105 protein-coding genes and 2 tRNA genes (2 of these 107 cut by a window edge) are annotated in these 115,343 nt (G+C 40.9%); 48 read left to right on the top strand and 59 right to left on the bottom strand.

Going from position 1 to position 115,343, the window contains the following annotated elements:
- Nucleotides 1–49, bottom strand: partial view of an ABC transporter permease gene (locus ABJD64_RS15870; protein ID WP_348183263.1) — the 5' portion only. The gene continues 2,339 nt to the left of window position 1, outside the view; 49 of the gene's 2,388 nt are visible here — the first part of the coding sequence; its start codon is at nucleotides 47–49; its stop codon lies beyond the left edge, outside the window.
- Between the two features lie 56 nt (nucleotides 50–105).
- On the bottom strand, nucleotides 106–558 hold the full coding sequence (locus ABJD64_RS15875) for a thioredoxin fold domain-containing protein (protein WP_348183265.1): 453 nt from the start codon (nucleotides 556–558) through the stop codon (nucleotides 106–108).
- A gap of 129 nt (nucleotides 559–687) precedes the next feature.
- On the opposite strand from ABJD64_RS15875, the gene ABJD64_RS15880 reads away from it, so the two are divergent.
- From ABJD64_RS15880 to pruA, 4 genes are all read left to right on the top strand, one after another.
- Entirely contained in the window at nucleotides 688–1,614 is a 927-nt protein-coding gene (locus ABJD64_RS15880; RefSeq protein WP_348183267.1) for a transporter, read from the top strand.
- On the top strand, nucleotides 1,611–2,711 hold the full coding sequence (locus tag ABJD64_RS15885) for a DUF3179 domain-containing protein (RefSeq protein ID WP_348195045.1): 1,101 nt from the start codon (nucleotides 1,611–1,613) through the stop codon (nucleotides 2,709–2,711). Before ABJD64_RS15880 ends, ABJD64_RS15885 begins: the two co-directional genes overlap by 4 nt.
- Nucleotides 2,712–2,804: 93 nt before the next feature.
- Entirely contained in the window at nucleotides 2,805–3,566 is a 762-nt protein-coding gene (locus tag ABJD64_RS15890) for an SDR family oxidoreductase (protein WP_348183271.1), read from the top strand.
- Between the two features lie 252 nt (nucleotides 3,567–3,818).
- Nucleotides 3,819–5,450, top strand: a complete 1,632-nt coding sequence (gene pruA / locus ABJD64_RS15895; protein ID WP_348183272.1) for an L-glutamate gamma-semialdehyde dehydrogenase — start codon at nucleotides 3,819–3,821, stop codon at nucleotides 5,448–5,450.
- A 52-nt stretch (nucleotides 5,451–5,502) separates the two neighbouring features.
- Here the strand turns inward: pruA and ABJD64_RS15900 are convergent, their stop codons facing one another.
- The 5 genes from ABJD64_RS15900 to ABJD64_RS15920 all read right to left on the bottom strand — a co-directional run bounded on the left by ABJD64_RS15900 (nucleotide 5,503) and on the right by ABJD64_RS15920 (nucleotide 9,338).
- A complete protein-coding gene (locus ABJD64_RS15900; protein ID WP_348183274.1) occupies nucleotides 5,503–6,078 on the bottom strand; it encodes a non-canonical purine NTP diphosphatase in 576 nt (191 codons plus the stop codon).
- A 6-nt stretch (nucleotides 6,079–6,084) separates the two neighbouring features.
- Complete coding sequence (locus tag ABJD64_RS15905) at nucleotides 6,085–6,834, bottom strand: FKBP-type peptidyl-prolyl cis-trans isomerase (RefSeq protein ID WP_348183276.1); 750 nt, start codon at nucleotides 6,832–6,834, stop codon at nucleotides 6,085–6,087.
- A 2-nt stretch (nucleotides 6,835–6,836) separates the two neighbouring features.
- Nucleotides 6,837–7,298: an FKBP-type peptidyl-prolyl cis-trans isomerase gene (locus ABJD64_RS15910; RefSeq protein WP_348183278.1), complete on the bottom strand. Its 462-nt coding sequence runs from the start codon at nucleotides 7,296–7,298 to the stop codon at nucleotides 6,837–6,839.
- Between the two features lie 119 nt (nucleotides 7,299–7,417).
- Nucleotides 7,418–8,335, bottom strand: coding sequence for an FKBP-type peptidyl-prolyl cis-trans isomerase (locus ABJD64_RS15915; RefSeq protein ID WP_348183280.1), 918 nt, complete (start codon nucleotides 8,333–8,335; stop codon nucleotides 7,418–7,420).
- Nucleotides 8,325–9,338: a bifunctional oligoribonuclease/PAP phosphatase NrnA gene (locus ABJD64_RS15920; RefSeq protein WP_348183282.1), complete on the bottom strand. Its 1,014-nt coding sequence runs from the start codon at nucleotides 9,336–9,338 to the stop codon at nucleotides 8,325–8,327. Before ABJD64_RS15920 ends, ABJD64_RS15915 begins: the two co-directional genes overlap by 11 nt.
- Before the next feature lie 157 nt (nucleotides 9,339–9,495).
- On the opposite strand from ABJD64_RS15920, the gene ABJD64_RS15925 reads away from it, so the two are divergent.
- Entirely contained in the window at nucleotides 9,496–9,915 is a 420-nt protein-coding gene (locus ABJD64_RS15925; RefSeq protein ID WP_348183284.1) for a nucleoside-diphosphate kinase, read from the top strand.
- Nucleotides 9,916–9,963: 48 nt separating this feature from the next.
- Here ABJD64_RS15925 and ABJD64_RS15930 read toward each other — a convergent pair whose 3' ends face one another.
- From ABJD64_RS15930 to rpmH, 7 genes are all read right to left on the bottom strand, one after another.
- Nucleotides 9,964–10,956: a lysylphosphatidylglycerol synthase transmembrane domain-containing protein gene (locus tag ABJD64_RS15930; protein ID WP_348183286.1), complete on the bottom strand. Its 993-nt coding sequence runs from the start codon at nucleotides 10,954–10,956 to the stop codon at nucleotides 9,964–9,966.
- Nucleotides 10,957–11,009: 53 nt separating this feature from the next.
- Nucleotides 11,010–11,759, bottom strand: a complete 750-nt coding sequence (locus ABJD64_RS15935; protein WP_348183288.1) for a segregation/condensation protein A — start codon at nucleotides 11,757–11,759, stop codon at nucleotides 11,010–11,012.
- A 62-nt stretch (nucleotides 11,760–11,821) separates the two neighbouring features.
- Nucleotides 11,822–12,337: a DUF2480 family protein gene (locus ABJD64_RS15940; protein ID WP_348183290.1), complete on the bottom strand. Its 516-nt coding sequence runs from the start codon at nucleotides 12,335–12,337 to the stop codon at nucleotides 11,822–11,824.
- The gene (gene tsaB, locus ABJD64_RS15945) at nucleotides 12,337–13,014 is read right to left on the bottom strand and encodes a tRNA (adenosine(37)-N6)-threonylcarbamoyltransferase complex dimerization subunit type 1 TsaB (protein WP_348183291.1); all 678 of its coding nucleotides are present in this window, start codon (nucleotides 13,012–13,014) and stop codon (nucleotides 12,337–12,339) included. The genes ABJD64_RS15940 and tsaB overlap by 1 nt, the downstream gene beginning before the upstream one ends.
- A gap of 10 nt (nucleotides 13,015–13,024) precedes the next feature.
- Nucleotides 13,025–14,671 carry a S41 family peptidase gene (locus ABJD64_RS15950; protein ID WP_348183293.1) on the bottom strand — a complete coding sequence of 549 codons (1,647 nt, stop codon included), beginning with the start codon at nucleotides 14,669–14,671 and terminating at the stop codon, nucleotides 13,025–13,027.
- Nucleotides 14,672–14,693: 22 nt separating this feature from the next.
- Entirely contained in the window at nucleotides 14,694–15,101 is a 408-nt protein-coding gene (gene rnpA, locus ABJD64_RS15955; protein ID WP_348183295.1) for a ribonuclease P protein component, read from the bottom strand.
- 36 nt (nucleotides 15,102–15,137) lie between these two features.
- Nucleotides 15,138–15,296, bottom strand: a complete 159-nt coding sequence (gene rpmH / locus ABJD64_RS15960; protein WP_318173185.1) for a 50S ribosomal protein L34 — start codon at nucleotides 15,294–15,296, stop codon at nucleotides 15,138–15,140.
- Between the two features lie 301 nt (nucleotides 15,297–15,597).
- Between rpmH and ABJD64_RS15965 the strand changes: the two genes are divergently transcribed.
- The 4 genes from ABJD64_RS15965 (at nucleotide 15,598) to ABJD64_RS15980 (ending at nucleotide 20,593) form a co-directional block, all read left to right on the top strand.
- Entirely contained in the window at nucleotides 15,598–17,292 is a 1,695-nt protein-coding gene (locus ABJD64_RS15965) for a M61 family peptidase (RefSeq protein WP_348183297.1), read from the top strand.
- Nucleotides 17,293–17,415: 123 nt separating this feature from the next.
- Nucleotides 17,416–19,149 carry a chloride channel protein gene (locus ABJD64_RS15970; RefSeq protein ID WP_348208202.1) on the top strand — a complete coding sequence of 578 codons (1,734 nt, stop codon included), beginning with the start codon at nucleotides 17,416–17,418 and terminating at the stop codon, nucleotides 19,147–19,149.
- 297 nt (nucleotides 19,150–19,446) lie between these two features.
- A complete protein-coding gene (locus ABJD64_RS15975) occupies nucleotides 19,447–19,944 on the top strand; it encodes a TlpA disulfide reductase family protein (protein WP_348183301.1) in 498 nt (165 codons plus the stop codon).
- 7 nt (nucleotides 19,945–19,951) lie between these two features.
- Entirely contained in the window at nucleotides 19,952–20,593 is a 642-nt protein-coding gene (locus ABJD64_RS15980; protein WP_348183303.1) for a thioredoxin family protein, read from the top strand.
- Between the two features lie 4 nt (nucleotides 20,594–20,597).
- Here ABJD64_RS15980 and ABJD64_RS15985 read toward each other — a convergent pair whose 3' ends face one another.
- Nucleotides 20,598–21,833 (bottom strand): pitrilysin family protein, encoded by a 1,236-nt coding sequence (locus tag ABJD64_RS15985; RefSeq protein ID WP_348183305.1) that lies wholly within the window; start codon nucleotides 21,831–21,833, stop codon nucleotides 20,598–20,600.
- A gap of 163 nt (nucleotides 21,834–21,996) precedes the next feature.
- On the opposite strand from ABJD64_RS15985, the gene ABJD64_RS15990 reads away from it, so the two are divergent.
- From ABJD64_RS15990 to ABJD64_RS16020, 7 genes are all read left to right on the top strand, one after another.
- Nucleotides 21,997–23,973, top strand: coding sequence for a dehydrogenase E1 component subunit alpha/beta (locus ABJD64_RS15990; protein WP_348183307.1), 1,977 nt, complete (start codon nucleotides 21,997–21,999; stop codon nucleotides 23,971–23,973).
- A gap of 140 nt (nucleotides 23,974–24,113) precedes the next feature.
- Nucleotides 24,114–25,043, top strand: coding sequence for a hypothetical protein (locus ABJD64_RS15995; RefSeq protein WP_348183308.1), 930 nt, complete (start codon nucleotides 24,114–24,116; stop codon nucleotides 25,041–25,043).
- A 2-nt stretch (nucleotides 25,044–25,045) separates the two neighbouring features.
- On the top strand, nucleotides 25,046–25,399 hold the full coding sequence (gene ytxJ / locus ABJD64_RS16000) for a bacillithiol system redox-active protein YtxJ (protein WP_348183310.1): 354 nt from the start codon (nucleotides 25,046–25,048) through the stop codon (nucleotides 25,397–25,399).
- Nucleotides 25,400–25,486: 87 nt separating this feature from the next.
- Nucleotides 25,487–26,050, top strand: coding sequence for a TetR/AcrR family transcriptional regulator (locus tag ABJD64_RS16005; protein WP_348183312.1), 564 nt, complete (start codon nucleotides 25,487–25,489; stop codon nucleotides 26,048–26,050).
- A 172-nt stretch (nucleotides 26,051–26,222) separates the two neighbouring features.
- Entirely contained in the window at nucleotides 26,223–27,179 is a 957-nt protein-coding gene (locus tag ABJD64_RS16010) for an alpha/beta hydrolase (RefSeq protein ID WP_348183314.1), read from the top strand.
- Nucleotides 27,180–27,183: 4 nt separating this feature from the next.
- Entirely contained in the window at nucleotides 27,184–27,603 is a 420-nt protein-coding gene (locus ABJD64_RS16015) for a hypothetical protein (RefSeq protein WP_348183316.1), read from the top strand.
- Between the two features lie 73 nt (nucleotides 27,604–27,676).
- Nucleotides 27,677–28,267 carry a pyridoxamine 5'-phosphate oxidase family protein gene (locus ABJD64_RS16020; RefSeq protein WP_348183318.1) on the top strand — a complete coding sequence of 197 codons (591 nt, stop codon included), beginning with the start codon at nucleotides 27,677–27,679 and terminating at the stop codon, nucleotides 28,265–28,267.
- A gap of 7 nt (nucleotides 28,268–28,274) precedes the next feature.
- On the opposite strand, the gene ABJD64_RS16025 is transcribed toward ABJD64_RS16020, so the two are convergent.
- From ABJD64_RS16025 to ABJD64_RS16035, 3 genes are read right to left on the bottom strand one after another with little or no spacing between them, the layout of a single operon-like run.
- Nucleotides 28,275–28,862, bottom strand: coding sequence for a hypothetical protein (locus tag ABJD64_RS16025; RefSeq protein ID WP_348183320.1), 588 nt, complete (start codon nucleotides 28,860–28,862; stop codon nucleotides 28,275–28,277).
- Entirely contained in the window at nucleotides 28,843–29,328 is a 486-nt protein-coding gene (locus tag ABJD64_RS16030) for an RNA polymerase sigma factor (RefSeq protein ID WP_348183322.1), read from the bottom strand. Before ABJD64_RS16030 ends, ABJD64_RS16025 begins: the two co-directional genes overlap by 20 nt.
- Nucleotides 29,329–29,387: 59 nt before the next feature.
- The gene (locus ABJD64_RS16035) at nucleotides 29,388–30,551 is read right to left on the bottom strand and encodes a hypothetical protein (protein ID WP_348183324.1); all 1,164 of its coding nucleotides are present in this window, start codon (nucleotides 30,549–30,551) and stop codon (nucleotides 29,388–29,390) included.
- Between the two features lie 149 nt (nucleotides 30,552–30,700).
- Here ABJD64_RS16035 and ABJD64_RS16040 point away from each other — a divergent pair.
- Together ABJD64_RS16040 and ABJD64_RS16045 are read left to right on the top strand one after the other, a co-directional pair.
- Nucleotides 30,701–30,772, top strand: a tRNA-Glu gene (locus tag ABJD64_RS16040).
- 45 nt (nucleotides 30,773–30,817) lie between these two features.
- Nucleotides 30,818–30,889 (top strand) — tRNA-Glu (locus ABJD64_RS16045).
- 118 nt (nucleotides 30,890–31,007) lie between these two features.
- On the opposite strand, the gene ABJD64_RS16050 is transcribed toward ABJD64_RS16045, so the two are convergent.
- From ABJD64_RS16050 to ABJD64_RS16070, 5 genes are all read right to left on the bottom strand, one after another.
- Entirely contained in the window at nucleotides 31,008–32,051 is a 1,044-nt protein-coding gene (locus tag ABJD64_RS16050; RefSeq protein WP_348183326.1) for a hypothetical protein, read from the bottom strand.
- Between the two features lie 80 nt (nucleotides 32,052–32,131).
- Nucleotides 32,132–32,713: a hypothetical protein gene (locus tag ABJD64_RS16055; protein ID WP_348183328.1), complete on the bottom strand. Its 582-nt coding sequence runs from the start codon at nucleotides 32,711–32,713 to the stop codon at nucleotides 32,132–32,134.
- Between the two features lie 32 nt (nucleotides 32,714–32,745).
- Nucleotides 32,746–33,666 carry a hypothetical protein gene (locus ABJD64_RS16060; protein WP_348183330.1) on the bottom strand — a complete coding sequence of 307 codons (921 nt, stop codon included), beginning with the start codon at nucleotides 33,664–33,666 and terminating at the stop codon, nucleotides 32,746–32,748.
- A gap of 175 nt (nucleotides 33,667–33,841) precedes the next feature.
- Nucleotides 33,842–36,241, bottom strand: coding sequence for a hypothetical protein (locus ABJD64_RS16065; protein ID WP_348183332.1), 2,400 nt, complete (start codon nucleotides 36,239–36,241; stop codon nucleotides 33,842–33,844).
- A gap of 72 nt (nucleotides 36,242–36,313) precedes the next feature.
- The gene (locus ABJD64_RS16070) at nucleotides 36,314–37,510 is read right to left on the bottom strand and encodes a hypothetical protein (RefSeq protein ID WP_348195048.1); all 1,197 of its coding nucleotides are present in this window, start codon (nucleotides 37,508–37,510) and stop codon (nucleotides 36,314–36,316) included.
- 515 nt (nucleotides 37,511–38,025) lie between these two features.
- Between ABJD64_RS16070 and ABJD64_RS16075 the strand changes: the two genes are divergently transcribed.
- From ABJD64_RS16075 to ABJD64_RS16095, 5 genes are all read left to right on the top strand, one after another.
- The gene (locus tag ABJD64_RS16075) at nucleotides 38,026–38,523 is read left to right on the top strand and encodes a hypothetical protein (protein WP_348183336.1); all 498 of its coding nucleotides are present in this window, start codon (nucleotides 38,026–38,028) and stop codon (nucleotides 38,521–38,523) included.
- A gap of 237 nt (nucleotides 38,524–38,760) precedes the next feature.
- Complete coding sequence (locus ABJD64_RS16080; protein ID WP_348183338.1) at nucleotides 38,761–39,342, top strand: hypothetical protein; 582 nt, start codon at nucleotides 38,761–38,763, stop codon at nucleotides 39,340–39,342.
- A 2-nt stretch (nucleotides 39,343–39,344) separates the two neighbouring features.
- Nucleotides 39,345–41,144 (top strand): tetratricopeptide repeat protein, encoded by a 1,800-nt coding sequence (locus tag ABJD64_RS16085; protein WP_348183340.1) that lies wholly within the window; start codon nucleotides 39,345–39,347, stop codon nucleotides 41,142–41,144.
- A gap of 10 nt (nucleotides 41,145–41,154) precedes the next feature.
- Complete coding sequence (locus tag ABJD64_RS16090) at nucleotides 41,155–41,910, top strand: LytTR family transcriptional regulator DNA-binding domain-containing protein (RefSeq protein ID WP_348183341.1); 756 nt, start codon at nucleotides 41,155–41,157, stop codon at nucleotides 41,908–41,910.
- Between the two features lie 146 nt (nucleotides 41,911–42,056).
- Nucleotides 42,057–42,188 (top strand): hypothetical protein, encoded by a 132-nt coding sequence (locus ABJD64_RS16095; RefSeq protein ID WP_348183343.1) that lies wholly within the window; start codon nucleotides 42,057–42,059, stop codon nucleotides 42,186–42,188.
- Between the two features lie 273 nt (nucleotides 42,189–42,461).
- Here the strand turns inward: ABJD64_RS16095 and ABJD64_RS16100 are convergent, their stop codons facing one another.
- The 4 genes from ABJD64_RS16100 to ABJD64_RS16115 all read right to left on the bottom strand — a co-directional run bounded on the left by ABJD64_RS16100 (nucleotide 42,462) and on the right by ABJD64_RS16115 (nucleotide 46,245).
- Nucleotides 42,462–43,700, bottom strand: a complete 1,239-nt coding sequence (locus ABJD64_RS16100) for an ATP-binding protein (protein ID WP_348183345.1) — start codon at nucleotides 43,698–43,700, stop codon at nucleotides 42,462–42,464.
- 187 nt (nucleotides 43,701–43,887) lie between these two features.
- A complete protein-coding gene (locus tag ABJD64_RS16105; RefSeq protein WP_348183347.1) occupies nucleotides 43,888–44,730 on the bottom strand; it encodes a universal stress protein in 843 nt (280 codons plus the stop codon).
- 204 nt (nucleotides 44,731–44,934) lie between these two features.
- Nucleotides 44,935–45,624, bottom strand: coding sequence for a hypothetical protein (locus ABJD64_RS16110; protein WP_348208203.1), 690 nt, complete (start codon nucleotides 45,622–45,624; stop codon nucleotides 44,935–44,937).
- Nucleotides 45,625–45,735: 111 nt separating this feature from the next.
- Nucleotides 45,736–46,245, bottom strand: a complete 510-nt coding sequence (locus ABJD64_RS16115; protein ID WP_348183351.1) for a hypothetical protein — start codon at nucleotides 46,243–46,245, stop codon at nucleotides 45,736–45,738.
- 482 nt (nucleotides 46,246–46,727) lie between these two features.
- Between ABJD64_RS16115 and ABJD64_RS16120 the strand changes: the two genes are divergently transcribed.
- The 7 genes from ABJD64_RS16120 to ABJD64_RS16150 all read left to right on the top strand — a co-directional run bounded on the left by ABJD64_RS16120 (nucleotide 46,728) and on the right by ABJD64_RS16150 (nucleotide 55,480).
- On the top strand, nucleotides 46,728–48,068 hold the full coding sequence (locus ABJD64_RS16120) for a HAMP domain-containing sensor histidine kinase (protein ID WP_348183353.1): 1,341 nt from the start codon (nucleotides 46,728–46,730) through the stop codon (nucleotides 48,066–48,068).
- Nucleotides 48,069–48,183: 115 nt separating this feature from the next.
- Nucleotides 48,184–50,595, top strand: coding sequence for an FtsX-like permease family protein (locus ABJD64_RS16125; protein WP_348183355.1), 2,412 nt, complete (start codon nucleotides 48,184–48,186; stop codon nucleotides 50,593–50,595).
- 72 nt (nucleotides 50,596–50,667) lie between these two features.
- Nucleotides 50,668–52,236, top strand: a complete 1,569-nt coding sequence (locus ABJD64_RS16130) for an ATP-binding protein (RefSeq protein ID WP_348183357.1) — start codon at nucleotides 50,668–50,670, stop codon at nucleotides 52,234–52,236.
- A gap of 1 nt (nucleotide 52,237) precedes the next feature.
- The gene (locus ABJD64_RS16135; protein WP_348183358.1) at nucleotides 52,238–52,921 is read left to right on the top strand and encodes a response regulator transcription factor; all 684 of its coding nucleotides are present in this window, start codon (nucleotides 52,238–52,240) and stop codon (nucleotides 52,919–52,921) included.
- A 104-nt stretch (nucleotides 52,922–53,025) separates the two neighbouring features.
- Nucleotides 53,026–53,574, top strand: coding sequence for a retropepsin-like aspartic protease (locus tag ABJD64_RS16140; RefSeq protein ID WP_348183360.1), 549 nt, complete (start codon nucleotides 53,026–53,028; stop codon nucleotides 53,572–53,574).
- A gap of 3 nt (nucleotides 53,575–53,577) precedes the next feature.
- A complete protein-coding gene (locus ABJD64_RS16145; protein ID WP_348183362.1) occupies nucleotides 53,578–54,699 on the top strand; it encodes a beta galactosidase jelly roll domain-containing protein in 1,122 nt (373 codons plus the stop codon).
- Nucleotides 54,700–54,889: 190 nt separating this feature from the next.
- Nucleotides 54,890–55,480, top strand: coding sequence for a hypothetical protein (locus ABJD64_RS16150; protein WP_348183364.1), 591 nt, complete (start codon nucleotides 54,890–54,892; stop codon nucleotides 55,478–55,480).
- 171 nt (nucleotides 55,481–55,651) lie between these two features.
- On the opposite strand, the gene ABJD64_RS16155 is transcribed toward ABJD64_RS16150, so the two are convergent.
- From ABJD64_RS16155 to ABJD64_RS16200, 10 genes are all read right to left on the bottom strand, one after another.
- Nucleotides 55,652–56,554: a hypothetical protein gene (locus ABJD64_RS16155; RefSeq protein ID WP_348183366.1), complete on the bottom strand. Its 903-nt coding sequence runs from the start codon at nucleotides 56,552–56,554 to the stop codon at nucleotides 55,652–55,654.
- A gap of 245 nt (nucleotides 56,555–56,799) precedes the next feature.
- Complete coding sequence (locus tag ABJD64_RS16160) at nucleotides 56,800–57,813, bottom strand: DUF1028 domain-containing protein (protein WP_348183368.1); 1,014 nt, start codon at nucleotides 57,811–57,813, stop codon at nucleotides 56,800–56,802.
- Between the two features lie 48 nt (nucleotides 57,814–57,861).
- The gene (locus ABJD64_RS16165) at nucleotides 57,862–58,197 is read right to left on the bottom strand and encodes a hypothetical protein (protein ID WP_348183370.1); all 336 of its coding nucleotides are present in this window, start codon (nucleotides 58,195–58,197) and stop codon (nucleotides 57,862–57,864) included.
- On the bottom strand, nucleotides 58,187–58,870 hold the full coding sequence (locus ABJD64_RS16170) for a Crp/Fnr family transcriptional regulator (RefSeq protein ID WP_348183371.1): 684 nt from the start codon (nucleotides 58,868–58,870) through the stop codon (nucleotides 58,187–58,189). Before ABJD64_RS16170 ends, ABJD64_RS16165 begins: the two co-directional genes overlap by 11 nt.
- A 7-nt stretch (nucleotides 58,871–58,877) precedes the next feature.
- Nucleotides 58,878–59,696: a DUF5996 family protein gene (locus tag ABJD64_RS16175; RefSeq protein ID WP_348183373.1), complete on the bottom strand. Its 819-nt coding sequence runs from the start codon at nucleotides 59,694–59,696 to the stop codon at nucleotides 58,878–58,880.
- Nucleotides 59,697–59,717: 21 nt separating this feature from the next.
- On the bottom strand, nucleotides 59,718–60,248 hold the full coding sequence (locus ABJD64_RS16180) for a hypothetical protein (RefSeq protein ID WP_348183375.1): 531 nt from the start codon (nucleotides 60,246–60,248) through the stop codon (nucleotides 59,718–59,720).
- A complete protein-coding gene (locus ABJD64_RS16185; RefSeq protein ID WP_348183376.1) occupies nucleotides 60,248–62,197 on the bottom strand; it encodes a thiamine pyrophosphate-binding protein in 1,950 nt (649 codons plus the stop codon). Before ABJD64_RS16185 ends, ABJD64_RS16180 begins: the two co-directional genes overlap by 1 nt.
- Entirely contained in the window at nucleotides 62,194–62,562 is a 369-nt protein-coding gene (locus ABJD64_RS16190; RefSeq protein ID WP_348183378.1) for a hypothetical protein, read from the bottom strand. The genes ABJD64_RS16185 and ABJD64_RS16190 overlap by 4 nt, the downstream gene beginning before the upstream one ends.
- 72 nt (nucleotides 62,563–62,634) lie before the next feature.
- The gene (locus tag ABJD64_RS16195) at nucleotides 62,635–63,876 is read right to left on the bottom strand and encodes a sodium:proton antiporter (protein WP_348183380.1); all 1,242 of its coding nucleotides are present in this window, start codon (nucleotides 63,874–63,876) and stop codon (nucleotides 62,635–62,637) included.
- 2 nt (nucleotides 63,877–63,878) lie between these two features.
- Nucleotides 63,879–65,492 carry a glutamate synthase-related protein gene (locus tag ABJD64_RS16200; protein WP_348183382.1) on the bottom strand — a complete coding sequence of 538 codons (1,614 nt, stop codon included), beginning with the start codon at nucleotides 65,490–65,492 and terminating at the stop codon, nucleotides 63,879–63,881.
- 530 nt (nucleotides 65,493–66,022) lie between these two features.
- Between ABJD64_RS16200 and ABJD64_RS16205 the strand changes: the two genes are divergently transcribed.
- Entirely contained in the window at nucleotides 66,023–68,983 is a 2,961-nt protein-coding gene (locus tag ABJD64_RS16205; RefSeq protein ID WP_348183384.1) for a T9SS type A sorting domain-containing protein, read from the top strand.
- 211 nt (nucleotides 68,984–69,194) lie between these two features.
- Here ABJD64_RS16205 and ABJD64_RS16210 read toward each other — a convergent pair whose 3' ends face one another.
- Nucleotides 69,195–69,341 (bottom strand): hypothetical protein, encoded by a 147-nt coding sequence (locus ABJD64_RS16210; protein WP_348183386.1) that lies wholly within the window; start codon nucleotides 69,339–69,341, stop codon nucleotides 69,195–69,197.
- Between the two features lie 626 nt (nucleotides 69,342–69,967).
- Here ABJD64_RS16210 and ABJD64_RS16215 point away from each other — a divergent pair.
- The 5 genes from ABJD64_RS16215 (at nucleotide 69,968) to ABJD64_RS16235 (ending at nucleotide 79,110) form a co-directional block, all read left to right on the top strand.
- Nucleotides 69,968–70,585 carry a sigma-70 family RNA polymerase sigma factor gene (locus ABJD64_RS16215; RefSeq protein ID WP_348183388.1) on the top strand — a complete coding sequence of 206 codons (618 nt, stop codon included), beginning with the start codon at nucleotides 69,968–69,970 and terminating at the stop codon, nucleotides 70,583–70,585.
- A 124-nt stretch (nucleotides 70,586–70,709) separates the two neighbouring features.
- Nucleotides 70,710–71,750 (top strand): FecR domain-containing protein, encoded by a 1,041-nt coding sequence (locus tag ABJD64_RS16220; RefSeq protein WP_348183390.1) that lies wholly within the window; start codon nucleotides 70,710–70,712, stop codon nucleotides 71,748–71,750.
- 147 nt (nucleotides 71,751–71,897) lie between these two features.
- Nucleotides 71,898–75,386: a SusC/RagA family TonB-linked outer membrane protein gene (locus ABJD64_RS16225; protein WP_348183392.1), complete on the top strand. Its 3,489-nt coding sequence runs from the start codon at nucleotides 71,898–71,900 to the stop codon at nucleotides 75,384–75,386.
- A gap of 11 nt (nucleotides 75,387–75,397) precedes the next feature.
- Nucleotides 75,398–76,903 carry a RagB/SusD family nutrient uptake outer membrane protein gene (locus ABJD64_RS16230; protein WP_348183394.1) on the top strand — a complete coding sequence of 502 codons (1,506 nt, stop codon included), beginning with the start codon at nucleotides 75,398–75,400 and terminating at the stop codon, nucleotides 76,901–76,903.
- Nucleotides 76,904–77,082: 179 nt separating this feature from the next.
- The gene (locus ABJD64_RS16235; RefSeq protein ID WP_348183396.1) at nucleotides 77,083–79,110 is read left to right on the top strand and encodes a S9 family peptidase; all 2,028 of its coding nucleotides are present in this window, start codon (nucleotides 77,083–77,085) and stop codon (nucleotides 79,108–79,110) included.
- 122 nt (nucleotides 79,111–79,232) lie between these two features.
- On the opposite strand, the gene ABJD64_RS16240 is transcribed toward ABJD64_RS16235, so the two are convergent.
- Entirely contained in the window at nucleotides 79,233–79,595 is a 363-nt protein-coding gene (locus ABJD64_RS16240) for a response regulator (protein ID WP_348183398.1), read from the bottom strand.
- A 285-nt stretch (nucleotides 79,596–79,880) separates the two neighbouring features.
- Between ABJD64_RS16240 and ABJD64_RS16245 the strand changes: the two genes are divergently transcribed.
- The 3 genes from ABJD64_RS16245 (at nucleotide 79,881) to ABJD64_RS16255 (ending at nucleotide 82,951) form a co-directional block, all read left to right on the top strand.
- Nucleotides 79,881–80,360 (top strand): T9SS type A sorting domain-containing protein, encoded by a 480-nt coding sequence (locus ABJD64_RS16245; protein ID WP_348183400.1) that lies wholly within the window; start codon nucleotides 79,881–79,883, stop codon nucleotides 80,358–80,360.
- A gap of 2 nt (nucleotides 80,361–80,362) precedes the next feature.
- A complete protein-coding gene (locus ABJD64_RS16250) occupies nucleotides 80,363–82,198 on the top strand; it encodes a hypothetical protein (RefSeq protein WP_348183402.1) in 1,836 nt (611 codons plus the stop codon).
- 168 nt (nucleotides 82,199–82,366) lie between these two features.
- Nucleotides 82,367–82,951 (top strand): response regulator transcription factor, encoded by a 585-nt coding sequence (locus ABJD64_RS16255; RefSeq protein ID WP_348183403.1) that lies wholly within the window; start codon nucleotides 82,367–82,369, stop codon nucleotides 82,949–82,951.
- Nucleotides 82,952–82,975: 24 nt separating this feature from the next.
- Here ABJD64_RS16255 and ABJD64_RS16260 read toward each other — a convergent pair whose 3' ends face one another.
- From ABJD64_RS16260 to ABJD64_RS16275, 4 genes are read right to left on the bottom strand one after another with little or no spacing between them, the layout of a single operon-like run.
- Complete coding sequence (locus tag ABJD64_RS16260; protein WP_348183405.1) at nucleotides 82,976–84,376, bottom strand: TolC family protein; 1,401 nt, start codon at nucleotides 84,374–84,376, stop codon at nucleotides 82,976–82,978.
- A gap of 7 nt (nucleotides 84,377–84,383) precedes the next feature.
- The gene (locus ABJD64_RS16265) at nucleotides 84,384–85,730 is read right to left on the bottom strand and encodes an HlyD family efflux transporter periplasmic adaptor subunit (protein ID WP_348183407.1); all 1,347 of its coding nucleotides are present in this window, start codon (nucleotides 85,728–85,730) and stop codon (nucleotides 84,384–84,386) included.
- Nucleotides 85,731–85,732: 2 nt separating this feature from the next.
- Complete coding sequence (locus tag ABJD64_RS16270) at nucleotides 85,733–87,454, bottom strand: ATP-binding cassette domain-containing protein (protein WP_348183409.1); 1,722 nt, start codon at nucleotides 87,452–87,454, stop codon at nucleotides 85,733–85,735.
- Nucleotides 87,455–87,490: 36 nt separating this feature from the next.
- Nucleotides 87,491–88,174 carry a TetR/AcrR family transcriptional regulator gene (locus tag ABJD64_RS16275; protein ID WP_348183410.1) on the bottom strand — a complete coding sequence of 228 codons (684 nt, stop codon included), beginning with the start codon at nucleotides 88,172–88,174 and terminating at the stop codon, nucleotides 87,491–87,493.
- A gap of 250 nt (nucleotides 88,175–88,424) precedes the next feature.
- On the opposite strand from ABJD64_RS16275, the gene ABJD64_RS16280 reads away from it, so the two are divergent.
- The 6 genes from ABJD64_RS16280 (at nucleotide 88,425) to ABJD64_RS16305 (ending at nucleotide 94,337) form a co-directional block, all read left to right on the top strand.
- Nucleotides 88,425–90,692, top strand: a complete 2,268-nt coding sequence (locus ABJD64_RS16280; protein ID WP_348183412.1) for a TonB-dependent receptor — start codon at nucleotides 88,425–88,427, stop codon at nucleotides 90,690–90,692.
- Between the two features lie 7 nt (nucleotides 90,693–90,699).
- Nucleotides 90,700–92,073, top strand: a complete 1,374-nt coding sequence (locus tag ABJD64_RS16285; protein WP_348183414.1) for an HmuY family protein — start codon at nucleotides 90,700–90,702, stop codon at nucleotides 92,071–92,073.
- A gap of 2 nt (nucleotides 92,074–92,075) precedes the next feature.
- On the top strand, nucleotides 92,076–92,498 hold the full coding sequence (locus ABJD64_RS16290) for a DoxX family membrane protein (protein WP_348183416.1): 423 nt from the start codon (nucleotides 92,076–92,078) through the stop codon (nucleotides 92,496–92,498).
- A 101-nt stretch (nucleotides 92,499–92,599) separates the two neighbouring features.
- Nucleotides 92,600–93,538 carry a DUF6607 family protein gene (locus ABJD64_RS16295; protein ID WP_348183418.1) on the top strand — a complete coding sequence of 313 codons (939 nt, stop codon included), beginning with the start codon at nucleotides 92,600–92,602 and terminating at the stop codon, nucleotides 93,536–93,538.
- 35 nt (nucleotides 93,539–93,573) lie between these two features.
- On the top strand, nucleotides 93,574–93,897 hold the full coding sequence (locus tag ABJD64_RS16300) for a DUF6686 family protein (RefSeq protein ID WP_348183420.1): 324 nt from the start codon (nucleotides 93,574–93,576) through the stop codon (nucleotides 93,895–93,897).
- Nucleotides 93,898–94,007: 110 nt separating this feature from the next.
- Nucleotides 94,008–94,337, top strand: a complete 330-nt coding sequence (locus ABJD64_RS16305) for a Yae1 family protein (RefSeq protein WP_348183422.1) — start codon at nucleotides 94,008–94,010, stop codon at nucleotides 94,335–94,337.
- Between the two features lie 3 nt (nucleotides 94,338–94,340).
- On the opposite strand, the gene ABJD64_RS16310 is transcribed toward ABJD64_RS16305, so the two are convergent.
- The 3 genes from ABJD64_RS16310 to nadA are packed head-to-tail and all read right to left on the bottom strand — an operon-like array spanning nucleotide 94,341 to nucleotide 98,467.
- Nucleotides 94,341–95,891, bottom strand: a complete 1,551-nt coding sequence (locus tag ABJD64_RS16310) for a peptidase (RefSeq protein ID WP_348183423.1) — start codon at nucleotides 95,889–95,891, stop codon at nucleotides 94,341–94,343.
- A 59-nt stretch (nucleotides 95,892–95,950) separates the two neighbouring features.
- Nucleotides 95,951–97,504, bottom strand: a complete 1,554-nt coding sequence (gene nadB, locus ABJD64_RS16315; RefSeq protein WP_348183425.1) for an L-aspartate oxidase — start codon at nucleotides 97,502–97,504, stop codon at nucleotides 95,951–95,953.
- A 3-nt stretch (nucleotides 97,505–97,507) separates the two neighbouring features.
- Nucleotides 97,508–98,467 carry a quinolinate synthase NadA gene (gene nadA, locus ABJD64_RS16320; RefSeq protein WP_348183426.1) on the bottom strand — a complete coding sequence of 320 codons (960 nt, stop codon included), beginning with the start codon at nucleotides 98,465–98,467 and terminating at the stop codon, nucleotides 97,508–97,510.
- A 224-nt stretch (nucleotides 98,468–98,691) separates the two neighbouring features.
- On the opposite strand from nadA, the gene ABJD64_RS16325 reads away from it, so the two are divergent.
- From ABJD64_RS16325 to ABJD64_RS16335, 3 genes are all read left to right on the top strand, one after another.
- Nucleotides 98,692–99,795, top strand: coding sequence for an AI-2E family transporter (locus ABJD64_RS16325; RefSeq protein ID WP_348183428.1), 1,104 nt, complete (start codon nucleotides 98,692–98,694; stop codon nucleotides 99,793–99,795).
- A gap of 80 nt (nucleotides 99,796–99,875) precedes the next feature.
- Complete coding sequence (locus ABJD64_RS16330) at nucleotides 99,876–100,853, top strand: hypothetical protein (RefSeq protein WP_348183430.1); 978 nt, start codon at nucleotides 99,876–99,878, stop codon at nucleotides 100,851–100,853.
- A 4-nt stretch (nucleotides 100,854–100,857) separates the two neighbouring features.
- Nucleotides 100,858–103,584 carry a CHAT domain-containing protein gene (locus ABJD64_RS16335; protein WP_348183432.1) on the top strand — a complete coding sequence of 909 codons (2,727 nt, stop codon included), beginning with the start codon at nucleotides 100,858–100,860 and terminating at the stop codon, nucleotides 103,582–103,584.
- On the opposite strand, the gene glpX is transcribed toward ABJD64_RS16335, so the two are convergent.
- The 13 genes from glpX to ABJD64_RS16400 all read right to left on the bottom strand — a co-directional run.
- Complete coding sequence (gene glpX / locus ABJD64_RS16340) at nucleotides 103,570–104,526, bottom strand: class II fructose-bisphosphatase (protein WP_348183434.1); 957 nt, start codon at nucleotides 104,524–104,526, stop codon at nucleotides 103,570–103,572. The genes ABJD64_RS16335 and glpX overlap by 15 nt on opposite strands.
- A 152-nt stretch (nucleotides 104,527–104,678) precedes the next feature.
- A complete protein-coding gene (locus ABJD64_RS16345) occupies nucleotides 104,679–105,179 on the bottom strand; it encodes a hypothetical protein (RefSeq protein WP_348183436.1) in 501 nt (166 codons plus the stop codon).
- Nucleotides 105,180–105,285: 106 nt separating this feature from the next.
- Nucleotides 105,286–105,948, bottom strand: a complete 663-nt coding sequence (locus ABJD64_RS16350; RefSeq protein WP_348183437.1) for a hypothetical protein — start codon at nucleotides 105,946–105,948, stop codon at nucleotides 105,286–105,288.
- Nucleotides 105,941–106,447: a hypothetical protein gene (locus ABJD64_RS16355; RefSeq protein WP_348183439.1), complete on the bottom strand. Its 507-nt coding sequence runs from the start codon at nucleotides 106,445–106,447 to the stop codon at nucleotides 105,941–105,943. Before ABJD64_RS16355 ends, ABJD64_RS16350 begins: the two co-directional genes overlap by 8 nt.
- Nucleotides 106,437–107,591: a hypothetical protein gene (locus ABJD64_RS16360; protein WP_348183441.1), complete on the bottom strand. Its 1,155-nt coding sequence runs from the start codon at nucleotides 107,589–107,591 to the stop codon at nucleotides 106,437–106,439. Before ABJD64_RS16360 ends, ABJD64_RS16355 begins: the two co-directional genes overlap by 11 nt.
- The gene (locus tag ABJD64_RS16365) at nucleotides 107,591–109,525 is read right to left on the bottom strand and encodes a secretin N-terminal domain-containing protein (RefSeq protein ID WP_348183443.1); all 1,935 of its coding nucleotides are present in this window, start codon (nucleotides 109,523–109,525) and stop codon (nucleotides 107,591–107,593) included. Before ABJD64_RS16365 ends, ABJD64_RS16360 begins: the two co-directional genes overlap by 1 nt.
- A 5-nt stretch (nucleotides 109,526–109,530) precedes the next feature.
- Nucleotides 109,531–110,946: a GspE/PulE family protein gene (locus ABJD64_RS16370; protein WP_348183445.1), complete on the bottom strand. Its 1,416-nt coding sequence runs from the start codon at nucleotides 110,944–110,946 to the stop codon at nucleotides 109,531–109,533.
- Between the two features lie 438 nt (nucleotides 110,947–111,384).
- Nucleotides 111,385–111,804: a type IV pilin protein gene (locus ABJD64_RS16375; RefSeq protein WP_348183447.1), complete on the bottom strand. Its 420-nt coding sequence runs from the start codon at nucleotides 111,802–111,804 to the stop codon at nucleotides 111,385–111,387.
- Between the two features lie 181 nt (nucleotides 111,805–111,985).
- The gene (locus ABJD64_RS16380) at nucleotides 111,986–113,125 is read right to left on the bottom strand and encodes a type II secretion system F family protein (protein WP_348183449.1); all 1,140 of its coding nucleotides are present in this window, start codon (nucleotides 113,123–113,125) and stop codon (nucleotides 111,986–111,988) included.
- A 6-nt stretch (nucleotides 113,126–113,131) separates the two neighbouring features.
- Complete coding sequence (locus ABJD64_RS16385) at nucleotides 113,132–113,569, bottom strand: type II secretion system protein (RefSeq protein WP_348183451.1); 438 nt, start codon at nucleotides 113,567–113,569, stop codon at nucleotides 113,132–113,134.
- Entirely contained in the window at nucleotides 113,562–113,909 is a 348-nt protein-coding gene (locus ABJD64_RS16390) for a hypothetical protein (RefSeq protein ID WP_348183453.1), read from the bottom strand. The genes ABJD64_RS16385 and ABJD64_RS16390 overlap by 8 nt, the downstream gene beginning before the upstream one ends.
- On the bottom strand, nucleotides 113,897–115,132 hold the full coding sequence (locus tag ABJD64_RS16395) for a hypothetical protein (RefSeq protein ID WP_348183454.1): 1,236 nt from the start codon (nucleotides 115,130–115,132) through the stop codon (nucleotides 113,897–113,899). Before ABJD64_RS16395 ends, ABJD64_RS16390 begins: the two co-directional genes overlap by 13 nt.
- Nucleotides 115,129–115,343: the 3' portion of a hypothetical protein gene (locus tag ABJD64_RS16400; protein WP_348183456.1), read on the bottom strand. Its footprint extends 358 nt past the window's final position; the window shows 215 of its 573 coding nt (coding positions 359–573); its start codon lies beyond the right edge, outside the window — the gene reads right to left on this strand; it ends in the stop codon at nucleotides 115,129–115,131. The genes ABJD64_RS16395 and ABJD64_RS16400 overlap by 4 nt, the downstream gene beginning before the upstream one ends.

Raw genomic sequence — 115,343 nt, forward strand, 5'->3', positions numbered from 1 at the left:
TATGCTTCCGGATGTTTCGAATCGAAATTTTGAAATAGTTGTAGAACATAATGGTTGTTTTGAGTTGTACCCATTTGACTACATCTAGACATCATTAGTTACATGTCAGGGATCATTCATTCGATTTAATTGCTTGATCAGCTGTTTTGAAGTCTTGTAACCAACAATTTTCTTGCTGCCCTCAAGACTTGAAGGAACATATATCATGGTAGGTAGACCTTCAATACCGAATTTTTTCGCGAGCTCCTTCCCCGTGTACTTAATGCCTTGATAGTCTATGGGTGCCGGACTATCGAAGTCCACCTTCACAGCATAATAGTCCTCGTTCAACATTTTTATTACCCCTGAGTTTGAAAAAGTCGTTTTGTCCATCTTCTTGCACCACCCACACCACTTGGCTGTAAATTCAATAAAAAGTGGCCTTGGAGTTTCCTTTGCTAATTTTTGAGCATACTCCAAATTATTCCAATTCACTTCGAAAGAATCATTATTGGTAAAGCCTGCTATACTAAAGGAGGCTAGATTGATGATGATAAACGTAAATGCTAACTTTTTCATACCTGCGGATTTATAGTCCTATTTAACCACTTGTCGGTATGTTTTGTTCCCAAAATATGTAATTGTCGTCTGGCAGTCCATTGAGATGGAATTTTATTCACTTTTTATTGGTTTAGCTGCTATATGAAAATGTTGTATACAATTCTAATTCTAACTCTAACGGCAGGGTCTGTCCTAGGGCAATCTTGTTGCTCTGGAGGTGCACCACTTAGCGGAAACCTAGGCCTACCGATGGTAGATGGAAGACAAGTACAATTCTCCATCTCCTATGACTTGAATAAACTCAATACGCTGAAGAGCGGTACGGAGACGCTCGATGATAACACACGCACAAGAACTACTCACACGGCGCTGTTTCAAGCTGGTTACAATATAGACAAGCACTGGAGTTTTGAAATTCTCTTGCCTTATGTACAGCAAGAAAGAGAAGTTTCTCCCCTGGGACTTGGCTCAACGGTTGAAATCACGAATGGAATCGGAGATATCGTTTTCCTATCTAAGTATAGATTCCTAAATCACTTTCAAGCGGGCTTAGGCGTGAAATTCCCAACTGGTTCATCCGATGAGACTACATCACGAGGTATTTTGCTCAACGCAGACATGCAACCTGGAAGTGGAGCGTGGGACGGAATCGCCTTTTTTACCAGTGAACATCAGCTAAAAAGCAGGAATTCGCTTTCAGTGTATAGTACCTGGACCTATAGATTCACTGGTAAAAACAATAGCTATTTGATTGATCAAGTTTATGAATTCGGTAATGAGGCCCAGGTCCAAGTTGGAGTAGCAGATCAATTTTTGATTTTTAATCAACTGATAGGCCCTTCCTTAAGTTTTAAATACAGGAATGTATCAGCTGACATTAATGATGGCTTTGATGTACCGAGTACGGGTGGTAGCTGGCTATTCATAAAACCAGGACTATCCTATCTCATTACTCCAACGATCAATTTAGTCACCACGCTAGACCTTCCATTGTATGCCAATCTGGAAGGCACACAGGTCACACCTACTTTTAGATGGAATACTGCTCTCTTATTCAACTTAAAACTACGATGATGAACAATTTCTTAACTTTATTTATTGCAGCATTCGTATTCATTTCATGCGCAAAGGAGAAAGATCCGATTATAGGTAATCCAGGTCTAGCTGCACAGGGAGAATGGTCCATCCCATTGAACAGGATACTTGATGGCGGTCCCGGCAAAGATGGCATTCCTGCATTGGATGAACCAATTTTTGTTTCACCTCAAGAAGCCACTTATTTGGACGATGATGAACTTGTTATTGGTCATTCTAGTGCACAGGAGTCAAAAGCCTATTCTCATTTGGTAATGAACTGGCATGAAATTGCCAATGACTGGTTTGGCCAGGAACCAGTTGCTGTTATCTACTGCCCACTGACTGGTACAGCTACTGGATGGCATAGAAAATTGAACAATCAGGTTACAACTTTCGGCGTTTCCGGACTCTTGTACAACGCCAATGTAATCCCGTACGACAGAAATACTGACAGCAATTGGAGTCAACTAACGCTTGAATGCGTAAACGGCGAGTTGATTGGAACCAGACCAGAAATGGTTAATCTATTAGAAACTTCGTGGTCTACCTGGAAGACTTTTTTCCCAGATACGGAAGTTCTTTCTACTGAAACAGGTTTTGACCGAAGTTATGGCGTGTACCCATATGGGAGCTATAGAACGTCAGAGGGACTAATCTTTCAGGTGAAGGATAGTGATGACAGACTGCATCCAAAAGAGCGTGTTCATAGCATTATCTCAGGTGATTATGTCAAGGCGTATCGATTCAGTAATTTTCCAGAAACTGCCGCTGGAATTATTTTGGATAACGTGGAAGGTCAAAACGTTGTGGTGATTGGTAGTCAAACTCAAAATTTTATAGTTTCATTCTTTGAAAAGCAAATCAATGATGAGGTTTTGACCTTTTCCTTACCTTCCGACGATCTTTACACGAACGGAAATTTTACCTCATCCGTTATCTTGACTGATCAATTTGGTAATAACTGGAATGCGTTCGGATATGCTGTAACTGGGCCCAATGAAGGAGATCAACTCACGCCAACCATGGGCATCATGGGGTACTGGTTTCCATGGACTTCTTTTTATACAACTGTAGATATTTATGGTGAACAATAAAAAAACTGTTAGGTCGAATAGTAATATATTTTCCATCTGAATTTTTATTTAATTCGTTGCGTATTAATTTAACCCTTCGAATTAGAGAAAAAGATGTACATCAACCTATCAGGCTTAAACATTCTAGTAACGGGCGCCAGTAAAGGCATTGGCAAATCCATTGCCTCCAAATTGGCAGAAGCTGGAGCAACCGTAGCAGTTCATTATAACAAAAACATGCGTGAAGCCGAAAATTTGGCCCACGTACTTGGTAATGAATCACGAGCTTTTCAAGCCGACCTCTCAAAAAAAGATGAAGCTGCGAATCTATTTGATCGGGTCATTCTAGAGATGGGAAGTATTGAAATTCTGGTAAATAATGCCGGAGTAGCCAAGGCGGTAGACATTGACGGGAAAGAATCTGATTGGATTAAGGCCTGGAATGAAACCGTTCAGGTGAATCTTACTTCAGCCGGTATTCTTTGTAAGAAAGTGATCGAACATTTCCTAAAAAGAAATAGTGCAGGTCGAATTATCAACATTACTTCCAGAGCGGCTTATAGAGGAGACACCGCTGAATACATGGCTTATGCAGCATCGAAAGCGGGTTTGGTTTCACTAACACAAACTATCGCACGCGCTTATGGAAAAGATGGAATAAAGGCATTCAACATCGCGCCTGGATTTGTTAGAACAGATATGGCTAAGGAAGCCATGGAAAAGTACGGAACAGAGCATGCTACCGCCGATATTTCATTAGAAAGAATGACTGAACCCAAAGACATCGCTCCCATGGTTACTTTCTTGGCAAGTGGTATGGCAGACCACGCCACCGGTAGTACAATTGACATGAATGCGGCTAGTTACATTCATTAATTAGTCAGGACCTATTACGACGAAGAGAAAAAGAAGAAACAAGAGCATAAATACGTAAAAGAGTAAATCTGTTCTGAAATAATTCTTGTACTTCGTATAAAATTCTTTCCATTCTTTCATGCCATATTATTTTAACATCACCTGCCAAATGATGCTATTTTTGGCTAAAATAATATGTATTTATCCAATCCTCATTATAGTTGTCTTTCTTACATTTGCAAAAAATTGATTGACTACTAAAGAATAAACAATATGCCCAAAGGAATATACGCTGTGCCCGTTCCTGAAAACGAACCGGTACTTTCTTACGCTCCCGGCAGTCCTGAAAAAGCTGCACTCAAAGCGGAATTGAAAGCCATGAGAGACAAAGAGATCGATGTACCCATGTACATTGGAAGTGAGCTGGTGACTACAGACAAAAAAGTTAGAATGGCTCCTCCACATGATCACAAACATACATTGGGTTATTACAATTATGGGGATGCTTCACATGTAGAACAAGCCATTAATGCTGCTATGGGAGCCAAGCAAGCCTGGGCTGAGTTATCTTGGGAGCATAGAGCAAGCATCTTTTTGAAGGCTGCCGAATTGGTAGCGGGACCATATAGAGCAAAGATCAACGCCTCAACCATGCTTGCCCAATCTAAAAGCCCATTTCAGGCAGAAATAGATGCAGCTTGTGAATATATTGACTTCTTGAAATTTAATGTTGACTTCATGACGCAGATCTATGCAGAACAACCTGAATCTGCACCTGGCATGTGGAACAGACTTGAGCACAGACCGCTTGAAGGCTTTGTGTTTGCCTTGACCCCCTTCAATTTTACTTCTATTGCAGGGAACCTGCCTGCTGCTCCTGCTTTAATGGGAAACACTGTGGTATGGAAGCCTGCCGAGTCTCAGGTATACTCTGCCCAAATCTTGATGGAAATCTTTAGAGAAGCTGGCGTTCCGGATGGTGTGATCAATATGGTCTATGTCGACGGTCCAACTGCTGGTGAGGTCATCTTCAATCACAGTGACTTCGGCGGATTGCACTTTACTGGTAGCACCGGTGTTTTCCAACTCCTATGGAAGACAATAGGTGAGAATATAAGCAAGTACAAGTCATATCCAAGAATCGTTGGCGAAACAGGTGGTAAAGACTTTATTGTTGCCCATAAGTCTGCAGATGCCAAGGCATTGGCAACAGCTATTATTAGAGGCGCATTTGAATTTCAGGGACAGAAATGTAGTGCTGCTTCCAGAGCCTATATTCCTGACAATATGTGGGAAGAGGTGAAAGGGTACCTGTTAGAAGATCATAAAACCATCAAGATGGGAAGTCCTGAAGATTTCACTAACTTCTTCAATGCGGTGATTGACGAAAAAGCCTTCGATAAAATTTCCAAATATATTGATGCTGCGAAAGAAAGCAATATGGCCGAAATCATAGCTGGAGGAAATTATGATAAGTCTGAAGGGTATTTCATTCAGCCTACTATCATAGTAGCGAAAGATCCAATGTTCACCACTATGTGTGAGGAAATATTCGGCCCGGTTATCACTCTTTATGTATATCAGGCAGAGCGATTCGAAGAAGCCTTGGAACTAGTCGATAGTACCTCGCCTTATGCTTTGACTGGCGCGATCTTTTCTCAAGACAGATATGCGATTGAATTAGCAACTAAAAAGCTCGTGAATGCTGCAGGCAACTTCTACATCAACGATAAGCCTACTGGTGCGGTCGTTGGGCAACAGCCATTTGGAGGATCCAGAGCTTCTGGTACCAACGACAAAGCAGGCTCAATGCTCAACTTATTGAGATGGGTATCCCCAAGAACTATTAAAGAAACATTCAATCCTCCAAAAGATTACAGATACCCTTTTATGGAAGAGAAATAGAAAATTTAAGAATATCTAGAATTCCAAAACCGTACCTCAGTGTACGGTTTTTTTATGCTCTCTTTTCTAAGAAGTCAGTAAGTCTGGCAACTGCTCTTCCTCGGTGAGAAATTGAATTTTTAGTTTGAGCCGGCATCTCAGCAAAGGTGCTTTCATAGCCTTCAGGGATGAAAATGGGATCATAGCCAAAACCATTTGTTCCTCTAGACCCCTCCGTAATTCTTCCAGTCACGATTCCTTCAAATTGGTGAATGCGTTTGTCAATGATTAGCGTAATGACCGTTCTGAATCTTGCTGATTTATTTGTATGCGTCTTTAAGTTCCCTAAAAGCAAATTTATGTTGGCCAAATTGTCTCTTTCTTCTCCTGCATATCGAGCTGAAAATACACCGGGTTCTCCATCTAAAGCTTCGACTTCAAGCCCAGTATCATCGGCAAAGCATGGGATCGAATACTTAGTCGCTACAAATTCAGCTTTGATTTTAGAATTTTCTTCAAGTGTGGCTCCGGTTTCCGGAATCTCATCATGGCAACCGATTTCTGTCAGTCCCACAACATCATAATCAGTGAGAATTTGATTGATCTCTCTGAGTTTGTTCTCGTTATGGGTAGCAAAGCAGATTTTCACCTTGCATCAAGGTCGTATATTTACCAAAGAAAATTCAAATAGCAATGGAGTATTTGGAGGTATAGATTCCGTCCCATCACTATTCACGGTCCCTATTGTGCCATACGCCACAGCGGACGGAATCATAATTAAAGCCGTTGAATTCAGTTCCATTTTTAGCATCACATCTCTCAATCCCGTCTTGAAGCCAGAAATAAATTGAAAATTAATACCGGACCCATCTCTTGTATGATTGAATACCATAGGAATATACGTTCTAGTTAAAGAAAAGACTGGGTCACTAATAGCTCCAGTAGACGCATTGAGTGAATCAAGAAGCTCTTCGTAAGATTTTTCAGAAGCAGCAAGCAAATTATCGAATACAATTCCTTCTGACACATAATTTAAACTATCAGAGTCTTTAGCTCTTGAAGCATTCGTTGTATCAAAAATTTCATTTGATAGAAACTTACCCACATAATGAACCGAAACTATTTCCTTAAAATCAGGAACTCGCGCCGTCGTCGCTGGATTCCATACGATGTAACGAACTCCATTATCGCCAATGACCACCTGGCTTTCATCTATTCCATTAGCCGCATCTGCAATGTAGGCGTCGATCAAGTCGTTGTCAGTATCTGCCTGCACGATCGAATCTAGTCTGGCCTGTTCTATTTCGGCTTCGTTATCAGCAGCATGATCAACGCAACTAATCAGTCCTGAACCAGCTAGCACAACGGCTAGAAAAATACTCCTCACAAAATTCATTCTCATCATTCCTAGTCTATAGCAATCAAGTTAATATCAAATTTTAAATCTTCTTTAGGTCCAATTACCCCTCCCGAACCGGATGTCCCGTATGCCAATTCATGCGGAATATAAAGGGTTCCGGATCCACCTTTGCGGAAAAATCGAAGTCCTTCTTCCCAGCCGTCAATTACTCTACCTTCTCCTAGCAAGACAGGAAAAGCCTCATTCCTATCATAAGATGAATCAAACTTTGTGTCATCCAGATGATAACCAGTATAATGTACCGATACGGTCTGGCCAGTTTTAGGCAGATCACCACTTCCCTCGTTGTCCACTACGTAAATTAAACCTGATGCCGTCTCATTGTAGTCGGTAATATTGTTTCGTTCCAGGTATTCCTCTAGAGTTGGAAAAGAAGGATCAGTGTCTCCATCGCAAGACATTAATCCCAGCGTAAAAAGTGCTAGCAATGCAATTGCCGAAAACTTCATCTGTTTATATTTTTATTTAAGTATTGGATGAAACTTTCCGTTCTTAAATAATTTTATTCCTTGTGTCGGTGAGCCGATTCGGTTTAATAATTATTTAAGAACGGACGTTACATACATTCTTATTGAATATCTACCAATTCTACATCAAACTTAAGGATAGAGTTAGCAGCGATACTGCCAGTCGCTCTTTCTCCATAAGCTAATGAACTTGGGATATAAAGGGTTGCCTTAGCTCCTTTGTTCAACAACGCAATTCCTTCGTCCCATCCCAAAATCACTCTTCCTTGTCCTAAAACAAATCCAAAAGGTGTCCCCCTATCATAAGAAGAATCAAATTTGGTACCATCCATCAAAGTGCCATGATAGTGTACCGATACGTTGTCACCAGCTTTTGCATTATTACCTTCACCTGATTGTGTAATGACGTATCTTAATCCAGACTCAGAAGTCTGTGCTGTTATACCATTGTCCGTGAGATATTGATCTATTACTTCTCCATCTTTCTTGATGGTCTCAGCAGCTTCCTCCAACATTTTAGCTTGGGCAGCAGCTCTCTCTTCACGAGCCTTCTCCTGTGCCTTTTCATACTCTGCCTTTTGATAGGCCTGAAATTCTTCAGTTGTCATCATTGACACTAGCCTGGCATAAAAAGTCACGTTGCTACCAGAGTCTAAACTATCTGGAACGCCCGTCTTAAATGTATTTTCGTACAAATCCTGCGCAGATACCTCGAATGTTGCGCTATCACCTACATTCATGATTTCCAAAGCTTCATACATGGTTCCACCTGATTCCCAAACCGCCTTATTATACTGAATAGCTACGGGACCACCTGCTTTAGCAGAACTCCATTGCTCATTGCCATTGCTATTTTCGTATCTCATATTAAGTTGGATGATGGTACTGTCTTTTAAAGAAGTTCCGTCGCCTTTCTCCACAATTTTTACCTTGATACCTGATTCTGTGGTTCGCTCTTCACTGCATGCAATCGATAGAACGGAAATGGCCAGCACAGCCAATAGAGTGTTATACTTCATAATTTAATTCCTTCGTCTGTTTTAATACTAATTCTCTAAACTTGTTGATGGTTGTTTGTAAGTCATCAGAGGTAGCTCCTCCTGCTGCGTTTTTATGTCCGCCACCATTAAAATACTTTCTTGACAATTCATTCACTGGGATGTCCCCAAAGGACCTAAATGAAATCTTCACTTTGTCCGGATCTTCAATAAATATTGCAGAAACATTTATTCCTTCTATACTAAGACCGTAGTTAACCAGCCCTTCAGTATCCCCGGTTTGATATTTAAATCTCTTTTTGTCTTCCAATGTCAAATAGAAATAAGCCACATTGGTCCCTTCTATTATTTCCAATCTTTCGTTAAGCACAAAGCCTAACAATCTCATCCTGTCCAGTGAATTGTTATCGTATATTTTATGACTGACCTTAGAGATATCAGCTCCCAATTCCATGAGATTTGCCACTATATTGTGAACATGAGGGGTTGTAGATGGATGTCTGAAGTTCCCTGTGTCGGTCATCAAACCAGCATACAAAGCTTCGGCCATGCCTTTTGTTAGCTTTTCGGAATCTCCAAGCATATCAATAAGATCATAGACTAGTTCAGCAGTTGCTGCTGCCTCGGTGCTCCACAATACGTATTTGGCAAATGTTTCAGGATTGAGATGGTGGTCAATCAATACTTTTTCGGCATCTGACTCTGCCACCATTGTTCCCAATTCTCCAATTCTGTTCAAACTTGAAAAATCGAGGCAAAAAATTAAATCCGCATTTTCGACCAGATATTTTGACTTTTCCTCATTACCCTCGAATATCAAGACATCATCATTTCCTTCCATCCATTCCAAAAATTTCGGATAGTCGGTAGGTGTAATGACGCAAACCTGATGTCCCTGCTTCAATAAATATCCTGCAAGTCCCAAGGAAGACCCCAATGCATCTGCATCTGGTTTTATGTGGGTGGTGATTACTATCCGCTTAGGAAGCTCCAGTAATTCTTTAAATGCTGCTAAGTTTTGCATCGATGATGTAAAAAGAAGGTGCAAAAGTGGTGAAATTTATTTGAAATGCAAAAGCAGTGAGGAACTAGAAATTAGGATAAGTAATGAATTCTTTTGATCGTTAAAAATTAACCCTAATTTTGCGGGATTTTTAGAACAAATAAGACTTAATATTTAAATGGCTAATAACAAAACATTCACCATGATCAAGCCGGACGCTTTCAGCGCTGGCCATGCAGGGGCAATCACAAAAATGATAGAAGAAGCAGGCTTTTCGATAAAGGCCATGAAGTTGACGAAACTGACAGCTGAAACTGCCGGTAAGTTCTACGCAGTGCACAGCGAAAGACCATTCTACAATGATCTTTGTTCATATATGTCTTCTGGAGCAATCATTGCTATGATTCTGGAAAAAGACAATGCAGTTGAAGATTTTAGAAAATTGATAGGTGCAACAAACCCAGCTGAAGCAGCCGATGGTACTATCAGAAAAATATTTGCTAAGTCTATCGAGGCAAATGCCGTTCATGGATCTGATTCTGATGAAAATGCTGCTATTGAAGGTTCATTCTTTTTCTCAGAGTTGGAAAAGATCTAAACTGATTTGAGCAATAAAAAATGAATCCCGCCCAAAAGCGGGATTTTTTTATTTCTTAAAAAACTTGCTTCTAATCCAACGTGGTAAAAATATGGCTCCTAATAGCAAGTACGGATAATATGACATTAGGCGCCAAAAGATGCTTGACACAAAAGTGTAGCTGCCTAAATATTCATTAAAGAATTGGTTAAAAAAGAATTCAGCAGTCCCTGAACTTCCAGGTGTAGGAGAAATAAGCATCACGATCCACATGATGATTTGCCTACTAAATATTACCATGTGTTCAGAAACGGTGATTTCGGTATATGCAGAGACTAAACTATTGAGCATCAAATAACGAGCACTCCAAATAAAGATAGTCGCTAGTGAGATTTTCAACCAATAGGACGCCATTTTTCCTTTGATTTCGCTTGAAGCGATCATGATTTCATCTCCGTACTGATTGGCTTTGATACGCCACTTTCTAAAAACCCTAAGGGCAGTGATTTTTAACAAGAACCACTTAAATGCGCGTGGTTTCGCAAACAAACCATATGACATCACCAAGGTATAAATGGCAATCAGAGCATAACTTAGGAAAAAGAAAAACTGCAAACTACTGCCAATCTGAAGATCAAAAGTGGCCACTTTGGGGAATATTACACCATCAGTCAACAACATAACAACTGGTGCAGCAACTACAAAGAACAGGTTATCCAGAATGGCGGTGAGCATCACGTATGCTAGTGATTTACCAAAATTTATACCTTCATATGTAAGGATAAATACGGCAACAGCGGTTCCGCCTACTACGGATGGAGTAACTGCTGATGCAAACTCCCATAGTATGATTACAATAATACTTCTTGTCCAACTTAGTTCTTGATTGGTAAGTGTTCGAATCCGATAGGCATATCCAATATCCCTGGCCAGCAAAACCAAAATGGCAACAAAAACCGATGACCACTTAGCATCAAAGATTAACTTGAGATTATTGGCTGTTATGTTTTCATCGAAATAGAATAATAAAAATACAATACCGAGTCCGACTATGATGGGCACCCATATATTTTTGGGATTAAGAACTTTAAAAGCACTCTTTTTGCTAATCTCCATTAATCGGCTGCGACTGTCTGCGTTTTTTCAATCCAAAAATTATTAAAACCCTCTCCAATGGTAATTTGTACCAATTGCATCTGCAACAATTCTAATATGGCTAGAAAATTGAAAATAACAGCTATTTTTTCCGGTCTTTCAGCCATTACTTCTGTGAAGGCCATTTTTGGAGTCTTGTCTAATGCGTCAAGAATATGCGTTTTCTGACCAGAAATGGTATATGGATATTGAACAACCTTATGTTCAACCTTATTTTGCTCGGCTTCATAACGTTGTAGCACTTTCTTATAGACCTTCAGGATTCTAAACAAGTCCAGATTTTGAAGCTCTGCTTCTACATTGCTCACCTCAGACAAGGCCCGGATTTCTTTTGCCAGATTGCCTCTTTTTTCACGGTCAAGTCGGTTAGACTCAAGTTGAACCAACTCTGCTATAACGGACTTGTATCTTTTGTATTCTAAAAGGTGTCTGACGAGTTCCTCACGAGGGTCGATTTCATTTCCTTCCTCGTCAAGCACAGGCCTTGGCAACAACATCTTAGCTTTAATTCTCATCAAAGTAGACGCGACAAGAATAAACTCACTTGCTACCTCGACATTCATTTTTTCCAAATGTTTGATGTAGTCTAAAAAATCATCAGTAATCTGAGAAATTGGAATGTCGTAAATATCCAGCTCGTCTCTTTGTATGAAAAAGAGGAGAAGATCAAAAGGACCTTCGAATAGCGGTAACTTTACTTCAAATTTCAATCGGTATACTTAGATATCTGTTTCAAAGGTATCACGATTACTTGATTTGAAAAAGCAAGTGCTTATTTTGATTTTGTCTTTTTATAAATGGGCACTGCACTGCATGCCTCGCCATACATAAGACTTGAAACTACTGGATTCAGAAGTCGCGTTATTTCTACATAAGCATATTCAGGTACAGGAAATTTGCCGCATCCTTTTATAATTACTTTCTGATCCTTATAATCGTTCAGATCAATATTAGACAGTGCCTTTTGAAATAAATGATTTTCTAAATGGGACAACTCTCCAAAAACAAAGTTTTTTGCATAGGGTTCCAATGCTGATGCCAGGAGCATGTAGGCCCATGTTGGTACTATTGCGTCCGCACTACAATAAACAGCAACGTTCTTATCCTTGTAGCCTTTCCAATCATGAGTTTTCACGTACAACCTAAAGTCCTTTTCTTTCAGTACAAGTTCGTTGAACAGTTGATCTTTAATATCTACTAAAATTCGTTCTGACTGATCATAGTACTGCTCTAGATCAAAATTGATCAGTGAACTTTGTGCTACTCTATTTATGATCTCTTCTTCCATTATTTAAATGATGATGCTGTTCTGAATTCTTTTAAGTAGAACGGTTCAAAGCTCACAACGTTTTCAAATTTCTGATTCTTGAATTTATCCAATGCCAATAGTGCCACCTCTTCAGCGGAGGGCACAATATTCTTCACAAAATGTGCATTTCGATGCGTGATTATTTGCTCTGATTTATTAGACCCATCTCCAAAGAACAATATTTTATTGTCAGCTAATACATCTTCGAAAGCGTATTCTTCCAAAATAACTGGAGAAGTCGGTCTTACATTTTCAAACCTATCATCAAAGAGGGCGGCATACACCTCCATACGACGTGCATCTAGCATAGGGCAGTAAAATTTAATATCTACAGACCTTCTAAAGAGTTGGTATGCCATTGCCTCCAAGGTGTTAATTGCAATAAGCGGAATATCCAATGCAAAACATAAACCTTTAGCAGCCGAAACCCCAATCCTCAATCCGGTATACGAGCCGGGTCCTTCTGCAACTGCCACTCCTGACAGCTGATCCATCGTGCAACTAGCATTGTCCATCATTTGCCTGATCAAGACATGCAATAGCGAAGAATGAGACTTCTCGATGGAATATAGTTGCGAACCAATAAGTTGGCCTTCTTTCAGCAGCGCTACGGATCCACTGCTGGTAGAAGTATCAATACCGAGTATAAGAGACACTGATTGGAGTTTACTTGTTCAAAATCTTTGCATAAGCCTTAGAATCTGCCAAGATCTTAGCAGCCTCAACTACCGTCTCGTCCTGATCCAATCTGGCTTCCATCATACCAGAATGGAAATAATACCTGCTCACAATTTCTTCTTCAAGCATAAATTTGATATCAGTCTTAAATGCATTGAGGTAGTCCTTTTTCAAAGTGGCAACTTTAGCTTTTAGCTTGTCGATAGTGGCCTCCATCCCATCATAATACTTTTCTTTTTTAGCCATTTCTTCTAATGCTGTAATTGCCTCGTCCATTTGTGAGGATAGATTGAAATCTTTACCCTTCACCCATGCCACAAAATCTGCATATTCCTCATCCGACATTTCATATTGTCTTGGTGAAGCAATTTGCTTATGCTTAAAAGCATATTCGGTAGCGTAATCAAATATTAGATTCTGACTCACCATATTATATAGTAGATTTGAAAATTTCCTCGGCTTGACGCTTATATCGGGCTCAATTCCTCCTCCATCATAGACAATTCTTCCTTTGCTGGTTTTGAAAGAAACTTTCAGTGAATCAGGAATCTTACCTACACTTCCATCCTTATTTCTGTGTGAATAGTCAATAGCTTGAATACACCTGCCACTAGGAATATAGTACTTAGCTGTTGTAATCTTTAACTGTGCATTGTAAGGCAATGGCCTTGTGGCCTGTACCAAGCCTTTTCCAAATGTTCTGGTTCCGACTAAAACACCACGGTCGTAATCTTGAACTACACCAGAAACAATTTCGGCCGCAGATGCTGTAGCCCGACTTGTAAGGACAGCCAAACGGATCTCTTTATCAGCGGTCCCGTATGAGGTTGTGTAAGTTTTATTCCATGAGGCCATTTTGCCTTTGGTACTCACCACCTCTTTACCTTGTTCGATAAATACATTGGCTACTTTCACTGCTTCATCTAATAATCCACCCGGATTATCTCTCAAGTCGAGAATAATTCTTGTAGCACCTAAACTTTTAAGACTGTCCAATGCATTCTTAACTTCACTCCCTGCATCAGTTGTAAAATCACTCAATTTTATAAATCCCGTTGATTCATCATACATGCCATAGTACATCACATTGTTAATGGTGATTTTGGATCGGATCAATTTAACTTCAAAGGGTTTTTCTTTGCCATACCGTTTTACAGTCAATACAATATCTGATCCGGGCTGACCCTTTAGCATCTCACTAATTTCGTTGGAAGATTTGCCTTCCAAATCCTGATAATCGATTTGTATGATTTGATCACCGATCTGTAAGCCGGCCTGATGAGCAGGAAAACCGACGTAGGGCATAATTACTGTATTAACATTATTTCGCTTGCCTACAATCGCTCCAATGCCGCCGTATTCGCCGGTTGTGGCCGTACGGTAGTCTTCTATGTCGTTTTCAGAAATATATGCGGCATATGGATCAAGGGATTTGAGCATCGCGTCAATACCATCTCCAACTAACTTTTGACTGGACAATTCGTCCACATAATGTGTATTCAGTTCACGATAGAGTGTAGTGAAAATGTTAAGATTTCGGGAAATTTCGAAACTATTATCACCTCCCATCCAGGTAAACGAAAATAGTCCTGCCAATAGCATTACTCCAACAACGCCAACTAATATTCTCTTCATATCAATCTATCTACTTTCTTCTTTACGATACTTTTTCAACTTGCTTTTTAAAACGCTTAAAGGAGTCTGCAAGTTTGGATTCAATAAATTCGAACGAGTGAATTTCCTTTCCAGTGTAAATATAAGCAATCATAAAAAATTTATTGGCCGGCAAATTCTCCTCTAATAGATGCTTCTGCAGTCTGTATGATTCACGAAGTAATCGTTTTATACGGTTCCGATCAACTGCTTTCTTAAAATTTCTTTTGGAAACACTCACCATGAACTGGTGGCAGTTTGCTCGCTCGTCAGCGGGAAGAAATCGTATTGAAAAGGGATAAAAATAAAAAGATGCTCCTTTAGTAAAAAGAGCATCAATTAATTTTTTACTACTCAATCTTTCCCTCTTAGGAAAGGAGTATTTTCTATATGTGGGATTATTTCCTTCCATTAAATTAATAAGAAGGAATAAAGCTAAACAAGAATCTTACTTCTTATGCTTTCTTTCGTCAGATACGGTCAGTTTTTTTCTGCCCTTTGCTCTTCTTCTTTTCAAAACAGCTCTTCCTGCTGCATCTTCCATTCTGGCTTTAAACCCGTGCTTATTTCTTCTTTTTCGCTGAGAAGGTTGAAATGTTCTTTTCATCTGTTTATGATTTGTCTTTGTATCTGTCAGACGGAACCGTCATGATTCTAATCAGTCCTTTCGGGTAGATTACTTAACATGTAGGTTACACCTTAAATCGTATTTTTTATCTCTAGATTTCCAAATGTCTCTAACTACTCTCTTGATGCAGCTTGAAAAAATGGAGTGCAAAAATAGAGAGCTTTTTGACAATAACAAAGTCTAAATCAGATAGTTTGGGGTTGAAAGCATAATAATGCTTAGTGTTCTTGATATATCAGATTCAAATCTTCAATATTTGTACAAAGTTAACTCCCAATACATGATTGATTGCAAAATTTCATTTCCGAAACCGCTTACCCATCTATTGCACATTGAGCTTCGCTTTCATATCAATAACCAATCCTCCTTAGACCTGATTTTACCAGCTTGGAGGCCCGGAAGGTATGAATTAGCTCCCTTTGTTGAAAATATTCAAGGGTTCACAGTCTTGGATTCGAAAAGCAACTCATTAAAGTGGAGAAAAATCAAACCAAACATCTGGACAGTGCAAACTGAAAATACGCAAGAATTAGTCGTGCGCTATCAGTATTATGCAAATAGAATGGATGCCGGTAACTCTGTTCTAAATGATCAGATGATTTACATCAATTTTATCAATTGTGTATTTTTTACGAAGAAGCATCAGAATGATTCAATCAATCTAAAAGTAGATATTCCTATAAATTATCGATCATCGTGTAGTCTTACTAAAACCGATTCTGGAGACTACCTCGCCAATAATCATCAGCAGCTAGTTGACTCACCAATACTTGCAAGCCCTGATTTAAAACTATTGAGCTATTCTGTAGATGACTATTATTTCGCAATTGCTCTTCTTGGCAATTGTCCCCTGACGGAAAATGAATTAATCACTGATTTCAAAAAGTTTAGTGAAAGCCAAATTGCCGCAATGGGAGGTTTTCCCACCAATCAATACGATTTCTTAATTCACTCCCTTGATTATCCTCACTACCATGGTGTAGAACATCAAAATTCGACGGTTTTGGTTCTTGGTCCTAATGATAAACCCAATCGCGGGGCATATTATGAAAAACTAATGGGAGTGGCCTCTCATGAACTATTTCATACCTGGAATGTCACTCGTATCAGACCCAAAGAGATGTCTCCTTATCGATTTGAGAAAGAGACCATGACGGCAACTGGATTTGTAACAGAAGGGTTCACAACATACTACGGAGATTTGTTCTTAAAACAGTCCGGTGTTTTCGATCAGCAAGACTATTTCAAGGAGTTAAATACACTTTTTAATAGACACTTTGAAAATTTCGGCCGTCACGAAAGCTCATTGGTTCAATCCAGCGAGAATCTATGGGTTGATGGATACAAAAATCTGTTCCCATCAAAAAAAGTATCCATTTATGTCAAAGGCGCACTATGTGCATTAATACTAGATCTTAAAATCAGAAAAAATACGAGTAACGAATGTGCCCTAATTGATGTGGTGAAAAAATTATATCAAAATCATACTTATGAAAAAGGCGGATACACCAAGAAACAGGTGGAGGAGATCATAATTGAAATTGGTGGTCCTGACATTAGCGCACTTATATCATCTCTTTACAAAACTACAGAAGAACTTGACTCCTATTTGAGTGAGGCATTATCTTATGTTGGATGTGAGTTGAAGCCCAAAACACACCCAGATATCATCAATAGTAAGCTCGGAATAAAATTAAATGGTATTGTGATAGTAGAAATTGCTCCTAAGAGCCATACCGAAGACTATCTCTCGGTAGGAGATGAGATTTTAAAAATTAATAATGAAATATTCTCAGATGCAGAAATTTCATTGGTGGAAAATAACAAGTTCCAGATTAAACGAGGACCACGTACGCTTGACGTAATGGTACCTAGAGGCGATCAAACTTACTACGATTCTTATGAAATTCTATTAATGAAAGAAGCCTCTGACACTCAACGAGAAAATTTGTCGCTTTGGCTAGGAAATAATTGAAAATAAATTTTGGCTGAGGGTCTAAAAACTTACATTTGCCCATGCTTATCCATGTGGTGCAATTAATAGCTCTTCCTTAAAATGAAACCAAACGCGTTGCTGGTCAAATTCCTGGTATGGAGAATGAAACATATCAGCAACAATAACTTCACGCTCATACTTAGCGGAATTGTTGGACTGGTCGCAGGGCTTGCGGCGGTAACGCTTAAAGAATCTGTTCATCTGATTCAAGCCATTCTTAATAATTACATTTATACTTCCGGATTCGATTTCCTCTACCTATTCTATCCATTGGCAGGAATAGTGCTGACCATGATAGTAGCCAAATATATTCTGAAAGAAAAACTGGGTCATGGCATTACCCAGATCTTATTTGTAATTTCCAAGCGATCTAGCATTGTAAAACGAGCCATGATGTACTCAAGGATGATTACAAGTGCAATTACCGTTGGATTTGGTGGTTCGGTAGGACTTGAGGCCCCTATTGTAGTTACAGGGTCTGCTATAGGGTCCAATCTAGGACAGCTTACTCATCTGAATTACAAAAAAAGAACTTTACTAATTGCCTGTGGAGCCTCAGGTGCCATTTCCGCTATATTTAACTCCCCAATCGCTGGCGTAATATTTGCCATCGAAGTTATCCTTACTGATGTAACGATAAACAAATTCATTCCTATCCTACTTTCTTCGGTTACAGGGTCTCTTGTATCTCTTGCATTATTGGGAGATGACTTGTTGTTTTCGTTCAAACTAAAAGACCCATTCCTGGCAGAACATGTGCACTACTTTATATTCCTTGGGATTGCCTGCGGGATTGTTTCCGTGCACTTTACTAGATTAACTTATGTAATCGAAAGACTTATCAAAAAAGTAACCAGTGATTGGAGTAGAGCGCTTGTTGGGGGAATTGGTGTGGCCTTGATCGTACTAACCTTCCCTCCGATCTATGGAGAGGGCTATGATACTATTAAGCAGCTACTGAATGGGAATGACGATATTATTTTTAACAATAGTTTAATCTACGAAGGCACGGACAAAACACTAATCATTATCATTTTGTTGTTTGCTATTTTGGTCGTGAAACCAGTCGCCTCGGCGTTGACTATTGGGTCTGGAGGCAGTGGTGGAATCTTTGCACCATCACTTTTTATGGGAGGCATTGCAGGATACTTATTTGCGAAGACTGTTAACTTCGTTTTACCAGTCACGATAAGCACAAGTAATTTTACTCTCGTGGCGATGTGCGGTGTAATGAGCGGGGTTCTTCATGCTCCTCTTACAGCTATATTTTTAATTGCTGAAATAACAGGGGGATACGAGCTCTTTGTCCCATTAATGTTGGTGAGTGCCATTTCCTTTATCACAATCAACTATTTTGAAAAACATTCACTTTATACCAAAAGTCTTATTGAAAAAGGAGACCTGATTCAACACGACAAAGATCGTCAGGTGCTGAGCTTAATGAAGCTGGACAAAATCATAGAGTCCGACCTGCTTACCATTATGTATGACGCTAAACTAGATGATATGATCCAGCTGATCAAAAAGTCTAAACGAAACATATTTCCTGTATTAAACTATGTTGGCGGGCTGGAAGGAATCATTACACTTGATGACATTCGAGAAAAGATGTTTGATGAAGAGGCTAGAAAAAATATTGTAGTAAAGGAGGTGATGCAGCTACCACCTGCTGAGGTTCATCCAGACGACTCAATGCAAACTGTAATGAATAAATTCGAGGTTACACAAGCCTGGAACCTTCCTGTGATTGACGAAGGGCAGTATATCGGCTTTTTATCCAAATCCAGAATCTTTAACGCCTACAGAAATAAACTAATTAATCAAGATAAAGAATAGAAGATTATTTTTTTATTCATTGCACTATTCACTGATTTCAAGAGCTCAACAAATGCTCCTAATCAGATTTTTCCACAAATGGCCAAATATGTAAATCACATAACCTACTGTAAATCTTTTAGTTATATAGCTTCAATTAAATGTTGTGGATAACTTTCGATTTTGTGGATAAGTATTCTATATTCTTAAAATAGTACTATTATATGAAATTTTCCAAGCCCAACAACAAGAATTGCAACTATCTATTTTAGAGTACGTTAAGCTATCTTTACAATTAATCAAAGTTGAAGCTGATTCATGAAGCAAGCCTTTTTTTACAGTCTGGTAAGTTTGTTTGCCCTGTGTTTATTCGTTAGCACCTCTCGGGCTCAAAGCATTGAAATAATTAAATACAAAGATCTTGCTCAGATAATTTCTTCAGAATCTGATCAAAACAAAGTAATTAACTTCTGGGCCACTTGGTGTCGTCCATGTGTGAAAGAGTTACCTCAATTTCTATCTTTATACGAAAAGTACAATACTGAAAATCTTGAATTGACTTTGGTAAGTTTTGACTTTGCCGAGGACCTTGAAACTAAGCTAAAACCATTTGTAGAAAGAAAAAAAATTGAAGCTAAAGTCTATCTTTTGGATGAGACGGACTATAATTCTTTCATCGACAAAGTGGATCCCTCGTGGAGTGGTGCGATTCCAGCCACTTTGATGATTGCAAAGGGTAACTCCAAACGAAAATTTGTTGAAAAAGAATTTTCTGAAAACGAACTAGAAAAGGTTTATTTGAACTTTATTAAATAACACTAAAATGATGAAAAAGAATTTACTCTTAGCTTTTGGGCTTGTTGCTGTGGCAGCAGTCCTTTTCGCCAGTGGTAACAAAGAGGTGATAGTTAGCTCAACGGATGGGTTTGGTGTCGGAGATAAGGCTTCTGACTTCAATCTAATAAATGTAGATGGGAAAAAGATTTCCATGTCAAACTACGAAAGTGCAAAGGGGTTTATCATAGTATTTACCTGCAATACCTGTCCGTTTTCTAAAATGTACGAAAAAAGAATAGATCAGCTTAATCAAAAGTACGAACCAAAAGGATTTCCAGTTCTGGCTATAAACTCCAACGACAAAAGCAAGCAGCCCGGCGATTCCTATGAAGAAATGATTAAACGGGCAAAAGACAAAAATTATTCATTCCCATACCTTTATGATGAAAGTCAATCCGTGGTCACTGCCTATGGGGCAACTAGAACTCCGCATGTTTACGTGGTTAGCAAGAAATCAGCCGAATTGGTTGTGTCGTACATTGGTGCCATAGATGACAACCACAAGGACGCCAATGCAGTTTCTAAAAAATATGTAGAAGATGCTGTTGACAATTTGCTAGAGGGTAAGCCTGTGAAAACAACGTTTACTAAAGCTATTGGATGCACCATCAAATGGAAAGAAGCGTAAACAATTACTTTTTATGATAATATAATGTTGAGCAATTAGTCTTGTTCAACATTTTTTTTGCCTCGATGATCATCTCCTTTTCGGTCACCGCATTGATTGCCTCCACTTCATGGTTGATCAATGCAGTATTTCCTAATAAGGTAAAATACGCAAGGCTCATCGCTCGATTGAGCAACTCTACTTCCGAAAAAACATGTGAAGATTCTGCTTGCATTTTAACTTTGTCCAATTCGCCTGTTTTCAATCCATTCGTTAACAAAGTTTTGATTTCATGATCTATTTCTTCATCAACCTGGTCGAATGTCACTCCTTCCTTTAGCTTGCCTGAGATTACCAGGAGACCTGCATCCACGGAACCAGTAATGCTTGCACTTACCGAGTGGAGTAATTTTGTTTTCTTTACCAAGGACTGATATAGCCTTGAGGACTTACCTCTTCCTAAAACGTCGCTCAGCAGATCAATTGTAAAATATTTAGGGTCTAATCGATCTGGCATGTGATAGCCCTTATAAAAGGCATCCATTGGCACCTGACTTTCTGTTGTTTTAGATCTGGCTTCCGTCTGAGGTTCTTCCTGAGAGATGTTTCGGTGATAGTCTGATCCTCGCGGAATGCTACCAAACCATTTTTCGGCCAAGACTTTTATATCTTCCAATTTCACATCTCCAGCGACCACGAGAATGGCGTTGTTCGGAATATAAAATTTCTTGAAGAATGCCTTTACATCTTCCATCGTGGCATCTTCAATATGCGAAATTTCTTTGCCGATGGTATTCCACCGGTAAGGATGTGTTTTGTACGCCATAGGCTTCATGTGCAACCATGCATCTCCATAGGGCTGATCCAAATAACGCTGTTTAAATTCTTCGATAACCACCTTTCTCTGAACTTCCAAGGACTGAGTATCAAACGCCAAACTTAGCATCCTATCCGACTCTAACCAGAACGCGGTCTCTAAATTATTGGAGGGAACAGATATATAATAGTTGGTATAGTCAGGCGTGGTGAAAGCGTTGTTTTCGCCACCTACTTTCTGAAGCGGTTCATCATAAGAAGGGATATTAGCAGAGCCGCCGAACATCAGATGCTCAAACAAATGAGCAAACCCTGTTTTGTGCTCATCTTCATCTTTTGAACCCACATTGTACAGTACATTGAGTATAGCCACTTTCGTGGAATGATCTTCATGCACCACTACCTGCAATCCGTTGTCTAAGGTAAATTTATCGTATTGTATCATGATATATTATGACGGTAAAAATAGGGTGCAATACTTTCAATCTATACTATATTGATAGATTAGATAAAATTTCTCTATCATGCATCGTCCAACTGGGGTAAACTGTTAGATTTGTGACCGCACACCCAAAAAAACAATTGTTAAGCAACCCAATTCTTACTCAATGAAATTCGACCGAAAGAAACTAACCAACCAAGAACTTCTTTCCTTTTACAAAAACCTTTTACTTCCAAGACTGATTGAAGAAAAAATGCTCATCCTGCTCCGTCAAGGTAAGATTAGCAAGTGGTTTTCAGGCATGGGCCAAGAGGCAATATCAGTGGGAACTACCCTTGCGATGGAGAGCGATGAATACATCCTTCCTATGCATAGAAACTTAGGCATTTTTACAACTCGTGAGATTCCGTTGCACAGATTATTTGCTCAGTTTCAGGGTAAAGAAAGTGGATTTACCAATGGCCGGGACAGGTCCTTTCACTTTGGATCTAAAGAACACAATCTGGTTGGTATGATTTCCCACCTTGGCCCTCAATTAGGAATAGCCGACGGGATAGCTTTGGCTCACAAGTTACGGAAGAAGAAAAAAACCACTTTGGTGTTTTCCGGAGACGGCGGTGCCAGTGAAGGAGATTTTCATGAAGCACTAAATGTTGCCTCAGTATGGCAACTACCGGTCATCTTTGTGGTAGAAAACAATTGCTGGGGACTGTCCACACCAAGTGCCCAGCAATTCAACTTTGAATCCTTTACACAAAAAGGCCCCGGTTACGGCATAAAAACAAAACAAGTAGATGGAAACAATTTGTTAGAGGTCTATCACGCGATATCAGAAGTATCCAAGGCAATCAAAAAGAACAATGAGCCCTATCTCATAGAATGTATGACATTTAGAATGCGAGGTCATGAGGAAGCCAGTGGAACGAAGTATTATCCGGATGGATTACAAGACACTTGGGCCAAGCAAGATCCTGTTGACAATTTTGAAAAATACCTTGTCAAAGAAAAGATTCTTACCAAATTAATCAAGGAAGATATTCAAACAGCCATAAAATCAGAGATTGAAAACGGTCTAAAGTTGGCCACAGCAGAACAAAGCATTGCAGTGTCTACTGAGAAAGAATTGAGCGATCTTTTTGCACCATTCGATCAAAAATTGACTAACCCAAAAAGAAAAAAAACTGCTGAAAAAAGGTTTATCGATGCTATTTCAGATGGTTTGCGTCAAAGTATGGAAAAATATCCCGAGATGGTTCTTATGGGCCAAGACATAGGGAAATATGGCGGTGTATTCAAAATTACAGAAGGTTTTGTAGATCAATTCGGAGAAGAACGTGTCAGAAATACTCCACTTTGTGAGTCGGCGATTGTTGGTAGCGCACTGGGCCTATCTATACAAGGCATAAAATCTATGGTAGAAATGCAATTCGCAGATTTCGTAACCTGTGGATTTAATCAAATCATAAACAACCTCGCTAAAATCCATTGGAGATGGGGACAGAATGCCGATGTGGTGGTACGAATGCCTACCGGTGCCGGAGTAGCAGCAGGCCCCTTCCATTCTCAATCTAATGAAGCCTGGTTCTTTCATACTCCCGGTTTAAAAATTGTTTACCCATCCAATCCATACGACGCCAAGGGTCTGCTGAATGCAGCCATTGAAGACCCTAATCCTTATTTGTTTTTCGAACATAAAGCACTTTATCGGGCTATTTCACAGGAGATTCCAGATGATTATTACACGATTGAGGTAGGAAAAGCGAAATTAGTCACAGAAGGCAATGATCTATCCATCATTACTTATGGGATGGGTGTTCATTGGGCTGAGAAGATAATAGAGCAGGAAGGTATCCAGGCAGATATTTTGGATTTGCGTACGCTGCTACCATGGGACAAAGAAGCTGTTTCAGCTACGGTGAAGAAAACCAATAAAATCATCATTCTTCATGAAGATTGTCTGACCGGAGGCGTTGGAGCTGAATTGGCCGCCTGGATCAGCGAGCATCATTTCCAGGACCTGGACGCTCCTGTGATGCGAGAGGCTAGCCTGGACACGCCTGTGCCATTTGCGCCTTCATTAGAACAGAACTTTCTTCCAAAAGAGCGATTTAGGGTTAAGCTTAAAAACTTAATGGAATACTAGCCACTATAATTTTTCTAGAAATTTAAAAGTTTGGAAAATATTTGAACGCTTTTTTATTCACAATAACCGTACTTTGTTGCATCTGGTATTGAGTTCAATATATTTGTTAACTTCCCGTTTATATAGCGTAGAGAGGATTTATGTTAAACAAGTGGTTGTTTATTTTTTTGGTGTTTGCAGGTATGATCATGGTCTCCAGCCGAACTTCCTATGCACAACTTCTTGAGGATAGAAACAAGTTAAAAACAGCCAGAAGAGCGACCGGATTTCTTCAATTTAAGAAGAAAGCTAAAATCAAGGGTCCGAGTGGCAAACACAAGACAATTGCTGCTGGCACTCCCAAATATTCGAAACCGCCATCTAGAGAAGGGTCGAGCAGAAATGTGAATCCAAAATTTTCGGTAATCACAGCAGGGCAAGTGAAAGGAAGAAAAATCAATCCCAGATATACGAAACATAATGCTGGCGAAGGTGCTGATCGAAATGTAAATCCACGGTATACAAAAACTAATGCTGGCGAAGTCGGAGGTAGAAATATCAATCCGCGCTACTCACAATGGAAACAGGCAGGAAAGGTAGTAGTTGTGAACCCAAGGTTCTCTACACCGCCCAGCTATAGCAGAACTAAACCGCCAGGCAATCGAAAGAAGGGTTTCCTTCCAACTTTGAATCTTTATAGAAAACCACCTAAATATAAGCCCGGACCTAATTCAGAATATGCGGGCGCAATGAAGCGAAAGGTTCAAAGACCCTTCCATGTGGGAGATCACAATCAAAACATAAAGAGTTATAAAAAATTTACAAGTCGACCTCTTTTCTTTTCTCCAAATGCCAAAATGGCCAACTATGAAATTAAAACTAAAAAAATGAGAAAAGGGCGAGACATGTACCCCAGTGCCAACTATTTGTCTGCCAAATATTACAAGAGTAGGACGATCCGTGATGTAAAAAGGAAGTTTAATGTGGTGTGGGTACGAATGCATGGGAACAAAATTCAACCCAATGCTGTTAAGAAAAAAAGCAAAAAAGCTAAGTTCGACAAGGACGAGATAGAAATTTGGAATAATTAAGCATGAACTGGAATCATTTAACAGCAAAGGATCAAATCGATCAAATCAAAATATCCTCATCCAACAAACCCGTCCTAATCTTCAAACACAGTACTCGTTGTAGCATCAGTGCCATGGCAGAAAATAGATTGGAAAGATCATGGGTTAAGGAAGAAATTCCATCCATGGACTTATTCTATTTGGATTTGATCCAGTTTAGAGAAATTTCAAACTATATAGCTCATGTATTTGAGGTACCACATGAATCTCCTCAGATTCTAATTATTTCTGACGGAAAATGTATCTATGACAACTCTCATATGGGTATTTCCTACCATGAGATCAAAAGAGTATTTGAAAGTCTGACGGCAGTTTAAATCAATGATTTTACGAATAACATTTTTTTATCGTAAAAAATACAACCTTAATACCGACCGAACGTTCTGTATTAAAAAATAAATAGTATGGCAGAAGTAAAAGTTGGTCAAGAAGAATTAATGCTCGGTTTTCTTGAGATCTTCAGAAAGGCTGGATATCAGGGAGCAAGTCTAAATGCACTCGCTAAAGCCTCCGGACTAAAAAAGTCAAGTCTGTATCATCGATTTCCGGAAGGGAAACAACAGATGGCCAAAGAAGTTTTGGCATATATCGGAAACCTTATGCGGACTAACGTCACGCAAGTGCTCTTGAATGGCTCAGATAAAAAACAGAGATTGAAGACTGCCATTAAAAATATTAACGAATTATACGCCAATGGAAAGAATGCCTGCGTACTCAGAACGTTGTCAATGGAGACTGGACTTGGATTGTTCTCTGGACTGATAAGCCAAATATTTGATGATTTTGTGTTAGGCTTTTCAAAGTTGGCCGCAGATTTTGGATTCGCTGAAGCAGAGTGTAAAAAAATCGCTGAAGGTGTTCTAGTCAAAATCCAAGGGAGTCTGATTATATCAAATGCAGTAGAAAACACTTCACTATTTAAAAATACACTGAAAGAGATTGAAAATTCTTTCCTCCACCAAGAGTAAATTTTTTTAACCCATCACCGACCGAACGTTCGGGATTATATCAACGGATAAAATTGCCATCACAACAGGTACTAGAAACTGCCCAGATGGCTATGCAGGTCAAAGGCATAATTGCCAACGAACTGCCCATCAGGGAACATGAAAGGAAAAACAAAAATAAATAGACACAATTATGAAAATCAAAATTCTTAAATCAATAAGCATCAAACTACTTTTTGGTTTGGCACTTATCTTTTCGGCAGACATTGAGCTAAGAGCACAGCGTGTTGCCGTTCAGCACAAGACCATTGAAATCAATGGATTGGAAATATTCTATAGAGAAGCTGGCTCGCCAGATAATCCAACCATACTCCTACTTCATGGCTACCCCACCTCTTCACATATGTTCAGGAATTTGATGACGGATCTGTCAGACAGTTATCACCTTCTCGCACCTGACTATCCTGGGTTTGGTAATAGTGAGCAACCTTCAATGGAAACCTTTGACTACACTTTTGACAATGTGTCGCTCATCGTTGAAGACTTTTTATCAAAGTTGAATGTTAGCAAGTACAGCATTTATCTTATGGACTATGGTGCACCTATCGGATTCAGAATCGCAGCTAAATATCCAGATCGAGTCGAATCACTGATTATTCAAAATGGTAATGCCTATGAGGAAGGGCTTCGTGATTTTTGGATTCCAATAAAAAAATACTGGAATGATTACACCATTGAAAACGGGAAAGCCCTTGAAGGTTTTCACTCACTTGATGGATTGAAATGGCAATACACACACGGGGTTAGAAATGTAGAAAGTATCAGTCCTGACAATTGGAATGTAGACCTTCAACATTTGCAAAGAGATGAAAACAATGAAATTCAGCTGGCTATGTTTTACGACTATAGAACGAATGTACCTCTCTATCCCAGCTGGCAGAACTACTTCAGGACCTATCAGCCACCGACACTTATTGTTTGGGGTCAGAACGACTACATCTTTCCGGCCGAGGGTGCACATCCTTATAAGCAAGATTTGAAAAATCTCGAATTTCACTTACTCAATACAGGACATTTTGCCCTTGAGGAAGACGGAAAACTAATTGCCGACAAAATTCGAAAATTTCTTAACACACAAATAAATCAATAGCATAATGAAAACTATCAATTGGAATAATGCAATCATTGCTGGAGCGATGGGAACATTAATTTTTGATCTGGTGGGTCTTCTCATTACAGGAAACTGGTGGGATATCCCCTCACTACTCGGGGCCAAGACTGGCCTTGGACTGACCTATGGCGTCATTGGCCACTATTCAAATGGCATATTATTGGCTATCCTTTTTGCCGGAATTGCGCCTTCTCTTTGGGGACCCAAATGGTTCAGGCCGCTGCTATTCGTGACCGGCGAAACCATTGCATTGGTATGGCTATTCATGCTTCCTCTTTTGGGTGGAGGAATTGCGGGATTAGATATGTCACCCGCAGTACCCGCAATCACATTGATTCGACATTTGGCCTATGCGTTGCCACTTATCTTGTTTATTCAGTACGATTTTAAAGTACTCAAATAGATCTTGAGCAAAGGGAGAAATAATTCCTTTTGCCCAATTCTTTTTATCCAACGACAATTTTAAACCAAATACCATGAGACAGAATTTCACAAACTATGCATTTACAGAGAGTGTAAAAAAGGCCCAGGAAAAATATGGTTCTCGTGAACTGTATTCAAAAATGGACAATAACGGACCGGATCAATATCAATTGTTTCATCGAGAGACTGCCCATATCGAGCAAATGGATGGCTTCTATCTTTCGACAGTTGGTGAAAATGGATGGCCTTATGTTCAATTCAGAGGAGGACCTAAAGGATTTGTAAAGGTGATCGATGCAGAAACCATAGGGTTCGTAGATTTCAGAGGAAACAGACAGTACATAAGTACGGGAAACATTTCGGCTAACAATAAAACAGCAATGATTTTTTTGGATTATCCTTCGCGCACCCGGTTAAAAGTTTGGGCCGAGTCGGAAATACTTGGTCCGGAAGATCACCCGGACCTTAGAGATCAACTTATGCTTCCCGACTATAAGGCAAATATTGAAAGGCTTATGATTTTTCACGTTAAGGCTTTTGACTGGAATTGTCCCCAACATATAACTCCTAAATTTTCGATTAGCGAGATTCAAACATTGATAAATTCAAATCACGAGTTTCGTCAGCAAATTCTAGGCGAATGACTGACACTCATTCTTCCTCTCTTTCAAGAGATTCAATCATAAGCTTCAGCTTCCTGGCCTTCTTGCCGTACATCAAGTGAATAAGATAAAACGCTATTGGACAGGCAATCAGCATACTTGCCAATAGGCTAATAAACAACGATTTTGTATCCATTACCTCATCATAGAAACCATTTCTATTAAGAAAGTATGCTGCTAACACAGCCATAATCAAGACAACCACAGACGCTGTCTTCAGATGGATAATAAATCTACGAATAATATCCTGTACACGGTAAAGATATGCCAATACATCACTATCAATAGATTCTTGTTTGAGATTGCTTTTTAACCTCTGGTAATAAACGAAAAAAATCAGATTGACGGCAGTGGTAATGGATCCAATAATCCACTCTCTAGCCCAAAAAAATTCTACCACAATTGACGTAAGGATGATTAAATTAATCCATTGCTCCCAAAGCAAAGTACGTATAAAGCGATGTACCAAGCTATGCGACCCCTTGCTGATCATTTTGTCAATTTGTGGTTTGGCATAGGCTTTTGCATCCGCTGCGTCACCATCTCTCCAAATGTCCTTAATGTCCAAATCTTTCATCGATGATTTTTTTTAGCTGTGCCTTTACTCTATTTACTTTGGCTCCGACATTGGTCACTGTGATACCCAATATCTCCGCCATTTCTTTGTAGCTTTTTTCCTCCAGATACAAGAGAATTATCGCTCGATCCGATTCCCTTAACAACTTAATTGCCTTGTACAATTCTTGCACTCGTTCTTCCTGAACCGCACTATCTTCATCCACCACATCGGGAATTTCTCGGTTTTCGGTAGGTACAGTACGCTTCTTACTGCGTAATTGAGATAAACAAACATTCAGGCAAACTCTATAAGTCCAGGTACTTAGCTTCGAAGCACCTCGGAACGAATCAAACGAACGCCAGAGCTGAACGATGCACTCCTGATAGTAATCATTGAAATCATCCGTCGAATCGGTATATATCCGACAGACCTTCGCTATGATACGATGGTTATTATCCAAAAATCCCTGAAAGTCTGACTTCATAAACGGCTGATTTCAAATGGATAGGTTGGCAAACTTCTGTTTTTATTACAATTTCATACTTATTTAATTGGCATTCGCTCAAATGGCTTATTCCGATCGAAAAGGTAACGATACGTATGGTGCGTTTTTCCAACCTCACCGCCAACCTGCTTCACAACAAGGATCATTTTTCTGTTAAAATCGCCAATCCAATTCATCTCCAGTATCGGATATCTCTTATAATCCCGTTGTACCATTTGAGCAGTAGCCATCACAAGCGCACCATCTAAACCTTTGCCCTGGTGAGCAGGTGCCACTCCGAATACCAATCCCAACATTTTCTTATTGGTCTTTCTCCATTTGTGCCACACAAATTTGAGCTTACCGATTAAGTCCAGTTTACCATTTACGTACTTGAATATTTGATTGACCTCAGGCAGGTTCAGGTAGAATGCCACCGGCTCCCCTTTATAATAGGCAAACCAAATTATTTTCTCGTCGATGATCGGTTTCATTTGCTTCATGATGGCCTGAGATTGTTCCTTCGACATCTCAGCCACGCCGTCATGATTGGCCCAGGCTACATTATAAACTTGCCTGAAGTCTTCAGTGTACTTTGCCAGATTTTTAAGTTTCATATGCTCAAAAGAGTAATCTGGGTTCTTATTGAGTACGTCAGATTTTTCCATGATCCGGGGATGGAATGGATCAAAAGTATTTCTAATAAAGGTGAATTGCTTGAAATAGACTTGAAAGCCATAGGCCTCAAAAAGATTCTGGTAGTAGGGAAAATGATAATTGCATTGATAGTTGGGCTCGATCTCAAAACCATCAACGAGGAGCCCCCACCACTTATCTCTGTCTCCAAAGTTGATGGGTCCATCCATGGCTTCCATACCTTCGGCCTTCAACCACTCCTTTGCTGTATCAAAAAGTAGGTTAGCAGCCTGTTGATCATTGATACACTCAAAGAAGCCTGTTCCTCCAGTGGGCTGATCATTATCCTTGTTTTTGGTTTTATCATTGACAAAAGCGGCAATTCTCCCAATGACTTTATTGTCCTTTTTCAGCAACCATCGAGTACATCTTCCAAATTTGAAAGTCTTATTTTTCTCTGTGTCAAATACTGCATAAACGTCCTTGTCCAACGGCCGGATCCAGTTTTTTTCACCGCGATACAAATCCACTGCCATCTCTACAAAGTCTTGCTGCTCTCCTTTGCTCTTTACCTCTATCAGTTCCATGCCCTAAACTTAATCACACCTTTTTCTTTTGGCAATTTTTACTCTTACAAGAAAAAAAGTATTGCTCGATCTGAAAAAAAATACACATTTTAATATGAAGCCTTTGGAAAAGATAAAAAGCAGTTTACTTTTGCAGACCATTACAAAATGGTCCGTTCGTCTAGGGGTTAGGACGCCAGGTTTTCATCCTGGTAACAGGGGTTCGATTCCCCTACGGACTACTAGATCAGGGACGAGTCGTCGTTCCTTTTTTTATGATAAGTAATGGTCCGTTCGTCTAGGGGTTAGGACGCCAGGTTTTCATCCTGGTAACAGGGGTTCGATTCCCCTACGGACTACAAACTTTTGAGTTAGAAAGCCCTTCCTGATATCAGGAAGGGCTTTTTTATTTGTAATACACTGCTCGTATGGTCCTTTTTAAAATCCCCTAAGAAATTCTTAAGGTTTTGTGGAATATTATGTAATGGAATCTGCCACAACAGATTTGGGCGAGTCTTTCTTGGCACCCTTGCTGGATAAGATCGTATTTCCTGAGATGGCATTGGAAAGTACGCTATCCAAATGATCCATCACATCACCTGATAAGTTTTGACCTGCTAACTTTTGTTTAAGTTCAAGCAGATTTTTTGCTGATTCATTTCTAAGGTTATTGGCCTGTTGCTCAGATTTTAATTGAAATTCATAGGCCTTTTGCTTGATGAGCTCTTTCGTATTCAACTTAAAAACTCCTTCCAAGGCATTGACCAACTGATTCAAAATCTGATAAACGAGGTTGGCAGAAAATCCTCCAACCATGGCAAGCACAGGCTTCAGCAAATAGGAAAGTGAAGCAAGTGGATCACCAGTTGATGCACTGCCGTTGCTTGCAGTAGAATCTACGAGATTGACAAAAAACTCTGAAAGCAGCAATCCGGCCACAATACCAAGGCAAAAGCGACTCCAGTAAGTAAAATTGTAAGAGGAATCAAATGTTCCCTTAGTGAGGTAGCCATTCATTTTGAATAAGGTATTGAAACAGGTACCCAAACTTGCAGAGGCCACCAAAAATGTCAACAGGACCAATTGAGTAGTTCCCGAACCTTGTAAAATACTTATCTGTATGGTACGTGCATTGAGCTCAGGCAACAAACTGAGGCCAATCAATAGCAAAATGGATAAAACGGTAACGACCATAAACTGTCGGAAAATAGGAATAGGTCCCAAAAAACTCAAAAAATGATCCTTGCCCGAACTAGACTCCAGCAAAGCAATAGTGCTGGGTTTTGCAGGATTAACCACAGTAATCAGGTAATTGTATAGCGCCACCAATTGATCAGTGTTTTTTTGACCCGACGATACTTCAGTCAAGTCAATAATATGGTCTAAGCTCTGAATATTATTGGTGTTCAGCTGTTTACCTTGTCTAATAGCATATTTCAACATGGCTTGGCATTGACTCAATAGGTCTTCATTGATAGCATCCGCTTTATGCGGTTTTATTTGTGTATTAGATGTTTTCATGATTTTGATATTAAAGGTCGATTCACCAGACCTGTAAATGTCTGGTGAATCAACTTGTTAAAAAATACATAGGCCTGATACTATGAATCAAGTAACCATGACCAGGTCAATTCCACCTCTCCGGTAGTTGTTTTGTTGGAAAAAGTTTGTAAACCTGATTTAGGTGGAGATTTAGTCAAATCCAATCCCATGCTCAGCATCCCCATATTTCTGTCAGGAATGTCATTGATGACACCACCCACAGCATCTAGTGCCTTGCCTGAGACACTCAACCAAGAACTGGTAGCCACCTTCCCGGCAATTCCTGGAAGATTCTTTGGCGTCTGACTTTTCAGGTCTCCTTTGATAGATTCCAGCACGGACATGAACTTCTTGATGCCTTCATGGTTTTTTACATAAACTTGCACGTCCAGTGTGTTGCTCTGAGGCTCATCCATGGATATCATTTCCAATCCATCACCAGTCGAGCCTCCATTCGGTACGAATGAATAGCTGTCATCGGTCTGCTTTTTGAAATTGATAAAGTGCCCGTCCGGAATGATGCGAACCAGTTTTTTGCTGTCGTTTGTCGGATGATTGATTACCATTATCAAGTACAGGTTCCAATGCTTCCTGTTTTTCAAAACCTGTATCTTATCGAGTGATAAAGTGATATTGCTCATTGTTATTCACGTTTATTAGTTGAAAAAAGGGTTTAAGAATTGCCAAACTTCTTTTGGACATATTGTGTCAAACTGTTCCAAAAGCCAACCGCGATAATCGAATCAAGCTTTTTCATGGCCTGGTTGGGTGTAGTCGCCCCCTTTTGAAGTTCGCTGGATAGACCATTGAGCTTGTCTAAGATTGTCACGAGCGGTCCCTGAATTGCTGCCAAATCCTGATTGATAGCAGGAGTTGATATGCCTGACTGGACTAACGTATTCGCGAAGCTGCTTACCTGATTGTTGGTACTCGCGGCCATGCTCTTCCACTGATCTAGCAGGTTCTGACTACCGCATGCCATCGTGCTCATGTACTTTTTGATGTGTGCTTCATCAGCATTCATAGTAGCTTGCAAATTGGCCTTATTGGTATTGATGTGGTTAAAATCATTGATGATCGTAGTATTCCATTGACCAATCGCATTCATAGAAGCCGTGAAGCTGCTCTTGGCACTAGAAACCTCCGAAATGGCTGCTTTCAAATTAGCCTGTATGTTGCCCGACGTTGAATTTTTCAACGTTTCCATTGATTGAGTCACCTGAGGCAAGGTAGACACAAACCACTGTCGCAACGGCGTATAATATTGGTTGAATGCATGGATATCCGATAGTAGCTGAAGGTTGCCCGACTTGAAATTGCCCATGTAGTCGGTATAAGCCGGAAACTTCCAGGTATAGGTATAAGTCTTCGTTTCTACGCACCATATAACATGCTCGACGCAAATGGTACATTGCGTAACTATCTTAAATGGCCCATAATTGAACCCGTCAATCACCTTGGTCAACCCAGGGATCGAATTGGACAAACTTTCTAAAGTTGAAACCGCGCTCTTGGCAGTGTTCAAATCTTGACTCTGTACAGTGCTTGCAGTCATCGAAGCCAGTACAAATAGAATAGATATTATTATTTTCATTTTATTATTTGTTTGTGAAATGCGCTACCTGAATGCATCACATTTCGGTTATTGAATTTATTTGATTAACCTCATGAGGTGCCCGGTACAAAATAGAATCGTCATGTGCTGTCAAACTCAAGCTTGCAGCGTTATGCCGGTTCCTTTTACTGCCCGGTACTCCCCATGAAGTTGGTTAAGAATTATATTTCAGATTGACTTTCATAGCAAGTCCTACCTCTGTGACCTCAGAGAGATCCGCGCCTCCACTTGCCTCTATTGTCCATAGTGTAAATGGCGTCGGCAACATATAATTAGCGGTATCAATGTTAAATGGCACGTTGATATTTCCTGCTTCACCGTTGCCTGATGGCTCATAAGAAAAATGACCCGACAATGAGTTGGACAGGAAATTGACTAAATCGTCAGAATCACCATTGACATAATGGCCCGAAGTAGAAACCTTGAGCGGTACATACCCAGAGTCATTGGCTTTTACACCCTTGAGGTAAAACTCAGCCTCAGTGATCCAAATAGCCACATCATTGGCACCTAGTTGAGACAAAATCGGATTAAGTGCCTTGGGTATATCAAAACTGATTGACTGACCACTCGCATCCAGATAGGCCGTCAATTTGCTTGTACTTGTGGAAGCCGCCTGACCGTTGGGCTGGGCTACAGGTATGGTCAACTTCAAGTTGGCCCCCTTGCTCGGCAATACCGTAGTCCCCGATTTCAGACCAGACACCCAACCACTGATAGTCGTAAAAGCAGCCTGCAAATCAGCAACAGATGTTTCCAATGTAATGGTTTCGACAGGCTCAGTCAGGCTATTGTAATAGTAAGCGTTTCGATACGCAGTCCAAGCTACAAATACCGATCTCATCGTAGAATCGATCCGGTTATTGATCATGCCTTTCAACGAATTGATTTGCTCTTCTTCTGACGCTGCCCTGGCCTTAAGATCCCCCCAAATATTGGCGGTATTTTGTATCGCCGTCAATTTTGCCTTGAGCACCACAGCTTTGCAAAGTACCTTGGAGTATGCGATGACCTTGGTATTGATGGCCTTACCGAAATTGGCTACCTTGTTTAAGCTTTCCAGGTAGGCATTGCTCGATGGTTGTGCACCTTCCAATTTATCATCCTTGAGTTCATCAGAAAGGTTGGACAATACATGTTGCACATTGGCCATATAGTTGTTCCATGACAGATCAGGGTCGATGGTCACTGGCACAGGATTAAACGTCGTACCCTTTGTGTCACTAGTAGGGTTATTTACCTGAAACCAAAGCTGCTGACTATTGAATACGTTGCTCAACAATTGCTTCGTGGTTATAAGTAAGACTTTGGCATTGTTGACCAATGAATCCTGATCATAGCTCTTAGCGATACCCTTGATCGTGTCGTAGCCCTCATCCAATGTACTGACGACATCCTTTGCAGCACCAAGAGCTCCTTCGCCCCCTTTTTCTACGGACTCGGCAATAGACATGGCCGCATCCATCGCATCTATGGCAGTTTCTACACTTTCCTTCAAAAATGTTTTGACCTGCTGGTCAGCGATGGCTGCATACAAGAGCTTGCATTTGGTGTCCGCATCAGTGATCTGTCGATTGAACCTACCCATAAGATCAAGCAGCTCATCAAACAAATTACTAAGCATACTGGTCACCTGATTATACTGTGTAGTTACAGGTGTAGATTCTGTAGCAGAGGTCTTGACAACGGCCGAACTAACTTTTTCAATAAGTTGCTCACTGCTGGCTTTTGACTCCAGCTCATCCAAGTGGTCATTGTATTCGCTAATGGCAGAGATCAATCCATTGATCTGCTCACTATAGTAAGTCGCTGAGAGTGGTCCCACCGCATGATAGTTATCAGGAATATTGATTGATACAAGCAGAGAGGATGCCTGTGCAAGCAATTCTGAATGCGTATCCGGTACGGTACCACATCCCAATATGGCATCGCATATCCAGTGGAGAATATCTCTGGCGTCACTCAAACTGGCCTGATCGCCAACATTGATCAGCGAAGTGGCAGATTCAAAACTGGCATACAATGAATTCAATGCCCATGGTCTGCCAACCAAATCCAAAAAGTCGCTGGCCTTGCCATCTACTCCCTGAGTCGTCCCGTCTGAATGAACCATAAATGTCCCGGGACATAATGAACTACCATTGACTGGCAATTGGTACAAAGGTGCCGGATTTGAACCAGTGGTCTTGCTTGTGATAAAACTAAGCGGTACTGGTTTTCCCTTACTGATCGATCCCATAATCAACCCCTCTACAACAGTAGGTGTGGTACCATCAGGCACACTTACAGGCCAGGACGCTCCATCAAGACTGGATATGTAAATTTGCCTTGCAACAACTACTGTACCCAGGGCGTTGAAATTGGGCACATCTACCGTCAGTTTATCTGCATAGATCGCCAGTGTATTGCCACCGCTTCCGGGAAATTTATTTACCAAATCAGAAAGGGTCACTTCATATCCTGAAAATACGATATCCGTTACCTCGGCCCCAGCTGCATTCCTGGTGACCATGGTCTGATCAAATTTATTTTGCGCTTTTACTAAAGTTTCCATGTTATTAGCGTTTAGGTGGTCCATAGCCAACTCAATGAAAATCAAGATGGACTATGGACTCATTTAAAAAAATTAGTTTTGAGCAGGAATTGGCGCAGGATACTTGATATTGCTCAAGTAGTTGACCAAACTGTTGGTAGTAAACTTGCTTGTGTTTGTGGCAATCACACCCCACGCTTTTTGCGCGTTCAGGATGTCAAGTTTCTGCATGACAGTAGGCAAGTCACCAAGTGTATCGTCATCCAATCCGGCGATGTGCGTCAGCTTTTGGTTTTGATCCAACCATACACCTTCGATTGTTGCCAATGCACTGGCGAAGCTGGTAAGCAACCCAGATACTTTGGCCATAGATAAATTGAAAGAAGTCAAATCAGTTACCAACCTGGTTTTCTTTTGAAGATCTACCTGATCAGAACGAATTTCTCCTGTCAATTTGTTGTAAAGTGCCATTTCATTGGCTGCAGCAGCTCCAAGACCTCCACCAACGCCGGCAGCTACAGGCCAAAGGATACCCATAGAGATCACCGCAATGCCAATGGAAGCGGTTGTAGCCGCGATAGTATATTTTTCCCATTCACTATGCGCTTCAGAGGCCTGACTCTGTAGCGATGAAATGGAGCTGGTGTCTACAGTTACATCCTTTTGAGCATCAGCCAATACCTTCGAATCTTTGTCACAATAGGTCAAAATCACCTTCTCAGCGGTATCAAAATTTGTTTGAAAATCTGCCAGCTTCTTTTGCAATGCTTGCGTGTAGGTAAGCATAGTTTGTGCGCTCGATTGCAAACCACCTTCTCCTGTCAATATCTCCTTAAGTGTACTTGCGTTTTGGCTTGCAGAGCCTGTATACATTTCACTCAAGCTCGACCAGGTCATATTGAAAGTGCTTGCCGTTTCATTCAACTGACCTGCCAGCCAAATGCAATGCGCATAGATCTCGCCAGGTGCGGTTTTTCCCGAAACGTAGTTGGGATCACTGCTGATTTTCTTCTGTAAAGATGATGGATCGCCCATTATGGTACCCAGTGCTTGCACCTGTTTCATCGCGTTTACGCAATTTTCAATCAACGTTTCATCGGAAAATGTGCCATACTTGGTTGTGAAATCACCTTGTGTGATCGGCATTTGCATACACGAGGTGATAAATGACTGAAGTTTTAGCCAGTCGCTGTTGAACAATAAGAAATTGTTGCCATTGGTGTTGGCCAATGAATTACCAGGCGCTGCTGTAGTGCCTGTAGAAGTTTTTGTTTGTGTCACAGTTGACATAGTTATATTGATTTTATTGGTTACCTACTCTGTTTAATCATCGGCTTTTCGGTATCCGCCGGCTCATGACCGATGAAAGGTGGATTTAAGGTTTCAGTCCGTCAATTGCGAAGCGATGATAGAACCGACACAAACCGAATTGAAATTAAATGTGTGAATGAACAGGTATCATGAGTGAATGGTTGGATTCGGTAAGGAAGCAAATGATAGTTTGGGGGAAATGCTATTCACTTGCCTGGTCTTCGACATGCTCAGACTGACAAGAGATTGCATGTCACCCTGAGGTACTCGAAGGGTAGACATGCTTGCTCTTTCAACTTTATAGGTGGTCTCCGAATCATACGAAAAACCCACCTGAAAAGTGTAAATAGATTTTCATTCCGCTGCGCTCTATTCGAAAGGACAGATGGTGTTGATAATATGTTTTTTAGGCCCGCGTTAATTCATTTTGTGCTGCCATATCCATATCGCTGTTTCTTATTATACTTGCGCCACTTATTTAAATACAAAAAATTATGAAACCAACCTTTATTCAATCACCACTTTGGCTTATCGCAATACTTACGCTCTTTACCACATGTGGCCATGATCAGGACGCTGGCGAGACACCCTCACCAGCCGATATCTACATCACCATAGACAGTGAGGGCGTACTCGCCTATGCCCAACCCGGTGATGAGGTTCCCGATTTTATAAGCATGTACAATGGCGAAGCCGATTATCAGGCACGTACCCATGGCGCAGCCAATCTGGTCACCGAGCTTGTCCCCGGCCAGCAGGTCAATTGGATCCTGGAACAACATGAAGGGCTGAAGATCGTAGGGTTTGACTTTCAAGTGCTGGAAGGGGATGATTTCTTTTCTGCTCCCGTAGTGCAGCCGGACGGCTCATGGACCACAGACGTAGCACCAGATGCTGCCATTGGCTCAGTAATCAAATATTCCGTGCTTTTCGAAATCAATGGACAACAATATTGGTGGGATCCTTTGGCGAAAATAAGTACCAGCACATAATGATGTAAGATTTATTATAAGAAACGCTTAAAACTTACAGGGCCTTAGACAGGCTCAGACTGACAAGGGGTTGCGCAGATAGGGTCATTCAAAAGCATAACAAGTGTATGACTTGTACTATCGCGGGAATGAAATTGACTTTTCCACTAATTGTAAGCGTTCGATATACCAATAGTCATCAAATTAACCTCGCGTTGATTAGTTTTACCACCTATAACTATTTAGTGAAAAATTATCATGCAACTTAACCTAACCGACGAAGCCAGTGGGCAGACGATACTCAATGCCGTCATTCACGATCATATTCTTGATGATATCCTGAATGATGAAATGTATCTGGAAAACTCCGGTTCTCCTTATGACCCGATCAGACTGGATCGCTTCTTATCCTCTATCGACACCGGGCAAGATTCGGGAAGCACACCAGTCCTACCCGTGATTTCCGACACCAGTAAGGCTGTGCTCACCATCGCAGTAGGAAAAGAGAACATCCCGCTGCGGCTGCACTATATGGAATTGCGCAACCTGAGCACCAATGACCTGGACGAGGCCGTAGGCTGTTGGGCGGAAATATTTGACTTCAGCACGACAAAAAACACCTGCAATGCGGCTCAAAACGGACACTTGTACATCGAAGCTATTTGTGATCATTCGGGAGCATGTGCAATTCAAATGCCGGAGGTTAAAAAATCTACCAAAGCTACCAGCACCATCGTGTCCTATGGAGTTGTGTTCAACTTTACCGCTAAGGGTAATAACAAGACAAAAAAGCTGCATGGAAGGATTGATCCTTTGGCAAGAGTCACATCAAAAAGTTAGAATTGAACAAGCTTATTGCTGCTTGGTCGTTGTCTGTAGTATTCTTTTTACCCATTGCACCAATTTCTGGTCAAAGTCAAAGAACAGCAGACAGCTTAATATTTTTACTAAAATCACCCATCATTAGCAATGAACAAAGATTTAATATTGTTCGCCAAATTGCTCATGATCATCCCAAATATCAAATTGCACTTAATTACTCAATGCAAGCAGTGGAGTTGGCGAAAAAAATTGGCAACCCACAGCTCATAGCTGTAGCACTTGAAGAACTCAGCATTAATCACTGGAATCTCGGTAACACCATAGAATCTACTGAAGCGTCGTTAGGTGCATTAGAAATATTCCAAAAACTAGGAGACTCAGAATCTGCCGCTGCAACCCTCGTTCAGCTAGGGTCAAATGCGATCTCTAATGAGGAATTCCCAGAAGCAATTAAATATTTGAAATCTGCTATTTCAGTTTATACTGAGTTTAGTAGTCATAAACACGTCTCGTTATCATTTCTTAACCTTGGAGAAGCCTACCGACTAAATGAGCGTTATGACAGCGCCACTCATTATTTCCTTAGGGCGCTAAAACTCAAAGAAAAAGTAGAACAACCAGAACGTGATATATTGATTGCCTACTCCACCGGTAACCTGGGCATGGTCTACAACTCACTTGGCCAATTGGACACAGCTAAGTCCTATCTGGAATCGGCCATTGCTCTGACTCGCCAACTGGGCGATCCCTATTCCTCCTCTGTATATCAAGCCGACCTCGGTCAGTTGTATGCCAGGCAAGGTCACTATGAAATTGCCGAAGCCGAAATGCTTGAAGCATTGGCCACAGCCCGAGACCATGGACTCAAAGAGCAAATCAGGGATTTTAGTGAGATGCTGGTTGAGCTTTATCAAGGGCAAGGTGATTTTAAGCATGCCCTGCAATACCAGCAGTTGTTTCAAGTCTACCAGGACAGCCTGGTCAATAAAAAGAACGTGCAGGAAATCGAGCGGCTCAAGGCGGGCTATGAGATCGACAAACGGGAATCAGAAATATCACTATTGAGTGAACTCAACCGCCAACAACGTTATCTGGCCATCGGGTTGTTTGTGGGGCTCGCGTTGATTTCCATTTTTTCTATACTGATCTATCGTAGTCGCAAAAGAGTAGAGCGTACCAATACGGCACTGATTCATCAGAAAGAAGTCGTCTCCAAAAGAGAACAGGAAAAAGCACTCCTTCTCAAGGAGCTGAACCACCGCGTGAAAAACAACCTCCAAATGGTAGCCAGCCTGCTTAACCTGCAAGAAAACCAACTACAGGGGCATCCGGCAGAAGCAGCTATCGCTTCTGGCAAGTACCGGGTCGAAGCACTCTCGCTGATCCATCGCAAGCTCTACAGCGAAGACCATCATACAGAAATAGACGTATGCGACTATATTGAAGAATTAGTCATGAATTTGTGCTACAGCTATGGAAAGGTCGATAAGCCTCAGTTTGATTTGGCTCAAATAAACATTGGCATAGATCAGGCTGTGCCCCTCGCTCTGATAGTTAACGAACTGGTCACGAATGCCCTGAAACACGCCTATGAGGGCATCCGTGATCCTGAGCTAAACATTGGTTTCAAGGAGATCGGTAAGGATCTGGTTTTAATGATCCAAGACAATGGAATAGGATTTCATGCTAACTATAACTCTTCGTCCTTTGGCATGAGCCTGGTGTATTCACTAGTCGGACAGTTAGATGGAGACATTTCGAACCATGCAGCAGCTGGGACTTCCTGGGAAATTTGTATGCCTAAAATGGTGAAATTATAAACTTTAAAGGATGAATAAAGTCAGTATTTTAATTGTCGAAGATGAGACCTTGTTAGCTCAGGATATTGCCATTCGATTGTCCAAACATTATGAAATCAAGGGCATAGCGGATAGTGTGGTAGCAGCGATGAAATATTTAGAAGCACAGGACAAACCTGACGTCGTCATGCTGGACATCGTACTCAAGGGCAAGCAGGATGGCATCGACCTGGCTGAAATTATAAATGAAAGGTTTCAAATACCTTTTATTTTTCTCACCTCACATGCAGACCTCTCTCTTGTAGAACGTGCCAAGAAAGTACGCCCACATGCCTACATTCTCAAACCCTTTAATGAACGGGAGATATTCATTGCCATCGAATTGGCGCTCTCAAACTATACCAATCAGTTGACCCAAGAAGATGGGCAGATCCATGTGGACTTTAAACAGACCGAAAATCAAGTGATGAATATCCGAGACAGCCTATTTCTCAAAAAAGATTCTTCATTTCAACGCGTGAAACTCGATGAAATTTCGCTGCTGGAGGCAGACAATAACTATACTACCGTTTATACGAAATCTAACTCCTTCATATACTCTACAGTCCTGAAAAAGATGGAAGAAAAACTTCCGGACGAGCGATTTATGAGAGTACACCGTAGCTTCGTTATCAATATCGACGCAGTCGATGGTTTTGAAGGTAATACCCTCTTTGTAGATAATAGAAAAATTCCGGTATCGAAACAGTATCGCACCAAAGTGTTTAACATTTTCCGTTCTTTTTAATGAACAGGAACGGTCTCAACAGTAATTGTGCTTTCAACATCTAGTGCTTGATTAGATCAAGCGAGGTATCATTTTTGTTCGATCGATATAGAAAGTAGTGGAACACATTATGAAATTCTTAAAAGTCTATATTAAATCCGGGTTCAATGAGACGGAAGGAAAAGGAATGTATCTTGATAATTGTATATAACCGAGTGACTACTTACTATACCCACATGTGGGGTTTCCAAATGAAGACATGGATTGGCGAGGAGGGAAGCATGACCACCACGCCATAATCAATTTGGCAATAGGTGTTATTCTGATTCGAGTGTCCTATAAAGAAAGAGGTGGACAGCACAAGGAGAACCCTAATATTTCTTATTAAAGAGAAGGAAAGAAGGGGACATCGATGGACATCCAAACACCTCCTCTACGGACTACTAAAAAGCTCGGCATTGCTAGAGCTTTTTTTAAATACACCCCCCACCTTAGATTCTATCTAAGGATACAGGCATTCTCAGATGGTTGCATTGGTTGATGGAAATTTCAAATGATACTCATATTGAACCTTAACTTTGGTTCGAAATTTTGATTGTCTGTGCAAGCGGAAACTCAAGCACAAACTCCGCTCCCTTACCCTTCTCACTAATCAATTTAATTTTACCGCTAAGTAGTTCCATGAGCGCTTTTACAATTGCCAGACCGAGACCTGTTGAAGCTTCATCTCCTGTCGGGCGGGCGGAGAGTTTTTGAAATTTTCTGTAAAGCAAGGTCTTGTCGACATCGGTAAAGCCGGGACCTTCATCTTTGACTGAGACAATGAATCGCTCACTTGTGACTTCTATTTTTATTTGAATTTTTTTATGCTCAGGACTAAATTTGATGGCATTGGACAACAAGTTATCCAGAATTCTTTCCAGCAAATGAACATCCGTAGACACTACGGAATCTTTGGGTCCAAACTTTAAATCAATCTCCAAGTTCTTCTCCTTGAGTTGGCCCTCGTAAGCATTCACCTGATTTTCTACAAACTGATTGATTTTGACTGGCTCCAATTTGAGCGGATAATCAGCTTCTTCAAAATTTGACATGTCAACGATTTCAGAAATCAATTCTCTACCTGTATCTGCAATTGACGTCATTCTATCGACAAGTTCTTCCTCCTTTTGAGATAGCGTATTTGATTCTTTAAGAATGCTTGATAAGCCAATTATATTGTTCAATGGTGACCTAAGGTCATGGGCGATGATGGCGGTAAGGTTTCTTTGCTCAATATTTTGTGTTTCTATTTTTCGGTTTTTTTCTAATAATTCTTCGTTTTGTTTGAGGCTGAGTGTACGCTCTTCTTCATATTTTTCCCTCATATGGCCCGTGAGATAATAACAGATTCCAAAGCCCAAAAAAACCAAAATATTTTTATCGATCATATAGCTGTCATAGCTATCAAATGTGATTTCCGGTCGTAATCGATATTCAAGAATGGCAAGAAATACAAGATTCAGAAAGGCCAACATTCCAAACAGGTTTTTTTTCCTGAGTGGAATTAAATAATTCATCACAATAACTATCAACAAATAGATTACAACATTGCCAACCAGAAGTCCTGATCCGGTAAGTGTACCTATATCGATCAATACAAATAAAAAAATGACCAGCATTGAAGATAGCCTTCTTACACTATGCCCTTTTATCAACAACCAATAGAAAATAGAGGCCGCAACCAAAGCAATCAATTCAAGTATGATCAACGCGTAAACAGTAGTATAAAAAACATTATTTATTAATACTACGATTACCGTAATGAACATAAAATAGAGTGTCCTCTTAAAAAGTTTGTATTCTAATGTTGATTTTGAATTGTGATTGTATTCGTCCACTGGAAGATTGAACTGATTAGTCTAATTTATCTCAAAATAATCAGAATAAAACAATCTTGATTCTTAGAATTGATGGAAAATAGTTAGACCAGGATGTTCGTCCTTCTTTAAAGTCAACCTAAATCGGCAGACCTATTACCGGATGCACCAAGCGATTGACAACTTTTTCCGTCTGACTTCCTAAAAACAATCTTTCAACCCCTTGACGGCCATGAGTACCCATAGAGATAACAGGATTTGTCTTAGAGGAGCAATATTTCTCAATACCGGCTTCCAAGGATTTTTCATCGACTATCTCCGCCTCTTGTATGCTTGTACCTCCTCTTGATTTGAAAGCTGACATTCGCATTTCCGCCCGCTCTCTGTCTTCTTTTTTTCTTGCGGCATTTTTCTTGGTACTATTAACATACAATAGACTTACGGGTGCTTCTATTAAATTCGAAAAATCAACCAACTTATTGAATGCGCCATCTGCTTCAGCACTAAAATCCGAAATAAAAATCAAGTGGGCTTTCGAAATGCTAAACTTCCGTTTTATCACCATAATAGGTACTGGCGAATGTCTTACCATTTCCTGAGCATTGCTACCCATCATAAATTCTTCAAAACTGCTTCTGCCATGAGAACCCATGATAACGTAGTCAATTTTATTTTCCTCAATAAAGGGACTTAGTTTTGACGCTGAAAAATTATAAATCAACTTACTTTTGGCAATCACCTTTTCATCGCTTGCAGAACGTTCAAGTTCTGCCAATTGACATGAATTTTTTAAATAGTCACTGTAGGTGTTAGCGTAACCTTTTCTAAATGCCAGCGACCCTATTTCCCATCCATCAGGCACATTGTTCATGTAATGAACAAAAAGTATTTCACACCCAAACTTGCTTGCTATTTCTATTGAAACACTTGATGCCAGATGAGCGCATTTCGAAAAATCTGTGAATACCAATATTTTTTTCATAATCGCGAACGTTGATTGCGAAAAAGTATATAGACTCCTTTCGAGATCAAATGATTGACCACAGTTGATTTACTGACACATATCAGTTTATTCAAAAAATGGATTCAACTAACGGGATTATCAGTCAAATTAAGATGGTTCGAAGATTATTGGAATTCGAATAAGATAGCGAGCTGTAAAATGGAGTATTTAAAAGAAGAAAGCCTAATTGCCCTCGCTCACAAATTCAAAACAATCTGTTTTCTCTTTTATAGTAAGCGACGACAGGATTCCAAAATGATCTAGGCCTTCGACTGCTATCATTTTAGATTTTATTCCTAACTCATTAAGACTGGTTATATCCGGTTCGTATTGTCCAATTCTGTCGTCCTGGCAGACAATGCAGATTGATAATTTCGAATTTTCTAATGGTTCCCCTGAAAAAAAGTCAGAGGGATCTAGTAGAATGACACCTTTTACCTTGTCTTGCTGACTCCAGGCGAGCTGATAGATGTCCCTACCTCCATTAGAGAAACCTGACATGTAAGTTTCTGAAGAATCAATATATTCTGTCTCAATCAAGGCTTCAAAAAAAGCTTCAAATTGTGCCGAATTACCATTCATTGGGCTCACTGCTATCATTCCATGTTTTTGGATGATGGGCAAAAGGCTCCCCGATACGCTTCTATTACGCCGTGTAGACAGGGTAAACAAAAGCGGTCTATTTTTCAGCTCTTCTATTCCCGGTGGGATATAAAAAGCTAAATCCATTCCATAGTACGTATCTTCAAATGAGTTTTCTACAGTTGGGTCATACTTGAATTCTATGGGTTTCCCGATTTCAAGTGTGAAGTTACTACCCTCATCTGGCTCCTCTTCATCTGCACACCCCAAACTTAAAATTATCAATAACACAAATGTCATTGATTGATAAATTTCCCTAGTCCAACTCACTGACCCCTTCATATTGTAGTTGTGTAAATAAAATAAGGAACAGCCAAATGTGGTATAACCCTTAGCATCATGTTATTCCTCTCTAATATTAATGCCCAGGGTTTCCTCAACAAAATTGTGAAGTGTAATCATTTGCTTTCTACCCACCTTTTGACCCGTATACGAAACCAAATAGAGTGACAGAAAAATAACCATCAGCACCGGGACAAGCCAAAGAATACCGGCTGATTGCCCTAAAGACCATTTAGAGTATCCAACAATAGAAATAACCAGCGAAGCAAATGCAACGACGGAATAGAAAAGTACAAACATGGTCCATACTGCAGGCCTTGGACTGTACATGCCTCTGAGCAGACATTGGCCTTCTGCTTCCTCAAAACTCAAGGTCAACTGCGGTGACCAATAGTGTTGATCTCGTTCTGGCAAGGTAAGAGTTGCATGACCTGGTATGACCTTACCTCCAACCGACTCCTGATCTTCTGAAACAGATTTTGACAACTTAGTCTCGATTTCAGCAGGCGTGAGTGAGGTCTCTATTCGAAACCTGGGCCGTATCTGATGATGTAGTAAAGAATCTTCCATATAGGTTTACAAATGTGCCTAAGGTTTTAGGCAAAACTACAATTTTTCCTAAACCAAGAGCACGATAGAATTCTGACTTATTGACAAGATACTTTTATGATTCTACTATTGACTGCATCCCGATAGCTGTATCTAACTGAACATATTAATTTATCCTACCCAATTTTTTGACTTTGATTGGGGTAAAATAATCACACCATGGCATTATTAGATCGTAATAGATTTTCTGCTTAAGTTAATCACTTTCGAATCCAACACTGGATTAAAAAAGTTGCTTAACTGTGGATTTGATCAAGCCACCTGCTTATTTCAAAATGAATAATAAACCATCAGTTCTTTGGAATTTGGCGACTGGGTGACACATGAGAGAACCACTTTTTCTCTTTGCGCTATTTCTTTCGACATACCAAGCAGCCTTTTCTAAAGTCGTTTTTCATGACAATGTCAAAAAGTATGTTCATTCAATTTAACTGTCTACCAATATGACTAGTGCATTTAGTTATACTTTATTATCTAAAGGAACAATCCGGCGATGGGGTCTTTTATTTATCACTTTATTGCTCATTCAACCTTGCATTTCTCTGAATAGACATATGATTGCTGATACCGAATCAACTCTCGCAAGTATTGCCATCTTGAAAGTACCTGGGGCAACTGGAGTCATTGAGAAGTCAACAATCGAAGATATAATTGAAAAACCATATTTAGATTTTCAGCATGTGGCTGTTGTTGTTTCATTCCTATTGCTTCTGGTCATTTTGATCACCTCATATGTGCTGTTCAGAAATCTTCTGAAATCTTATAAACTCATAATCAGACAAAACAGACAACTGAAAAGAAATCACGAGTTTAAAGAAAGATTGACTGAGATGATTGCCCATGACATCAAAAACTCCCTCAATACGATACTGTGTTTTTCGGTAAACGAATCTCTTGATCCAAGGATGAAGCGCATTATGCAATCAGGGAATACCATACTGAATTTGATAACTAATATGCTCGATATACAGCGGATTGAGGAAACTAAAATCCCCCTTCAAATCGAACATTTCAAGTTGATGGAACTCATAGAGGAAGCTAGATTGCAAGTAGCCTCATTATTTCAAACTAACTCTTTGAGATTGATTATCAATATACCAAGAGGCATTGAGGTAAATGTAGATTGGGAAATCATAATTAGAGTATTAGTTAATCTTCTAAACAATGCGGCTAAATTCTCAGTCCCTGGAAAAGTTGTTACTCTCAACGTTTCGTATACTCAAAAAAATGGGGAGCACTATTGCATAATAAGCATAGAAGATCAGGGTGAAGGTATTGATGAAAAAAAACTTTCCAGAATTTTCGATAGGTTCTGGATAGATTCCCCCAAAACACCCGAACAAACTGCTTCTACAGGGCTTGGATTAACTTTTTGTAAGCTGGCGGTGGAATCACAAGGAGGAGAAATACAAGTTCAGTCTACCATTGGAAAAGGGACCAAATTTGATGTTTTACTTCCGATTAAATCATCAGTTCGCTCTAGTCCAGCATTACCAATGCCATCAAGAGTATCTTTCAAAGGAGAAAAGCATGACTTAATTCTTGAAAGTGAACGAAAAAAGCTAGTTACGATAGCGGCCAGATTAACTCAACTGGAAGTTTATCAAGTAGGCGAAGTCAATACCATCCTGGCCGAATTAGATGCAAAAGACATTCATTCCCCTTGGAAACAGACACTTAAAAATGCCGTTCAGCAGGGAAATGAAAAATCGTACAAGGAATTGGTAGAAATGATAGACGATCGTAAGACCGCTCAAAACACACAACGCTTCTCAGTGCACTAAAACCAATAAATGTGGTGGATTGTGACAAACTATGACAATTCGATGACAACGTGTGAAATGAAATCTATGGATTGTGATGGAATCCATGGCATCTTTGGTCAAACGTCTATAAACCATGATCAAGAACTATCTACTCATAGCCCTTAGAAACCTACTCAAAAACAAAAACTATGTCATCATCAATACCTTTGGCTTGGGCATTGCCATGGCTTGTTGCCTGACGGCTTATATACTCATCGCCTTCAATATTGAGTTTGATGATTTTCACGAAGATGAAAAAGTGGAAAGCATATTCCGCGTGCATTCGCATGTTGTGATCAATGGGTCTGACTTTAAAGAAGCGGTGAGTACTCCATCTCCCGTAGGCCCAATGGCCACACAGGATATCGCCGGGATCAAAAGATTTGTTAGGATTGCGGGCAGTCAAGGTGGGGGTGCGAGTGTGAGTTATATCAACAAAGAAACTAATATCAACAATACTTTTGGAGAGTACATTAGCTATGCCGACAGTACCTTATTCGAGATGTTCGACCTGCCTTTGACCGCCGGCAGTCACGAAGCTTTTAAGGACCTACACAGTATTTTTATCAACCAGGATATTGCGATCAAATATTTTGGAGATGATGACCCTATTGGAAAGGTATTGACGCTGAACTTCCCACGGGGTGTTGAGAAAAAAGTAATTGTAGGTGGTGTGCTGGCCAAAATACCAGTCAACAACTCCTTTTTTATGCCGATGCTCATGCGGTTTGAACATTTCGAAGAAATGAGGGCGCTGGATCAGGGAGTTTGGGGGGATTGGAATGTGCCTGCCACCTTATTCGAGTTGGAAGACCCTGAGAAGGCCGAAGAAATTGCAGGTTTCTTTGATCGCTACCTACCCAGACGAAACGAGGCTTTCAAAGAGCAAGTGGTAGAAAGAGTGAGCCTGGTACCCTTCAAAACCAAACTGAATCAAAATGACCTAACCTGGTCATATATGAATGCACCCATACCTACCGAACCATTGCTTATTTTCATTGTCCTGGCGGTCATGATTATGCTCATTGCCTGTTTTAATTTAACCAATACTTCAATAGCCATGGTGGCCAACAGGCTCAAGGAAATAGGAGTTAGAAAATCGATGGGTGCGAATAAAAAGCAAGTTGTGACTCAGTTCATGTTGGAGACGGCGATAGTCACAATTCTGGCCTTATTGGCTGGATATGCCATGTCTGCGATCATCGTTCCGGAATTTACGGCCATGTGGGAATTGCCTTATGGTATGTCCGATTTGAGTGGTGTCAACCTGATTGTCACGTTATTGCTGTTAGTATCTATGGCATCCATACTGGCTGGTATTTATCCATCCCTGTTCAGCGCAAATTTGGATACTATCAATTTGCTCAAAGGAAATGTAAAGGTAAAGGGCACTAATTTTCTGACCAGGTCATTGGTGACTGTTCAATTTGCCATCTCAGTGATAGTACTCATAGGAGGAGTTGTTTTTATTCAAAATACTGAATTTCAGGAAAACATTGATTTTGGTTATCATAAGGAGAAACTGATGCTCATTGATATTAAAAGTGAGCATGAATATCACGCTTTGGCAGCCAAAGCCCGACTGAATCCAAAAATTGAGGAAGTAGGGTCTACTGAGCATCAAATCGGATACAGTACCTATCCAAATCCTATTTCTTTTGAAGGTCAGGAATTTGAAGTGCAGCACCTGGAGTTTGGCGAAAATTACTTCGAAACCATGGACTTTGAATTTATTCAGGGAAAAGCCATAGACTATCACAAGACCAATGACTTTAAGGATGCTGCCGTAGTCAGCAGACAGTTCCTCAAAAGTCTGAATATTCAGGGAGATCCCATAGGACAGTATGTAACGGTACGCGAACAGAAGAAGAAAATAATTGGCGTGATCGAAGACTTCGTAGATAACGTGTTCAGATCAAAAGACCCGGAGCCGTATATCTTCTATGCTACGTACGGAGAACGTTGGAGAAACATGATAGTCAGAGCGCAATCAGAGGATTTAGCAACTGTGAACGATTACCTGGAAAAAAACTGGAAGGAGATGTACCCGACCAAGCCATATGTAAGCAATTATCAGGAAGATCTGCTCCTTGCCGGAACCAGACAAACAAATGGCAATCTGAAAAAAATATTCCTTTTTCTTACGATTCTTGGCGGTTTGCTTTCAGCGTCAGGCATTTACTCACTCGCTTCACTAAATATAGCGAGGAGAACCAAAGAACTTGGCATAAGAAAAGCATTGGGGGCTACCACACAAAACATTTTATATCTGTTGAACAAGGAGTTTATCATTATCCTGGTACTCGCAGGGTTGCTAGGAAGTATCGGAGGGTATTTCGGTACAAACTGGATTTTGGATTTGATTTATGCCTTTCACATCTCCGTCCAGTTTGTGCCAATCCTTTTTAGCTCTTTAGCCATTTTTATTATTGGTATAGTAACCACCAGTGTTACTATTTACAGAGGAGCAAGGGCCAATCCGGCCGATACACTTCGGAATGAGTAGCAGGGCCTATATTGCAATTCGCGAACTCCATTAAAAACGATTATTTTTAGCCAGCCAATTCTTTTGCAAAAAATGAATAAACCGGTTCAGCCCGTATTTCTGATACTTTTTCTCATTGTAGTTCCATTCCTGATCTATGCATTTCTGCAAATCCAGTCATTGGAAGAGGATGAAGAAATGGCCAATGCAGTATATGAAAAGCAAATGGAAACCGTGCTCTTCTCATTGAATCAATATGCAGACGACATGATGAGTCAATGGGTAAGAAGGCTTTCTAATGCGCAAGCCCCCATTTCGAAGAATGCCTTTGATCTTACCCTGGGCAACGAGTCCATTCAGATGCTAGTGCTAAGAGAAATGGCTACTAAAAACGATAGCATATGTGTAAATGATTATGTGATAAAGGGTGAAAATGCACAACAGGTGATCAATGCCTGGTATGACGAAAAAGATTCCACTCTTCGTCGGTTGACTGCCTATTTGGCGGCAGGATTTCAAAAAATACAACCTGCGGAAGAATGGCTTCCCATTGATGGGCTCAAAACAGACCAAACTGGAATAACGGCAATGGTCTATGATAAGGATTCCGTATTGTACAACGCCTTATTCATTCTTGAACCTACCTATTGGGTGGAGCAAATTTTAGGGTCCAAAATGCAGGAAATCGATCAGGATGAATTTCGATTAGTTGTATACAAACAGGATGAAGATGTCCGGCCACCCGTATTCTTATACCAGACTGATTCGTTCAATATAGCCAGGAGCTCCGTAAGAAAGCCACTTTGGATCTTGCCGGATACTTATTTAGCCATTCAACCCAAAGGAGAGAGCTATACTGACATCATCAAATCGAGAAGCAGGAATAATTTGTACTTTCTCCTATTCACTCTAGTGACCGTGCTGGTCGGTACTCTACTAGTGATTAGAAGTATTAGAAGCACTTTGAAAATTGCACAGTTGAAATCTGATTTTGTCTCCAATGTATCGCACGAAATAAGAACCCCGCTGGCGCTAATCAGAATGTATGCAGAAACGCTGATGCTTGGCAGGCTTTCATCAGAAGAAAAGAAAAAGCACTATTATCAGATAATTCACCACGAATCCGGACGCCTTACCTATTTGGTCAACAATATTCTTGATTTCTCCAGAATAGAAGCGAACAGAAAAACTTATCAATTCGAAAACAAAGAATTGAATGAATTGGTAGAAACCATCCATACGAACTTTTCGCATTACTTCGAAGAAAATAAAAATAATTGCGAATTGAATCTTTCGCCTAACCCTATACCGATCTCGGTAGATCCCCAGGCTTTTGAAGAAGCGCTTTCAAATTTGATAGAAAATGCCATTAAGTATAGTAATGGCAATGATGCTATCGAGGTACTTACTTACCTGGAAGGTGAGTTCGCCTGCTGTAGTGTAAAAGATCATGGTGGGGGAATTTCAAAAACAGCTCAAAAACATATCTTCGATAAATTCTATCGTGTCGAAGGTGCATTGACCCAAAAAACAAAAGGTACCGGTCTTGGGCTCAGTTTGGTCAAGCATGTGATGGAATCGCATCAGGGGGAAGTCACTGTCGACTCAAAGCCTGGTCATGGTAGTACTTTTACGCTTAAGTTTCCTTTAACCCATTCATAATATGATAAAAATTCTTGTAGTAGATGATGAACCTGCTATGCGCGAAGGACTGGCAGACAATCTTCAGTTCGAAGGCTATGAGGCTGATCTGGCCGAAAACGGCAAAATGGCCTTGCAAAATTTGAAGGAAAAAAAATATGACTTAGTAATTCTGGATGTCATGATGCCTGAAATGTCAGGATTCGATGTATGCAAAGCGCTGAGAAGAGAAGGTAATGATGTGCCAGTCATTCTATTGACTGCCAAAGGCGAAGAAATTGACCGGGTACTAGGCCTTGAACTGGGTGCTGATGATTATATCACAAAACCATTCAGCCTCAGAGAGCTTCTGGCTAGGGTAAAAGCCATCTTACGAAGATCACAATCAAGTGACTCTACCGGCAACCAACATTTCGAAAAAATTGGACTGTTGGAAGTGGACTTTAAGAATTTCGTTGCCATAAAGAACAATGAGGAAGTCAAATTGTCGCATCGTGAATTTGAGGTACTGCATTTTCTAAAAGAACATCAACAAGAGATTGTAGGGCGTGATGATCTTTTGAAAAACATCTGGCGCTACGATGAATTTCCTACCACCAGGACCATCGACAATTTCATTTTGCGCCTGCGACAAAAAATTGAGCATAATCCCAACGACCCTAAAATAATCCTTACAGTACATGGCATGGGCTATAAAATGGTATGATTCAAGGTCTGTTACAACTTGTGACATCCCTTTACCCAGCTGTGACACGCGGTAACATGGATGTGAGTTAGTTTGAATTTCATTATTCACAAAAACTCAAAAACATGAAAAGCAAAATTGTAACATTTATGATCGTCGGATTAATTCATAACTTCACGCAAGCCCAGGAGCTTGATGTGGTAGAAGCAAAATACAGAGGTAAACCAATTATTCAAATGATGCTCAATGGTCAGAAAACATGGGTACTATTAGACACCGGGTCAGATTTCACCGTATTGGATACTAAGGTGAAAGACAAATATGAATTTCATATATTAAGCAGTAACGATGCCAGCTTGAAAGTACCTGGCTTCGGATCGACTGGCAACCAATTGGCTCCAGCCTCTCATGTCAAATTGGAATTTGGTGAGGTGAGGTTGAGGGGTCCGGTATTTGCCTTTGATCTCTCTGCCGTAGCCAAATCGATTCAGCGAAGAACGGGAAAGAGAATAGCAGGTATTATCGGTACTCGTATGATGAGTACTTATGGATTTGTCATTGATATGCGTAGCGGTACGGCTAGTATAGAAGTAAAACGTAAGAAAAAAGATAGAAAAAGAGAATATGATCAGGAATCTCTTGTAGTTACCACCACCTTTAACCGCAGCAACTAAAAAATGAATCTCACCAAGAAAATACAGCTTCTTTTACTATTAATTGGCTTTATGGCTTCCAACAACTCATTTGCTCAGGACGAGAATGTTAAATCTGATGATGAAGAAATTGGTTTTTGGAAGTCCATTTTTCACATTGTTTTTGAAGGTGAGTCACATGGACTTTCTTCTAAAACCAATTCTGAAAAAGGTGTCTATCGTGTTATTGATTTCGAACGGAATTGGAAATTTCAGATTGGAGATAATGAAAAATGGTCATTTATCGAGTGCGATGATGAATCCTGGGAGAACATTTATGTACCCGAAGATTGGGAAAATGAAGGGTTCAATGGCTATGATGGTTATGCCTGGTATCGCATTCATTTCGATGGCAGACTACTCAAACGCAACGAGGCTCACTATGCGATTCTTGGATTTATTGACGATGTAGATGAGACCTTCCTGAACGGTCGCCTGGTCGGTAGGACCGGCAGATTCCCTCCCCGATTTAGAACCGCTTACAATTCCAACAGGAAATATTTTCTGAGCAATGAGCTGATCAATTTTGAAGGAGACAATGTGATCGCAGTGAAGGTATATGACGAATATAAGAATGGTGGCATAGTGAAAGGGAAGCCTGGCATCTATGTTTCGGAGGGCAGTGAAAATTTACTTCAAAACCTCTATGGTCCCTGGAGATTCACAAGACATAACAGCAAAGCTTATAGTGAAATGGACTACGACGACAATCATTGGGACGTCCTGCTTGTCCCCGCCTATTGGGACAATCAAGGCTATCGATCTTATGATGGAACTGCCTGGTATCGTAAAAAATTCAAACTTAGTTTCAAACCCAATCCAGCTGAGGATTACTACCTGTTGTTAGGTCGTATCGATGATTTTGATGTTACCTACCTCAACGGTGAGTTTGTTGGTGAAACCAATGATCACGAGCCACTTGGTCAAAGCCAGTCTTATCGAAACATCCGGGTGTACAAAATACCCACTGGTTTACTGAGTACGGAAGAAGAAAACGTGATTGCAGTGAAAGTCAGAGACATCGGAATCGATGGCGGAATTTATGATGGACCTGTGGGTATAATATCTGCAGACGAGGTCACCCGAATGATCAGAAGTAGAGACTAATAAATACAAAAATTAGGCCATCAAAGACTCCTCCAATCCAATTGCCGTTCGATTTGACTATTGGTTTTTTGAACAACTTAACATTCGTTTAACAGGTCGTCAAAACTTTAACACAAGTATAACCGGACACCAATATTCAATTAATACCTGAATTGTTTATTTGTTATAACAAGCAGCAACAAATAATACAATGAAGTTAACACTCACAATTTTTTTACTTGCCATAAGTAATCACCTATTGGCTGATTACGAAAACGGTGTGATCTACAAAACCAATGGGGATACCATTGAGTGTTTGATAGATGTTTATGAACCTAGTGTCTTAATAGGCAATATCAAAGCGCTTCAGTATAAGATTGATCAGGATCATTTAAGCTTATCGCTGGATCAGATTTCATCAGTTGAGCTCAATGGTAATTCTTTCCATGTGCTTACACTCAAAGAACAGGGAGAAGAATTCTTTAATGAAGAGGTAATCATATCGCACATGATTTTAGCCAAACTAATCCAGGAGGGTGAGGTAAACTTATACCAATACTACTATTCAGGAAATAGCATCTATGAAAATGGGAAAACCAATAAGTCGTTTGGCAAATCTTTACATGAGCGTCCCATTTTTAAAAGCGAAGACGAAACCAGAGTGATATACAAAATGACTTATTCCTCGTCTATAAAAAAATATTTTCCGTCGAATGGCAAAGAGATTTTGTCCAAAGGACTTAAATATGACGAAATATCTGCGGCCGTAATTGAAGGAAATAGATACCTGGCAAATAATTAGGAAAGTGTTATTCGATTAGCTTTTGCTTGCTCCTTCAATTTTGGATTGAGCTGGATGGTCTTTTCTAGTGCGTTAACGATTCTTCTTTTTTCCGGCAGCAAGCCAAATGATTCAAAAAAGTGATTCGTAATCGGTAATATCAAACATAAGAAGTTGATTGATTACTCGCTTTTAATTACTCAAATAATCAGTCATTAAATCCCAATATTGTGCTTCAAAAGTATTCAAGCTCAATCCAAAATTGTTTTCAAATGCGATAGCAACGCTTATCCCGTTACCGAGCTCTTCATAAAATGACTTCACATCGGATATTGTTGAGCCATTGCCTTTTGAATCAAGAAGATAGCGAATTCCTAATTCGAAAAACGCATAATATTCCCATTCTGCATTAGCATTTATCTGCGATTGAGGAAAATCCCCCCAAACCTTTATGCCAATAGGATTGCCACCACCACTTACATCTTTCATCTTTTCTTGCCAGACTTCAAGATGGCTAAGCTCGCTTACCGATTGATTTTCTGAAATGTAATTCGCTATACCCTCCCTGAACCAAACAGTGTTAGCCAATCGATAGTTGTTATCACCGATTAGCAAAAATTCATTGACATGCGTCAATTCATGCTTCAGGGTTCTTTTCCATCTATGAAGTGTATAGTTCTGCTCATAGAGAGGAGAGTGAAGAGCTCTAATAATGATCCCATCCCGATAGGCCAACCCTCCACTTTCTAATCTCTGATCATGGTCAGAAAATATGACTATTTTTTTATTGCTTTGACTAGCCACAAAACGATAATCGTCCCAGGTCACTTCAAAGACTTCCAGTACCTCATCTATAATTGACTCCGCATATTCAGAAGTTTCTACTTTGGTTTCAAATGATGAAAAGTTGCTGTAGACGATAAATCTATCAGACTCATACGGTTCACCATCATGCCCTAATTGAGGCCATCCCGGAATCCAGGGGCCGACGTATACTAATGACTCTTCTGATTCATCAGACTCACATGACACCAAGAAAAGCAACGACAGAATAAATGTAGGCGCGAGTATTGTTCTTATCTGAGATTTGATCATAATTTTAAATCAAATGTTTAGAAAGTTTGACTACTTATGGATACCCCAATTGACTATGCATTCAAGGTTTGAAAGTCATTGGTTCACCATTTTGTCAACGATGATGAACAAAATTTGAAATATTAGAGGAATAAAATGACAGGATAAACCTGAATGTTTTCTGAATATAACTTTTCGACGTGTTGTCCTTATATCAAATCAATTGAAGACAATAACACCTTTGTAGACTGTAACACTTGGGAAAATTATTTGATCAGCTTTTGAAATTTCTTGTCGGCTGAAAGGCTCTTTAAATCATCATCAACTTTGGCCTGCTCCTTCAATTTTGGATTGAGCTGAATAGCCTTTTCTAGTGCCGTCAACGATTCATCTTTTTTTCCGGCAGCAAGTCGAATGATGGCCAGGTCGAACCAGACTTCCGGAATCTCAGGCCCCAGTCTTGCTGTTCGCTCCATATGTGGTAAAGCCTCCTGAAATTGCTTTTGAGTGAAAAGTGTCCACCCTTCATTCCAGGCATAATTCATTTGGGCATAATCCAGCAATCTGCCCAACTCCTTGAAGGGTTCGGTATGATCATCTACCCTGATGTCGATGGCGCGGTCGGTATAGCCTCCATAGCCAGCGTTTTCTTTTACCACCAAAAGGGCTGCAGACTGCTTACCACGGGAATCCCCTCCATTTTCTTCGCCAGCGACTAGCGCTGCATACATTCTATCCGCCAACGTTCCGCTGGTTTCAAGAAAAGCTTTCTCCATAGCCACCACCACAGCTTCCCCGGCCAGTATATTACCCTGAACTGCATAGTTCGGACCATTTCGCCCACCTGCCCATGCATTGCAACCCTCACCTGTATAGGAAATAGATTTTCCATCGATTGAAACCATACCAAACTGTCTTTGATTCGGGTTATCGTCAGTTCTTAAAAGCACAGTTGCAGCCTCCTCGGGCGTAACACCTTTTTCTAATAGCTCCAGCCCTCGCCATCCAAAGCTGGTATTGGCAAAAGCCTGGGTAGCTACAGCTCCGACACCAGCCTTCGCCCACGGCACGACATTGCCCACAGCAAAAAATCGTGAGGCCACGGCGACTCCAAGTTCGCCAGTCACAGAATCCCGGGCTACGATCGAAAATGTAGCAATGTTGTCCTTGTCTCGATAGTCTTTTTGTGCTATTCCTTCTTGAGCATATATAGATGCATTCGAAAGTGTTCCAATGAGCAGGAAAGTCAAGATTGATTTTTTAATTATTCCAGGCATCATGATCATGTTATTTTTTGATAAAGGGGATTAAATTAAATAAAAGCAAGGTTAGTTCAGTCTTTCTACAATTAAATCCGGATGTCTGGTGGGTACAGCTATTCTAAAAGCAATAAAAGGAAACAATGGATTAGGCAGCCAATACTTCCAACCTAGCATTGGAGTTTTTTCTCCGGTTGAGGATGCAAAGTGATACCAGAAGTAGATGAATTTATAAGGGCAGAGTCCGGGAATTCCGGAAAAATTGAAGCCGTCGGTTTTTAGATTTTTATTGGCAATGTAGTAGTTTCCTTCAAAGGCGAACATGCCCCAACCCTCAACTCCTTCGGCGAGCAGTTCCCCGGATGGTTTGTGGGTAATCCGTATGGTGGCTTTCTTAGTCCCCATCTTTCAGCAGTTCAGCAAATACGCGTATCTCTTTTCTGTCATAGGTGATTTCTCCGTCTTTCCTCAATGAGCTAATCACATTATTTACCGTTTGTCGACTGGTTGAGGTGAGCTTGGCAATATCACTATGGGAGAATATGTTTTTTGCAGCTCTCCATTCGTTGTCGGAAGTTCCATTTTCTTTGACAAAGTCAAACAGAAAATCTTTTATTCTGGTATCTGCGTCTTTGTAAATGATATCATCCAGCCTCCGCTCAATTTTCTTGAATTTAAACCCCGCCAATTTCAATATCGAATTGTGAAGTTTAGGATACTGCAACATCAGCTCCTCCATCCTATCTACCTCGATAAAGCAGATGATACATTCTGACATCGCTATGGCGGAATAGGGCTCATCATCTTCGCCAGAAGTGATTTTGGATTCGCCAAAAATATTACCCTTGCCTAAAACATACTTCATGGTAAATTCATCGCCCTCCTTCTTACCAATCTTGACATGCCCTTTTTTGATAAAATAGATTAAATGATCTTCTTCAAACTGCTGATGGATTTCGCTTCCTTTTTTGAAAGTCTTCATCACTAATAATTCGCACAGGTTCATCATGTCTCGCATGCCCATCCGCTTCATCATGTTAAACGAGTCTTCCAAAAACCAGTATTTCATCAATCGCATGCGGGTATCATTTTGTTTCTTGCAGCAGAATGTCTATCACAGCACTTGTAAATTGCTCGAAGGCCTTTCCGAGATGGTCTGTTTCACTCATCTGTGAATAGGGCAATACAGCACCAGACCAGCCTTCTGTATTCCAATCACCTTGGGCAAGTTTATGCTGCTGCAGTGTCACAACCTCCACTTGGGGCCAGATGTTTACATACACATAGGGCTCATTAATCCCATCATCACCCGGAGACAGACCGATTCCTATGCTCTTCGTAATTTCATTCTCTTGATCTGTCTCCAAAGGTATCAAGGTGGCCAGGTCAAAGTGATGCGGCCAACATCTGATATCGAATGCCTCTTCCCATTTCCTTGTGATATCAGCTAGCACCTCAGCCGTCATTTGATACAATTGCCCGAATACTGTAAGTGCTTCATTGTTGACCTGAAGTATTTTAGAGTAATCGTAATTCTCTATTTCATAAGGCAAATCCAGGTTGATCGACTCTGATGAAATATCATATTTGGCCAATTCTGCCTTTAACCAAGTCAATCCCTGATCGACTGATCTCCCTGACAATTCAAGGGCTACTTTGCTGTCATGATCTACTGTGATGTACAGAGCAAAAGTCTCAAATTTAAGGCCTACCCGAATTTCTCCGTGGTCGTTGGTAACTGGCAAAGACTCCAGAGATTCCAGTTGAGCGTTCCACTCCAGGCTGGACATACCGTCGGTCGGATCCTTCGGCAGGATATTTCTTGGCACCGCACTTACCAATTGAATGGCCTGATGTAGGCTTTTCCGTACCGGAACGAGCTCCTCTTTTTTTACTTCATTCATATTTTCCAAATGGTCATATTGTTATTCATGTTCGGTGGTTTTACCAAAAGTGTAGAAAGCTCCGATAAGGTACGAGTTTTGACTTAGATCGCTGAACAAGTGGTCATACTCTGCGAAAAAAATCCACTTTTCACCCATTCTATGTATTCCCGCTCCCAGGTTGGCTCCAAAGACATCTTTACTTTCCACCTCAACCTCACCCAAATCGTCTTTGATTTCTTCTTTTTCGAAACTCATATTTAGCCCAATGAGCGGATAAAACCCCCACTCCTCCTTGAGCTCAATGATGTAGTGAAGATTAAAATTCACTTCACTCAATTGTTTGGAGACCTCATGCCCGTTAATCGTCTCCGTTGATTTAATAAAACGTGAAAATTCAGGTCCAAAACAAGTTTTCCCATTTTTCGAATTGAAATAGCCCCGGGCATGGATTCCAGGTTCTCCGATGTCATCTCCATAAATGGCCGCACCACCTAAACTCCAGGTCTGCGCTGAAACCAATGACGTGGCTAATAGCGCACAAATCGAAAATAGAATTTTAACTTTTAGCATTAGATCAGATTTACATCAGTCATTATTTCTAGCAGGCCGGGACCACTTTGCTGGAACAACTCTGTCATGCTACTTTCCAATTCCTCTTTGTTGGTCACTCTTTTTGACCAGGCACCACAGGATTTGGTGTATTCTGAGAAATTTGGGTTGCTCAGATTGGTCTGCCACACGTCAAACTCCCCTGCTCTTTGCTCTTTTGAGATCTTGCCCAGCTCGTGATTATTCAAGATAATCACTTTTACCGGCATGTTATATTTCACTAGTGTGGTGATCTCCGCCAGGTATTGACAAAAACCTCCGTCACCCGCCACAGCGACAATAGGTCTGCTATCACCCACTGCGGCAAAGGCCCCCATCGAAGCCGGAACCGCAAATCCGATCGAACCAAGGTATCCGGACATCAAAAAGTCATGTTTTTCGGTTTCAAAATATCGGCCAAACGAATAGGCATTGTTACCCACATCTACACACATCACGGCATCTTTAGGAGCCAGTTTGTTCATGGCTTCAAACACTGCTACGGAGCTCAATCCATGGCCATGATCTTCTTTTAGACGCTTGGCTTTCTCGGCTTTCCAGATCTTCCATCGCTCTGCTATTTCATCTCTCTGATCAAGCGTGTTCATTTTTCCTGCTAATTCCTTTTTCAGAATTTTCAGCGTAGCTGAGATTTCTCCCCAGACAGGTACATCGATCTTGTGAAACTTACTCAGGGCCAATGCATCAAAATCGACCTGTATCGTTGGTTTGTGATCCGTAATCCCTGTGTGATTAGAAAAAGAAGCTCCTAATACTAACAATGCATCACATTCATTCATAAACCATGAAGCGATAGGTGTGCCGCTTCGGCCCAAAACACCGCAACCTAATTCATGATGGTCGCCAATCAACCCTTTTCCTTTGAAGGTAGTAAGGACTGGTGCATGACAGCTTTCAGCAAATTCGATCACCTGGTCCATATGGAACCTCGCTCCATGGCCCACGATGATCACCGGTCTTTTGGCCTTTTTCAATAAAGCCACGGCAGCATCAATAGATTCCTCGGGCGGTAGGATTTGTTGTGGTGCCATTCTTCCTTCTGAGGTAGACGGTGCAGCATTGGCTGGTGCTGCAGTTTCCTGCACCTCATCCGGGAATGTGAGATGAGACACGTCGCGCTTGAGTATCGCATGCTTGACTGCCAAACCCATGAGTTCGGCGTGTTTTGAATTGGTCTGTACGCGTTGGTTGAATTCGGCCACGGTATCAAAAGCCCGAACCAGATCCACTTCCTGAAAGTTGCCTGTACCTACTACCTGCGTGGCTACTTGTCCTGTCAGGGCCAAAACCGGTGCTCGATCTACTTTGGCGTCCCATAGCCCGGTGTACAAGTTGGTAGCTCCGGGTCCGGCAATCGTAAAACAGGCAGCTGGTTTCCCTGTCAGCTTTCCATACGCTGAGCAAGCAAATGCTGCAGCTCCTTCGTGTCGGATGCCATAAAAATTGAGATTTCCTTTTTCTTCCTGCCTTCTCATGGCATCCGCAAAACCAAGATTGGAATGACCTACCATGCCAAACACCTTCGTCACCCCCCAATTGACCATGGTTTCTACCATCAGATCCGAAATCGTCTGTTCATGATCATCCTCTTCTTCCAGTCCTACATAGATAGCACTTCCTTCTTCTTTCAATTGATAAGTAGGGACTCCTCCATCGTCGAACCCGGGTGCTTTTCCCGTACAGGGATGGAAATCCCATCCGTGCCAGGGGCATCTCAATACACCATCTTCGATGGAGCCTTCTCCCAACGGGCCTTTTTGGTGTGGGCATTGATTGTCCAGTGCCGAATACTTCCCTTCGAAGTGGGTCAGGCAAATGCCCTTGTGACCTGCTGTCACCGTCATCACCCTACCTTCAGGAAGTTCTGTTTTGTCATCTAGTACTTTGTGCCATACTGTTTTCTTGTTCATAATTGTAGATGTTTTTGTCGTACAGCAATGGCTCTGTACGAGTAGGTGATGAGCAATATGATGGATATACCAATAAAACCAACGCCTATCAATAAACTCCATTTCGACGAGCCTGCTGGATTGCCAAACAATGCGTTGACCATACCGGAAACCAGAAACAGGAACAACCCGATGTACTGCAGAACTATGGCATGGCTCAGTATTTTGAGCTGAGATAGCTTCAACTCTATGATATCTTCTTTTGCAACGTTTGCTTGGTTCTTAATCCGAAAAATTTCGTCGTTTAAGTTCAACATGATATTAGATGTTGACAGAATGATCAGGCCAACTCCCGGAATTACAGTAAAAGGTAAATACCACTCCATTATTTTGACGTTAACTGATTACATTTAATTTTTTTGATATGTTTTAATTTCTCTCGCAAGCTCTAATTCACGTTACTTGTTTAAACTCTTCACTAATTTTTCAATGGATAATCCCTGTATGATAATGGAAAACAAAACCACCACATAGGTCATATACAAAATCGGCTCCCGGTTCAATCCTTCTGTGAGTGTAAGTGCGAGGGCAATCGATATACCACCTCTCAACCCCGCCCACGAAAGAATCATCAATTCTTTTCCGGAAGATTTATGCGCTCCGGGCAATGTCAAATTCGTAAGGAAAACGGAGAAATATCTAGCCAAAAGCACAATAGGGATGGCAGCAATGCCAAGCATCAGATAGTTGACATCAAAGCCTAACACAAGAATCTCCAAACCGATCAAAACAAATAAGACCGCATTTAATACTTCGTCAAGAATGTGCCAGAAAGTATTCATGTTGCTTTTCAATGAGTCGGGCATGTCAGGTCTGGCAAGTCGGTTGCCTATCATAATACCTGCCACGACCATCGCCAGGGCACCGGAAACACCAATCAATGCGGCCAGAGCGTATCCAGCCATTACTATTCCTAAGGTGATGTGCACTTCGATAACAGGTTCATCTTTGATGGCCTTTAGAAAGTATATGCCAATAATTCCCAATAGAAATCCGAGGAACAATCCTCCACCGGCCTCCACCAGTAATGATTCCGCGATCGAACCTGCTGTCACTTCTCCACCATGTTCGGACATTCCTCCGGCCAGCGCCAATAGAGACAGAAAAACTACGATGCCTATACCATCATTGAATAAGGATTCTCCAATGATTTTTATCTCGAGTTTCTTATCAACATTCGCTTTTTGCAACAAACTCAACACGGCCACGGGGTCTGTTGGCGAAATCAGTGCCCCAAAAACCAAAGACTGCAAATAGGTAATCCCCAGACCCATGGTATCGGCCATGAAGTAGATCAATGAACCCGCAATGAAAGTAGAAATGACGACGCCGACTGTCGCAAACAATACCACCGGCAGTTTTTCTTCGAGCAGATTGTTGAGATTGACATGAATGGCTCCGGCAAACAGGAGAAAACTTAAAAGGAAATCAAATAGGATCGACCTGAAGTCGATCGTGGTCACTACGCTACAGGCTACATGAAACCAATCCAGGTTGATCACCTTGATGCTTCCTAAAATTACAGAGACCCCAATAGAAAGTATTAGGACCCCAATGGTCTGTGGCAACTTTAAGTATTTGTAATTGACATAAGAAAGCAAAGCGGATACCGCTACAATAAGAGTGAATACCTCGAACATGATCAATTGACTCCTGCGTAATTAACTCCCGTCAATTGATGCATGTCCCAATCGAAGGTGGACAAATCATCTGGGTTGAATTGACTGATGTCGTCGTATCCACAGGATCGAGCCACTACTCGGATCAGATCATTACTGGCCCGGAAAAAGTTGTTCAGTCTTTCGGCCGAATTTTCAATAATGAGCCTTGACCTTAAGTTCTCTTTTTGTGTGGCTATACCCACCGGACAATTATTGGTATGACAGGCACGCATGCCCAAACACCCGATGGCCTGTAGTGCCGAATTGGAAACTGCTATGGCATCTGCCCCTAGCATCAGCGCTTTGGCAAAGTCTTCGGCGATCCTTAGTCCTCCTGTGATTACCAGTGAAACATCCTGCACGCCTTGCTCATCCAAAAACTTTCTGGCCCTGGCTAGAGCGGGGATCGTAGGTACATTGATGTTATTTCTCAAAACTGTGGGTGCAGCACCGGTACCTCCTCCGCGGCCATCCAGGATGATGTAGTCAGCTCCTGCTTCCAGCGCAAAGGCAATGTCTTTTTCGATGTGACTAGCGGCCAGTTTGTATCCTACGGGAATGCCTCCTGAAACTTCCCTCACCTTGGCGGCAAATTCCTTAAAATCTTCCATTCCTTTAAAGTCGGGGAAAGTAGCTGGGCTGATGGCCGATTGGCCAGGCTCCAATCCACGTACTTTGGCAATTTCGCCTTGGACTTTATTACCGGGCAGGTGTCCTCCGGTACCTGTCTTTGCTCCCTGTCCACCTTTGAAATGAAAAGCTTGTACTTTCTCGATTTTGTCCCAGGAAAAACCAAATTGAGCGGATGCCAATTCGTAGAAGTATCTTGAATTGTTTGCTTGCTCATCTGGCAACATTCCACCCTCTCCGGAGCAGATGCCTGTTCCGGCTTTTTCTGCCCCTTTGGACAGTGCAATCTTCGCTTCTCGAGACAGCGCACCAAAGCTCATGTCCGAAACGAACAAAGGCATATCCAACTCCAACGGTTTCTTAGCTCTAGGCCCAATGACTACTTTGGTGGATACTTCGGCTTCGTCCAACAAAGGCCTTTTAGCCATCTGAGCGGGTAGAAATTGAAGGTTTTCCCACTTAGGCAAGGTATTTCTGTCTACACCCATGGCCTCCGTAAATCCATGGTGGCCTAAGTTCTTCAACCCATTTTTAGCCAATTCACCAATTTCCCTGGTATAAGGTTCGGTGCTTTCGGGATGTGTATCTGCATAGGTGCCCTGATACTCTTCTCTCTGAAATGGCTGAGGGTTTGCTTTTTCAAATTCGAGTACCTCAGTTCTATCAACACAGACATAGCCGTCCTTGAGTGTTGCATTAAACTTGTGCAGCTTTTCGCTATTGTTGTAAGCGCTGACGCCGGTATCATATCGATAATCCCAGTTGTGCAGTCCGCAAACGATGTCATCGCCTATAATCGTAGCATCTGACATCAAAGCCCCGCGGTGCTGGCACCTGCCATACAGTACGGAAACTTCATTGCCATATTTGATAAGTACCAGATCAGTATTTTCGGCCAGTGCGTAGGCCGGTATTTTCTCTTCTAAGCTGTCGATTTTGACTAATTGAATCAGCGTATCTGCCATAGGTAATGTGAGTTTAGTGGTTTGCAAAATGGTGTTTAATTTTCAGCATAGCAAAACACCATTTTCTGGTTTATACTTCATCCGACATTTCGAACAAGAATTACTTCTCTCTGAATTTAAACATTATCAACCAAACACGAATGTGAGATGGTTTGTTCATTTGAGGATAATTCGCCGAAGACAACAAAAGGGTCGGGTCAGGCACGGATGTTACATCCGCGCGAGTGATTGGGTGATGGATTGTTCATTTCTAAATCTCCTCACTAAAGCAAGACAGATGATTCGGATGGCTAACCGCTGCTAGCAAAAAAGTAATCGCGGCCAGCAAAAAAACACGAATTTGAAGCAAAATGATCAACATTTGGAGCTCAGCCGAGCATATTGCAGACTTGATTGATCAAGAAAAACAGATTTTAGAAGTGTAAAATTGAGGTCTAATCTGGCATTGCAATCCTGGATATATGGAAATATAACTATTATTTATTGTTATATTTATATTTTCATGAAGCCACAATAAATAATCCCTAATTATGAACCTCCTCAAGTTAGTACCCAAAACCCTGCTCCTATTTTTCACAACTGCATTTTCGTCACAGCTATCTGCGCAGACGCTGGATACCAATCTCTGGGGAACCAATGGTACGGTTAACGCAATTCACACGGATCAAACAGACAATACAATTTATATAGGAGGAACTTTCAATCACATCTACCCTCATACCAGTAGCGTTGGACTAGTAGATAGGACAACTGGTATCGCGGACTCCAGTTTCCCTGCAGTCGTTAGCACTGTAAACGTCGCTGTCTCAGACAATAATGGAGGCTGGTACATTGGTGGTTTTTTCACCAACATTGAGGGTACCGGCATCAATAGGCTGGCACACATCAACAGCGATAATACCCTGGATTTGACTTGGAATCCAAATGTTGACGGTGCTGTTTATACCATGATACTATCAGGAAATACGCTCTACATAGGTGGTGTTTTCAACAAAATTGGCGAAGATGACCGAAACCTCATAGGAGCTATAGACATCACCACTGGATTGGCCACCGCCTGGAATCCAAATGCAAGCGGTGCCATATCGCCGATCGTTGAAACTCTGCTACTAGATGGATCATTGATCTACGTAGGTGGTGAGTTCGACAATATAGGAGGAGAGGACAGAAGCAATATTGCTGCCATTAGTACTACCACTGGACTAGCCACATCCTGGAACCCAGATGCCAATCAAAATGTAAAGGCACTTGCCAAATCTGGTGACATGATCTATGCTGGTGGCGATTTTATTACCATTGGTGGCCAGTCTCGAAGTCGTCTAGCCGAATTGGACGCATCAACAGGCCTTGCTACTACTTGGAATCCCTCGCCGAACACGAGTGTCTATACCATCGCTATTGATAACGGTATTGTCTATATAGGCGGTGACTTTACTTCTATTGGATCTGACAACAGACAGTATCTCGGCGCTATAGATGCTACCACTGGCAATACCACTAGTTGGGATCCCGTAGTGGCACATGGAAGCTTTATCTCCGGCACTATACGCATCAAAGACATAAAAATCTCAAATAATATAGTTTACGTTGCTGGTCTCTTTTCAAAAATAGGGAGTATTGAAAGAGTCGGAGTGGCAGCAATAAACAAAACTTCCGGAATTGCAACATCGTTCATAGCCGATGGAGTCTTAGGAAAGCAAATCGAAAGGCTTGCCATTTCTGATACAGATCTCTTAGTCTGCGGATTTAAATCAAATGCAGGTGGAAGAACCCTGGGAGCACTTGCTGAAATAGATCCAACTACCGGAATCCCTACAGACTGGAATCCAGTCGTTGCAGGTACTACCGTAAACGCCATCGCATCAACCGAATCTACACTCTACATCGGTGGACTTTTTACAAGTGTGGGCGGCCAGACACGGACAAACCTTGCCGCTATCGACCGTACATCCGGTGCTGTGAATGCCTGGAATCCCGGCGGCACCAATGCGAGAATTCATACCATGGTACTATCCACCGATGAGGAAACTCTTTATATAGGGGGTGAATTTACAACAGTGAATGCCACCGCTCGAAACTATATTGCCGCAGTGAGTACATCCACTGGCAACTTGCTCAGTTGGGCTCCCGAGGCAGACGACTTCGTACAGGCTCTTTTACTTGATGGTGGTACTATTTACGCCGGTGGCAATTTTACTGTCATGAATAGTTTGCCTCGAAATAGACTGGCGGCCATAGATGGCAGCACGGCTGCAGTATCTACATGGGACCCAAACGTAGGCGGCACCAGCGCCATCTATTCGATAATCATTGATGGAGACGACATGTATGTGGGCGGAGATTTTTCAAGCATCGGAGGTCAAAGCATAGACAATATCGCACAGATAGATCGTGCCACAGGAGCGGTAAACGACTGGGGTCTGGATTTTGTTAACAATTCCAAAATCTATTCTCTGGTCCTAAATGACAACATACTCTATGCAGGGGGAAGCTTTGCTACTTCAGGAGGGGAAGTAAGAGCACACGTGGCGGCAATAAATACTGATGCTACGCTTACCGCATGGAACCCGGACGTTTCTCATTCAGTCACAGCCGTGGGATCCCTGGGAGACAAAATTTATATGGGCGGGACGTTTCTGAACGTGAATGACGATACAAACCGCCACCAATTTGCTGCGGTCTCTACTACCGTTTCTGAGCCTTGCACTACATACGACGAAACAGCCAATGCTGCGATCTGTTCAGGGGATACCTATTCATTTGGAACGCAGACGCTTTCTATTGCTGGAGACTATATGGAAGTATTTCAATCTGTAGCAGATTGCGATTCTACCGTAACACTTACACTTACAGTCAATACCACCTACGAAGAAATGGCCAATGTCTCAATATGCGATGGTGACAGCTATTCGTTCGGAACTCAAACTCTTTCTACAGCGGGAGACTACATAGAAGTATTTCAGTCTGTCGCAAGCTGTGACTCAACAGTGACAGTCACATTGACTCTGAATACACCAGATGCAACTGTTACAAAAACAGGATTAGAATTGAAAGCCAACTCCGAAGGACTGACGTATCAATGGTTGGATTGTGATGACAACAATGCGCAAATATCTGGCGCAACCAGTCAAACTTATACGCCTTCCAAATCAGGGAATTATTCGGTGCAAATAACGGAGGGAGACTGTAGCATTACTTCTGAGTGTACCAATGTAGATGTATTTGTATTGAATTCTCCAAAAAACAATATTAGCCTCCGCGTTTATCCAAACCCACTGACAAACAGCGAATTTTTGACGGTCAGTTTTGGCCAGCTGCAAAGCAAGTTCATGATTTCACTGGTTGATATTCGAGGAAAAACACTACAGCAAGCCGGATTTGAAAATGCAGAGGTGGGGAGATTAAGAATTTCAGAGCTGCCTCCAGCCATCTATTTCATCAAAGTAATTAACTCAAATCGACTGTCTCTCTTTAAGGTGATAAAGGACTAACTCATCAGTGTTTTGGAAGACCTCTTTGACTATGATCTAAACTACAATAAGAGAACGACTACGTCTTAGCAAGCTTCAATACCTCTTCAGGAAGAGTTTCATTGATCTAAGACTTTATCAGATAATCCAGCTATCCCAATTTCTTTAGCCTCTCGCTGGACCATGTCCTGTCCACTCGGGGCATAGTTTGTTACCACGCCCATCATATTCATTAAAAGCAAGAAGGTGTAGTTGCACCAAAGGCATCCGGCTCCAGGCCTGAAACCAATTCTAATATCTCACCAATCTTATAGGCTGTTCTATACTGCTGGCCATTCTTGTACCTTACCAAGGTACTCTCTTTGTTATCTTCTTGCATATTTGACACTGTCTGTGTCAACTTTTTTCAGGACGCCTCATCAGGCATGAATGTAACATCCGCGCGAGTGGATGGGGGCACCTCAAGGGCGCGTACCCGGAGTAAAAAGATTCAAACAGTCAGCAAAAAGACTCGAACTCGAAGAAAAATGATACCTGGAGGCAGTAAAAAGGTGCGAACGGGGAGTAAAAAGGTGCCTGCAGGCAGTTAAAAGATTCGAACAGCAAGCAAAAAGGTGTGAGCTCGGAGTAAAAAGACTCGAGCAGGGAGTTCGGAGGTACCTGCAGGGAGCTCAGAGGTGGGGAGGGGTACTTACCTAAGTGGGGAGGGGTACTTATATAGGTGGGGGGGTACCTCTGAGGTACCCCCCACTGGCGATAATTTGTAACTTGTGCCAAAAGAAAAAGGTGCAAGATATGCCAGAGGCGCCTTACCTTTTCAGCCATTTTTTGACAAATAAAAACCACTATATAATAAAAATTAAAAATTCGTAGGTAATTCCCTTTGAGCCTTTCTTTCTACCTAAACAGGTAATTCAATATTTAAGCGTATCACAATCTGCCTGATGACAATTTGGGCAAAACAGTGCTAATGAACTATATTGAAACAAATCTGAAATAGTAGTTATGTCAATTGAAATAATGGAAGACAAACTGTGGAACAACTTCAGATCAGGAGAAAAAGCAGCTTTTGAGAAGATCTATGTAAGTAATTTTAAATTGCTCTATAATTATGGCCGACAGTTCACTACCGACTCGGACTTAGTGAATGATAGCATTCAGGAGCTTTTTGTGGACCTATGGGATTCAAAATTCAACCTTGGTCCTACCGATTCCATCAAATTTTATTTGATGAGGTCCTTCAGAAGAAAACTTGCCAAAAAAATAAATTACCATTCAAGGCATTTGTCATTGGATTTTAACTGCAATACCGGATTTGAACTCCTATCCCCGCATGAAAGCGATCTGATAAATGCTGACATCGATCAGGAAAACAAAGTGTTTCTTGAAGAGGGATTCAAAATACTTTCGAAGCGAAAAAGAGAGGTATTATTCTTGAAGTATTATAGCGGACTCGACAACAACGAAATAGCTGATGTACTGTCTATTAAAATCAAGACAGTCTACAATTTAGTTTTTGATTCTTTGGAAGTTCTTAGAAAGCAAACCCGAGCTGTATTCAGAAGCAATATTTCAAGAATTGTTTCTGCACTTATAACGTCAGCATACTTATATATTCATTGACGACATCAACCAATCTTAGTATAACCAACTCAGATGCCGACCTAATTAATTAAAAAAAACCTTAAAATAATGTAGGTAATAATGCAATCAACTTCCTTTTACTGCCTAGTTAATATCAACTAAAATGGAACAAAAGAAATACATAGAATATACCTCCACCGACTTTGCCATAGACGATGAATTCGTGAGGTGGGTAAAACATCCGAATTTAGAATCAAATATTTTCTGGAATCAATGGGTGACCGATAACCCGTCCAAGGCACTCGAAGTTAGTCAGGCAATTGAATTGTTAAAAACAGTTGAATTTAAAGAATATGAACCTTCGGCTGACGAGACACTGGATGTATGGAGAAAAATCGATAATCAGATCACGATTTCTGATCATAGAAAACTGAAAAGCGCAAACCACCTGTTTCAATATTTCAAAATCGCAGCCATGGTGATTCTTGTATCCGGCATATCCTTTTTCATCATCGATTCTAATAAGCCCTCGGTACCAGTAACTGAAGAACTTTTTGTAGTAAAAGAAACAGCCAATGGTGTTAAATCCACCATCAGGCTCAGCGATGGTACCATTGTGAAATTGAACTCCGGAAGTAAGCTGTTCTACTCCAACCGTTTTAACGAGACAGCCAGAACAGTTGAACTGGAAGGAGAAGCCTACTTTCAGGTAACCCACAATGCTAAGAAACCATTTATCGTCAAGACCGGAACTATCCAAACCAAAGTGCTTGGAACCTCATTCAATGTCCGCGCCTATTCTGGTGAAAATCTTCAATTTGTTGCTCTGGAGGAGGGAAAAATTCAGATAAAAGGAATAAACGATAGGGAAATGGCCTATGAGGAAATTCTCGATCCTTTGGAAATGCTGGTTTATAATAAAACAAACAGAAGCCATAGTGTTGATGAATTTGACTTGTCAGACATCATGGCCTGGAAGAATAATGCCATTGTATTCAAAAATGCCTCATTTCCAGAGATTCAGAAAGAACTGGAACGATGGTTCGGTGTAACTATTTACGCAGACAAAGAAATTTCAACTGAATTCGGATTTACCGGAAAATTTTATAATGAGACCCTAACCAACATTTTGGATAACATCAGCATTGCGATGGGCTTCCGATACAAAATTCAGAACAAACAAGTAGACATTTATAAGAAATAAGTGATATGCAAATACTTCAAAACAGTTCCTAAAAGTAAGTCCTACCCCTTCAGAAGGGATAGGACTTGATCTTATCCGGGCATGGCCGTCTCGCAAACTTTCAAAACCCGGACAATAAATGATTGTTTAAAATAAACCTTTAAATCTATGAAGAATAAATTACTTTATTTACTGAAAATGGTCTCAAAAAATGTACTTAAAGCATTTCTGATACAGGTGATTTTCTATAGTGTGGTATTGGCAGAGAATGGAATTGCACAATACTCTAGCATCAAAGAAGTCTATCTAGAGATAAATCTCAATGATGCAAATCTTGAACAGGCCCTTGCAACTATAGAAAAATCTACGGGATTTCATTTTTCTTATGACGATGATGTCTTGAAAAATGATGACAAACTAAGTATAAAGAAAAGAAGACAGTCCCTATACAAAGTATTGGCTGGTATATCGAAAAAATCTGGATTGAATTTTACCAGAATCAATAACAACATCGTGATCAATCAGCGCAAATCAGTGCTGGATCAAGCGGGAGTTATTGAAATCATCAAGGACGATATCACTGTTTCCGGAAAGGTTCGTGGTAGCGACGGCGAATCATTACCAGGAGTTTCTATTGTGATAAAAGGAACCACGCGTGGTACCACAACTGATATTGATGGCAACTATCGACTTGAGGTCGATGAAACCGCCACGTTGGTCTTTAGTTTCGTAGGATTTAAATCTCAAGAAGTCCAAATCGCAGGACGTTCGATTATTGAGATTGATCTTGAGGCAGATTCACAGCAGCTAGAGGAGTTAGTAGTAGTAGCCTACGGCGTAGCCAAAAAAGGTGCATTTACCGGATCTGCTACCCAAATAAATTCTGAGGCATTGGAAGGAAGGGCTTTAACAAACATTACATCCGCCATTGAAGGAGCCGCAGGTGTCCAGTTTTCACCGGGCGGTGGTCAGCCGGGTGAATCTTCAGATATCAGAATACGGGGATTCTCTAGTATCAACAATTCGAACGACCCGCTTTACGTAGTTGATGGTTTTGTTTTCACCGGTACTTTAGCCAGCATCAATCCACAGGATATCGAAAGCATTTCGATACTCAAAGATGCAGCTTCCACAGCTCTCTATGGCTCCAGGGCATCAAATGGAGTGGTAATATTGACTACCAAGAGCGGAAAGAACGGTCAGTCTCAGTTTAATGTAAACGTGAGCAGGGGTGTTTCAACGAGAGGTATCAAAGAATACAATCGCGTTTCTGCCCAGGAATATTACCCGTTGATGTGGGAAGCCCTGAGGAATTCGAACGCCATACCCGGAACGGCAACAGATGCTGATCTGGCCACCGCAAATCAAGATGCCAGCGATGATATTTTTGATCAGCTCAAAACGAACCCTTTCAATGTGCCCAACGATCAGATCGTTGGAACAGATGGAAATTTGAATCCAGCTGCCGAGTTGCTTTATGCCGAAGATTTGAATTGGCAAAGTCCATTGGAAAGAACGGGTAAACGTACCTCCATGGATATGAGCTACCAGGGCGGAAATGAAAAATCCAGTTACTTTTTCTCCTTGTCCTATCTTGACGATACTGGATGGGCAATCAATTCAGATTTCAAAAGGGTCTCCGGCCGGGTAAATATGAGCACTCAGCCAAAAAAATGGGTTAAGACCGGTTTTAATCTGGCTGCTTCATCTTCCTCCTCCAATCAATCCAATGACGGAACAAGTGGCAACTCTGTAAATCCATTCAACGGTACCAGAAGAGTAGCACCGATCTATCCGGTACATGAACATGACTCCACAGGAGCCTATGTTTTAGATGCGGCAGGCAATCAAATATATGACCAGGGAGCCGATCGAGTTGGCGTGATGGTAGGCCGACATGTGATTATGGAGAACGAACTTCAAAAAGATCAGGACGATATTTTCTCAGCATCAGGAAGAGCATTTGTGGATTTCTATTTTTTGAATGATTTTAAATTTACGTTAAACGCGAGTATAGATAGTCGGTTTTTTAATACCAAAGACTACGACAGCAATCTTGTCGGTGATGGAGCGCCTTTAGGACGCGCAGGCAGGGTCTCTTCAACCAGAATGTCGGTCAATTACAATCAATTGCTTAGCTACAACAAGGATTTCGGAAATCATTCAGTTGGTATCTTACTTGGTCATGAGTCCATGAACTACGAAACTACCTACTTAGCCGGTAATAGAAATGGTCAGGTGGCTGAAGGAAATATTCAGTTGATCAACTTTGCAAACATCACTAATCTGGAGGGCTATAGCAGACAGCTCAAGCAGGAGGGCTATTTCGCTCGGGCTGAATACGATTATGATGACAAGTACTTCGTATCTGCTTCTTTCAGAGCAGACGGCTCTTCACGATTTGACAAAAATTCCAGATGGGGTAATTTTTGGTCTGTGGGTGGAGCCTGGAGAATCGATAGAGAAGCCTTTTTGCAAGGCAACAACCTTTTTGATCAATTGAAGCTACGAGCTTCCTATGGAGAAGTAGGTAATGACGGAGGCCTAAGACATGATATCGATGTTGGTGGTTTTAGCTACTATGCCAGTCAGGCGTTGTTCTCTCTAGGGTGGAACAATGATACCGAACCAGGTGTAGCACTGAATCAGCTGGCTGCTCCCTCATTAGAATGGGAAACAAACGTTCAATCCGACATAGCACTTGAATTTTCCGCTCTGGATTACAGATTGTCGGGTAGTGTCGAATATTTTTCGAGAAAGACCGAGGGACTCCTGTTTGATGTGCCTCTTCCTGTGTCCAGCGGCCTGGATGCGGCGAAAAGAAATATAGGTGACATGGTCAACAGCGGACTCGAGGTAGGACTCGCCGGAGACATAATTAGGACTTCTAATTTTGCCTGGAGACTGGACGTGAATATGTCTACGATCAAAAACGAAATTACAAAGCTTCCTCAGGATAGTATCGTGAATGGAACTAAACAATATGTGAAAGGTGGTTCTATCTATGACTACTGGAGACGTCAGTGGTACGGAGTAGATCCGGCAGATGGATCTGCACTATATGTGGCTGACTCTAAAGTAGATGAAACCGACGCTGATCTTAGGACAGTGAATGGCACCCTGGTCACAACAAATCAAAATGATGCCCAAATGGCATTCGTGGGAACTGCTCTTCCTGATCTATTCGGGAGCTTCACTAATACATTTACCTACAGAAATTTCAAATTAGGTTTTTTAATGACGTATCAGATTGGTGGTAAAACATATGACACCAATTATGCTTCACTCATGTCAACTGGTGGGTACGGAGAAGCCAAGCACAAGGACATTCTGGACAGATGGCAAAATCCCGGAGATATCACTAATGTGCCCAGAATGGACATCTCAACGGAGACAGCTGCTGATGCAGGATCGAGCCGATGGCTTATCAGTTCATCCTACCTGGCACTACGACAAATCAATTTCTCTTATGACTTACCTCAAAAATTCATAAGCAAAGCAGGTCTGGAAACGGTTCGGGTATATGTCAACGGTGAAAACCTCTGGTCAAATACTTCACGAGATGGATTGGATGTAAATCAAAATTTCAGTGGAACTACCCAAAATAGATTTACGACAGCAAAAATTGTCACATTGGGCCTTAACGTAACCTTTTAAAGATTAAGAAGATGAAAAATACTATAACAAAATGTCTTTTAATTTTAGTCGTGATGATGCCTTTCGCATCGTGTACTGACGACTTTTTGGAAACATCGTCTACTGAAGATGTGTCTGCTACCAACGCTACAGCCACCACTGAAAACATGAATCTGGTCATCAACGGGATTTACCGATTGTTTTATACCAGATTAGATAATAAAAATGGAAGTGGCAACAATAGAAAAGGTGGAATCGGTTCGATGATGATTCAGAATTCTTTTATGGGGGAAGATGTAGTCCAAAATGCGCAAGCAAATTCGTCAATGATCGATTTTGCCAGATGGATCAAGCCATTTGATCCTGATGACGATCGTCAGTTGCATAACTGGAGGGTCATGTATAGAGCCATAGTTAACGCCAATATTGTTATCGCTGGAGGAGATGAGGCCGTTGGGCCCGAGGAAGATAAAAATGCAGCTTTAGGTCAGGCCTATTTTTTAAGGGCTTTTGCTCATTTTCATTTGGTACAGCTATATGGCAAGCGCTATGTTGCCGGAGGGGGAAATGATCAATTGGGCATACCCATTGTCCTTGAGCCTATTATCGAACCTCAGGCCAGGGCCACAGTAGAAGCAGTCTATACACAAATCAATGAAGATTTAACCCAGGCCATTACACTGTTGGATGGATATAGCAGGTTCAATCCTTCCCATGCCAATCAGGCTGTTGCGCAAGGGTTGAAGGCAAGAGTAGCGCTGGTTCAAAGTAATTTCACGGAGGCTGTAAATATGGCAAGATTAGCCAGGGCAGGCCTCACGCTGATGGACAGTTCAACCTACACTTCCGGGTTCAATGACTATAATATTGACGAGTGGATGTGGGGATTGCATTACAATGAGGAGCAGGGATCTAATTTCACAAATTTTGGGGGAATTATGTCAAGAAATTTCTCGTCAAATCAAATCAGAGGTAATCCTAAATCCATAAGCCAGGCGCTTTATGCCACAATTCCAGGCACGGATGTTCGATCTGCCATTTTTGATCCGACTGGTGATCACGACAATTTACCGGAAGGTATAAGTCTCATTTCCAGACATAAGAGATTTCCATATACTCATCAGAAATTTCTTGCTGTTTCTACAGGAGATAGCCGAGGAGACATTCCCCTGATGAGAGCATCAGAAATGTACTTAATTGAGGCAGAGGCATTGGCTAGAAGTGGTACCGATGATGCTGGCGCAGCAGTTGCATTATTTACACTTGCCAGCGCCAGGGACGCAAGCTATACCCTGTCCACTAACACAGGACAAGCGCTCATAGATGAAATCGACCTTCAGAGACGTTGGGAACTTTGGGGAGAGGGCTTCAGGTTTTATGATTTGAAGCGCCAAAACAAGGCATTGAATAGAAATGGATCTAATCATGATTTTAATCTGGTTTTAGTCTCTGATGTGCCTGCCGGCGACAACAGATGGCAATGGATGATTCCTACCGATGAACTCAATGCCAATCCACTCATGGTTCAAAATCCATAATCAAATTGATCATTTAGTTTGATAAATGAGTTGAAAAAGAGCTGTCAGGTAATTGACAGCTCTTTTTATATTTTGTACAGGCTGCTACTGAAGTAAGGCAACCAAAAGACTCAAAAACATGAAAACAATCAGCAACGCCATAGTAAAAAATGCACACATTTTACTTTACTTTTAACATTATGAAGCCATATAAACAATTTGCAATTATTCTTCTCTTTTTGGCAATTGAAGCCACCGGACAATCGAAAATCCCTTTTCAACAGATGGACGTATTTGAGTTGGAGTGGGCCTCGGACCCGCAGGTTTCTCCTGATGGAAAATGGAATGTCTACCTGAGAAATAGAATGAATAAGCTACAAGATAAACGTGAGCGCCGGATATGGATAGTTGATCATGCAGGTAACAATCATAGAAAGCTTACTCCAAACGACCACAGCGAATCTTCACCCAGATGGTCTCCCAATGGTACTCGTATTGCCTACACCTCTTCGACCGACGAGGGCTCAGAAATATTCGTTTATTGGATGGAGTCGGGTCAACATGCCCGTCTGACCCAATTGGACCGGTCACCTAGCAATATTAGCTGGTCGCCAGATGGCAAATGGCTGACGTTTTCAATGCTGGTGCCAGAAAAACCGCCTTATATGGTTAATTCTCCAAGTAAACCTAAGGGCGCACAATGGGCAGACGAGCCACGGGTTACCACTAGAGTAAGACATGAAGCAGATGGATCAGGCTTTATCGAACCGGGTTACTATCACTATTTTATAATTCCAGCCGATGGCGGGACTGCCCGACAAATAACCAGCGGAAGATATCAGCATAAAAATGAGCCCCAGTGGACAAAAGATGGTAAATCATTGATCTTCTCTGCCAATCGGCGCGAGGATTGGGAATATAACTACCGAAACTCTGAAATCTACAGCGTTTCATTATCTGATGGCAGTATCCAGGAATTAACTGAAAGAAATGGCCCGGACTACGATCCGGTAGTTTCTCCAAATGGGAATAATATTGCCTATCTGGGTTATGAAGACAAAATACAAACTTATCAACTTCCTGAATTATATGTGATGAACCTAAACGGAAGCGGTAAAAGAATGATAGACCTAAAGCTAGATCGCCGGATGTCAAATCTGACTTGGAATCAAAAAGGTACTGGACTTTATTTCCTTTACGACTCTGAAGGAAATACCAAAATTGGGTTTGTGTCACTCGACGGAAAGTTTGAAAAAGTTAAAGACGACGTAGGCGGCACAGGAGTAGCCAGGCCTTATGGAGGAGGATCGTTCTCGATATCTAACAATGATCTGCTCGTTTACAACATGACGACACCCTACTTTCCTGCCGATCTTGCCTCAGGCAAAAAGGGCGACTCTTCGATTAGAAGGATCACCCGCCTAAACGAAGATCTACTGGCTTACCGAGAACTAGGGAAAGTGGAAGAAATTTGGTACAACTCTTCGTTTGACAATCGAAAAATCCAGGGTTGGATTGTAAAACCTCCCCAATTTGACCCTGGCAAACAGTACCCTATGATTGTGGAGAATCATGGTGGGCCTATTGCCAATTATGGAGATCGATTTTCTCCTGAAATGCAACTTTATGCCTCAGCTGGCTATGTCGTGTTTTATCCAAATCCCAGGGGAAGCACCAGTTATGGAGAAGAATTCGGCAATTTGCTATATCACAATTATCCCGGACAGGATTATGACGATGTCATGTCAGGTGTAGATGCTGTACTCGCTGAAGGATATGTGCATCAGGACAGTCTGTTTGTGACTGGAGGCAGTGCCGGTGGTATTATGACTGCCTGGATTATCGGGAAATCCAAACGCTTCAGAGCAGCGGCCGTAATCAAGCCGGTGATGAACTGGTACTCCAAGACACTGGTAGCAGACAATTGGAATGGATATTTTAATTACCGATATCCGGGCTACCCGTGGGAAAATCCTGAAACCTATATGAAGTTCTCCCCCATTTCACTCGTGGGAAATATAGAAACCCCCACTCTGGTTATGGTAGGTACTAGCGACCTAAGAACACCCCTGTCAGAAGCCAAACAACTATATCACGCGTTGAAGATCAGGAAAATTGAAACTGCATTGGTAGAAATGCCGGGTGCGTATCATTTCATTGCCAGGCGACCAAGTCAATTGATTGGTAAAATCGATCATATTGTGGCTTGGTTTAATCAATTTAGATAAAGTGACTCCAGGTTGCTCAAGCCATATAATTCTTCGTTGAGAAAATCATTGATTACTTACGAAAGCCTATTGATATATTTATTTCAATAGGCTTTTTTATTAGGATGAGAGGAAAAAACCTCCTACATAGTAGCTAGCTTAAGTACTTTCTCCAGTAAGGCCTCTTTGGTGAAAGGCTTTACCAGATAATCCAGTATGCCAATTTCTTTAGCCTCTCGCTGGGCGATGTCCTGTCCGACGGCACTAATCATAATCACCTTTGCCTTAAAATCCACATCGTTGAGCTCATCCATCACATCCAGCCCAAACATGTCAGGCAAGACGTTGTCCAAGGTGATTATCTCGGGATTAAGGATCAGTGCCAGCTTAATGGCGTCCTCACCATTTGCAGCTTCTCCGATGACTTCATACCCTGCCTCTTCCAATATGTTTTTGATAGTCTCTCTCTGGAATTTAGAATCGTCAACAACCAATATTGATGTCATAGTAATTTGTATTTAGCCTATTACAAAATGCAACTAAATATAATCATTAGATTGTTCGACATACTCGAAATTCAGGAATTATCTAGGCTCCCAGGCCTCAAATTAAGCTGATACATTAACAAGTCAGCATAAATACTAATAGAGAATATGCGTACCTGATTAAAGTGATTTGGTCAAAAATTGTGTTTTAATATGATTTTTTTTCACTATTTTTGGTAATTGTAGAAAATGGTTGAACACTGCTTTGCGGTGATTTCAGTAAAGTTCAATGCTATAGATTCAGCCATGAAACATCTATTTACCTGTCTACAACTATTTATCTCTCTGTGCGCTTCAAGCCAGCAACTTGCGCCTTCGATCATTAGCACTGCCGGAGGCTCATTCACCAATGACCAAATTCAATTAAGCTGGACACTCGGCGGTAGCGTTTTAGATTCATATGAAACCGACGACATCATCCTGTCCTCAGGAGTACAATCTGAAGAAGCAACCCCGTTTGTTCTAGGTATGAATGAATCCGACATGGCCATTCAGATTTACCCTAACCCTGTCAAAGATCAGCTGACCCTTCAATTTGAAGAAATGGGCAATTTTCAGGTTGTTATTTCGGATCTCACAGGACGTCAGGTTTATTTAGGAGACATAGCTTATACCAATGCTCAACTCCTCGACATCAGTTATTTAAGTATTGGAGCCTATATACTTCAAGTGTTTGATCAAGATTTAAGGCCAATCAAAAAATTTAAACTCTCCAAAAACAGATAATCATGAGAAAGATTATATCCTTTAGCCTCATCATGCTAGTGTGGACTAGCCTATGTATGGCACAAGCGCCAGCAGCTTTTAAATATCAAGCCATAGCAAGAGATGACTCAGGCAATCCGCTGGTCAATCAAACCATAAATTTTCAAATTCAGCTCCTCCAAGGCGCAACTAATGGAGCATCTGTGTACACTGAAACTCATTTGGTGACTACTAACGGGTACGGATTGGTAAATATGACCATTGGAGAAGGAAGCGTATCTGGTGGCACATTCAACACGATAGATTGGGCCTCAGGCCCATACTTTATTCATGTTGAAGTTGATACCAATGGAGGCTCAAGCTTCCAGGTGCTGGGAACGACCCAAATGCTCAGCGTGCCTTATGCCCTGTATGCGGAGTCTTCGGGTAGCTCTGTACCAGGTCCCAAGGGTGAAACCGGTGCTACAGGTGCAACTGGACCGGCTGGGCCTAAAGGAGACACAGGGGATACCGGACCTAAAGGAGATAAGGGTGAAACCGGTGCAGAAGGCCCTCAAGGATCTGCGGGGAGTAATGGTGCCCAGGGTATTCAGGGTGACAAAGGAGATACTGGCGACCAAGGGTTGCAAGGCATACAAGGTTTACCTGGCAATGACGGTGCAGACGGAGCTCAGGGAATACAAGGTATTCAGGGAGTAAAAGGTGATAAAGGGGACAAGGGGGATACTGGAGACCAAGGACTGCAAGGCATACAGGGTATACCCGGAAACGATGGAGCTGATGGCCCACAGGGTTTGCAAGGAGCTGCCGGGCCTAAAGGCGACAAGGGAGACACAGGTGACCAAGGGTTGCAAGGCATACAAGGTTTACCTGGAAATGATGGAGCTGACGGTGCTCAGGGAATACAAGGTATTCAAGGAGTGAAAGGTGATAAAGGAGATACTGGCGACCAGGGACCACAAGGCATACAGGGTATACCCGGAAACGATGGAGCAGATGGCGCGCAGGGATTGCAAGGACCTGCCGGGCCTAAAGGCGACAAGGGAGACACTGGTGACACTGGTGACCAGGGGCCGCAGGGCATTCAAGGTTTACCTGGAAATGATGGAGCTGACGGTGCTCAGGGAATACAAGGTATTCAAGGAGTGAAAGGTGATAAAGGTGACAAGGGAGATACCGGTGATCAAGGGCCGCAGGGTATACAGGGTATACCCGGAAATAATGGAGCTGACGGCGCTCAGGGTATACAAGGAGTGAAAGGAGACACTGGTGACCAAGGACTACAGGGCATACAAGGTACTCCAGGTAATGACGGCGCAGATGGAGCTGTTGGACCCAGAGGACTCCAAGGTATTCAAGGCATTCAGGGACCAAGAGGACCAGCAGGCCAAGACGCTAATGCGGGCACTCAATTTTTTTACCTAACAGCACAAGACTTTGAGGTTTATGACAATTCTGTCGAAATCAATTACACCGTACAATATGATAACATTGGTGGATTGCAAAGCGGCAGAGCCTACCTTGTCGGAGGAAAAGACCAAGCTGGCCGTTTGATAGCACAAATAAATCTACCCGATAAAGTCAATGTAAAACAAATAGATGCAGTGACTGACGACGACAGAGGCCAGGGTGTGAAAGTGCACTTTATGGAATTACCTTTTGATGTTTCCGGCGGAGGAGCGCAAAGCCTGGGTACAGAAGCAGCAAAAATAGGAACCAAGCAGAGTCTGACGATCTCTGTCAATAGGCAGGTCAATACAGCCGACAATTTATACTATATACTATTTGAAGGATTCACTCACGACAGCCTACCAATCAACAACAGTATCTACCGCGTACGAATAGTTTATGAAAATTGATTGCAACCTCTGTCTCTAACGGGACAGAGGTTTAATAATTTATTTAGAATCATTCCAAACAATTTGGAAAATCGAGTGATGGCATCTAGTTTTGTTTAGAATTATTCTAAATAGAAAAAATTGCCAGCGACTCGCACCTTCCTTATCAACCCAAACTATGTCTCCTTAATGGGCTGGAAGCAAATCATTAGCGATTCGCCCTTTTTTCAAATAGTGGGCAGCGCAGCGTCCATGAACGAGTGGTCGCCAGATTCATCTCAAACACTTCTCCTCGCCGATTTGTCTCAAGCTAAAGAACAGGTGCTCCCACAACTATCCGATCTAATGGGTCGAACTAATATTGATTTACTGTTGGTGGTTGATCTTCAAAACAAAGTACTGATTCAAGAGCTCAAAGAAATTGGTATCCGTGGTATTCTTACTACCCACTGTGATGCTCAGGAGATCAAAACAGCGCTTGAGAGCATCCGCCTGGGAAAGCGATTTTATTGCGGTGATATCCTTGACGTACTGATGCAACCACTCGCACCAGTGCAGCCCACCAAAAGTGACGACTTGTTGTCTACTAGAGAAATCGAGGTACTCAAGTGGGTTGCCAAAGGTTTAACAACAAATCAAATTGCCGATCAGCTCAACGTGAGTACACATACCATTAATTCGCATCGTAAAAACATGCTCAAAAAACTGGAGCTGGCATCTCCAGTAGAACTGATTGTTTATGCGGTCAAAAAGGGACTGGTAGAACTGGATTAAGAATCTTATTTCTGCCAAAGAAAATTATTGTACCTGATTGATCAGTCCATCTATATAGAAGCTACTGGACCAGTTGATAAACCCAAGTGCCCGGCCATAATCAGCCTCAAGCTCAACAAGTTTCAACTCTGCGGCTATTTTCTTATTCTCTCTAGTGTTGATTAAAAAAATTGAGCTCTCCCCATTATCAAACTTCGTTTTTTCTCCATTAAGGAGTATTTCATAATTATCGATTATTTGCCTTTGCTGAACGATCATGTTCTGCAGGACCGTCATCTTACCATAGGATTGAAAGACCTTGTTGGTCACCTCTCGCGTTTTATGACCAAGCTTTAGGTCTCCTTCTTCAATCTTAATTTTAGTCTGTTTTAGTTTTGCTCTTTCTTTTCTGATGAACAAGGGAAAACTAAATTCTACACCCCCTTTGTAGTTATTTGTTACTCCTGTAAGATTTTCATCTGACCTATCACCACCAGTAATAAAGTTATAGTTGAGATTCAAAATGGGTTTTATATTTTCTGCAGCCAATCTTCTATCCAGCTCAAGGCCGTTTAGTCGAGCTTCCAGAGTATTCAAATCGGGGTGATTTCTCATAGCAAAGTCTACATAGTTGTCGACTGCAAATACCACCCCCCTACTCCAAACAGTGTCTGGCTGTATCTCATCCATGTTGGTATCAGGATCCCATATAAAGTTCTGCATTTGCAGTGTTGCATTCTGATAGTCTATTTTAGTCTTCTCCAAATTATTCATCCAGGTCTGCACCTGAATCAGGGCTTCTACAGAATCAATTGTAGCATTCTCGCCATTCAACGCTCCTTCTCGAATACCTAAAAATCTTTCGGTCATCAATTCCAAATTAGAGGTTGCTACTTTCAATTTCTGATAAGTTCCAAACCAGGTCCAATAGATATAGTTTGCGTCCAGAAAAAGATTATTGTAAACCGAGTATGCCTGGTTCTGTAATGTCCGTTGCTCCACCATACCCTTCTTGAGACCAATATTGCGACTATTGTGAACCAGTCCTCTCCCGACCGGGACACTGATCCCTGCATAGTACAACCCACTTGATGGAACCGTATTTTCCGGATTCAGGAATTGTCCATCATTTCTTTCGTACCCGGCCTTGAGGTCAACATTCAGAACAGTTGGGATTTTCACATAAGTGTCCCAAACCTCATAATAGTTCTTCCCCTCAAATTGCTTGGTATCATAGTTGGATACCAATTTGGGATCGAATGCACCGCGTGCTTCTTGGACAACCACTTGACCACGTTGAACAATAAGTTTGGCTTGCTTGGCCAGCGGGTGATGATCCTTCACAAGCAGATAGAACTGATCCAGTCCTAAGATATTTCCTTCTGGCTGGCTTATTGCAGCCCTGGAAATAACACAAGCCAATAAGAATATTAAAGTCTTACTCATAGCTAACCTACTTTTTAACTTTAGTTTCTTTATCATCTTTAGCATAAAAATCAGGTGGAAAACCGTTCAGTTGTCTCCACAGTTCGTACCAGACCGGTACATTGTTAAGCAGAGCTATACCGTAAACACCGCTGCCCAACCTCAACAATGAAGGCCAGGGTACCTCATCTTCATCAGGGACAATCAGTACTCTAAAAGTTCCATTCCGTGCTACTTTATCATAAGCGACAATCTTACCACCGAAGGTACCAAAAGACATATCCGGCCATCCATTAAACACCAAAGCAGGCCATCCATCGAATTGAAGCCTTACCTTGCTACCTTCTTGAATGAGAGGCAAATCAAGAGGACGAACATTCAGCTCAACTGCCATATTATAATTGGAAGGAACAAACGTAAAAATTTCCTGCCCTTCCTTCACTATCTCACCAATTCCACCGCTTATGGCTTTCGTTACATAACCATCTTGCGGCGCAGTGATAAAGTAAAAATTAGAACGTTTTGAGTAGCTCTCCTGCTGTATAGAAAGTTTGTTGAACTGGCTTTCAGCATCCATTTCTCCAGATAGAGCTGACATTTTATCGGAGCGCACTTTGGCAATCTTTTGGTTGAACTCATTTTCTACCGCACCTAGACTAAGTTGTGCATTGATGTATTCGTTTTGACTGGCCAGCCACTTGTTTTCTGCCGATATTTTCTTGTTCAACGCAGCCTGGAGCTTTTGTCGTCGACTTTCCAGTTCAGTAAGTGATTTCAGCCCTTGATTGTAAAGTGTTTCCTGACGGGTAAACTGCCTTTCCGCTATTTCCAAGTTGATCAAGGTGGTGGAATAATCAATACTATCTGACTGTCGCTTGAGTACAGCCTGTCTGATGTAGTTTTTTGCCTGCATCAGCTTTAGCTTTTTATTTCTTTCAAGCGCGGCCATTTGTTGATCAAGTGCAATTCCCTTGTTTGAATAGGCGTCTACAGAAGCCCTTTTTGCCACCGCCTGATTTTTTGTTTTATCCACCAGCCTTGGGTCTAAATACTCTGTTTTCATTTCTGAAATATGTAGAATGGTATCTCCTCTTGACAACAATTGACCTTCACGAATGTACCATTTTTCGATGCGTCCGGATATAACTGAATTAATAGACTGTTCTCTGTTTTCTGGTCTGAGAGTAGTCAGTGTACCACGAGCTCGAATGTTTTGCGTCCAGGGTAGAAAAAGTCCAATGAACAACATCAGGAATATTCCCGAAAGAAGAAATACAAATTTTCGAGTAGCATGCGAGCCCATAACTTCCTGATAGGACGAAAGATCCTTCAGGATTTCGTCCCGGTTTGTCGGATGATTAGATATATTCAACATAACTACTTTGCTTTTTTCGGTTTCATTATTGTTTTACTCACATCCACAATTCTGCCGCGTTCAAGAGTCACTACACGATCACAGTTGTTGAGCAATAGAGGATCACTGGTGACGGCCAGGAGCGTCCACTCCTGAGATGAATCGGTAAGGATATTGCTTATCCGCTTTCTGTCTTCAAAGTCAAGCCCGTTTAGTGCATTATCCATGACGACTATTTTTGGTTTTTCCGCGAGGGTTCGTGCCAAAATGATCTTTTGCCTAACACTATCAGATAGTCCCTGGCCTTCCGGGCTTATCATGGTGGCCAGGCCATTTGGTAAATTCTTCAGAAAACCATTCAGACCCACTAGTTCTATAGATCTCAGAATATCTTCTATAGCTACATCATCCTTCCCCACTGATATATTTTGGGCAAGTGTTCCATGAAATAAATCCTGAAGGTTCAAATTGTCTCCTACTACCGACCTGAAGCTGCTTATGTTGATGTCTGAAAACGGAATTCCATTGAAGAGCACTGATCCCTCATAGTTGTGAAAGAGGCCGGATACCACAGAGAGCAGAGTAGATTTGCCAGACTGATTAGTACCAGTAATTCCAATTTTTTCACCCGCTTTTACATCCAAATTGATGTCATGCAAGGCATTGCCGTAGGCACCTTCGAATCGATACGAAAGATTGGCAAACTCTACCGGAATTCCACCTTCTTTACACACTTCGACTAACGAGATACCACCCTCATCTTCGAGTGGCACATCGGTGATTTGACCCAGTTTCTCCAATCCCGTGAGCACATCATAAACTGTCTCCATAGTCAGGATCAGTTTCTCAGCTGAGCTTAAGACCAGCAGAATAATAATTTCGGAGGCTACAAATTGGCCAAGGTTTATCTCTTGGTTGATCACCAATATGCTACCCAAAATCAATAAACCGGCAGTAACAACAGTTTTGAAGGCGACAATATTGGAGAATTGGAAAATGAGCACTTTAAAATGCTGCTTTCTATACTTGAGATAGTTAGAAACATACTCATTTGTTTTCTCTATCGGCAGGTTCGTTTCTCCTGCCAATTTAAACGTGCCCATCACTCTGGCCAATTCTTCCAGCCAATGCGCCACCTGATACTTGTACTTGGATTCTAAAATACTGGTTTTTAGACCTTTTGGTCCGCTGATATAAAATATTAAGACCATCAGCCCAACCAATAGAAAGCCAAAAAACACGAAAAAAGGATGGTACAAAGACAAGAGTATCATCCCAAAAAGAATCTGAAGAGTAGAACTCGAAAAGTCGATTAGAATTTTAGGAAGCCCTTTTTGCACATTGAGTATGTCAAAAAAGCGGTTCATCAATTCTGGCGGATAAAAATCAGTCACAGATTCCATCTTAAATCTGGGAATACGATAGGCAAATTCGAATGAAGCTCTCGTGAATATTCTTCTTTGCAAAACCTCAGTAAGCGTGAGTTGCAAAATCTGGATAACACCTGATGCTGCCACTCCAACCACGACTATGAAGATCAACAACCCCCAGGAAGCAGAAAACTCTGCACTAATCACAAAGGCAACAATAGCCTGTACACCCAGAGGTAGAGAGAGATTAATTAAACCATGGAATATGGCGTAAGCATATACGATAAATATCTCTCGCTTGTCCAGAGAAAGCATACTCAGCAGTCTTCGCAGCGGTGATAGTTTTTTATCTTCTTTAATATTATTACTTTCCATATTAATAGTATTACTATCGGATTAGGGTAAAAAAATTTACTTCAGTGAATGCATTACGGTATGATTTAGAAAATCAGCCGCCTGCTCTTCCAAACGCTTAGGTTTGCCCTTAGAAACCTCCGTTAGCGACGGTAGGTGCTGCGCAAAAAAGACCTGCTGATGTGAAGCCTCCATAATCATGCTCACCAATGCCCTGGGGTACGGGTACTTGGGATCAATTTGTGCCACAACTTCGGCAATCTTAGAACAAAGGCTCTTATAACCTGTAAACAGTCCCTTGCTATTAATTTCATCCACGTTACGATTCAGGTAGGTTTTGTCAGACTCTTTGTCGATGACACTTCGTAATTTAGAAATGTCGACCTCTGGCAAATCCAGAGCATCCGGAAAATCTTGCGCATGACAAACTATTCTAATGATATTTTCCAGTTTCACCTTGGCATCACTGAAATGATGCGTTTCAAACGCTATTACATATTCCAACCAAGACCAATAATAGGTGGACAAATAGACCAAGAACTTATGCTTGTTTTTAAAATACCTATAGACCGACGCCTCTGTCGACTCAATGCTTTCTGCTAGCTTTTTAAAAGTAAACTCTTCAAAACCCAATTCATCCAAGACAATTATGCCTTTGCTTACAATTTTCCTTCCTAGGTCAGAAGACTGTGGATCCTTTTTAAAAAAATTTTCTCCAAGAACTATACTAATTGTTGACATCGATACTAGTATTAATTTTAATAACGATAGTAATACTATCGATTGCAAAAGTAAGCCTAATGATATTAAAAACAAAATATTAACTATCAACCGTACCCGAAACACGAAAACCATAATCACTACTTGTAGCTAAAACGCAGAAACACTCCCTAGAGCTAGCTATACTAATTTCCCCATCGTTGGCGATTGCAGACCCAGCTGATTTAGACAAATTTTGCATTGTTTAGAATCATTCTAAATAATGTGTGAAATGATAGAACGATACCTTTTATTTTTTGTCTGCCTGCTGACTATCCACCAAGCCAGCAGCCAGACCCTACTTGTATTGGACGATAAAGGACCTATCGTCAACGCATCTGTCAAAGTACTTGACTTGGACAAAGGCGGCGAGACATTCTATATATCAGATAACCATGGAAAGGTCCGCATAAGTCAACCCTCACCCTTTCAAGTCACAATAAACCACTTGAATTTTCATACACTAAAAGATACTGTTCGTAAAAGCGGCACTCATAAAATTGAGCTTGTAAAAAAGGAACAGACATTAGATGAAGTAGTCATTACGGGGCAGTTTCTTCCTCAATCAGTTCAGAACTCTGTTTACAGCGTCCACATAATTGATCAAGCGCGATTAGCTTCTCAAGGTGCGCGATCCCTGACTGAAGTGCTTGGCAGTGAGCTAAATTTTAGATTTCAAAGAGACAATGCGGTCGGCAGCTCAACAGCCAGTTTGCAGGGTATTTCCGGTCAGTATATAAAAATACTGCTGGACGGGGTGCCAATAGTTGGACGAGGTGGAGTGAGCAATGAAATCGACCTAAATCAAATCAATCTCAACTCAATTGAAAAAGTTGAAGTGATTGAAGGGCCTATGGCGGTGAATTTTGGCGCTGACGCTCTTGCTGGCGTTATCAACATCATAACTAAAAAGCCAAATGCGCATAAATGGTCGGTTGATGTTTCCCTTCAGGAGGAGACCGTTGGAAAGGAATACAAACTTTTTGATGAAGGTATTCACAACGCGTCTTTATCCTCTTCATACAGTTTTCATCCAAATTGGTCCATTCAATCAGAGACACGATATCAAAAATTTGGCGGATGGTCTGGCACAGGTAGAGACAAACTTTGGTACCCCAAAAGTCAATTCTTCCAATCCGGTGAATTGAGATATGAAAAAAATGATTTCAATATCTATTACAGATTCGATTATCTGAATGAGACGATCGAAAATCAGGGAACACCAGAGTATGTCGGTGACGAGGATGATCCTTATGCTTTCGACAAGGAATACTTAACCCAACGGTGGATGCACCAAATTCAAGCGGAATATGGCTTGTCTCATGGATCGTTGAATACTGTACTTTCATTTACGGATTACGATCGAATTACGCATCGATTCAAATCCTATTTACTCCCCGGCGTCCCTGATCTTACCACTACTACCGGGCAGGATACAATCGCTTTTCGAACATTTTTCTTTCGAAATACTTTGAATGATATCCTACAATGGTCCGTGGGCTCGACTGATTGGCATACACAAATCGGAATAGATGGCGATTTCGAAAACGCGAAAGGTACGACGCTGAGTGAGGGGGATAAGCAGATGACAAATTTAGGCTTTTTCGCCTCTACTGAGATTCTATTAGGAAACAGATTAAAGTTAAGACCAGGTGTTCGGCTTAGCTATAATGATGCCTTCAGCACTAAGCCCTCAGCTTCAATCAACATGAAGTACAACCTGAGCGACCGGTCTCAGATTCGCATGAGCTATGGTCGTGGCTTCAGAGCACCTTCACTACGTGAACTCTATCATGAATTTATTGACAGCAATCACAACATATTGGGTAATCCTAATCTGAAACCAGAATACTCAGACAATGTAACGGGCGATTTCACACATCAATTTAAAAACCAAACATGGAGACTCTCAATAAAAGGATTTTACAACGCAATCCACAACAGAATTTCCTATTTCACTCCCGATGGAAGCAACCAAACAACCACTTACATAAACATTTTAAAATACAAGACACTAGGGACTACCGGCCATGTCACATTTGAAAAAGGTCGCATTCAACTAAAAACCGGATTGTCTTATATCGGTCGCTATCACAACTTTAGTGAAAATACGACCGGACTTGATATTCCTCAATTCTTATACTCGCCGGAATATATCGCTAACCTTCAATACGACCTTTTCAATACCGGTATTGCACTTGCGAGTTTTTACAAATTCACTGGATCAATAAAACAATATGTAGCAGCTACTGATGAGAATGGCTCCTCTATTCCAGAATTGCGCCAACTCGATGGTTACCACTTATGGGATCTGACTTTATCTGGCGGCTTGGTCAAAAGTTTAAGAATTAGTGTCGGGGCCAAAAATCTATTGAACGTCACGGCTTTATCAAACAATACCAATATTGGAGGGTCACATACCGGATCAAATACAGGACAATCTTCCATAGCTTATGGACGCTCCTACTTTATCAAATTCAACTACAATTTTTCCAAATAAATAAACAATGAATAAAATACGAGTAACTACGGTCATTCTTGCAGGATTTCTACTTCTGAGTAACTCTTCCTGCAAGGAGGATGAAGCTTCACCTGTCAAGGTGAGTTTCGCGAATACAGAGGCAGGAATATCGAAAAGCAATCTTTCTGCCATACTGGAGATTTCATTTTCGCGCCCGGCTGAATCCGCAGGGACACTTACAATCAACATCGACAATGTGGGTCTCACTTATGGTGAAGCCGCCGATTTTTACACCGTCCCAGAGGCAACCGAAAATGTCATTTCATTACCTTATGCCATTGGCGATGAGTCAGTTTCATTGACCGTTTCGGCAGGGAGCGCGCTCAACATAGAACAAGATGAATCGCTAACCCTGACCGTATCCGATGAGACTAAATTGCTCGATACTGGTGATCAATCCATATTTACGGTGATTTTCTCTGAGAATTTCGTTGCTCCCTCGGGAACAACAGTACTTGACGCCGGAGGTGCAGAATTTACCCATCAAGCCTTCTTCGATCTGAGTAAAATCAAACAAACCAGAGTAGATAAATTGTCTTGGGATTTGGGCTTCTATTCTGGTGAAACTTTCCGTGTGATCATCAACAATTCAGCCAAGATGATGGCACAACAAATTGATAAAAATGACTTGACTGCAGTCACCGCTCAGGACACCGTAGGCTTCGCGGCGTCACAAAGTTTCAGCGCATTTAATGGTGACGCTGTAGACTGGGTAGATGCGCCCGATGGCGATCTTGATTCCTTGGCCTTAGGCATAGTCTCACCCACTGCGTCCGAAAACAAGGTGTTTATCGTAAGCCGTGAAGGAGAGGGACGAAACTGGAAAAAAATAAGAGTGCTTCAGAATAGCAGTGGCTATACGCTACAATACGCTGACATCAGTTCTTCTACCTTCGAATCTTTTGACATCACTAAAGATGAAACCTTCAATTTCTCTCTCTTCGATCTGGACAATGGCACAACACAGAACGAGCCCGCAAAAGACAGCTGGGACATCATGTATGGGTCATTCACCAATGTGATCAATTTCGGATACTATCTGCCTTACGCCTACAATGATTTCATCATCATCAATCGAAACAACACCCAAGTGATAGAAATCATAATAGATGAAACTTTGACCTATGAAGGGATTAATGAATCTGATGTCTCTGGGCTGACTTTTGAAACTGCTCAACACACCATCGGATCCAACTGGAGAAATGGTGGAGGTCCGGGTACTGCACCCTCACTTAAAGCTGATCGCTTCTACCTAATCCTTGATTCTGAAGGAAACACTTACAAACTGAAGTTTAATAGCATGTTAAGTGCTGAAAACGGTGAACGAGGATACACAGAAATTCAATACGAACTACTTTGATAATGAGCAAAATAAAGATTCTGATTTTAGTAACACGGATAGCCCTGGGTGGGCTATTCGTTTACGCCGGCATACAAAAATTTATCCCTAAACCACCAAGGCCAGTGGTTGAACAAAATGTGGAGATACCTGATCATGTGGTTAAAATAAAGTCGATGATCGGAGGACTAAAAGGTACTGGGTACTTCTGGCCTCTTCTGGGCTTCGCAGAAATACTCTGTGGCGTGTTACTTCTCAGCCAGCTTTATGCACTGCTGGGAGCGATGATGTTGGTTCCGCTTTCGCTCAACATTTTTCTATTTCACCTATACTTGGAACCACATGAAATGGGTGAATTAGTCTTAACCGGTCTGTATCTGATAATCAATCTTGGCCTTTTGTTTTACGATTACCCCAAACTGAAAACTGCATTTTTAACTAAGTAAGATTTACAACTCATGAAACCGACAGCATCAATATTTATCTCGCAGAGAGATGATTATGTCATGGAGGTTCCATGTGACCACTAAAACCAAATTATATACACATGAAAAATTTACTCATTTTCCTTTTGTTCATTTCATCGGTTTCAGCCTATGGGCAAAAGCAAAAAAAACAAGATATCGCCGCTATCAAAGCCATGTGCGGCTGTTATGACATCCGTTTCAATTTTGCAGAGACTTTCGCTCCGGATAAGGACTACGAGTTTCACGAAAATTATGCTTCAGGTGCGTTGGAGTATGTATTCCCTATTACAGAATCCAAGGATAAGATCGTTTTGCAGCACCTTTTGGTCATTGGAGATACCATGATTATCAAGCATTGGCGGCAAGACTGGATTTACGAAAACACGGACTTCTATTCGTTTGATAAAGAAAGCACATGGAAGTTTGAGTCTAAGTCTGCTGCGGATGTAAAAGGGCAATGGACACAAAAGGTCTATCAGGTAGATGATAGCCCACGATATGAAGGCACGGCCACATGGGTTCATGTAGACGGCAGACATTACTGGGAAAGTAAAACAGACGCTCCGCTGCCAAGAAGAGAATTCAGTACGCGTAAGGATTACAACGTGATGACAAGGGTCAATCGTCACGAAATCACAGATTTCGGGTGGGTCCACGAACAAGACAATGATAAGGTAATCAGGACGGAAGTCGAGGATGTCCTACTTGCCCAGGAAAAAGGCTGGAATAGCTACACCAAAACAGGAGACCATAAATGTGACGTGGCCAAAAAATGGTGGAATAAAAATCAAGTCTACTGGGCCGACGTACGATTGGTTTGGGGTGAGCTATTTGCACAAAAAGAAACCATTGCCATCAATATGAAGGTAGAGGACAAAATCATGTTTCAAAGGTTATTCGCTCTTGAAAAAGAAATGATTGATGCACAACCCTACAGTTCTGATATTGCGCAGTCCAAAATAAAAAAGGTGATTCTTAAGCACCTAAAGAGCGATCAAATGTTTACTTCACTGAAGTAATAATTCAAATGGGTGCCCGCGGGTGCCCATTTTTTATGAAAAAATGTCAACCACACATATTAGCGCAAGGCTTGTACTTCAATATCACTAACTGCGCTCGTTGTAAGCGTATAAGTTTATGCTACAAAAATCTGATGATCAGCTATTCTCATCAAGAGTTTTCTCATTTTGTAAAAAACTTCGTGAGGATAGATTTTGATAGACATGCCTTCTTTTTCCCTGATGAGTCCACTCGAATTATCATCAAATCCCCACACCAGGATATCCAGATCAATCTTGACTTCCAGGAGTTTAACGAACTAAAAGACGCACTTCAAGAAAGTATTCTTTTGTTCAGTGCCTACCAACTCATAGGCTAAGGCGTTTATCTCGTTTGTTGAGAGATCGCTTCTGTCGATAGGTATTTCCCATTCTTAATATAATTACATTTTATTCATGTTAAATTTATATTTTCAAAATAAGTTTGCTCATGAATCACAACACAGCATATGGAATCGTTTTAATTGTCCTTACCTTATCTTCCTGTGGTTCTTACGACCAGGGGTTGCAAGACGGAATCGAACAAGGAAAAGCCGAAGGGCTTAGCTTAGGCAGAGAAGAGGGCTTCGAAAGTGGATTTGAGGCCGGCCAACTGCAAGGAAGTCAAGAAGGACATGAACAAGGGCACGAGGAAGGGCATGCCAAAGGTCATGAATCAGGATATACAGCTGGATTCACCAAAGGTAAAAAAACAGGCTACCAGTCAGGGTATGAAGCCGGAAAAAAAAGAGGTTATGAAGAATGCAGGATGGGGTGGTAGCTTTTATAAATTCTTAGACCAAGCCTCAAACAGTTGAGTTTGAGCTTCAGTCAAACTACTCATTGGCGTAAAAGAGAAAGTCTCTTCGTCGTAATCGATCCCAACTTTTGAATAATACGACTGGATAGGTAATGCCTGTGAATCCTTGATGTATAGATTTATAAAATCTTCAATTTCGGGATAGGTCATCGACACTACCGTGCTGAAAAAATCAACCTCTGAAAATGCCTTATCAGGACCATAAGTATCTACCAGTTCGAGTACCACCTCCCGCATACCTTTCTCTCCGTTTGATAGTTCCAAGAGTCTTATATCAAGCAGGCTGATAATAAAAGCGCCTCTATTGTAAATATTTACAAATTGCTCCCCGCCTTCGGTTGTATAGGATTCAGTACTGATTTCTACCAGGCTAAATTCAGGGTCAAAAAAACTGTCAACTTCTACTTTTCTACCCATCTGAGACAAGAGTTCGTCCAGTGACATCGATCCATTTCTAAACTGCATAAAATCTGATGCCCATTCCGTTACTCCTTCATAAAGCCATAGGTGCTGAGAAGGCGTTGGGACGGCAAAATTGAAGTCCGCTATGATCTCGCTGTGTATATTCAATGGTGTAACTACATGAAAAAACTCGTGTGCAGATATACTTTTTATTACTGCACCATAATTAGCGGTGTACGGCCCATCGCGCAATACATATACAGAGCTTTTTGAGTGCTCAAGTGCTCCGGCATTTACATCCCCAAAATGATAAAGGAAATCGTATTGATCCGTGGGTAAAACTTTCAAAAACGCCTGCGCATCCAACAATATTTGCTCCACATCATTCAAGATGCCGCTGGATGTAATTCCGCCTGCTTCTGAGTACACATGTATGTTGATATCTGCATCTCCTACTTGTGTACTTGTGCTGGTCAATTCTCCAAGAAGAATTGGTGAATCGGCCAAATGATCAAAATCGGTAGCTCTATAAATGTTGTTGCTGTACGGCTCCAGAGCAGTACCTAATGTCCAATGCTCAGGATAGCTCAACGATACAAAATAGTCTCTATCCTTCAACCCTTGTGGATAACCAATGACCATCGGCGTGTTCAGCAAAACATGATCGTCTTCAATAGAAGTGCCCGCCATTGCAAATATCGGATGTTCGGAAACGGAAGTATCAAATGTTTCCTGCATCTCATATGTAACCCTGTAAGCAAGGCCAGGATCTGAAATTCTCCACTGGTTCGTAGTTAATGGCTCACTAACCAAACTATTGCCGGCCTCGTCAAATACCCTGAAATTCTTTACAAATCTACCTACATCTGAAATCTCATACGTACCTGGCACGGTCGCTGCAAACTGAATAACATCATGGTCTGAAGACAGCCCATTCAAAAACATTTCAACTTTAAAAGTATCCCCAGACCTGTTGTTCAAATCAACATGTACAAAGAAAGATTCGGCTAAATCAATGTCGTCCGGCAACACAATTTGTGGATCCACGCTGTCGTCGCACGCGGAGATAAACCAAATGGCCAAAAGCGCCAGTAATCTTAGTTTTGCCTTCATATCAAAAGAGGGTTAATTCAATAAATAAACGACATTAATATTCATTACCCTTATTCAAGCTAGACTTCCTTATAAAAACCACCTCTGTTCTCGGTGCGGGCTTGTGATTGCTTTACAATCAAATAAGCAATTGTGATTAAATTTCTGAGCTCGGACAATTGAGGTGATATCTTGGTCTTCCTATACAAGTCCTCAGTCTCTTCATAAAGCACTTTTAACCGGTTGGATGCTCTATTCAGACGCTCATCAGACCTTACAATCCCCACGTAGTTGCTCATAATGGCCTGGACCTCTTTCCTATTGTGCGTAATCAAAATAAGCTCCTTGGGATTTGTGGTACCCTCCTCACTCCAATCAGGCACATTGGCTTCCTCTGGATGGTAGTCTATCTCCTCTACAGATTTTTCATAACAACGGTGAGCGAAAATGAGCGCTTCGAGTAAAGAATTGGAAGCTAGTCTATTGGCTCCGTGCAATCCTGTATATGCGCATTCTCCACAGGCATATAGATTCGCAATTTGTGTTTGCCCAAATTCATTAGTAACCACGCCTCCGCACAAATAATGCGCGGCAGGTACGACAGGAATCATGTCCTGGCGCCAATCAACACCCAGTTCCTTGCACTTTTGTATAATATTAGGAAAGTGGTTTTCAAAAGATTTTGGCTCCAAATGCCTGCAATCCAAATAAACGTGATCATCACCACTTTTCTTAAGTTCACTGTCAATGGCACGAGACACAATATCTCGTGAGGCCAATTCCTTACGCTCATCATATTTTTCCATGAAAAGCTCGCCTTGCCGATTTCTCAATAAGGCCCCAAAACCCCTCACGGCTTCAGATATCAAAAAGGTTTGTCCCGGTTTGGTATCAAATAATGCCGTTGGGTGAAACTGAACGAATTCCATGTTTTGGATTCTTGCTTTTGCCCGATAAGCCATGGCTACTCCATCGCCGGTTGCCACTTCAGGATTAGTGGTATTCTGATATACCTGCCCTATCCCTCCACTGGCCAGCAAAGTGATCTTTGAACGATAGGTTTCAATCTTGCCTGTCTTTTCGTCCAAAACATATGCGCCAAAACACTTGTTATTTTCTCTTCCCTTCCAGGCCTGAACATGGTGATTGGTAATTAAATCTACCGCAAAATGATGACTGAACAGGCTGATGTTTTTGCACTTGTCCACCTGAGACAATAACGTTTCTTCCAATTCGAAACCAGTGATGTCTTTATGATGTAGAATACGGTTTTGGGAATGACCTCCTTCACGACCCAGGTCAAAATCTCCCAACTTATTCTTATCGAAATCGGCTCCCCAGTTCAATAGTTCTTTAAGGCGTTCCGGAGCTTCCCGCACTACCATTTCCACGATGTCCTTATCGCAAAGTCCATCTCCTGCTATAAGCGTGTCTTGAATATGTTGTTCGTATGAGTCCGTTACTGTATCCATGACCACAGCCATACCGCCCTGGGCGTATTTGGTATTGGATTCGCTGGCCGCTGCCTTTGTAACCACGGCAATTTGTTTCTCAGGAAAGTGCTTTCCTACCTTGAGTGCGTAAGTAAGTCCTGCGAGACCCGATCCAATAATAAGAAAATCGTGTTTGATCATGAATTATTTCGAGAGTTCAAACATGCGCTCTAAGGGTACGAGCGCTTTTTTTCTTATTTCTTCTGGCACATCGATTTCCGGGGTTTCATTTTTCAAGCAGGAGTACAATTTCTCCAAAGTATTCATTTTCATGAAATGACATTCACTGCATGAGCAGGTATTGTCTTCCTTTGCAGGAGCAGGGATCAGTTTTTTATTGGGTACTCTTTTTTGCATTTCGTGCAAAATACCAGCTTCTGTAGCGACGATAAACTCTTCTGATTCATCTGTTTGCACAAAGTTAAGCAGCTTTTCGGTAGAGCCCACGAATGACGCCACCCTCAAAACTTGCTGTTGTGATTCCGGATGAGCAATAAACTTGGCCTGAGGATTCTCTTTATGCAAGTCCAGTATCTTGTCCATAGCAAAAGCCTCATGAACCATGCAGGCTCCGTCCCACAGCACCATATCCCGTCCGGTTTGCTGGATAAGATATTCACCAAGATTTCTATCCGGGGCACAGATTATCTTTTGGTCTTTTGGTATAGAATTGATGATATCAACCGCATTGGAAGAGGTACAAATAATATCACTCATGGCCTTGATTTCTGCCGTGCAGTTGATGTAGGTCACCACGATATGATCGGGGTGCGCATCGATAAATTTCTTAAAAGGTCCCGCAGGAGCCGATTCCGCCAAAGAGCATCCGGCATTTACATCTGGAAGGATAACCTTCTTGGTTGGATTGATAATTTTGGCTGTTTCGGCCATAAAATGAACGCCAGCAAAAACAATTATGTCTGCGTTTGTTTCAGCTGCCTTACGCGACAATCCCAAACTATCCCCCACAAAATCAGCGATATCCTGAATATCGGGTTCTTGATAATAATGCGCGAGTAAAACTGCATTCTTTTCCTTTTTTAGTCTGACTATTTCGTCCAGATACTCTGTTTTGGTTTTTGGCTGTAGTTCCAGTTCCTCCATGCTAATAATTGCTCTTCTTTCTCGAAAAGGGAGTAAGAAAAAGCTCCTTAATTACTTGATAAGACAAATTTAACGTAAATCATTAGGTTCCACGAAAGCGACCTAAAAATAAACTTTGCAATGACAACGATTTTTTGATGAGGTAGGGTAAAAATTTTACAATATCTTTAGAAATTGAATGCCCCAGCAACCAGTTCAATCGTAACACTAAAACTGCTTATAACATGTCACAAAAATCTGATAAACAAGGTCCCGATCTCGTCAAAATTACCTATCTCCTTATTAGCCTGATTGCAGTAGTCGTAATCCTGGTTTACACAGAAGAATATGTCATTCCTTTCATCATAGCCATGCTGGTTTGGTTTATCATTCACGAAGCACGCGAATATCTGGTAAGGATTCCATTGGTTCGGGACAAGTTTCCGGTGTGGGTACAGAGCGTGATCGCATTTCTGTTTATCAATGTAATCGGATTTATCATATTGGACATGCTTTATATTAACGTGTCTCAGCTTACTGAGAATATCGACAACTACGAAAACAATTTTGTTGTGGCCATGCACGAACTTAGTGATGTGACAGGCATGGATGTGGCTTCTCAAGTGAATGACTATACCGAAAAAACTGATTTTACCGATATTATTTCATCTATGATTGATACGGCGACCACCTTATTTGGAGATGCTTTCCTCATATTGATCTATATCATTTTTCTTCTTATAGAAGAAACCATATTTGATAAGAAAATGGAGGCTTTTTATCCATCTGAGGATGTAAGAAAAAAGAAATTTAGTCTGTTGAATAAAATGGACAGGAATATTGGTCAGTATCTTTTACTCAAAACATTTGTGAGTTTTATTACAGGTATATTGAGTTACGTGGCTTTATTGGCATTTGGAATCGAAGCTCCCATATTTTGGGCCATGTTGATTTTTGTATTGAATTACATACCTACTGTTGGTTCCCTGATTGCTACACTCTTTCCTGCGGTTTTTGCAGTGTTACAGTATGGTGAGCTCACTCCATTTGTTTATATCTTAGTTTCTGTTGGCACCATTCAGGTCATCGTTGGAAATATAATAGAACCTAAACTCATGGGTAATTCTCTGAATATGAGTCCGTTGGTGGTGATTCTTTCGCTTACCATCTGGGGTGCTATATGGGGAGTAATGGGAATGATTCTCAGTGTCCCAATTACAGTAATGATGATCATTGTATGCGAGGAAATTCCAAGTTTAAAGTTTATTGCCATTGCCTTGTCAGAAAAAGGAGATGTAGCTAGCGATTATTCATTAGACCATGCAACTGAAGATTCTGCCGACAATTGAGCAATGCTAATCGAAAAAAAATGGGGACGGTGTCGGAAAAGTGTTAGTACTAGTATACAATATTTAAATAAATTCGAGCTATGAAAAGAAGAATCCATAAATGGGAAGTTCTGGTGATGCTATTGATCTTCTTAGGGGCTGAGAGGGTAAATGCACAAGGATGCAGCGATGCTGGATTCTGTACCATGGGTGCCATGAAGCCTGATCAGGCCTTCAATAAAAAGGTCGAACTCAAATTACGATCTATCGAAGTGAGTTACTACTATGGTGAATCAACTTCATCCCCTATTATTAACGTTGCCAATTTAGATGCCTCCTTTTCAATTACTAACAACCTTGGATTTCAAATTAAGTTACCGTATCAATGGGTAACGGGAAATTTTGATAATACCTCAGGAATGGGAGACATTTCACTTAGCGTAACCCAGCGATTGTCCAGCAGCGAAAAATATGATATCAATGCGACTGTTGGTATGAAAATTCCCAGTAATGACGCAAACCTGAAAGACAGTGGGTCCAAACGTCCATCATCTAAGGGCCTGCCACTCCCTATGTACTATCAAACGAGTTTGGGTAGTTACGATTTTGTAGCCGGCGGATCACTAATAAGCTCTGAGTGGCTCGTTGCCGCAGGTATCCAGATGGCACTTACTGCCAACAGCAACGAATTCTGGAGAGGAGAATGGCAACCTCCCGTCTATCCTAGTTCAGAATATGTAAGTACATACGACAATGCCACAAAACTGAAACGGGGTACAGATATCATGATTCGCGTCGAACGTAATTTTAGATTCTCCAACTATAGCTTCAATATTGGGTTACTCCCTATCTATAGAATTACCAAAGATCGGATAGCAGACCGTACGACTGGAGAGTACAAAAAGTTGGAGGGGACTACAGGTCTCGCATTAACCGCCCTTACTAGCTTCACTTACTATTTCGATGTAAGCAATAATGTTAAACTGTCGTATGGTAAAAAGTTAACAGATCGAGATGTAAACCCTGATGGACTCACAAGAGATCAGGTATTTATTGTAGCATATGGCTTTAGATTTTAATTCTATGAGAAAGAAAATATTAATTCTAACCATTTCTATCCAGTTTGCTTATTGCCTTTCCTGGGCTCAGGAAGTAACCGAAAATCAAACCTACCAAAAGGCTGAAGCTCATTTTGAGCAGGGAGAGTTCAAAATGGCTCTAGACAACTATCAATCTGTTTTTGAAGCTTGCCAGAGCCAAAATGATCACAAGGGATCTGCCCAATGCCAAATAAAAATAGCTGAAACCAATGTACGACTAGGGAACGCTAAAGCTGGTTTAGAAATATGTAATACCATAGAAGGCAATCTAAAAAATCAATCGCTGCTGCTGGCAGAAAATTATAGTGTAAAAGGAGATGCTTATCTCAATCTTGGTAGGAATGGTGAAGCGATCGAGGATCTTTTAAAAGCTCAAAATCTTTTTCAAACCGCAGGCGTGACGGCTTCCAAGGAGCAAGCCAATTGCTACAACGATTTAGGTATTGCTTATTGGAACAACGGGAATACGGATTTGTCTCTCCAATATCTTCAGAATGCTCTTAATATCAGAAAACAACTTTACGGGCAAAACCACCCTGAAGTCGCAGACTCATATAATAACATTGGACTGGTCAATGCTGATGTCAACAGCTTCGCTTCCGTAATTTATTTTAACAATGCATTGAAAATTTATCGATCGATTTATAACAATAACCATCCAAAAATCGCCCTAGTGCTAAATAATCTCGCCCTGCAGTATGATACACAAGAAGACTATACGCAGGCTTTGGACAATCTTCAACAGGTTTCAGATATTTGGGAAAATTTGTACAAGGACGATCATCCAAGTAAGGCGTTTGCAGCTTTTAGTATCGGAAATGTATATTATCATCAAAAAGAATACGACAAGGCTCTCACATATCAAGATCTGGCGCTTGAAATGTACACCCGACTTTACGGCAGCAAGCACCCTGAAATTGCCAATATTTACAATCTAAAGGGAGATATTTTTCTCAAACAAGGAGAGTATAGAGCATCTATCGAAACCTTTCAAAGGGCGATCTATGCCAATTTATCAGATCAGAAACTCACAGATATATACCAAAACCCAAAGCTAGAAAGCTACTACAACGCTGACATCCTGCTTAGCTCACTGAAACAAAAATCAGATGCATTTGAGAGTTTTCATTATAATAAGACATTAAAATTTCGGGACCTAAAAGCCGCCCTGGAGACACTCGAGGTAGCTGACAAGTTGGTCAGCCATATAAGACAAATTAGATTAAGTGAGAAAGATAAAATCTCGTTGAGTGCCCGAGCTTCAGAAATATATGAATCTGGTGTATCTCTGTCTTATCAAATGAGTCAGGTGGTATTCAAACCCAGGCCCTATTTAGAACAAGCCTTTTACTTTGCAGAGAAAAGTAAATCAGCAGTTTTGCTTTCTGCAATTCAAGATACCAACGCAAAACAATTTTCAGGAATTCCTTCAGAATTGATTACTCAAGAAAGCGAAATTAAAGCCGACATAGTACTACATGAACAATTGCTCGCCACTAATCAAGACCCAAGTCAAGAAGCAGAATTGAAACAGACACTTCTTACACTTAACAATAAATACAATGAATTTGTCAGACAATTAGAAGCTAATTACCCCAACTATTATAATTTAAAATTCAATGTAAAGCATGTGGAGTTACAAGCGCTTCAAAGTGCCCTAAATGTCAATACTGCGTTAATCACTCATTTTATTACTGAAAACAGGGTTTATACTTTTTTCATCACATCAGATGACTATGAAGTGCACAACGAACCTAAGGCCGAAGATTTTGATAAGCAAATTCTAGGACTTAGAAACTCCATGAAGTATGATGTCAAAAAATCATTTCTAGGTACGGCTCAACGTCTTTACGATGAGCTGTTTCCGATGAAAATAAAGAGCAATGTCAATCAATTAATTATTATCCCGGAAGGAAGCCTTTCCACCATTCCTTTTGAAGCGCTGATTACCGATTCAAATATCGAGGAAGATTTGAGCTATAAAGAGCTACCATACTTAATTAGAAAATATAATGTGAGCTATGACAACTCGGCTACATTATTCGTTCAACGCAAAAAAGAAATAGAAGCCTACCAGGGTGCTACCGAAGACATTTTACTTATCGCTCCAATAAACTTTAGTGAGACCCAATATCAAGGTCTTCGAGGAAAATTAAATGACTTGCCGGGATCTAAAGTAGAAATTGATGAAATCAAATATCTATTCAAGGCCAATGAAAGAGAGGCTGATTTGTTGACAGAAGCTAATGCCACCAAGGCCAATATTGCCAATGAAGAAATCAAACAGTATAAGTACATTCATTTTGCCACACATGGTATGGTAAATGAATCAGAGCCAAATCTGTCAAGAATATTTCTGCAAGATGGCAGTTTGTATTCCGGAGACATCTACAATATCAATATTAACGCTGACCTGGTCTGTCTTAGCGCATGCGAAACCGGGCTTGGTAAAATTTCTAAAGGTGAGGGAATTATAGGTTTATCAAGGGCATTGTTATACGCTGGCGCGAAAAACCTGGTGGTTTCCTTATGGACCGTGGCAGATGAATCCACTTCTAAACTAATGATTGACTTTTACAACAATCACCTTTATTCGTCTACTTACAACACCTTCAGTGGAGCACTGCGTAAAGCCAAATTGGCATTGATCAATGGCGACCAATACAGCAGGCCATACTACTGGGCACCTTTTGTCCTAATTGGTGAATAATGTATACAGGTTTTTTTCTATGTGACCAGCTTCAGGCCCAATTATCAAATGGTCTATGAGGAATTGGCTATTCATAGTTGTTTCGGGTTCCTTCAGTAACACCCCTGACGTAACTCCCGCTGCCGCAAATACAGCCCAATCTGCTTTGACCAAATCTTTAAGGTAAAGAACCTGATCGATGTCTTTTTTTTCTTTTATCAAAGTCAATCTCTCATCTTCCTTCTGAGGAGCAAGTTGGCCCTGCATGTCTCCGCCTAATGCAAGTACAGCTGCCGCAGAAATAACGGCTTCTGGTGCCCCACCAATACCCATCAAGGCATCCACTCCAGTATTCGGCATGAGGGCCAAGATAGATCCAATTACATCTCCTTCGGGATGCAAATCAACTTTGGCACCACAGGCTTCAATTTCTTTTCTTAGTTCCACGTGGCGTGGTTTGTCAAGCACGTAGACCACCAATTCTTCAGTTTTCTTACCACAGGCCCTGGCAATAGCTTGTAAATTTTCCGAAGTAGTCCTGCTGATGTCTATCACACCTTTGGCTTGAGGCCCAACCACAATTTTATTCATATAATAGGCACTTCCTGCATCCCAAAAGCCACCTCTATCCGTCGCTGCTACAACCGCAATTGCATTTGGCATTCCTGAAGCCATCAACGAAGTCCCCTCTACAGGATCAACCGCAATGTCCAACTTAAGTCCACTCCCGTTACCCAGTTCTTCTCCTACAAAAAGCATAGGAGCTTCGTCCTTCTCACCTTCACCAACTCGAACGATCGCATCCATTACAGCCTCTTCAAAAGCGGAACGCATGGCATCCACAGCTGCCTGGTCACCGGCTTCTTTTTCTCCTGTTCCCACAAATTCTTTGGTCATTAAGGCAGCACTACATACTACGTGCTTTAAATCTGCAATCAATTGCTGTCGTTCTTGCTCAATCATATCTCAAAGCTAAATGTTCAGACTGTCCTAAATGAAGATTTTGAAGAGATTAAATTAGAATTTGTACAATTCTTGAACAGTAACAGATATTCATGACTTCTCTGTAGTCATTCCCTACAGGCTAATCCTATGCAGACAGGTAGTCAAATATTTTAGGGCTTTAGTTTGATGACGAAATTGGCCCCATTATAACTCACCATAATGCTATCCGTAAAAACTTTTGTTAATGAAATATTTTCCTTTACTTCTCCTTCCATTAGAAAATGAACAACGTCTCCAATTTCGACGATCGCCATCTTCTTTTTTGTAGTTGCCTTCATCACAAATCCTTGATAACTAACCTCAACAGGTAACTTTTGAGAAATAACGGGAGGAGGCTTTTTTTCAAGGTTCTTTTTCCCCGACAAAACTTCCTTTTTTATTGTGTTCTTAGCCAGGGTTTGATTTTTCAGAAATGGATCTCTGAAGTCAAAGGTGGGAGACCAGATGGCTTCCTCCGCTTCAATGAGTTGAGCTTTTGTGGCAATTTTAATTGGTTCAATTTCTACGTCATGCGCTACCTGATCATATATACGATATCCGATCATAGCCCAAAGTGCAATTACCGCAGCAATTAGTAAAGGAAGGTATTTTTTATTGTTTACTATTTTCATAGGTCTACTTCAATATGAACTGGAGAATTACAATACTAGCCCTGGTCAACATAAGTTTGAAGGCATACCAGGACGACCTTTATGGATACTGCCCTTCTTACTATCTTTAAGGGTTAGCAACTACAAACGCGTTCGAGGAGCCGTCGGACTCCGAATATTTATTGGTTGCAGTCACCTCCCATTCGTATGTTCCATTCTCCAGATCCAATTGATGTTTGTTATCAGATATTTCGCTATCAAATACAATTTCCAGTGGTTCCCTTAGGGACGGAGTTGCCACAAGCAGGTGATATGCTGTTGCCTTTTCTACCTCTGACCATGTAAAAATCACCTTCCCACTACTCCAAACTTGGTTGCTCGTAGGTGAAAATAAGGTAACTACTTCTTCGGTAAGGTCTAAAATTTGTGAAGAATCAGGCACGCTGAAACTCCGTATTATGGATGATGTGAAATAGGCCGAATTCGACGCTCTTATTGACCATTCATAATCACCAGGCTCAAACACAACATTATGTCCGTTGACCTCACCAAAAACGGTATCCAGGGCAACACTTTGAATTTTACTAAACCCAGGACTTACAACAAATAACTCATAATTTGTAGCACCCTCTAGCAACTCCCATCGGAACGTCAATTCTCCCGTTGGAACAACAACGGAATCAGAGGGAGCGATGACCTGCAGTTCATCAAGGCTAATGTCCTTTTCGACAACAATTCCACAGGAAAACATAATTAGTAGTACTATAAAAATCCCATTTTTTTTATTCATGAGTTCCTAATTTTTGTAAAAAAATCTTTAGGTGCAAAGTCTTTATTTTGGTTTTTTTATCCAATATGACTAAGAATTCAGAGGACATGATTCGTCCGGCATAGAAGTTCATTTCCAAATCATTGAGAACCCTGCAAAGGTTATTAAAATTGCCACTTATTGTGAGTATATTCAGTTCAGATCCTGAAAACCGCTCGCTTTCGAGCTTATTCAAATCCACACTATACTTTCGTATCATTCTACCAATTTCAAGAATCATCAGACGATCATATTCCAGTTTTTGAATAGTCTTATAGGTTGAATCCAACGTGGTATGCCTGCTTTTTAGCTTATGAAGATTAACATCGGCTCTATGGACCCTTCCTTCTTTATACGACTGCACTGCCTCATACGCTTCGAAGGTTTTTTTAAGAGAGGTGTTGTACCCAAGTATTGCAATCGAGATGAATCCAACTAGCAGAAGGTATGTTTTATGTTGATAGGATAATTTATTCAACATCTGGTACCTCCAGTCTTAGATTAAAAATGTACTTGCCTTCTTTTTTTTCAATCTCTTGCTTCAGTATTTTGAGTACCCATGGATACTTTTTCAGATCACCTACCCATTTAGAAATATCGGCTACACTTCTAGTTTCACCATTGATCACAATCCAATTTCTTTTGATTAATGAGTTTTGTCGATTTGAGGAGGAAACTTCGATCGGAAAGACCTTCATACCGATCAACAAAATAGATTGTGGTAGTTCTCTTCCTAATTCGACGGCATATTTAGAAATAATAGGCCTACGATTGGTAATATTAAGCACGGACTCAAGGCTTTCTATGTCCTCTTCATATTTGAGCGCCGCATCAGCCAGGATCTTATTGCTCTGATGACGTCCCTCTAACTCAGTCTTAGTACTGTCAAAATATAGGAATAATATGGCACTGCCTAAAAACACGGCAAGTAAAACTACACTGCCATAAACGAAGAGTTTTCTGAAAAGAAGTCTAAACGTAAACTCAATGGCAGCCTCATAGATACTACTCATGCCTCTGTTGATATCTGAAAGGAAATACTCGAAAGAGGTTAAATAAAGAAGTAATTCATCTGGGCCAAAGGTCCTGTCGTTCCATTCTGCACTCTCATGGGATACCTCTTTTATCTGTACACCCTCATCCAGACGAGTAATCTCATAATTTCCTATTATCTGAACATTTTGTTCGCTTACCTTGCTCGCCCAGCCATAGGCCTTTACAGGTCCTAAAAAAATAGAGATAATGTTATGTTTCAGTTGATCCAGTTCAATCAAATGCTGCTCTAATTGATCTCTTCTGGCGAAGGCAAATAGGTGGGTTTCAGGATCTGATTCTATCAAAAATTCCTCGGGACTGAATAAGTTTGTATCCGCCTGACCGGATTGAACGGGTACAGATTGAGAAGCTATAGTAAGAACTATTGGCAGAGCTTCTTTTTGTTTCATATACCAGTCTGTAAACAAATCAACTGACTCAAATTTGATAACGGATTCCTTGAGAATCTCACCCTTTAATTCTTCAACTTGTAAGACACAAATATCTGTTGTAGTATCATTGAAAAGCCCGACAATAAGTACCTTTTTCTTTTTTAATGCCAGATATAGAAAATCATACAACCGTTCCATTAGTATACTATTGTTGGCTTGATGAAAACCAATAGCTTATTTGTGCTATTAGATTTACTTTTCTTGGAAAAGAACCATTTTATGATTGGTATCTTAGCAATACCTGGAAGTCCGCTCGAATTTTCAGAAACAGATTCCTGCTCCAGTCCACCTACAACAATCATTTCTTCATTCTTAATTCTAATTTTTGAATCGAACTTGCGAGTTGAATTCCCAGGAGGAGCGCCTGAGATGGTAGGGTCGATAAAGTCTGATGATTCAAAGGAGATATCCAATGTTACATCCTCATTGTACGAAACAAATGGCTTAATATTCAATTCCAGATTTGCTTCCACCTTTTCATACCGTGGAGTTGTTGTGATTATGGGATTGACGCCTCCCGTCACATTTTGAGTTTCGACTAAATAATAAACAGAATTACCTATTATTAAATTTGCTTCATGACCATTTACAGTTGATAACTTAGGCGTAGATTGAAGGTCCAAAAAATTGTCCTGCTCTAAGGCCTTTATGGTAGCGTAAAACTGTGGAGTAACTCTACCTAAGTTAATCACACCCCGTCGGTCAATATCATTCAAAAACTTGTTGATAGATGTAGAGCTTAGGGTCAAGTCTGCACCGGGCAAAATTGATCCCGAGGTAGACGGAATTGAGTCGGACAGCCCCGCTGAAATTCCAGTTTCAATCGAAGACCCTCGATTGATAACAACAACCATAACTTCAATAAGGACGTTTGCTACTGGCTTATCGATTTGATCAAGAAATCCAATCAATTTGTCAATACGTTGCTCACTTCCTGTTATGATCAATGAATTCAAATCAGAATACTCACTCACCTCCAATTCAGCTAAAAGAGACACAGGAATAGACTCAACCACACTTTCTACACTACGATTCTTAAATGTAAAAACCTGAGACTCATAAATATTTAAATTTTTCGGATCCCCGATCATATAGGTCCCACTATTTACTGAGAAACTAAAAGCCGGCGACGATGAAGATAAAGCTACAGACAAAAAATCCTCATAGCTTACGTCCATTAGGTGGCACTCCAATTGTCCCTTTGGCATTTCAAGGAAAAAATAACTTTTTCCATATTCTTTGCTTATCGTTTTAACGGACTCATACAGATCTGCTCCTGTCGCGTCGATACTCATCAAGCCAGCTGACTTGGTGCTTTTACTGAATACAAAATCAGCATTTGCTTGATTTCTAGATCCACTACTAGTAGATGACCTCCGTTGGGTCCCTCGTCTTTGATAACTTGACGTTGGTTTTGTTGCTGTTTTTGCCTTTGGAGTACTTTCTATGTCCTCTGAGTCGAAAGTGGATAAGTAATAAACATTATTTTCCCCCAGTTCTACGTGCAAATCGTTAGAGGCGGCAAACTGTCTCATGGCCTCAGAAAATGGCAGTTCTTCTATAAAGCCATGCACCACAATGTCCCTGGCTTCTCTACTCAGTACAATGTTGTAGTGTGTATGATCCGTTAGTTCTTTTGAGAAATGTTTCAGCGTATCTGAATCCAGATGAAAGGAAAGTTTATCATTAACCTGGTCATATTTAAATATGACACTGTTGTCTTGGGCTTTCGAATGGATAATGATGATGTTATTGAGAAATTTGATATCTAAGTTATAAGTTGAGCATACAAAGGCCAGGAGCTCTGCTACATTAACGCCTTCAAAATTATTAGTAATGGTATACTGAGGGATACCATCCAAACTTAAATTCAGTTTATGTGTCTCTGCTATTGCGCGCAAAAACTCCTTTAACGACGTATTTGAAACTGATATATCGACACCGTGCTTGAGTGATGGAATTGAATCACTAAATGAATTGATATACCCCCTTAGAGAATCAACTTGTTGATAAGATTGTGCATGCAGATTTAACTGAAATACAAGCAAGACCGGAATAATAAAATATTTCATTCAGCTTATAAGAGTAGTGGCAGCACCTCTTCCAAGGAGGTCTTGCCTTCGTTCAACAATTTTATTGCATTACCCTGCAGGGTATCTAGTCCAAACTTGTTCAGGTATAGATTAAGATCGAATTTGGGATCCCTATAGCTGTTCATCAAATCGGGTGTGTTCGGAATTATTTCATAGATAGCCTTTCTGCTTGAATAACCTGTTCCTAAACAGGCAACACAACCTTTGGGCTCGTAAACATGCGTCAGCTCACTACCAACTAATTGCGGCGGATAAGTTGGATTATTTACTTTCACTTTACATTTTTCACAAAGTGTTCTTAGCAATCGCTGTGCAATACCAGCATTAAGCGTATCACTAAGTAAATACTCAGAAATCCCCATCTCCACAAGTCTGTTGAAAATTCCAAGGGCTGAGTTGGTATGAACCGTACTAAAAACCAAGTGTCCGGTAAGGGCAGCTCGTGTCGCCATTTGGGCTGTTTCTACATCTCTGATCTCACCTACCATCACTATGTCCGGATCCTGCCGAAGAAATGTACGCAACGCCTGTGGGAAGCCTAGTCCTATTTTCTCATTGAGCTGAACCTGGTTGATACCTAAAAGTGTATATTCTACAGGGTCTTCAATAGTTACTATATTTACGTCTTCCTTATTTAGCTCCTTCAATGTGGCATATAAGGTTGTCGTTTTCCCTGATCCAGTTGGTCCACTTATCAGAACCAGGCCGTTGGGTTTTGATATTATACTTCTAAAAATTTCAACTTCTTCAGCACTCATTCCCAGGTCGCTAATGTGAATGGCTGAGGAGTTTTTTTCCAGAATTCTTAGAACTACTTTTTCTCCATATAATGTGGGTAAGACAGAAACCCGTAAATCAACGTCAACTTCACCTTTTTTGAAATTGATTCGTCCATCCTGAGGAAGTCTCTTTTCTGCAATATCAAGATTTGCAGATATCTTCACCTTATTGACCAATTCAGGGTAACTATCCAAATTCAGATTGTATCGTTCTACAAGATGTCCGTTGACCCGGAATCTTACTCTGGCTCGAGTTTCAAACTTTTCTACATGAATATCACTAGCCGCCAAATCTTTCGCCTCAATTATGAGTTGTTCTAAGAAATTATTCTTATCTATTTTGTGAGAAAAGTTTTCACTTTGATCTTTTGCGCTACCATAATACTTTGAGAGGGCAACCTCCAATCTATCCTTGTCGATTAAAACAAAGCTTATCTCTTTGCCTAGAAATACGGTTAGGTACCTTTTTGTCTCTTCATTCTCATTCTCTCCATACAATACCAATGATCGCTCTTCCAAAAAGTGAGGCACAATTTTATACTCCAAGGCTATGTTCTTTGGAATTACCTGACGCAGGTCGGCATCCATCTTTTGGTCGCTATTTATGTCGAATTTTTTCAATTTATTGTAGCAAAAGAGCGGGGATCAAAGTCAATGTCATATAGCCCAATAATGGAATACTTTTTTCCTTGGGTTTTAGAATATTCACGATAAGGATGTGCAGGCCTAATGAGGTGATTAATGCAATGACAACCCAAATCAAAAAATGATCAAAATAAAATAACAGTCCTGTGAAGTATAAAAAAATTACATCTCCAGCACCAATCGCATTTTTAATCTCAACCTTTGCCTTGCATTTAATTAATAAAAAAGATACGGATAACAGGATGGTTAAGTAAGTCATATTAAGAATCATTTCTAACCAGAAAAGAGAAGAGTTCGAAAATTTAATTAAGCACAAAAGCCCAAAAAGGACCAGAAGAAACAAATTTACTTTTCTGTATTTAAAATCTTGAATGGCCAAGAAGATAGCCACGAATGAAATTCCCAGTTGGAAAATCAATCTTTTACAATTTCATTAATATTCCCCTCTTGATTTATTTCCCATACGTTGAACACACCATCACCATCGAAGTCAATCACAGCGGTAGCGCGTGCTAAATAAGTAGTCGGGGAAGAATCCACAATCTCAATTAAATAATTAGCATTACCCGGATTTTCCGAATCAGTGCTAAGCCTTTCACCCTCAAAGCCAATATCATCTAGCAATGCACCAAAACGGGCATACTCATAGTAGTATGATTTCTGAAGAGTATGAACATGTTTCAGTGCTTGCTTAGCTTCCAAACTTCTTGTCTTCGAAATAAGCGGCATCAAAGAAGGTAAAGCAAGCAATATCAATATTCCTATAATGACAAGAACCACAAGCAATTCAGACAAGGTAAATGCTGCGATTTGTTTGTTCAATCTATCTCTCATTTTTCGATGTAAAATCTGACCGGACGCCAAATTTATACCTATTTAAATTGGTTAGCAAATAATGGAAACACACCATTTTAAGATCAAAGTCACTGTTTTTTCTCATGATTTAAAAGAAAATTTAAGTTGATAGCCTAGGCTAATAATTTATCACAAATAACCATGTATTATATATGTAAGATTATTCCGGAAAAGACATCTGGGTTGAAATCTCAAACATAGGTAAATACATGGAAATCAATATCACACCGACAATTGCGCCCAAGACAATTATGAGTATGGGTTCCAGGACTGTGTTTAATATTGCAGTTTGGTGCTTCATTGCCGTTCTATAATCTTTGGACAACTTCTTGAAGAAAAACTCCATTCGGCTACTCTCTTCACCAATCTTAATAAAGGTCTTAAAATTGTTATCAAAGAAACTACTTTTTTCTATCGACTCGCTGTAGGTTCTACCTTTAATCAAATCCCCTATCGATTTTTGTATGGTCGATTTCAAAACAGGGCTTCGAAACATAGAAATGTTCATCTCTAGAGCACTTGCTAATGGTACTTTGGCTCCCAATAATAATGACATGCTATTGGCAAATTTTGCCATTACAGACTGATAGGCAAAAGTGCCTATGATCGGAATTTTTAACCATACGCCTTCAGAAAGACCATAAAACTTATCCCCTTTTAATAATCGCTTCAAAGCAAAAATTAAAGGCAGTAAAATCACAAATAAAATTGATATGTTCTCTCTGAAGAAAAGTGAAATATCAATCACTTTTCTGGTGAGAAAGGGCAACTCACCGCCGAATCTTGAGAACACACCTTCAAACACCGGAATAATAAAAAAAATCATAAAAAACACTGCGCCGATGGCCGCATTAATAATGAGAATTGGATAAGAAATAGCTGAGATCACATCTCTTCTTTGGGCAATTTTTTCCTCAAAGTACTCAGCCAAATTCTCAAGCACCTCAAGAAGGCGACCTGACCCCTCTCCTATCTTTATACTATAAATTTCATAATTAGAGAACTTTTTAGTCTTATCCATTGCCTCATGAATAGAGCTCCCTTTCTGCAGTGAAGTACGTAGCTCAACAATTAGTTCTTTTGTCTGTTTCAGGGGAGTTTGAGCAATCAAATGGCCTAATGCAGAATCAATATCTACACCAGCCTCAATTAACACATGCAGCTGTTGATAAAAAGCGGCCTTCTCCTTGTTGGCAAACTTTGATTTGAACGATATATCCTTGTTCCAAAAAGAAGTTTCACTTTTCGGGTTAGTCGGCTGTGCCTGTCTTGTCTGTTGCTTTAGAGTGGATATTTTCAAGACAATTTATTTAATTGAGGTTAACCACATTTCTCTATAGGCTGATTTGACTTTTAGTCTAACTGTAGCCTGTTGTTCAAATAAGTCAATTTTGACATCCCAATAATCCTTGTATCGAATAACTGTTCCCGGTAGATTAAATATCTGCCTATTGAGCTGATCGATTCTTTCAATTGACTTACCATAAAATCGATATTCAATACCCGAAGGGGCTAAGTTAATTCTACGTCCCGATACAGTCATCTCTCTACTGCTTCCAACATCGTTGAGCAAGATATATTCTAATCGATCAAAGGCTTTCAGCGTTTCTACTCGGTTTTGTAATCTTCGCTGATAAGCCGATACATTGGTATATAGAAGCATAGCGGCAGAAAGCAGTATCGATGCAAGAATCAACACTACCAAAAGCTCTACGATTGTATATGCGCCAACACTTCTACTCATACTGCAGTCGATTTAGTCTCACTTGAGATAGGTTCAAAGTATCAACAATTTCATAAGAAACCAGAAGCAAATTCGAATCAGTCTTATAAATGGATTTTTCAAAAAAAACCTGCTGCTCTTGACCAAATTCATAAGATAGTTCAAAGATTCCAGGTATGCTCGCCAAGGAATCCATCTGATTACGTGCCTTCGTTCTCATCAAAATATCCCGAGTGCTACTTAATGAGGCAGCTACATTTAAATAGACCACCATAGCAATCCCTGATAAGGCACTAATCATAATTCCTGATACCAGGCTTTCGATTAGGGTAAAGGCTCGTATTTTCTTTAATAAAGCCATTGCAATATCCCTTTTTTGTCCTTCATAAACCAACTGTTGGGCACCAGAAATCCTGAATCCAAATCATTTCTAAACGCCGCATTCATGACATAATTCTCAAAGATTCCGGAAAAACTATTAATCAAAAATTTTCTCGTAAGCACATGTCCGTTGTGCTCCCCAAAGGTAGTCAGATAGCCATTGCAATAAATGGTGCCATTGATTTCAGCTTGGTCTTCTACTGAAATTAGACGGTCTGTAAAATTATCCTCGGCGCCTGCCATAATGATAGTACCACTCACTTGTGCAGCCTCTCTGATCTCAATTGTAGCTGGTTTTTCGCTGTTTTCTACGAATAATACAGATGGATAAGATAGTTCTACGCCTTTCTCAACAATAATCGTATCTGAAGCAAAAAACTGACCTTGCCCTGTAAACCCCTCTTCAAAATGAATCTGATTGGCGCTCACAATGATATCCCTACAATGTGCCGACCTATCCAGAATAACTGTGCCTGAACTATTGATAAAAATATAACCCTCCATGGTATCCTCGAACCTATAATCACCTACCTCCATGACCATTAAGCTATCTGACCAAAAAGAATGAGAGACCTTATCCTTTTCAGAATACAATGCTGCGTGTGGCAATGAAGCTGCATATCTCTCAAATTCTTTAAATCTATCAACAGCAACCAAGGTTGGCATTTTTTTTTCACTTTTGCTGATGGTCCCATAAACAAGTTGATTTCGTGTGTACCCTATTCTATTGATATACGCCGATCTTACTTTTCCATCCGGTAAATAAACATCTCCTTGAATGTGTGTGTCACCGACCAGTTGCAATCCTTGTGATTGATCTTGCAGATAGATGACTGATCTTCCTTTGGCTGCTAGCTGACTACCCATCATGAATTTGCTTATCTTCTTTTGATGTCTGAAAAATGAATAGACCTGGTATTGGTCGTACAAACCCCAAGGTTGACGTGTAACCGACACACTGTCTGTACCATTGCCAAACAAATCAAACATATATTCCTCACCATAAGGTAGCTGATCTCCCTGAGACAAAACCCACTGTTCTGCGGACGACAAATTACCCAACAGTCTGATAGAGATTCGATTATTTGCTTTCTCAAGATTGGAGTAATAGGCGTACAGAATCAGCATCAACAACAACATCGCAACTACGATGGATACATAGATGGTAAAAGATAATACACCAGCCTTGAGACTATATCTCATGGTATTGTATCGACAGGTATTCCTTTCTTATATTTAATAGTCATCAATACGGTATCTTCACCATAATACTCTCGTAGCCCTTCCAGCCGGCCCTTGGTAAAGCTGCCTTTTTCAAGGATTTGACCCAAACTGTTTTGCAACAAGTATTCTCCATCCTTCACCCCTTTTTTGTACGTATAAACTTCCTTTATTTTCCCGTTAGGATACCACG

Origin of the sequence: Reichenbachiella sp. (assembly GCF_039944555.1) — a bacterium.
Taxonomy (GTDB): Bacteria; Bacteroidota; Bacteroidia; order Cytophagales; family Cyclobacteriaceae; genus Reichenbachiella.

Bases quoted from the DNA above. Each gene is read 5' to 3' on its own strand.
- ABJD64_RS15875 (WP_348183265.1), bottom strand. From the start codon at position 558: ATGAAAAAGTTAGCATTTACGTTTATCATCATCAATCTAGCCTCCTTT.
- ABJD64_RS15880 (WP_348183267.1), top strand. From the start codon at position 688: ATGTTGTATACAATTCTAATTCTAACTCTAACGGCAGGGTCTGTCCTA.
- ABJD64_RS15885 (WP_348195045.1), top strand. From the start codon at position 1,611: ATGATGAACAATTTCTTAACTTTATTTATTGCAGCATTCGTATTCATT.
- ABJD64_RS15890 (WP_348183271.1), top strand. From the start codon at position 2,805: ATGTACATCAACCTATCAGGCTTAAACATTCTAGTAACGGGCGCCAGT.
- pruA (WP_348183272.1), top strand. From the start codon at position 3,819: ATGCCCAAAGGAATATACGCTGTGCCCGTTCCTGAAAACGAACCGGTA.
- ABJD64_RS15905 (WP_348183276.1), bottom strand. From the start codon at position 6,834: ATGATGAGAATGAATTTTGTGAGGAGTATTTTTCTAGCCGTTGTGCTA.
- ABJD64_RS15910 (WP_348183278.1), bottom strand. From the start codon at position 7,298: ATGAAGTTTTCGGCAATTGCATTGCTAGCACTTTTTACGCTGGGATTA.
- ABJD64_RS15915 (WP_348183280.1), bottom strand. From the start codon at position 8,335: ATGAAGTATAACACTCTATTGGCTGTGCTGGCCATTTCCGTTCTATCG.
- ABJD64_RS15920 (WP_348183282.1), bottom strand. From the start codon at position 9,338: ATGCAAAACTTAGCAGCATTTAAAGAATTACTGGAGCTTCCTAAGCGG.
- ABJD64_RS15925 (WP_348183284.1), top strand. From the start codon at position 9,496: ATGGCTAATAACAAAACATTCACCATGATCAAGCCGGACGCTTTCAGC.
- ABJD64_RS15940 (WP_348183290.1), bottom strand. From the start codon at position 12,337: ATGGAAGAAGAGATCATAAATAGAGTAGCACAAAGTTCACTGATCAAT.
- ABJD64_RS15950 (WP_348183293.1), bottom strand. From the start codon at position 14,671: ATGAAGAGAATATTAGTTGGCGTTGTTGGAGTAATGCTATTGGCAGGA.
- rnpA (WP_348183295.1), bottom strand. From the start codon at position 15,101: ATGGAAGGAAATAATCCCACATATAGAAAATACTCCTTTCCTAAGAGG.
- rpmH (WP_318173185.1), bottom strand. From the start codon at position 15,296: ATGAAAAGAACATTTCAACCTTCTCAGCGAAAAAGAAGAAATAAGCAC.
- ABJD64_RS15965 (WP_348183297.1), top strand. From the start codon at position 15,598: ATGATTGATTGCAAAATTTCATTTCCGAAACCGCTTACCCATCTATTG.
- ABJD64_RS15970 (WP_348208202.1), top strand. From the start codon at position 17,416: ATGAAACATATCAGCAACAATAACTTCACGCTCATACTTAGCGGAATT.
- ABJD64_RS15975 (WP_348183301.1), top strand. From the start codon at position 19,447: ATGAAGCAAGCCTTTTTTTACAGTCTGGTAAGTTTGTTTGCCCTGTGT.
- ABJD64_RS15980 (WP_348183303.1), top strand. From the start codon at position 19,952: ATGATGAAAAAGAATTTACTCTTAGCTTTTGGGCTTGTTGCTGTGGCA.
- ABJD64_RS15985 (WP_348183305.1), bottom strand. From the start codon at position 21,833: ATGATACAATACGATAAATTTACCTTAGACAACGGATTGCAGGTAGTG.
- ABJD64_RS15990 (WP_348183307.1), top strand. From the start codon at position 21,997: ATGAAATTCGACCGAAAGAAACTAACCAACCAAGAACTTCTTTCCTTT.
- ABJD64_RS15995 (WP_348183308.1), top strand. From the start codon at position 24,114: ATGTTAAACAAGTGGTTGTTTATTTTTTTGGTGTTTGCAGGTATGATC.
- ytxJ (WP_348183310.1), top strand. From the start codon at position 25,046: ATGAACTGGAATCATTTAACAGCAAAGGATCAAATCGATCAAATCAAA.
- ABJD64_RS16005 (WP_348183312.1), top strand. From the start codon at position 25,487: ATGGCAGAAGTAAAAGTTGGTCAAGAAGAATTAATGCTCGGTTTTCTT.
- ABJD64_RS16010 (WP_348183314.1), top strand. From the start codon at position 26,223: ATGAAAATCAAAATTCTTAAATCAATAAGCATCAAACTACTTTTTGGT.
- ABJD64_RS16015 (WP_348183316.1), top strand. From the start codon at position 27,184: ATGAAAACTATCAATTGGAATAATGCAATCATTGCTGGAGCGATGGGA.
- ABJD64_RS16020 (WP_348183318.1), top strand. From the start codon at position 27,677: ATGAGACAGAATTTCACAAACTATGCATTTACAGAGAGTGTAAAAAAG.
- ABJD64_RS16025 (WP_348183320.1), bottom strand. From the start codon at position 28,862: ATGAAAGATTTGGACATTAAGGACATTTGGAGAGATGGTGACGCAGCG.
- ABJD64_RS16030 (WP_348183322.1), bottom strand. From the start codon at position 29,328: ATGAAGTCAGACTTTCAGGGATTTTTGGATAATAACCATCGTATCATA.
- ABJD64_RS16035 (WP_348183324.1), bottom strand. From the start codon at position 30,551: ATGGAACTGATAGAGGTAAAGAGCAAAGGAGAGCAGCAAGACTTTGTA.
- ABJD64_RS16050 (WP_348183326.1), bottom strand. From the start codon at position 32,051: ATGAAAACATCTAATACACAAATAAAACCGCATAAAGCGGATGCTATC.
- ABJD64_RS16055 (WP_348183328.1), bottom strand. From the start codon at position 32,713: ATGAGCAATATCACTTTATCACTCGATAAGATACAGGTTTTGAAAAAC.
- ABJD64_RS16060 (WP_348183330.1), bottom strand. From the start codon at position 33,666: ATGAAAATAATAATATCTATTCTATTTGTACTGGCTTCGATGACTGCA.
- ABJD64_RS16065 (WP_348183332.1), bottom strand. From the start codon at position 36,241: ATGGAAACTTTAGTAAAAGCGCAAAATAAATTTGATCAGACCATGGTC.
- ABJD64_RS16070 (WP_348195048.1), bottom strand. From the start codon at position 37,510: ATGTCAACTGTGACACAAACAAAAACTTCTACAGGCACTACAGCAGCG.
- ABJD64_RS16075 (WP_348183336.1), top strand. From the start codon at position 38,026: ATGAAACCAACCTTTATTCAATCACCACTTTGGCTTATCGCAATACTT.
- ABJD64_RS16080 (WP_348183338.1), top strand. From the start codon at position 38,761: ATGCAACTTAACCTAACCGACGAAGCCAGTGGGCAGACGATACTCAAT.
- ABJD64_RS16090 (WP_348183341.1), top strand. From the start codon at position 41,155: ATGAATAAAGTCAGTATTTTAATTGTCGAAGATGAGACCTTGTTAGCT.
- ABJD64_RS16095 (WP_348183343.1), top strand. From the start codon at position 42,057: ATGAGACGGAAGGAAAAGGAATGTATCTTGATAATTGTATATAACCGA.
- ABJD64_RS16100 (WP_348183345.1), bottom strand. From the start codon at position 43,700: ATGTTCATTACGGTAATCGTAGTATTAATAAATAATGTTTTTTATACT.
- ABJD64_RS16105 (WP_348183347.1), bottom strand. From the start codon at position 44,730: ATGAAAAAAATATTGGTATTCACAGATTTTTCGAAATGCGCTCATCTG.
- ABJD64_RS16115 (WP_348183351.1), bottom strand. From the start codon at position 46,245: ATGGAAGATTCTTTACTACATCATCAGATACGGCCCAGGTTTCGAATA.
- ABJD64_RS16120 (WP_348183353.1), top strand. From the start codon at position 46,728: ATGACTAGTGCATTTAGTTATACTTTATTATCTAAAGGAACAATCCGG.
- ABJD64_RS16125 (WP_348183355.1), top strand. From the start codon at position 48,184: ATGATCAAGAACTATCTACTCATAGCCCTTAGAAACCTACTCAAAAAC.
- ABJD64_RS16130 (WP_348183357.1), top strand. From the start codon at position 50,668: ATGAATAAACCGGTTCAGCCCGTATTTCTGATACTTTTTCTCATTGTA.
- ABJD64_RS16135 (WP_348183358.1), top strand. From the start codon at position 52,238: ATGATAAAAATTCTTGTAGTAGATGATGAACCTGCTATGCGCGAAGGA.
- ABJD64_RS16140 (WP_348183360.1), top strand. From the start codon at position 53,026: ATGAAAAGCAAAATTGTAACATTTATGATCGTCGGATTAATTCATAAC.
- ABJD64_RS16145 (WP_348183362.1), top strand. From the start codon at position 53,578: ATGAATCTCACCAAGAAAATACAGCTTCTTTTACTATTAATTGGCTTT.
- ABJD64_RS16150 (WP_348183364.1), top strand. From the start codon at position 54,890: ATGAAGTTAACACTCACAATTTTTTTACTTGCCATAAGTAATCACCTA.
- ABJD64_RS16155 (WP_348183366.1), bottom strand. From the start codon at position 56,554: ATGATCAAATCTCAGATAAGAACAATACTCGCGCCTACATTTATTCTG.
- ABJD64_RS16160 (WP_348183368.1), bottom strand. From the start codon at position 57,813: ATGATGCCTGGAATAATTAAAAAATCAATCTTGACTTTCCTGCTCATT.
- ABJD64_RS16165 (WP_348183370.1), bottom strand. From the start codon at position 58,197: ATGGGGACTAAGAAAGCCACCATACGGATTACCCACAAACCATCCGGG.
- ABJD64_RS16170 (WP_348183371.1), bottom strand. From the start codon at position 58,870: ATGCGATTGATGAAATACTGGTTTTTGGAAGACTCGTTTAACATGATG.
- ABJD64_RS16175 (WP_348183373.1), bottom strand. From the start codon at position 59,696: ATGAATGAAGTAAAAAAAGAGGAGCTCGTTCCGGTACGGAAAAGCCTA.
- ABJD64_RS16180 (WP_348183375.1), bottom strand. From the start codon at position 60,248: ATGCTAAAAGTTAAAATTCTATTTTCGATTTGTGCGCTATTAGCCACG.
- ABJD64_RS16185 (WP_348183376.1), bottom strand. From the start codon at position 62,197: ATGAACAAGAAAACAGTATGGCACAAAGTACTAGATGACAAAACAGAA.
- ABJD64_RS16190 (WP_348183378.1), bottom strand. From the start codon at position 62,562: ATGGAGTGGTATTTACCTTTTACTGTAATTCCGGGAGTTGGCCTGATC.
- ABJD64_RS16195 (WP_348183380.1), bottom strand. From the start codon at position 63,876: ATGTTCGAGGTATTCACTCTTATTGTAGCGGTATCCGCTTTGCTTTCT.
- ABJD64_RS16200 (WP_348183382.1), bottom strand. From the start codon at position 65,492: ATGGCAGATACGCTGATTCAATTAGTCAAAATCGACAGCTTAGAAGAG.
- ABJD64_RS16205 (WP_348183384.1), top strand. From the start codon at position 66,023: ATGAACCTCCTCAAGTTAGTACCCAAAACCCTGCTCCTATTTTTCACA.
- ABJD64_RS16210 (WP_348183386.1), bottom strand. From the start codon at position 69,341: ATGCAAGAAGATAACAAAGAGAGTACCTTGGTAAGGTACAAGAATGGC.
- ABJD64_RS16215 (WP_348183388.1), top strand. From the start codon at position 69,968: ATGTCAATTGAAATAATGGAAGACAAACTGTGGAACAACTTCAGATCA.
- ABJD64_RS16220 (WP_348183390.1), top strand. From the start codon at position 70,710: ATGGAACAAAAGAAATACATAGAATATACCTCCACCGACTTTGCCATA.
- ABJD64_RS16225 (WP_348183392.1), top strand. From the start codon at position 71,898: ATGAAGAATAAATTACTTTATTTACTGAAAATGGTCTCAAAAAATGTA.
- ABJD64_RS16230 (WP_348183394.1), top strand. From the start codon at position 75,398: ATGAAAAATACTATAACAAAATGTCTTTTAATTTTAGTCGTGATGATG.
- ABJD64_RS16235 (WP_348183396.1), top strand. From the start codon at position 77,083: ATGAAGCCATATAAACAATTTGCAATTATTCTTCTCTTTTTGGCAATT.
- ABJD64_RS16240 (WP_348183398.1), bottom strand. From the start codon at position 79,595: ATGACATCAATATTGGTTGTTGACGATTCTAAATTCCAGAGAGAGACT.
- ABJD64_RS16245 (WP_348183400.1), top strand. From the start codon at position 79,881: ATGAAACATCTATTTACCTGTCTACAACTATTTATCTCTCTGTGCGCT.
- ABJD64_RS16250 (WP_348183402.1), top strand. From the start codon at position 80,363: ATGAGAAAGATTATATCCTTTAGCCTCATCATGCTAGTGTGGACTAGC.
- ABJD64_RS16255 (WP_348183403.1), top strand. From the start codon at position 82,367: ATGGGCTGGAAGCAAATCATTAGCGATTCGCCCTTTTTTCAAATAGTG.
- ABJD64_RS16260 (WP_348183405.1), bottom strand. From the start codon at position 84,376: ATGAGTAAGACTTTAATATTCTTATTGGCTTGTGTTATTTCCAGGGCT.
- ABJD64_RS16265 (WP_348183407.1), bottom strand. From the start codon at position 85,730: ATGTTGAATATATCTAATCATCCGACAAACCGGGACGAAATCCTGAAG.
- ABJD64_RS16270 (WP_348183409.1), bottom strand. From the start codon at position 87,454: ATGGAAAGTAATAATATTAAAGAAGATAAAAAACTATCACCGCTGCGA.
- ABJD64_RS16275 (WP_348183410.1), bottom strand. From the start codon at position 88,174: ATGTCAACAATTAGTATAGTTCTTGGAGAAAATTTTTTTAAAAAGGAT.
- ABJD64_RS16280 (WP_348183412.1), top strand. From the start codon at position 88,425: ATGATAGAACGATACCTTTTATTTTTTGTCTGCCTGCTGACTATCCAC.
- ABJD64_RS16285 (WP_348183414.1), top strand. From the start codon at position 90,700: ATGAATAAAATACGAGTAACTACGGTCATTCTTGCAGGATTTCTACTT.
- ABJD64_RS16290 (WP_348183416.1), top strand. From the start codon at position 92,076: ATGAGCAAAATAAAGATTCTGATTTTAGTAACACGGATAGCCCTGGGT.
- ABJD64_RS16295 (WP_348183418.1), top strand. From the start codon at position 92,600: ATGAAAAATTTACTCATTTTCCTTTTGTTCATTTCATCGGTTTCAGCC.
- ABJD64_RS16300 (WP_348183420.1), top strand. From the start codon at position 93,574: ATGAAAAAATGTCAACCACACATATTAGCGCAAGGCTTGTACTTCAAT.
- ABJD64_RS16305 (WP_348183422.1), top strand. From the start codon at position 94,008: ATGAATCACAACACAGCATATGGAATCGTTTTAATTGTCCTTACCTTA.
- ABJD64_RS16310 (WP_348183423.1), bottom strand. From the start codon at position 95,891: ATGAAGGCAAAACTAAGATTACTGGCGCTTTTGGCCATTTGGTTTATC.
- nadB (WP_348183425.1), bottom strand. From the start codon at position 97,504: ATGATCAAACACGATTTTCTTATTATTGGATCGGGTCTCGCAGGACTT.
- nadA (WP_348183426.1), bottom strand. From the start codon at position 98,467: ATGGAGGAACTGGAACTACAGCCAAAAACCAAAACAGAGTATCTGGAC.
- ABJD64_RS16325 (WP_348183428.1), top strand. From the start codon at position 98,692: ATGTCACAAAAATCTGATAAACAAGGTCCCGATCTCGTCAAAATTACC.
- ABJD64_RS16330 (WP_348183430.1), top strand. From the start codon at position 99,876: ATGAAAAGAAGAATCCATAAATGGGAAGTTCTGGTGATGCTATTGATC.
- ABJD64_RS16335 (WP_348183432.1), top strand. From the start codon at position 100,858: ATGAGAAAGAAAATATTAATTCTAACCATTTCTATCCAGTTTGCTTAT.
- glpX (WP_348183434.1), bottom strand. From the start codon at position 104,526: ATGATTGAGCAAGAACGACAGCAATTGATTGCAGATTTAAAGCACGTA.
- ABJD64_RS16345 (WP_348183436.1), bottom strand. From the start codon at position 105,179: ATGAAAATAGTAAACAATAAAAAATACCTTCCTTTACTAATTGCTGCG.
- ABJD64_RS16350 (WP_348183437.1), bottom strand. From the start codon at position 105,948: ATGAATAAAAAAAATGGGATTTTTATAGTACTACTAATTATGTTTTCC.
- ABJD64_RS16355 (WP_348183439.1), bottom strand. From the start codon at position 106,447: ATGTTGAATAAATTATCCTATCAACATAAAACATACCTTCTGCTAGTT.
- ABJD64_RS16360 (WP_348183441.1), bottom strand. From the start codon at position 107,591: ATGGAACGGTTGTATGATTTTCTATATCTGGCATTAAAAAAGAAAAAG.
- ABJD64_RS16365 (WP_348183443.1), bottom strand. From the start codon at position 109,525: ATGAAATATTTTATTATTCCGGTCTTGCTTGTATTTCAGTTAAATCTG.
- ABJD64_RS16375 (WP_348183447.1), bottom strand. From the start codon at position 111,804: ATGAGAGATAGATTGAACAAACAAATCGCAGCATTTACCTTGTCTGAA.
- ABJD64_RS16385 (WP_348183451.1), bottom strand. From the start codon at position 113,569: ATGAGTAGAAGTGTTGGCGCATATACAATCGTAGAGCTTTTGGTAGTG.
- ABJD64_RS16390 (WP_348183453.1), bottom strand. From the start codon at position 113,909: ATGGCTTTATTAAAGAAAATACGAGCCTTTACCCTAATCGAAAGCCTG.
- ABJD64_RS16395 (WP_348183454.1), bottom strand. From the start codon at position 115,132: ATGAGATATAGTCTCAAGGCTGGTGTATTATCTTTTACCATCTATGTA.